The following is a 112,595-nucleotide window of genomic DNA, read 5'->3' on the forward strand; positions in this document are numbered from 1 at the left end:
TTTATATGTTCATCGCATTGAAGCGGCGGAGATAGTGGAACGAGGTCACAAACGACAAGATGATCACGATCCACAGATATCCTTCCGCAAACGGCCAGCGGAACAGCAACGCCAGGAGAGCCAGGTAGTACAGCACGGTGTTTGCTTTGCCAAAGACCGTCGCCGGCACCGTCTTCTTGCCCTGTGTGACATAAAAGACGGAGGCGAGGATCATCCCCAGATCCCGGAAGAACAGGAGCCCCGCCGTCAGCCACGAAATGCGGTCGTCGATCACGAACGAAAGAACGACCGACAGCATCATCAGCTTGTCGGCCAACGGGTCCAGCATGCTGCCAAGCTCGGTGACCATCCCGTACGTGCGCGCCAGATACCCGTCGAGGATATCGGTCGCGCCCGCCAGGAAGATCACGAACAAGGCCAGCTCCATGTTGTACGCCCAGTCGGAAAAAAATACGAGGAAATAGACTGGAATCAGTCCGAGTCGAAACACCGTTAAGATGTTCGGTAGGTTCATTCGACATTACCCATTTCGCAAGTTGTTTGCCATCCCCATCATTTGATCGATCGTCTGAAGTGCCCGGGCATTCATGGTGTACGCGCGCTGGGTCATGATCATATCGGTCATCTGTTGAATCATGTCCACGTTCGACTGCTCCAAGAACCCTTGTTTCAGTGTTGCCCCGTTCGGCTGATTGTACGCACCGCGCGTCAACGCATTTGGTGCAGCGTTTGTTTTCAGCGCGTACATGTTGTTCCCCATCGCTTCCAGATTGGTATCCGGATTCTCGATGTTGACCAGCTCCAGCTGTCCGACTGCGGTGCGCACGCCTGCCGCCTCCGCCGTCATCATGCCGTTCTGCTCGATCTTCAGCGTCGCGAGGTCAAAACCGTCCAGCGAGATCGGCTGTTGAGCGGTGTCCAGCACCGGGTTGCCCGCCGAGTCGGTCAGGTACGGGGTATTGGTCCGGTCATAGCCGACCGCAAACGAGCCGTCGCGGGTGTAGGCATTGTCGGTCTGTACGCCGTTGTTGAAGATGCCGACTTCGAAAAATGCGTTCGGGCCGTCGATCGCCACGTCCAGCAGGTTCTCCGTCGATTGCAGCGCCCCTTGCGTGAACAGCTGGGAGACGCCAACCGCCAATACGCCGTGGCCGATGCGCACGCCGCTGGTGGTCTGACGCCCCTGGAGGTTGCCGTTCTGCTGCGTCTGTTGAATCTCCGCATACAGCATGTCCTTGAAGTTGACATCTTGCTGCTTGTAGCCGGTGGTGTTGACATTGGCGATGTTGTTCGAAATTGTGTCAAGGCGCGTCTGCTGACCCGCCATCCCATGTGCAGAAGTCCAAAGTGCCCGCATCTAGTCCACCTCCCCTTTATCCCAGCCGCCCGATCGAGACAGCTTTCTCAAGCGTACTGTCCAGCGACTTGATCATGCGCTGGTTGGCTTCATAACTTCTCATCACGTTGATCATCGAGACCATCGAGCCGGCCAAGTCGACGTTCGACTGCTCCAGCTGCCCTTTTTCCACCTGTGCGGTGCCGCGTACAGCTGCAGCCGCCGAGGTGAAGTAGGTGTCGCCGTACTTCTCCAGCTTCGTCGCGTCGACGATGTCGACCGAGCCAAACTGCGCGTTACGCGGATACGGCTGTCCCTGTGCGGTCGTGTACTCATAGGCGCCGTTCTCAAGCACGCGAATCCGCGCGTCGTTCAGCGGCAGGCCGGTCGCCGCGTCGACCGGAATCACCGGGTCGCCCGAGGTGGTGACGAGGAAGTTCGTCCCCGCCTGCACCTTGAAGTCACCGTCGCGGGTGTACATGACCTGGTTGCCGTTCAGCACCGGGAAAAACGAGCGGCGGTTCGGCTCGCCTGCCGGAGCCGGGTTGTCCAAAATCGCGTACGCGTGCGGGTTGTCCGACTTTTGCAAGCCGCCCTGCAGGAAGCGCGGCAACGCTTCTTCGAGAAACGTCCCGTTGCTCATCCGTCCAACCGTCTTGTTCTCCGCGCCTGCGCCGCCTGCGAAGTCGTTGATGCGCAGGATCAGCTCCTCCGGAAACGAGCGAATCACACCTGTATCGGACTTGTAACCGACAGTGTTCGCATTGGCGATGTTGTTCGAAATAAGCTCTTGCATCCGTTCGTTCGCATGCATGCCGGAATTGGCGATGTAAAGTCCGCGAATCATCGGTCACGCCTCCTCAAGAAGTAATGTTGGAATGTCTGTATCGAAAATTAACCGATGGTGCCGGCCGGCTGCTTGCGGCCGAAACCGAACAGGGAAGGCTTCTGCACCTTGGCCATATAATCGAGCGCCATGCCCGTGCCATGTACCACGCAGGACATCGGGTCGTTGGCGATATGCACCGGAATCTGCAACTCCTGAATCATCAGCTTGTCCAATCCGTACAGCAATGCGCCGCCGCCGGTCAGGACGAGGCCTTTGTCGAAGATGTCGGCCGCCAGCTCCGGCGGGGTGACTTCGAGCACCTGCTTGGTGGCGGCGACCAGCATGTCCACCGTCTCCTGCAGAGCTTCGCGCATCTCTTCCGAGCGCACCGTCACCGTCTTCGGCAGACCGCTGATCATATCGCGGCCGCGAATGTCCATCTCTGCCTGACGTGAGTGCGGGAATACGGAAACCACGCCGATCTTAATGTCTTCAGCCGTTCTTTCACCGATCAACAGGGAGTATTCTTTCTTGATGTAGCGGATGATCGCTTCGTCGAACTTGTCCCCCGCGACGCGAATAGAATTGGCGGTAACGACATCACCGAGCGAGAGTACCGCTACATCGGTCGTGCCTCCGCCAATATCTACCACCATGCTGCCGGAAGGTTCATAGATGTCCAATCCGGCTCCGATCGCTGCTGCCTTGGGTTCCGAAATCAGGTCGACCTGCCTGGCTCCCGTGCGGGTCGCCGCTTCCACGACCGCCTTTTGCTCGACCGACGTGATGCCGGACGGCACGCAGATCATCACTCGCGGGCGTTTGAACGGGCTCTTGCCGATCGCGCGCTGGATGAAGTGACGAAGCATGATCTCCGTTGTATCAAAGTCGGCGATGACTCCTTCGCGCAACGGGCGCGTCGCCACGATATGACCGGGCGTGCGTCCGAGCATGCGACGTGCTTCTTCGCCGACTGCTACGACTTTATTGGTCTGACTGTCTATTGCTACCACGGAAGGTTCATCGAGAACGATGCCCTTTCCTTTGACGTGTACCAGCACGTTAGCCGTGCCGAGATCCACGCCGATGTCGATTCCGAACATGCGTGAGAGTTCCTCCTTAGCCCCATCTAACTCATGGAAACAGCGAAATCTCATGCTCGGTGATTTAAAAGAATTACAGAGAAATCGCCCTAATAACTTCTACATCGGGGTGGAGACTCCTCTTTCTGCTTGCAGATTTTTCGCCACTTTTCGCTTTGTTTCGTCTTTGCGGTACTTCTTCTTTGTTGCCTCTCCTCCCCGCAGATGCCGGATGGATTTGTGGTATTCCAGGATTTCTTTTACTCGATTGGCCAAGTCAGGATTAATCTCGGGCAGCCGTTCGGTAAGGTCTTTATGCACGGTGCTTTTGGAGACCCCGAATTCCCGCGCGATCGTACGAACCGTGTTTTTAGTTTCCACGATGTACTCGCCGATTTTCAGGGTACGTTCTTTGATGTAGTCGTGCAATCCCCTCGCCTCCCCATGTTCATCGGTTTGTCTGATAACATGTATATGAGGGGGGGAAGAGCATATTCCAAAAATGCGGCTTGTCGAGCCCTGACAGCTTGTTTGCACCGATTATCTCTGTCTATCTTTCCTTTTCTTTTTGAGTAGATTGCACAAAAAAAAAACCGCTCCTGTGTTCAGGAGCGGTCTTTTGGATTGCTTTGGATGCTTACTCTGCCGCTTTGTCAGCGTCAGATTTCGATGCGTCTTGCCCTTCGCCCGCCGGTTTGGTGGCAGCGTCGGTCTTGGCAGCATCTTTCGGCTCTTCGGTCTTTTCAGCCGGAGCGCCCGCACCCGCGCCGGCAGCGTCGCCGGACGGAGTGGTCGTTTCGGAGCTTGCAGCTTGCGCGCCGTTTTTCGCGGACGTTTCGTACGCGGACGGCTTCTTCGGCAAGGTGCCGTTCGGGTCGATCGCCGTGCCGTCTTTGCGCAGTTCGAAGTGCAGGTGGTTCTTCTCATCCTTCTCGAAGCGGTTGTTGCCCGACTTGGCGATCGGCTGGCCGGAGATCACTTTCGTGCCGGCTTTCACTTCGACTTTGGACAGCGATGCATAGTAGGTGGAGTAGCCGTTGCCGTGGTCGATTTCCACGGTGTAGCCCATCAGCGGATCTTCGTTGACCGATTTCACGGTGCCCATCGCAGCTGCGATGACGGTGAAGGAAGCGTCGCTCTTCAGGCCGATATCCACGCCTTCATGCGGGGTAAAGGTCGATTCGTAAGAGACGACCGCCATTGCGTTTTCTTCTTCGGTGCCGGAGTCTTTGAAGAAGTCGAGCGAGAGCGCTGCGTCTTCGCCGCCGTCGCCGACCGGCCAGATGAAGCTCGGCGCGGTGTTGGCCGGTGTTGCTGCATCGTCAGACGGGAGAACCGGGCCTGCCTGTTCGCCGGTGTTTTGCTTCTCGATCTCGTACGGAGCTGCGTCCTGGCTTTTTGCGTACATCAAACCAACGATGAGGACGGAAGCTGCGAGATAGATAACCGGGAACGTCCAGCGTTTGCCCCAAAAAGACTTCGTTTGCGTTGCGGAGTTGCGGGTTTCCTTGTTTTTGTCTTGTTGTTTGTTTTCGTTATTCATTATCATCACCTCAGTAGCACATTCTCGACCGTTTGCGAGACTCATATACATCGCTGACTGAGGATCACGAAATTTTTTTCATAAAACGTATCCCGGTTGCACACGCTAATTGTTTTGCAGCACGTCCGACACTTTTCCGAGCGTCACGCCCTGGTAGTAATGGCGGATGATCTCGTCCCACTTTTTGCCGTCTTGGGCCATGCCGTTCGCTCCGTATTGGGAGAGGCCGACGCCGTGGCCGAAGCCTTTGGTAAAAAAGGAGATCGTGCCGGCCGCCGCATTGACCTGCCAGGTGAAGAGCGTGGAGCGCAGTCCCAGTTTGCCTCGGAAGTCCGGCCCGGTAAACGTTTTGTCGCCAACTTGGATCTTTTTGATATGCTCGGTGGCGGAGCGTTCGAGCGGCTTGATCAGGCTGCCGATGCTGGCGGCGGGGATCGCCTGCAGGCCGAGTTTGGTGTAGAACTCGGTGAGCGGGATGTCCTGGGTGGCGGTGAACTTGTCCGAATGAGCATCCCACGGCGAGTCGACGGAGCGCAGGTAGGGAACCTGGCTGCCCCAGTAGTCTTCGGAGTTTTCCGTCTTGCCGCTGGAGGTGGAGAAGAACAGGGCTTCGATCGGCTTGCCTTCGTAGAGGGCGATCTGACCTTTGGTGGCGTTGATCGCGGCGTTGATCTTGGAGAGGTTCTTTTGGTAGTCGGCAGCGCCCCAGCGCGTTTTTAATTTGTCTTCGCCTGAGTACGCTTGGCCTTCGTTGTGGTTGTCCGATACGTCAGCTGCGGGGTGCAGCTCCGATTTTTTGCCGTTGGCCATGCGGCGCACGATGTAGGTGCGGGCGGCGACCGCTTGGGCTTTTAATGCTTCCGGTTGGAAATGGACGGGCATCTCGGCGGCGACAACACCGCGCACATAGGCTTCGAGCGGCATGGTGACCAGCTTGTTCTGCCCGGTGAGGTAGACGTCGACCGTCGGGTCGTTAGGTGTGATGTCGAGTTCGACGAGGGTGCTTGGGTTCTGTGTTTTGGCAGGGTTCTTGTCCGGCCAGACGGCGATCAGCGCGGCCGGAAGCAGGATGGTCACCACGAGCACGGAGAGGATCACTGCGAGGATGGCGAGTACGTTTTTTTTCATGTGCGGGAGGGCCTCCATTTCTTCGTTTGCTGCATGAAACTCTATGAAAGCATATGAGAGAGATGGAAGTGATATGATCGAAAAAAGAAGCCCGCTACATGCGGGCTTCCCAGTATTTTAGGATGAAGTAAGCGTTGCGTGCTTCGAATCCGGCGGCGTTGTCATAGAGTCCGAAATGCAGGTGCGGGACAAATTTGTCTTCGGTGCCGGACGGACCGTAGCCGGTGCTGCCGACATAGCCGAGCAGTTGGCCGGGTGCGACGCGAACGCCTTTGGCGAGGCCGGGGGCGTAGCGGTCGAGGTGGGCGTAGTAGACACTGTACTGCGAGTTGTCGAGGCGGATCGTGACCCGCCAGCCGCCGAGTTCATTCCAGCCGTAGTTGGTGACCACGCCCCCGCCGACGGAGACGACTGGAGTGCCTTTTGGCGCCATGATGTCGGTGCCTTCGTGCGCGCGCACCGTCGTGCCGTCCGGGTTGTATGCGCGCGAGTCGCCCCAGGTGTCGCTGAACGGGTCATAGGAGCCCTGCGTCGGGAACGGGAAGACGAAGCCCGGCTTGCCCAGCTGATCGGCGAGGGACGGTTCCATCTGCCCCAGCCAAGAATCGGCCGGCGGCGGCGGTGCCGGTGTGTAGTTCGGCACCTGCAAGCGCTGCCCAACGCGCAAGGCATCGGTGGTCAGGTTGTTTAAAGAGCGCAAGGTGGTCACCGACGTGTTGAAGCGTGTGGCAAGACCCCAGAGCGTGTCGCCGGAGACGACGATGTACTCGCCTGTTGTGGGCGTGGTCGGGGTGGTGCCAGTCGGGGTGGTGCCAGTCGGGGTGGTGCCAGTCGGGGTGGTGCCTGTAGGCGCTGTTCCCGTTGGTGTTGTTCCCGTTGGTGTTGTTCCTGTCGGGGTTGTGGTTGTAGGCGTCGACGTAGTCGGCGTCGTGCCCGTTGGCGCCGGAGGCGCCTGAACAGGAGGCAGCTGGACTCCCGCTTGCGGGATGGTCAACACCTGGCCGATGGTTAACGCGTCGCTCGTCAACCCGTTCTCCGCCCGGATCGCATCGACTGTCACCCCGTTGGCCTGCGCCAGTTTCCAGAGCGTATCGCCGGACTGCACGACGTAGGTCGTCGCCGGGATCGGGATCAACAGCTGCTCCCCCGGATACAGCGTCGGGTCGGACATGCCGTTGAGCTGCAGGATCGCCGTTGCTGTCGTCTTGTAGGCCTGCGAGAGCTTCCACAGCGTATCGCCGCTGGCCACCGCATGCAGTCGGGCCGGCTGGTTGGACACGACCACCGCCGGGCGGAACGGGTCCCACGCCACTTTGGCCTGCAAGGACTCCGACACGAACCGCACCGGCACAAACATGCTGTCACCGACAATCATCGCCGGCTCATCCATCGCCACCGAACGCCCGTTGACCACAGCGGTCGCCGAGTTGCTCGTCAGCACGATCCGCGTGCTCCCTTGCGTCACCGTCGCCCGCTGCGCCGCCGCATCCCACGCCACCGACGCGCCTAAGCCTTCCACAATCGTGCGCAGCGGCACCATCACCCGGTCATTGTGCATAAAGGGCTGCCCGCCGGCGAGCACTTTGCCGTTGACGAACAGGGCGATCGCCGTCGCCGCATACACGCTTTTCTTGCTCGTATCGGCCACGGTCGGCAGCGACATCGCCGCGACCAGCATCGTCCCGAGGAACACGCGCACTGCCCGCGCCTGCGACCCGGGATACTTTTGCTGCACATACTGCATGATCGACCCCCGCAGCCGCTCATTGCGAGTCTCCCCCGCGCCGAGCTCCGCGCCCATCTCTTCCATAAAATCATAGCTTCGTAAATAAAGGTGCAGCTCGCCTCCATAGGGAGTCTGCACCCACCTCTCTCTTAGAAAAGGGGATTGTTGCATCGAAGTTTTCCCTCCTTTGCCAGCTATCCCCTAGCCTTCCCCAATCGCACACAAAAAAAGACGACCCGTATCTAGGCCGCCTTTCCCATTTTTAAAGTTGTTTACAGAAACGCCTGTCCCAGCGGCTGGTCTTCCGCTTTGACTTCTTCATACTCGATGCGCTCAATCTGCGCACCGAGATCGGCAAACTTCTGCACGATGTCCACGTAGCCGCGGTCGATATGATGCACGCCGTGAATCTCCGTGTGGCCCTTGGCGACCAGACCCGCCAAGATCAGGCACGCGCCTGCCCGCAGGTCGGTCGACGTGACTTTCGCCCCGTGCAGCTGCGCAACGCCGTTGACGGTGGCGGTGCGGCCGTTGACCTTGATGTCCGCTCCCATGCGGCGCAGTTCGGCCACATGCATAAAGCGGTTCTCAAACACCGTCTCCGTCACATACGACGTCCCCGGAATGATCGTCAAAAGCGACATCATCTGCGCCTGCAAATCGGTCGGGAAGCCCGGATAGACCAGCGTCTTCACTTCCAACGGACGCAGCGCCCCTTCCGACTTCACGCGCACGCCGGTCACATCGTCGATCACCGTCACGCCCGCTTCTTTCAGCTTGGAGATCAACGGCGCCAGATGGTGCGAGATCGCGCCTTCCACAAACACGTCGCCGCCGGAGATCGCCGCCGCCACCAGGAAGGTGCCCGCTTCGATGCGGTCCGGGATGATCATGTGCTCCGCGCCGCGCATTTCCGCCACGCCGTTGATGCGGATCGTGTCGGTGCCCGCGCCGCGAACGTCAGCGCCCATCTTGTTCAGGTAGTTGGCGAGGTCGACGATCTCCGGCTCCTTGGCCGCATTTTCGATGATCGTCTTGCCTTCTGCCAACACGGCCGCCATCATGATGTTTTGCGTAGCGCCCACCGATGCGAAGTCGAGGTAGATCGTCGCGCCCTTCAGGCGTCCGCCTTCCGCAACCGCTTCGATAAACGATTCGCCTTGCTCCACCACAGCGCCCATCGCTTCAAAGCCTTTGATGTGCAAATCGACCTTGCGCTCCCCGATCGAGCATCCGCCCGGCATCGAGACGCGCGCGCGGCCGAAACGGCCGAGCAGCGGTCCAAGGACAAGAAAAGAAGCCCGCAGTTTCCGAACGAGTTCGGCCGGTGCTTCCGTTGTGTTTACGAGTTCTGCGTTCAGGCGCAAAAGCCCGGGTCCCGCCTCGCCGGTCTCTACGCCCAATGCTTCAAGCAATGCGCAGATGTTCCCCACGTCGGAGAGATTCGGGACTTCTTCCAAAACGCTTTCGCCTTTGCTTCCCAAGATGGAAGCGGCGATTATTGGCAATACGGCGTTCTTCGCGCCGTGAACTTTCACAGTGCCCATGAGGCGTTGTCCGCCCTGTACGACAATCTTAGCCATGTTGTAATAAACCTCCACAGGCAGGGCGAGGCAGCTAGCCCTTAATACTCAATGGTCACGATCGGCGATCCCACCAGCACGCGCGTCTTGCCGAGCGTCTCGTCAAAATGCGCCGCCACTTGCAGGTTCATCTTGTTCCCATTGGTGACTATGTAATCCTTTGTGAGAGGAGAGTATCCGGATACAGAGGTTACCAGTTCGGAGCGAACTCCTTCGATCTCTTGGGCCTTTACCGTTTGAAAAACGTCTTTGACCATCGAGTTTACTGCAATGTCATTCATTTTATCAGCCCGCAAACCTTTGATACAAGTGCTAATTTGTGGGACGGTGTTCGCCAGTTTGGCCGTTTCGCTGACACGCTTGATCGCAGCGGAGTAATCGCTGAGGTCTTTCGCGTCGCGTTCCACACGCAGCACCAGCACGGTCTGCGGAGCGTGGCTTTGGAACTTCATCGAGGTCAAGGTCAGTTGGGCAGCAGCGCCGTTCTGCCACTTGCCGCGCAAGGAGTAAGACGTCTGATCTCCTTGAGACTGGAGAGTCTCCTCCGCATTCTGAATCGCAAACATCTTGTTCAGGCTCAGGCCCAGCGCCTTGAGGTCATCGGCCGACTTGTACTCCTTGTCGATCGCCGACCAGTTGTGCACCTGCCAGCCTTCCACTTCCGACCCGGTCTCGGCGAACGCCTTGCTCAAAAACGCGCCGGTGTCGGCCGTCTGTGCAATCGTCTCTCTTGCCGAAAACAAACTGAATGCTGCTACGATCAAACAAACAATGATACCAAAAATCCCAATTTTCTTCATTGATCTCTCTCCCTGCCCGTCAAATGGATGTTACCCATTCTGACCGCATCAGGGGGAGGATATACTAGTTGCTAGAAAAATAGTTTAGAAGATTTGCTTGAGCATCATTGTGGAGATCATGTATTCATTGGCGAACTTGGCCAGCTGATAGCCGAGCAGGATGGACAGCAGCAAACGCAGGACGGCAGCAGGACGCCCTTTGGCATCCTTGAGAAACACATCCCAGCGCACGATCTGCAGCGCATACCACGCGATCAGCACGCCAAACAATAAAAAGGCCAGATTAAACAGGGACATCCAGCCCATCCCGGTCTCTTGGGAGCCAAAATACACGGCGCATCCCCCGCCTCTCTTCACATCTCGTAACATCGTACCACAATTCACGCAAAAAGACTCCGAGACTAAAGTCCCGGAGTCCTTTTTTTATTGATGTTTTATAGACTTACAGTCCGAACCAGTTCAGCCCGTTGAGCACATCGAGGTACAGGTTCGGCAGCACGCCCAGCACGATTGTCCCGATCAGGCCAACGCCTGCAATCAGGCCAAGCGACCACGGCAGCGCCAGTTTTTGTTCGGTGACCGGTGCTTCGCTCTCCTTCATGAACATCGCTTTCAACACACCGAAGTAGTAGTAGAAAGCGATGGCCGACGTGATGAAGAGCAGCGCCGCCAGCCAGTACATCTGGGTGTTGATCGCGCCGAGGAAGATGTAGAACTTCCCGAAGAAACCGGCTGTGATCGGCATCCCTGCCATCGACAGGATGAACACGGTCATCGCCACCGCCTGGAACGGAGAACGCTTGTAGAGGCCGCGGAACGCTTCGAGCGTTTCGTTGCCCGCTTCACGCGTCACGTTGGTCAGGATGGCGAACGCGCCCATCGTCATGAACAGGTAGGCGGTCAGGTAGAAGGTGACTTCGCCAAACGCCAGCCAGATGTTTTCCTGCGCATTGCCGCTGCCGAGCACCGCGAGCGGGATCAGCAGGTAACCGGCTTGTGCGACAGAGGAGTACGCGAGCAGGCGCTTGATGTTCTTTTGCGCCAGCGCCGCGATGTTCCCGATGACCATGGTCAGGCCGGCGAGAATCGCGAGGTACATGTACAGCTCGTTGAACTCCGGACCAAACGCCCAGATGAACAGGCGCAGCACCAGCGCGAAACCTGCCGCTTTCGAAACGACAGACAGGAACGCGGTGATCGGGTTCGGAGCGCCTTCGTAGGTGTCCGGCGCCCACATGTGGAACGGCACCAGCGCGATTTTCGCGCCGAAGCCGATCGTCATCAGCAGGAAGGACAGCACGATCAGCGGTTTGAACTCGATCCACATCTGCGCGATCATCTGCGATGCCTGCGCGATGTTAGTCTGGCCGGTCACGCCGTACAGGAAGGACATCCCGTACAAGGCAAACGCGGTGGCGATGGAACCGCTGATCAGGTACTTCATCGCCCCTTCGCCGCCTTTGGCATCGCGACGGATCGCGACCAGGATGTAGGACGCGATCGAGAGCAGTTCGAGACCGACAAACAAGGTGATCAGGTCATACGCGGAGGACATCACCATCGCGCCGACCGTTGCGAAGATCAGCAGGTAGCTGTATTCCGCAACTTTGACCGCCGGGTTGTGACGGAAGAAATCGATCGACATCAGGAGCGTAAACATCGTGCCCAAGATGAAGATCACTTTAAACACGTTACCGAAGTCGTCGAGCACGTAGAGCATGTTGGACAGCTCTTTCAAGCCGCCGTCTGCCACCACGCCGAAGTTGCGCAGCACGAGCACGAGCGCGACGAGCAGACCTGCCACACCGATCCACGGAGAGATGCGGCGGGATGTTTCTTTGGAGACAAACAAGTCGAACGCCAGCATCCCGAAGCCGAGCAGGACGAGGATGACTTCTGGAGCCATCACGTCCCACACGCCGGAGAAGCTGAGTGCAGATAACGATTGTACCGGATTCATGTGCTACCCTCCTATCCTGGTGACGAGTGTTTGGATCGACGGGTTCACCAGGTCACTGAGGATTTGCGGGTAGACCCCGATCAAGATGATCAGCGCGAGCAGAACGATCGCCGGAACAAATTCGATCGGACGAGCGTCTGTCACACCTTCCAGCTGTGCAGGCGTCGGACCATAGGTCGTGCGCTGCATCGCCCAGAGCAGGTAGACAGCCGCGAGGATGATCCCAAGCGTACCCACAGCCGAGAGGACCGGGAATACTTCAAACGAGCCCATAAACGCCAGAATCTCAGAGATAAACCCGCTCATGCCCGGCAGGCCGAGCGAACCGAGCGCCGCTGCCAGCAGGAAGCCGGCAAGGATCGGCATCGGCTTGGACAGACCGCCAAGACCTGCGATCTGCGCGGTGCCGGTGCGCTCCTTGATCGCGCCGATCAGGAAGAACAAGAGCGCGGAGAGCAGACCGGAGGAGATCGTCATGAAGATCCCGCCCTGGATGCCCGCCTGGTTCATCGCCGCTACCCCGAGCAGCACGATCCCCATGTGCGAGATCGCGGAGAACGCGAGCAGGCGGCGCCAGTCTTTTTGCACCATCGCGATCAGTGCCGCGTAGACGATGTTGATCACACCGATCACGGCGATCAGAGTCGCGTAATGCTGCACCGCGTCAGGCAGAATGCCAACCGCGATGCGGAACAGGACGTACGCGCCGATTTTCATCAGCACGCCGCCGACGATCATCGAGACTGCGGACGGCGCTTGTTCATGCGTATCCGGCAGCCAGGTGTGGAACGGGAAGAACGCTTCCTCGATCAGGATCGCCAGGAACAGCACCAGGAAGATGCCGTTTTTGAAAGCGCTGGTGATCAGGTCGGGCGATGCCTGCGAGAACGCATCGGCGATCGTCAGCATGTTCAAGGAGATCGTGCCGGTCGCGTCGGCCGCTTTGAACGCCATCGCGATAAACGCCACGAGGATAAACGCAGAAGCGATCCCGCGGTAGACGAGGAACTTCGTCGCCACAGGGCCTTTGCGCTCGCCGCCCCAGATGCCGATCAGGAAGTACATCGGGATCAGGGTCAGCTCGAGGAACAGGAAGAACAGGAACAGGTCGAGCGCTACAAAGCAGCCGTACAGACCTGTGACCAGCAGCAGGAACCAGATGTAGTACTCCTTCGCCCGGTGCTGGATCCGTCCGGATGCCAGAACCGCGAGGAAGGAGACGATGCCGGTGAGCAGCACGAACGGCATCGACAGGCCGTCGACTCCGAGGTCGTAGCCGATGACGAGCGCCTGGTCTTTGTAGGCGTTCGCGATGTTGATCCACTCAGCCGATTCGGTGTACTGCATGCCCTTCGCGCCAAAATCAAAGCCCGCGTAGACAATGCCTGCGAACACCAGCGACAGGAGCGTGGCGATCAGTGCGATCGCGCGCGCCTGCCCCTGGCTGCTCTTCGGAACAAAGCCGATGATCAGTGCGGCCAGCAGCGGGAGGAAAACGATGATGGTCAAAAGGTTCCCCATCATTTCACAACACCTCCCCAGATCAGTGCGCTGGCAATCAGCGCAACGGCGCCGAGAACGGTGATCAGACCGTAGGTCTGGACTTGGCCGTTCTGGCTGTATTTCAGGCCAAGCGCGCCGACGACAGTTGCTTCGCCAAAGAGATGGACGAGGCCGTCGACGATCCACTTGTCGATAAAGTTGAGCACACGGCCGATGAAGACGACCGGCTTGACGATCACGTAGTTGTAGAGTTCGTCAAAGTAGAACTTGTTGTAAGACAGCTGGTAAAGCGGTCGCAGCGCGCCGCCGCCCAGTTTGGCCGGATCGATCGCTTTCGACTTGTACATCAGGTAGGCAAGCCCGATGCCAGCCAGTGCAACGACGGTTGCCAGCACGGCCATCCACAGCTCCGGCGCGTGAACCTCGCCGATTTCGCCGTCATGCAGCATGAAGTGCTCAAACGCGTAGCCCGTTACCGGGGAGTTGAGCAGACCGGCCACGATCGCCATGATCGAGAGCAGGACGAGCGGGATGGTCATCAGCGGACCGGATTCATGCGCGTGATCATAGTCTTCTTTTTTACCGCGGAACTCGCCGGTGAAAGTCATGAAGAATACGCGGAAGATGTAGAACGCGGTGCAGAACGCGGCCAGCAAGCCGAGCACGAACAGCACCATGTTGCCGGAGTGGTACGCCCCGAGCAGAATTTCATCCTTCGACCAGAAGCCGGCAAACGGCGGAATCCCGGAGAGCGCAAGCGCCCCGATCAGGAACGTCCAGCCGGTGATCGGCAATTTCTTCCAGAGTCCGCCCATCGAGCGGATGTCCTGGTTGTGGTGAATCGCATGGATGACCGAACCTGCCGCGAGGAACAGCAGGGCTTTGAAGAAGGCGTGCGTCATCAGGTGGAACGTCGATGCCACATACGCCGAAACGCCAAGCGCCATCACCATGTAGCCGAGCTGCGAGACGGTCGAGTACGCGACGACACGCTTGATGTCGTTTTGCGTGAGACCGATCAAGGCCGCTAAGATCGCGGTGATCGCACCGATGATCGCGATGACCATCAAGGCATCCGGAGATGCTTCGAAGATCGGGAACGCGCTTGCGACGAGGTAAACGCCGGCTGCAACCATCGTAGCAGCATGGATCAGCGCGGAGACCGGAGTCGGGCCTTCCATCGCGTCCGGCAGCCAGGTGTGCAGCGGGAACTGCGCCGATTTACCGATTGCGCCGATGAAGATCAGGATCGCCACCAGCGTGATCAACGCTTCCGGCGAGATCCAGTCGATCAGGAACGTCTTGGTCTCGATCGCTTGGAAGATGCCTGCGTATTCAAAGGTGCCGGTTGCGATAAAGATCAGCACGATCCCGATGAAGAGACCGACGTCACCGATGCGGGTGACGATAAATGCTTTTTTCGCTGCAGCGGCCGCTTCCGGCTTGAAGTACCAGAAACCTACGAGCAGGAAGGAGCACAAGCCGACCAATTCCCAGAAGATGTAGACTTGCAGGAGGTTTGGCGAGATCACCAGGCCGAGCATCGAGAAGATAAACAGGTTGAGATATTGATAGAACACCGGGAAACGCTCATCGCCGTGCATGTAGCTCTTCGAGAAGAGCAGCACCAGCGTGGAGATAAACGTGACCACGACCAGCATCATCGCGTTGAGCTGGGTCACTTCATAGCCCATCGACAGCGTGGTTTCACCAACGCTCAGCCAATGGAAGATGTACGGTGCAGCTGCACCGTGCGCTTTTACATCCGACAAGATGAAAAGCGATACCGCGAAGCCCGCCAGCGCTGCCAGCACGCTGATCGCAGTGACAATACCCTCTTGCGCCCGCCGACCGAGCACGAACAGGAGCACATACGCCACCAGCGGGAAGAGGGGAACTAACCAGGCATATTCGACCATACGATCACCTTTCTCCGTAGTTCTTTAGAAGACCCCGGATTACCATTTCATGAGGTCTTGATCCCGAACGTCGCTGGTATTGCGGTTGCGGTATAACGAGATCAAAATAGCAAGCCCCACAGCCACTTCAGCCGCTGCGATCGTCATCGCAAAGAGGGTAAAAATCTGACCGTTCATCGACGGCATCAGACCAAAGCGCGCAAACGTCAACAGGTTGATGTTGACGGCGTTGAGCATCAGCTCGACCGAAACGAGGACGATGATGATGTTGCGCTTGGTCAGCGCGCCGTACAAACCGATACAAAACAGGATCGCACCGAGCGTAATAAACTGTTCAACTGACATCGATTACTTCTCCTCCTTGTTTGCAAGGGTAATCGCGCCAACGAGCGCTACGATCAGGACGACCGACACCAGCTCGAACGGAATCACGTATTGCCCGAACAAGGATTCGCCGATCAGCTTGACGTTGTCCTGACCCTCCCACGGGGAGTCGGTCGGAGTCGGCCAGCGCAGACCGGAGAATTTGGTCACGTAGAGGACGATACCGCCCAGACCAATCGCCGCGATCGCCGCCCACACCGGGTGTGCGGTGACCTTTTGCGGTTTTTCAACTTCATCATGCCGCGTCAGCATGATCGCGAAGAGCATCATGATCGTGATGGCGCCTGCGTAGAGCAGGATTTGGATGAAAGCGAGAAACTCCGCTTCGAGCATGATGTAGATCCCTGCGACGCCGATGAACACGCCGCCTACAGCCAGCGCCATGTACAGCACTTTGCGAAGCGAGAGAAGCAGTACGCCACACGCGATGACAAACAGCGAGATCAGGAAAAACGCGATGTTCTGCCCGGTAAATTCAATACCACCGAACATTACTTTTCACCCCCGAAAGAAGAAGTGCCGTCATGCTCGAGGATGCCTTCCGTCTTCTTGCGGTTGTCATCGAGCCAGAACATGTTTTTATACAGGTCGACCCGGTTATACGTCGCAAGTTCGAAGGTATCGGTCATCTGGATCGCTTCGGTCGGGCACACTTCGGTGCATAGATCGCAAAGGATGCAGATTTCAAAGTTGATATCATAGGTGTCGATGTGCAGCTTTTTATCGCCGCCGCGTGTGCCCGAAAGCGAGATGCAGGAAGTCGGGCAGACCCGCGCGCACTGGTTGCACACGATGCATTTCTCAGGCGAGAACTTGTGAACACCACGGAAGCGTTCGCCAAAGTCCGGCATCTCATCCGGATACATCAGGGTGACCTTCTTATGCGTGAGTTGGGCGAAGGTGACTTTCAACCCTTTAAGGAAACCGAACATGATTTCACCCCACTTTGTATTAGATCAGATATTTGAGGACTGCTGTGAGCACCAGATTCACCAGGGCCAGCGGAATCAGCACTTTCCAGGAGAAGACAAGCAACTGGTCGGTACGAATACGCGGCATGGTGGCACGCACCCAGAAGAAGAAGAAGATAAACGCCGAAACTTTGATCGCGAACCACAGCCAGCCCGGCAGGAACGGACCTTCCCAGCCGCCGAGGAACAGCGTGGTGCCAAGCGCCGACATTGCAAAGACATAGACATACTCTGCCAGCATGAAGAAGGCGAAGCGGAAGCCGGTGTACTCGGTGAAGTAACCTGCGACCAGCTCAGACTCTGCTTCCGGCAAGTCGAACGGCGTACGGTTGAGTTCCGCGGTCGCCGAGATGATAAAGATCACGAACCCGAGCGCTTGCGGCACGATGTACCAGACGTACGGGAACTGCTTTTGCGCTTCGACGATCTCCACCATGTTCAGCGAGCCTGCGAGCAGCACGACGCCGAGCATCGACATCGCGAGCGGAACTTCGTAGGAGATCATCTGTGCAGCCGAACGCATACCGCCGATCAGCGAGTATTTGTTGTTCGATGCCCAGCCGCCAAGCACGACGCCGAGGATGGTCGTCGCCGAGAGGGCGATGTAGTACAGGACGCCGACGTTGCTCGCCGCCGTGAAGATGTGCGTGGCGGAGAACGGAATCACCGCAAGCACCATAAACGACGGGAAAAAGGCAATCAGCGGCGCGATCAGGAAGATGTTGCGGTCCGCTTTCGCCGGCACGATATCTTCTTTGATCAGGAGCTTCAGAACGTCCGCGACCGTCTGCAGGAGCCCGAGGGGACCTACGCGGTTCGGACCGATCCGCCATTGCATCCAGCCGATGACTTTACGCTCGAAGTAGATCGTGTAGGTGACCACGCCGAGGATGAAGGCGAGGACGATCACAGCGCCAAGCGCCATGTTCAGGAACGTTGACAGCTCCATCGGCTTATCCAGCCAGGAAAACATCTCTGTCATTATGCGTCAACCTCCCCAAGCACGATATCGACGGCGCCGAGTACTGCGATCAGGTTGGACATGGACTGCCCTTCCAGCAGCTTCGGCAGAATCTGCAGGTTGATGAAGGACGGACGGCGCCATTTGATGCGGTATGGTTTGTCTTTGCCTTCGGAGACGATGTAGAGGCCAAGTTCGCCGCGCACGCCTTCGACAGCCGAGTAGTATTCGCCGGCCGGCACGCGCAGGATCTTCGGCACCTTGCCCATTACCGGGCCGTCCGGGATCTGCTGTGCAGCCTGCTCAACGATCTTCATCGATTCGACGATCTCTTCCATGTGGCACATGTAGCGGTCGTAGCAGTCGCCGTTTTTGCCGGTGACGACGTTGAAGTCGAAACGGTCGTAGATCGAGTACGGCTTGTTCTTGCGCAGGTCCCAGTTGAAGCCGGTCGAGCGCAGGTTGATGCCGGACAAGCTGTAGTTGATCGCCGTTTCCGCATCGTAGGCGCCAACGCCTTTGACGCGTTCGAGGAAGATCTCGTTGCCGGTGACCAGATCGTGGAGCATATCCATCTCTTTGCGGAGGTGGTTGATGAAATCGATCACATCCTGCACCCAGCCTTCCGGTGCGTCCCACTTGACGCCGCCGACGCGCATGTAGTTGAACGTCAGGCGCGCGCCGCAGATCCGGTTGAACAGATCGGTGATCTTCTCGCGGTTGGCGAATGCGTACAGGAACGGGCTCATCGCGCCCAGGTCGAGCAGGTAGGTGCCGAGGAACACCAAGTGTGATGCGATGCGGTTCAGTTCGACCACGATGATGCGCAGATGTTCTGCGCGCTCCGGGATTTCCAGATCCATCGCGCGTTCCACCGCATTGACGATCGCATGGTTGTTGACCATCGAGGCCAGGTAGTCCATGCGGTCGGTGTACGGGATGATCTGCGTGTATTGCAGATCTTCTGCCAGTTTCTCGGTTCCGCGGTGCAGGTAGCCGACTACCGGTTCCGCATCGCGGATGATCTCGCCGTCCACCTTGACCACAACACGCAGTACGCCGTGCGTACTAGGGTGCTGAGGACCGATGTTCATTAAGAGTTCTTCAGTGCGAATTTCAGCCATCGCTTTCCTTTCCCCCTAGTCCTTCACAACGTAATCTTTGCGCAGCGGGTGCCCTTGCCAGTGGTCTTCGAGCATGATTCTGCGCATGTCCGGATGTCCCGGGAAGTTGACGCCAACGAGGTCGTAGATCTCGCGCTCTTCCCAGTTCAGACCGCTGTAGATGTGCGTGATCGACGGTACGGACGCTTCGTCGCGCGGGGTGCGGACTTTCAGCGCCAGGTCCATGTCGAGCACGAAGGAGTGCACGTTGAGGTACACTTCGCAGTAGCCTTTGGCCATGTGGTCGGTGCCGGCCATCACTTCGGCGTAGACAAATGCCAGGTCGTCGGTGACCTTGAGGTATTCGACGACTGCCGGCCAGTTTTCGTTTTTGATCACGAAAGTCGGCTGAAACTTGGCGAGGGATGCTTCTTCGATCACCTCTTCGCCGAATTGGGCGACGATGCGTTTTTGGATCTGCTCGAGCTTCGCGTTGGCCGCTTCGACGCGCGGGTCAACAGTCTCAGGCGTCTCTTCTTTCGGTGCAGCCGGCTTCGCTGCTGCTGCGGGCTTGGCAGCCGCAGGTTTCGCAGCTTCCGGCTTCGCTTCAGCTTTTACTTCGGCTGCAGGTGCTTCCGGTTTCGCTTCAGCTTTTACTTCTTCTGTTGCTTCCGGTTTTGTTTCAGGCGCTTTGTTTTCTTCGCTCATCTATCGCACCTTCTTCCCTTTGGCTTCCAAACGGATCTTGTCCTGGAGTTTGTTCAGCCCGTAGATCAGAGCAGGCGGAGACGGCGGGCAGCCCGGGATGTAGACGTCGACCGGGATGACTTGGTCCGCACCTTTGACGACCGAGTAAGCGCGCACATACGGACCGCCTGCAGTCGCACAGGAGCCCATCGCCACGACCCACTTCGGCTCCGGCATTTGATCATAGAGACGCTTCAGGATCGGCGCCATCTTCTTGGTGATCGTGCCGGCGATGATGATGCAGTCCGCTTGGCGCGGGGAGGCACGGAAGATGATCCCGAAACGGTCGAGGTCATAGTTCGCCGCGCCGGTGCCCATCATTTCGATACCGCAGCACGCGGTCGCAAACGTCAGCGGCCACAGCGAGTTCGAACGCGCCCAGCCCTTGATCTGCTCCAACGTGCCGATGATGATGCCTGCTTTGGACAGTTCTTGCGACTCCTCTTCTGTGAAGCCCTCGAACTGCATGTAAGCCGGCTGTTGGTTGTTGTTCTCGTTTGTCATTTCCATTCCAACACCTTCTTTTTCCAGGCATAGACGAGGCCTAATACTAACAGGCCAAGGAAGATCAGCATTTCTACCAAACCAAACAAGCCGAGGCTGTCGAACGATACAGCCCATGGATACAGGAACATGATTTCCACGTCAAACACCACGAACATGAGTGCAAAGAGGTAATAGCGGACGTTATAACGGACGTGCGCTTCACCAAACGGCTCGACGCCGGACTCGTATGTCGTGAGTTTTTCCGGCGTGGGGTTCTTCGGACGCAAAAACGGTCCGGCTACCCACAACGCTCCGATCGGGAGCAGCAAGCCTAACAAGAGGAACAGAGAGATAAATACGTAGCTGTTCCAATACGAGACCATAGTAGCCCCTCCATCTTCAAAAAGATTTCACAGTTTTGCCCCCAACATTATAACAAAGTCAGGAAGCCATGTAAAACCATGCTTCAAGCGCAAGTACAGGGTAAAAAACAGCTTCCCCATAGCATTTTCCAAATCCGCCTGTTTTTACTCGAAACGGCGTATTTTCAAACAGCAAAGCCCCACACGAACTTCGTGTGGAGCTTCTGCTGAATGCAATTAGCGATTGTTTTTATTCGTCGCCACTCGGATCCGGTTGATTGCACGCTCAAGAGCAATTTCCGCACGCAGATGGTCCAGAGAATCTGTACGTTCCGCCAGACGGCGTTCGGCACGCTCTTTCGCACGAGTTGCACGGTCAACGTCGATCTCTTCCGGCAGCTCTGCCGCTTCTGCAAGCACAGATACCTTCTCCGGTTTGACTTCCAGGAAGCCGCCGGAAACGGAGATCACGTCTTCGCCTTGATCCGTTTTCACGCGGAGGGAGCTGATCTTCAAGGTGGTGACGAGCGGAGTGTGCCCGGCCATGATGCCGAGGTCCCCGTCGCCGCCGCGCGCGATGATCAGGTTCGCCTCATTTGCGTACACCTTGCGTTCAGGAGTGACGATTTCGATAGGCATTTTGTTCATATCGGTTTCCTCCTAAGCCCAAGATGGAGCTTTAGGCATTATTCTTCGCGCGCTCGACAACTTCGTCGATCGTGCCCGCCATGTAGAAGTCACCTTCTGCAATGTCGTCATGCTTGCCGTCGAGGATCTCTCTGAAACCGCGAACGGTGTCAGCGATCTTGACGTAGCGGCCCGGCTTACCGGTGAACTGTTCTGCAACGTTCATCGGCTGAGTCAGGAAACGCTGGATCTTACGAGCACGGGATACGGTCAGCTTGTCTTCATCAGACAGCTCATCCATACCGAGGATCGCGATGATGTCTTGCAGTTCTTTGTAGCGCTGCAGGACAGACTGAACGCCGCGAGCTACCGAGTAGTGCTCCTCGCCTACGATGTCCGGGGACAGTGCGCGGGACGTGGAAGCGAGCGGGTCAACCGCCGGGAACAAGGCTTGCTCTGCGATTTTACGCTCAAGGTTGGTCGTCGCGTCCAAGTGAGCAAACGCGGTTGCCGGAGCCGGGTCGGTGTAGTCATCGGCCGGAACGTAGATTGCCTGGATGGACGTGATGGAACCTTTTTTGGTCGAGGTGATACGCTCTTGCAGCTGACCCATTTCAGTTGCCAGGGTCGGCTGGTAACCTACTGCGGACGGCATACGGCCGAGCAGTGCGGATACCTCGGAACCAGCTTGGGTAAAGCGGAAGATGTTGTCGATGAAGAACAGTACGTCGCGCTCTTCCACATCGCGGAAGTATTCTGCGATGGTCAGACCGGTCAGTGCTACGCGGGCACGTGCGCCCGGCGGCTCGTTCATCTGGCCGAAGACCATGGCGGTCTTCTCGATAACGCCGGAGTCGGTCATCTCGTGGTACAGGTCGTTACCTTCACGGGTACGCTCACCAACACCTGCGAATACGGAGAAACCGCCGTGCTGCTTCGCGATGTTGTGGATGAGTTCCTGGATGGTAACGGTCTTGCCTACGCCTGCGCCGCCGAACAGACCGATCTTGCCGCCCTTGATGTACGGTGCGAGCAAGTCGATAACTTTGATCCCGGTTTCGAAGATCTCTACCTTGGTGGAGAGGTCTGCGTATTCCGGAGCCGGGGAGTGGATCGGATCGCGGCGCTCGATGTTAACCGGGCCCGCTTCGTCGATCGTTTCACCCAGGATGTTGAAAATGCGGCCCAGAGTCGCCGGACCAACCGGTACGGAGATCGGAGCACCGCTGTCGACAACGTCCATACCGCGGACCAGACCGTCGGTGGAAGACATTGCGATCGTACGAACGACGTTGTTACCGAGGTGCAGAGCGACTTCAAGCGTAAGGTTGATGTCGGTCTCACCTTCGTTTTGAGCTTTATACGAAATGGTCAGAGCGTTGTTGAGTGCCGGAAGCTGGCCTTCCGGGAAACGAACGTCTACAACCGCGCCCAGAACCTGACTAATACGTCCAGTGTTCACACGTTTCCCTCCATTCGTGCGTTCTATGATTCGAGTGCTGCGACGCCGCCGACAATCTCGGTGATCTGCGTGGTGATCGCCGCTTGACGCGCACGGTTCAGTGCGAGCGTCAGGCCGTTGATAATCGTCGCTGCGTTATCGGTTGCAGCGCCCATCGCAGTCATGCGGGCACCGAACTCGGAAGCTTTCGATTCCAGAACGGCGGAGAAGATCAACGTTTCAGCGTACTTCGGCAGAAGATTGTCGAGGACTGCTTCAGCAGACGGCTCGTAATCGTACTTGGCTGTGATTGTTCCAGGTGCCGGCGTTTCCTTTTTGCCGCCCACATCTTCGAGCGGGAGCAGTTTGCGGGAAACCGGGACTTGGGTAAGCGCGTTTACGAACTCGTTGTACATGACGTAAACTTCGTCGTACACGCCGTCTTGGAACAGTTGCACAACTTGAGTTGCTACAGACTTAATATCCGCGTAGGTCGGATTGTCCGACAGACCAACAACTTCACCGACAAGCGGGTATCCACGACGCTTGAAGAAGTCGCGAGCTTTCCGGCCGATCGCAAACACTGCATACTCGTTTTGCGACTTGCCGCGCATTTCGTTCACAGCAGTACGAATTACCTGTGCGTTGAAAGAACCTGCGAGGCCGCGGTCGGAGGAGATGACGACATAACCGGTCTTCTTGACAGGGCGGGAGACCAACATCGGATGGTTGGTCGAGCCGCTGCCGGAAGCGATGCTGCCGATTACTTCTTCAAGCTTGGCTGCGTACGGGCGAGCTTGTTCTGTGCGCTCTTGTGCCCGGCGCAGTCTTGCCGCAGCTACCATTTTCATCGCTTTGGTGATTTGCTGGGTGTTCTTCACGGAGCGAATCCGTTGACGAATGTCGCGGGTATTTGCCATGATTCCACCACCTTACCAGATGAAATGGTTAAGCTAGACGACAGTTTGGATTACCCAACGAAAGTCGTTTTGAACTTCGCAACTGCTTCTTTGAGCAGAGCTTCGGTATCTTTCGAGAGGTCTTTGGTCTCGATGATCGACTTGGCGATCTGCGGATAGTTGGTGTCTGCGTACGCCAGCCATTCGGATTCGAAGCGGCGAACGGAGGAAACCGGAACATCATCCGTGTAACCGTTAACAGCTGCCCACAGGGAGATGACTTGCTTCTCAACAGTCAGCGGCTGGTATTGGCCTTGCTTGAGGATCTCGGTCAGGCGAGCACCGCGGTCGAGACGCGCTTGGGTCGCTTTGTCGAGGTCGGAACCGAACTGAGCAAACGCTTGCAGTTCGCGGTATTGCGCGAGGTCAAGACGCAGGGTACCTGCAACCTTTTTCATCGCTTTGATCTGTGCGGAACCACCGACGCGGGATACCGAGAGACCTACGTTAACTGCCGGACGCTGGCCGGAGTTGAACAGGTCGGACTCAAGGAAGATCTGACCGTCGGTGATGGAGATTACGTTGGTCGGGATGTACGCGGAAACGTCACCCGCTTGGGTTTCGATGAACGGCAGTGCGGTCAGAGAACCGCCGCCGCGTGCATCGGACAGCTTCGCGGAGCGCTCCAGCAGACGGGAGTGCAAGTAGAAGACGTCGCCCGGGAATGCTTCGCGGCCCGGAGGACGGCGCATCAGCAGGGACATTTCGCGGTATGCTGCTGCTTGCTTGGACAGGTCATCGTATACGCAGAGGACATGGCCGCCCTTGTACATGAAGTACTCGCCCATTGCGCAGCCTGCGTACGGAGCCAGGAAGAGCAGCGGAGCCGGATCGGATGCCGATGCGGATACAACGATGGTGTATTCCATCGCGCCGTGCTTGCGCAGGGTCTCTACTACTTGTGCGATGGTGGATTGCTTTTGGCCGATTGCTACGTATACGCAGACAACGCCTTGGCCTTTTTGGTTGATGATCGTGTCGAGCGCCACAGCGGTTTTACCCGTTTGGCGGTCACCGATGATCAGCTCGCGCTGACCACGGCCGACCGGGATCATCGCGTCGATCGCTTTGATACCGGTTTGCATCGGTTCGTGAACCGATTTACGGTCGATTACGCCCGGAGCCGGGGACTCGATCGCACGGAATTCTTTGGTTTCGATCGGGCCGCGGCCGTCGATCGGTTGACCGAGCGCGTTTACAACGCGGCCGATCATTGCTTCGCCGACCGGAACTTGTGCGATACGGCCGGTGCGCTTGACTTGGTCGCCTTCTTTGATACCCATTACGGTACCGAGGACAACCGCACCAATGTTGTTTTCTTCAAGGTTAAACGCCATACCCAAGGTGCCGTTCGGGAATTCAAGAAGTTCCCCGGCCATCGCTTTCTCAAGACCATGGATACGAGCGATACCGTCACCAACTTGGATTACGGTGCCTACGTCATATACTTGAACCTCAGATTGGTAGTTCTCAATCTGCTGCTTGATAAGCGAACTGATTTCTTCAGGACGAATGCTCATGATCTCACCCCTGTCGTACTAGTATTTGAGCGTTTGACGGAAACGGTTGAGCTGGCTGGATACGGAGTAGTCGAGGACACGGTCCCCGATCCGCACGCGCAGGCCGCCGATGAGATCCGGGTTGACCTTTGTCGTGAATTCCACCTGCTGGCCGTTTGCGCCAAGCTTGGATTTCAGTTCATTCAACTCTTCATCCGAGAGCGGAACTGCCGATTCTACTTCACCTTTGATGCGGCCTTTTGCAGCGTCAGACAATTCGACAAACGCTGTGTACACATCGGTCAGCGCATCTTGGCGACGGCTGTCGAACAGCAGGTTGAGGAAGTTCAGGACCAGGTCGGAAACGCGGCCTTTGAACAGCTCGGTTACCTGCTTTTTCTTTGCGTCGATCGAGATGCCCGGGTGCTCAAGAATGTTCGTGAGCTCCGGATGAGACTTGAAAACATCAAGGATCCCAGCTAATTCTTGTTCGACCGAATCAGCTTGACCGCCTTTGCCCGCAACACTGTACAGAGCTTCAGCGTAACGCTTTGCAACTACGGCGTTCTTCATACACGAACACCCATTTCTTTAACCGCTTCTTCGAAGAGAGCCTTGTGGCCTTCTGCGTTCAGCTCTTTGCTGACGATCTTGCCCGCGAGGAGAACGGAGAGGTTGCCCACTTGCTCACGCAGTTCTGCGATCGCCAGTTCTTTTTCACGGTTGATGTCAGCAACTGCTTCTTCTTTCAGACGGCGAGCTTCGGTTTCTGCAGCCGCGATGATGTCAGCAGCCTGCTTTTCACCGGTACGGCGTGCGTTCTCCATGAGCTCGTGTGCGTCCTGCTTCGCTCTTTCGATCGAAGCGCGGTGCTCAGCAGCCAGACGGTCCGCGTCTTCACGGTTCTTTTCAGCCGTGTTGATTTGATTCTCAATATATTGAGCGCGCTCGTTCATGACACGCATGAGAGGACCAAATGCGAACTTTTTAAGCAGCAGGAAGAGGACAACGAATACCCCCAACTGCACTAACATGGTTCCCAGTTGCAATTCCAATGAAATTCACTCCTTTCGGGGCGGACAAAAGGAAGGCGCAGGCGTTCACAGCGCCCCGCCGTCCTGCTAGTCGTCCGTGAATGATTTTACGGGCGGGTTGCGAACAGGATCAAACCGATTGCAACGGAGATAACCGGAAGTGCCTCTACGAGACCCAGACCGATGAACATTTGAGTTTGCAGCATACCTTTTGCTTCCGGTTGACGAGCGATACCTTCGATGGTGCGACCAACTACAAGACCGTTACCGATACCAGCACCAACTGCTGCGAGACCAAGGCAGAGACCGATTGCGATTTCCATTTTGAAAAGTACCTCCTTAAGGTAGAGAGATAGATTTTATTGTGATTGAAAGGGTGTAACATAGTGTTGCTGTTTTTGCCAACACAAAACTCTTAGTGAGCTTCTTTGTGCGGCAGCTTTTGCGAGATGTAAACCAGTGTCAGGACGGTAAAGACGAACGCTTGGATCGTACCTACAAAGATCGAGTACGCGATCCAGATGATCATCGGGATGCCGCCAAGCGGGATGATCCCGAACAGAAGCGGGATACCAAGCAAGATGGCGATCAGAACCTCGCCCGCGAAGATGTTCCCGTAAAGACGCAGACCAAGCGTCAGGAACTTCGCCAGTTCATCGATCAAGTGAAGGATGAAGAAGGCCGGGTTCGGCTCAAAGTAGTGCTTGAAGTATTGGCGCGGGTTCCGCAGACCAATGATGTGCGTCATACCGACGATCCCGATCGACATCGCCATCGCGACGCTCAAGTTCGCGGTCGGAGACATAAACCAGGACACGTGACCTACGCCGTGGTGCTCTTCCAGCGTTCCCGCCGAAATCCCAAGCATCGGTTCATGTACATGCGTTACGACGTTGGTGATCAGACCCATTTGGTTCGCGACGAAAAGGTAGATGATCAAAGTGAATGCGAGCGGAACATACGTCATCGCACGGTCACCGATCGTATCCTTCGCGAGGCCAGTGATGAAGTCGACCACCCACTCGAAGAAGTTCTGAATGCCGCGCGGTCTGCGCACATCGATGTTTGCCACTGCCAGACGCGCCAGAAGCAGCACGACGAGAGCAGCCAGCACGCTGGTTCCGATTGCGGTCAGGTTGACAGCCCACAAACCTTCTCCGAGGGTAGGAAAAATGTGATCCATTCCAAATTTCACCCCTTCCAAATAGCGTGATGAGACTATGAAGTTTTGATTTTGTTGTATAGGAAGCCTGCCAAGATCACGAGTTGATAAACGAAGAAGCCTATCAACAATCCCGGAAGACTAACATACCCGATACGGGGTTCCAACGCTTGTACAACGAGCACGGCGCCAAGGATCATCACCATGCGGAACATCATGACTGCGCTGGGGCGCTTTTTCACATTCCGAAGCGCGACGTCTGCCGCCATCTCGGTCTGTTTGGAAGCGCTAACAGCAAAGTACAAACTAACTGCCGACCCAATGGTTAGGCCGGCAAATATCGACTTGAGGCTTGGCAACAGGGCCCAGAGTGCCGCAAAGACAACGGTGATAATCAGCGTGTACTTGACTGTTGTTCTGGCCAAACGATGAAATTCGTTCATTTCGAGACTCCCATCTTTGCCTCAAACTGGTACCCTTAGATACGTTCACCTTGAGGCTGAGTATTTATGTATGAAAGTCCACAAAAATGGTCTCCGGGTCTAAAAAGTTTCACCAGGCGAGACGGCAGTCCCTTGTATGAAACCCCAACCCAGAGACCATACTACTACATCCCCCCTTGGGTTGTCAACGAAACCGGGGGGTCTGAAGCGTTTGGCGACACAAGTTTTATTTTGCGTTCATAAAACTGACAAAAAGTTGTTAAATGTCGCCACAATGCACAATTTTCTTAGCGTTCAAACACCAGCGCCACACCTTGGCCGCCGCCGATGCACAGCGTTGCCAGACCGCGTTTTGCGTCCTGCTTTTCCATCTCGTGGATCAGGGAGACGAGCACGCGGGTGCCCGATGCGCCGATCGGATGGCCGAGGGCGATCGCGCCGCCGTTTACGTTCAGCTTCTCGCGCGGGATCTCGAGGTCGCGGCCCACTGCCAGCGACTGTGCGGCAAACGCTTCGTTCGCTTCGATCAGGTCGATGTCCGCGATGGAGAGGTTGGCGCGCTCCAGCGCTTTTTTCGTTGCATAGATCGGACCGAGGCCCATCACGTTCGGGTCGAGGCCAGCGGACGCGTATGCGGAAACGGTGCCAAGGATCTTCAGGCCAAGCTCTTCGGCCTTCTCGCGGGACATGACGAGCACAGCAGCTGCGCCGTCATTGATGCCCGATGCGTTGCCGGCGGTGACAGTGCCGTCCTTCTTGAAAGCCGGGCGGAGTTTGCCAAGCGATGCGGCGGTGGTGCCGGCACGCGGGAACTCGTCCTTGTCAAACACGATCGGGTCGCCTTTGCGCTGCGGGATATGTACCGGGACGATCTCGTCTTTGAAACGGTCGGACGTCAGCGCTGCTTCTGCCTTTTGCTGCGACCAGGCAGCGAACTCATCCTGCTCTTCGCGGGTCAGGCCGTAGCGCTCTGCCACGTTTTCCGCGGTGATGCCCATGTGGGTGTCGTCAAACGCGCACCACAGGCCGTCGCGGATCATGATGTCGGTCACTTTTTGGTCGCCCATGCGGTAGCCAGTGCGAGCGCCTTCTAATAAATAAGGAGCGCGGGACATATTTTCCATGCCGCCGGCAAGGATCACATCTGCGTCACCCGATTTGATCGCCTGTGCCGCCAGCATGACCGCCTTCAGGCCGGAGCCGCAGACCTTGTTGATCGTCATCGAGGCGATGGTGTTCGGCAGGCCGGCTTTTACCGATGCCTGACGAGCCGGGTTCTGCCCGAGGCCCGCCTGCAGGACGTTGCCCATGATCACTTCGTCGACCAGGTCTGCAGACACCCCTGCGCGGTTGAGAGCTTCCGTCAAAACGATGGCGCCAAGCTCCGGTGCCGGAATGCCGGCGAGCGCCCCTTGAAAGTTGCCGATCGCTGTACGAACAGCGCTTACAATCACTGCATCACGATTTGCCATAGTGTGTAACTCCTTTCGAAAATGAAGACTCATTCAGTCTCTATCCAGACTATATATTCTCGTCTTTGCTACTTTTCCCTGCTCAGGGATTCCTAGACGCGCCGCCATGGTCATTTTTTCCCGGCTGTGAACTGCAAATCGCCCCTTTTCACTTGGGTTGACGGCGTGGTAAATTATCATCAATAGGATGAATATTAGGATTCCGTTACGGAATAGGAGAAACGATTATGCAATATTTGACCCTCGGGCAAAAACTGCGCTTGAAGCGCAAAGAATTGGATCTCACCTTAAAGGACATCGCAGGGGACTACATCTCTCCGGCGACGCTCAGCCTGGTCGAGCGCGACCTGCAGGTTCCTTCCGAGGAGCTGTTGCGCTATCTCGCCGAGCGTCTGGAGACGCCGTACAGCTACTTCAAAGAAACGCCGGAAGAAACGCTGGGGCGGCGGGCCAAGACCTTGCTCGCAGAATCGGAAGCGCTCCTGCACCGCAAGCGTTTCTCGATGGCGACGCGTTTTGCCGAAGAGATCCTCAACGATGCCAAAGACTTGCGCCTGCACCACTACATCGCGCAGTCGGCCCTTTTGCTCTCGCGCATCGCCTTAACGCAGGAAGAGTACCACCGAGCGAACGAATACCTGTTCGAAGCGCAGTCTGCAGCCCACTTGTCCGGACATCATGAATGGCTGCCGAGCATCTACTTCCAATTTGCCCAGGTGTCCTTCCGCCAATCGTTTTATCCGCAGGCGCTCGATTACCTCAAGCAAGCGGATCATGCCACGCCAGAATCGATGGATGACGAGCTGCACCGCAAGATCCTTTCGCTCCTCTCGCAGACCCACCACAAAATGGGCAACTACGACCTGGCGCTGGACTATGCGGAAAAAGCGACGAGCCTCGTCTCGCGCATGAACAACCTCGAGGCCTATGCCGAGTCCCTGATCATGCTCGGCGCCAACTACCGCGAGCAAGAACAATACGACAAAGCGCTCGAGCTGTTCCAAGAGGCGATGCGCATCTCCCGCCAGCTCGAAACGCAGCACGAGCTCTCCGAAGCTGAGCGCAACCTCGCCGAACTGTACGTCAAAACGGGCGATCATGCGCAAGCGCATCAGCATTTCGAGCTCGCGATCGAGCAAAAACAAAAGCTGGGCGATGCTTCCCTCTTCACCACCATGCTCGACCTCGTCGAAGCCCTGCTCGACGCCGGAGATATCTACCAAGCCCAAAGCCGCCTCCAAACGGCCCTCGGCCACGACATCCCCTCCGCCGAGGAAGACCGAGCGCGTGCGCTCGCCCTGTCCTACCAGATCTCCTGCCTGCTCGGAGACGAAGCGGCCGGCCGCCAAGCGCTCGAAGAGAGCCTGACCCTGGCCCGCAGCCATTCCGTGCAAACGAGAATGCCCGACATCCTCGTCAAGCTCGGGCGCATCTGCGCCAAGGCCGGTGACCAGACCATGGCGACGCAGCTCTTCGGCGAGGCCTTGGCAGGCTACGAAAGCCTCGGCGTGATCATGCGCACCAACCCCAAAAACGCCTAAGCGTCCTTTGCCCTTAAAAAAGGGAGCAGAGGTCACCCAACTCCCTCGGGGGAGGGCGGGATATGCGGAAGTGGTGATCTTTGAATCTTTACCCTTCCGCTAAAAAGGTTTTACGATCTTACTCAATCAAAGGGTGAAGATGAAACGTGAACCCGGAGCATGTCCCGCCCGGACCCGACCACCCAAGCAACACAAACAACAAAAAACCACCGTGCCCCCAAAGGACACGGTGGTTTTGCATTATACGGTAAACTCTTCCGGCTTCTCATCCTTACCAAAATGATAAAGAATCGCCTGCACAATGCGTTCCGAAGCCTTCCCATCCCCATAAGGATTCGCCGCAATCGACATCGCGCGATGTGCCTCCGAGTTAGTAATCAACTCCGTCGCCATCTCATGAATCACCGCTTCATCCGTCCCAGCCAGCTTCAACGTCCCCGCCTTAATACCTTCCGGCCGCTCCGTAGTATCCCGCAGCACCAGCACCGGAACGCCCAACGACGGCGCTTCTTCCTGAATCCCGCCCGAATCGGTCAAAATCAAATAAGCCCGCGACATAAAGTTATGCGTATCAAACACATCCATCGGATCGGTCAAATGAATCCGCTCATGCCCGCCCAAAATCGCCCGCGCCGGTTCCTGCACCGCCGGGTTCAAATGCACCGGATACACAACGACCAGATCCTCATGCTCGTCCACCAACCGACGAACCGCCCGGAAAATGTTCTCCATCTTCTCACCGAGGTTCTCCCGACGATGCGCCGTCATAAACACCAAACGCTGACCCGCTTGCAGCCCGTCCAGAATCGGATGCGAATACGTCTCGCGAACAGTGGTCGCCATCGCGTCGATCGCCGTGTTGCCGGTCACGTAGATCGCTGCTTCCGGCTTATTTTCCGCCAGCAAATTGCCCTTCGACTGCTCCGTCGGGGCAAAATGCAGATCGGCCATCACGCCGGTCAACTGACGGTTCATCTCCTCCGGGAACGGGGAGTACTTGTCAAACGTCCGCAGCCCCGCTTCCACGTGGCCGACCGCCACCTGCTGATAAAACGCAGCCAGCGCCCCGACAAACGTCGTCGTCGTGTCGCCGTGCACCAGCACGATGTGCGGCTGTTCCTTCGCAATCACATCCTGCAGACCGGCCAGCGCCTTGATCGAAACGCCGGTCAGCGTCTGGCGCGGCTCCATGATGTCGAGGTCATAGTCGGGCGTCACTTCAAACAGCTCCAGCACCTGGTCGAGCATTTGGCGGTGCTGCGCCGTCACGCAGACGCGGGAGTGAATCTGCTCGCCGGCGCGCTCCAATGCTTTTACCAGCGGAGCCATCTTGACCGCTTCAGGACGAGTGCCAAACACCGTCAGTACGCGAATGGGTTCCATCTTGTTCATCGCTCTCCTTTTCTCTTGCCAAACCAATCTTGCTTAAAAAACCTACTTCGTGCCGTACAAACGGTCGCCCGCATCGCCCAGACCCGGCGTGATATACCCATGGTCATTCAGGCACTCATCCACCGCCGCCACGTAAATATCCACATCCGGATGTTCACGCTGCACCAATTCGACACCTTCCGGAGAAGCGATCAGGCACATCAGCTTGATATTTTTCGCGCCGCGCTGTTTCATAAACGTGATCGCAGCCGCCGCCGAACCGCCTGTCGCCAGCATCGGGTCGACAGCGATCAGGTCGCGTTCCGCCACGTCGGACGGCAGTTTGCAATAGTATTCAACCGGCTGCAACGTCTCCGGGTCACGGTACAGACCGATGTGCCCAACCTTTGCGCTCGGAATCAGATTCAAAATCCCGTCCACCATGCCAAGCCCCGCCCGCAAAATCGGCACCACGCCGAGTTTTTTGCCAGCCAGAATCTTGGTCTTCGCCGGAGAGACCGGCGTTTCGATCGTCGTCTCCATCAACGGGAGATCGCGGGTCGCTTCATAAGCCATCAGCATGGCCACTTCTTCCACCAGTTCACGGAACTGCTTCGTGCCGGTGTTCTTGTCGCGTATGTAGGTCAATTTATGTTGGATCAACGGGTGATCAAAAACGTAGACTTTGCTCATGACAGATATCTCCTTTGCCGGATGTCTTCGTCCATTATAGCAAAAAAAGTCCGCCGTCCATAACGGCGGACTCTTTTTTCTCTTAGAGGTACGTCAGACCTTCGTACATCGGGAACTTGTCGCACAGCTCCTTCACGCGGCGCAAAGCTTCGTTGATCTTCTCCTGATCATCCTTGTGCTTCAGGGTCAGCGCGATGATCTCAGCGATCTCGGTCATCTCTGCGACGCCAAAGCCGCGCGAGGTCACCGCCGGGGTGCCGATGCGCACGCCGGACGTGACAAACGGCGAGGCCGGGTCGAACGGAATCGTGTTCTTGTTCGTCGTGATGCCGATCTCGTCGAGCAGATGCTCCGCTTCCTTCCCGGTCAGGCCGAGGTTGCGTACGTCGATCAGCAACAGGTGATTGTCGGTGCCGCCGGAAACGATGTTCAAGCCGTTCTCGATCAGCGCAGCCGCCAGCGCCTGGGCGTTGTCGACGACCTGCTGGATGTAGCCTTTAAACTCCGGACGCAGCGCTTCGCCAAACGCCACCGCTTTCGATGCGATCACATGCATCAGCGGGCCGCCTTGGATGCCCGGGAAGATCGCTTTGTCGACCGCTTTGGCATATTGCTCTTTGCAGAGGATCAAGCCGCCGCGCGGGCCGCGCAGGGTCTTGTGCGTCGTCGAAGTGACAAAGTCGGCAAACGGAATCGGAGACGGATGGTGGCCGGTCGCGACCAGACCTGCGATGTGCGCCATGTCGACCATCAGGTACGCGCCCACTTCGTCTGCGATCTCGCGCAGCTTTTGGAAGTCGATCGAGCGCGGGTACGCCGAAGCGCCGGCCACGATCATCTTCGGCTTGTGCTCCAGCGCCAATTCACGAACTTTGTCATAGTTGATCGTCGACGTGTCTTCCTCAACGCCATACGGGACAAAATTGTAGTATTGGCCGGAAATGTTCACCGGGCTGCCGTGCGTCAAGTGACCGCCATGCGACAGGTTCATGCCAAGCACGGTGTCGCCCGGCTTGAGGAAAGCAAAGTAAACGGCCGTGTTCGCCTGTGCGCCGGAGTGCGGCTGCACGTTGGCATGCTCTGCGCCAAACAGTTCCTTCGCGCGGTCGCGGGCGAGGTTCTCCACGATGTCGACATGTTCGCAGCCGCCATAGTAGCGTTTGCCCGGATAGCCTTCCGCGTATTTATTGGTCAGCACGGTGCCCATCGTTTCCATAACTGCACGCGATACGAAGTTCTCCGATGCGATCAGCTCGATTTTGCTGCGCTGACGACCCAGTTCCAGTTCCAATGCTTCTGCTACTTCACGATCTGCCAATCTCAAATAACTCATCCAAGGTCTCCCCTTTTCCAGTACTAAAACAGGTTATTTCCGAACATTATAGCATAATAGAAGAAAAAAGTTCGTGTTTTTGAAATTACTCTTCGAAAATATACACAGCCCGCGCGCCGCCGACCAGCTTCGGGCGAGTGCGTGCCATCGTCACATGCGCTTCCCCGATCTCACGCAGCGTGCCGCGCACCGGCACGGCGACATGGCGCAGATGCATCCCGATCAACGTGTCGCCGATGTCGATGCCGGCGTGTGCCGCAATTTTCTCGACCATCGCCGGGCGATCCAGCTTGCGGAAAGCCGTAGAAGCGACCGCGCCGCCCGCCGTCGGCACCGGGACGACGACCACCTCTTCAAGCCCGAAGCGCTGCAAAGTCTCGCGTTCCACGACCAGGGCACGGTTGAGATGTTCACAGCATTGGAACGCGATGTGGAAGCCGTATTTCGCCCGGGCTTCCAGCACCGCTTCCACGATCAGCGCGGCGGCGTCCAGCGAGCCGCCCGAGCCGATTTTTTTCCCGACGACTTCGCTCGACGATGCGCCGATGACGAGGATGTGCTCATCGGTGAGCTGCGCCTGGGCTTGCAGGTCGTCGATCACTTGCAGCGTTTGGGCCTTGACCGCTGCCAGCTCCGGGGTTAGCATCCGGTGACACCTTCTTCGCGCCCGTAGCGCTGTTCGATGTCGCCGATCTTGCCGATGCGGGTCGCGTGACGGCCGCCGCTGAATTCGGTGGTCAGCCACAGTTCCACGATGTCGTCCGCCAGGCCAGCGCCGATGACGCGCGCGCCCATCGCCATCACGTTGGTGTCGTTGTGCTCGCGGGTCGCTTTGGCCGAAAACGTGTCATGCAGCAAGGCGCAGCGAATGCCCGGCACCTTGTTGGCGACGATCGACATGCCAAGCCCGGTGCCGCAGATCAGGATGCCGCGGTCATATTCCCCGCGCGCCACCGCTTCTGCGACCTGAATACCATAGTCCGGATAATCGACCGATGCTTCCGAGTATGTACCAAAATCATGGTAAGACAGCCCCATGCTCTCCAGCTTCTTCTTGACCGACTCCTTCAGCGTAAACCCGCCATGGTCGGCTGCGATTGCCACTTTCATGATCAGACCTCCGTTGCGTTTGGAATCTTTGCAACTCTAGTATATCCTACCCTGTCTGAAAAATCGTACCCGAAGTTTTCGAAAAGTGCTACTCTAACTGTATGCAAGGATTTCAACTTGTGAGAGGAAGTGGCAAGCGATGAATGAACAAGCTCAAACACCACAACCGATACAAAAACACCAATGGCGCGCCTTTCTGCGCCTGATCACCAATACCAATCCACCGAAGCTGCTGATCGCCGGCGTCCTGATCCTCAGCCTGATCAACACGGGAGCCTCGCTGATCGTGCCGTGGTTTACGAAAAACCTCGTCGATGTGGTCAGCGTCTCCACCTTAAACACGTCGGTGATCCTGCTGCTCATCTTCGCCTTCTTGCTGCAGGGCGTGTCGGCAGCGTTTTCGCACTATATGCTGTCCTATGTCGGGCAGACGGTGGTCGCCAACCTCCGTCGGCGCTTGTGGCAGAAGCTGCTCGCGCTGCCTATCCCCTATTTTGACAAACACCGCTCGGGGGAGACGATCTCACGGGTGACCTCCGATACGGGGATCATCAAGGACATCATCGTCACGCACCTGATCACCTTTTTCACGAGCATCATCTCGATCGTCGGGTCGATCATCATCCTCTTGTACCTCGACTGGCAGATGACCCTCGTCATGCTCTCCGCCGTGCCGGTCACGTTCCTCGTCATCCGGCCGATGGGGCGCAAAATGTACCTGATCTCCAAAGGGCTCCAGGACGAGATGGCCAGCTTCACCGCCCTGCTCACCCAAGTGCTGCAGGAGATCCGCCTCGTCAAATCGTTTAACGCCGAACCGCGCGAAAATCAAAACGGCGAGCAAGGCATTCATCAGCTGTTCCAATTCGGGCTGAAAGAAGCGAAAGTCCAAGCTGTCCTCGCGCCCTTGATGACGTTCCTGATGATGGCGATCCTCGTCGTGATCATCGGCTTCGGCGGGGTGCGCGTGGCGACCGGCGCACTTACCGCCGGGGAACTGGTGGCGTTTATTCTGTACCTGTTCCAGATCATTATGCCGTTTGGGCAGCTGGCCCAATTTTTCACCTCGATCCAAAAAGCGATGGGGGCGACGGAGCGTTTGATGGGCATTCTGGAGCATGAAGAGGAAGACCACGCCGAGCACAAACAGGTGGAGAGCACCTCCGTGCCGATTTCCGTGGAGAACCTGACCTTTACCTACCAGACCGGCGATGAAGTGCTGCACGGGGTAGATTTCACCATCCTGCCCGGCAAAGTGACAGCGATCGTCGGGCCAAGCGGCTCAGGGAAAACGACCTTGTTTTCGCTCTTGGAGCGTTTCTACCGCCCGAGCGGCGGGACGATCCGGCTTGGGGAGACGGCGATCGATGCTTTCAACCTGAAGTCCTGGCGCGAGCAGCTTGGCTATGTCTCGCAGGAGAGCCCGCTGATGGCCGGAACGATCCGCGACAACATCGCCTACGGGGTCGAGCGCGAAGTGACGGAGGAAGAGATGCAAAAGGCGGCCGAGATGGCATATGCGGACGGGTTCATCCAAGAGCTGCCCTCTGGCTACGACACCGAAGTCGGCGAGCGCGGCATCAAGCTCTCCGGCGGCCAGCGCCAGCGGATCGCCATCGCCCGCGCTCTGCTCCGCAACCCGAACATCCTGATGCTCGACGAGGCGACCTCCTCCCTCGACTCCACTTCGGAAAAAGTAGTCCAAGACGCGCTGACCAACCTCATGCACGGCCGCACCACCCTCGTCATCGCCCACCGCCTCTCCACCGTCGTCGACGCCGACCAGATCGTCGTCCTCGAAAAAGGGCGTGTTACAGGTGTCGGCACTCATGAAGAGCTGTTGGCGAAGCATGAGCTGTATAAGGAACTGGCCACGCAGCAGTTCCAGTTGGAAGAAGCTTGATCCATCGCATCAAAAAAGCCACAGCATCTGCTGTGGCTTTTCTCATGACGAACCTACAACTCCTCTTTCAACCGTACAACCAGCTTCTCCAGCAACCCTTCAATCTCTTCCGCCGTCGCATCATAGACGCTCTGCGCGCCGCCGTACGGGTCGGCAATATCATAGCTGGGGAGCTTGCCCATCAGCTCGACCATCTGTTTGCTCTCCGCCTCAACCGAAGCTTCCAGGCGCGCCTGCAGCTTCTCCAGGTCGTCGGCAGCACTGGCATCGCCTGCTCCATAGCGGGCTTGCAGGGCTTCGACTTCATCGGCGTGGTCTTGCAAAAAGTGGCCTTGCTTCATCTGCGCCGCTTCCTGCACTTCTGCCATCTGGTCCAAGATCGCCATGTTGGCCGGGTCGTCATCGACGAACTCCTTCAAGGTAAACGTCTTGTCCAGCGCATTGAAATGCTTTTCCACGATCGCGCGCTTGTGCGACTCGCCCATGGTCAGGATCAGGTCGGCCCAGCTCACCAGTTCGCGGTCGAGCAGCGACGCCATGTGACCTGCGCCGTCCATGCCTTTCGCATTCAGCACGTTCGCCGCGCCTTGGGATGCAGGCGAGCCCGGCATCGCCGCAACGCCTGCCGAACGCACCTCCACCTGATCTCCCAAGCCGGCCGCTTCCAGACGGCGGCGCATGAGAGGTTCTGCCATCGCGCTGCGGCACGTGTTCCCGGTGCATACAAATAACAGTTTCATCCGAATCCTCCTCGCTCCGTTCGCGTGTGTCTCCCTCTCAGTATAGCCGCGCTTGCCTTACCCATGCAAATTTTACTAATGCAAATGCAGGTGTCCGACCATCAGCAAAATCGCCGCCCCGATGATCGTGCCGCCCGCCGTGATGATCTTGGACGAATGCCACGCTTCCGGCCACAGATCCCGCGCCACCACATAGCCCATCGCCCCCGCCGCAAAGCCCATCGACATCGAGATCAGCTGCGGCGACACCTCAAACAGCAAGATCCCGACCAGCGTCCCGAGCGGTGTAAACAACGCCGCCAGCGTGATGATCCCGATGATCTTTTTCCCCGGAATCCCCGCCATCCGCAGCGGCACGGCGATCGACATCCCCTCAGGCAGGTTGTGCAGCCCGATCGCCAGCGCCAGCAGCATGCCGAGCTCCGGATGCAGCTTGTCGCCCGCACCAATCGCCAAGCCTTCCGGAATGTCGTGCAGCGCCGTCACCACTGCGATAAACCAGCCGAGGCGCAGATAGTGAAACGACGCCCCTTTGGCGAGCGGCGACCTGCGCAGCACCCCTGTCACGATGCGGCGCATCACCATCATGAAAATCCACCCGGCCGTCACGCCGTAAATGACCGCTTTCGTCCCGCCGCCCGCATATGACGCCGGAATCAGGTCGGCGCAGACCACCGCCAGCATGATCCCCGCCGCCAGCGCCAGGAAAAAAGCCAGCCCGTGCCGCGTCAGCTTGCCGATGCGCAGCACCAACAGCCCGCCCAGCGTCGTCGCTAAGCCCGACAGTAAACTCACCAGCAAAATTTGCGCCACGAAGCGTTCCTCCTCACAGCAAAAACTTCACGCCAAACGCCACCAGCACCGCCCCGCCGATCGCTTCGCCGTATTCGCCAAACAGATGTGATGCTTTGCTTCCGATCGACAGCCCCGTCGCCGCCATCATCGCGCCGCAGATGCCAAACAAGGCCACGGCGATCGCCACATTGGCCCCCAGCGTGCCGAGCGAAAATCCGACCGACAGTGAATCGATGCTGACCGACAGCGCAAACAGGATCAGCCCCAGCCCGGCTGTCCGCGAACCGCTGCGCATTTGTGCGTCGTCGTCGTCCCCTTTTATCGAATTCCACACCATATGTACACCGAGCCCGATCAACAGCAGGGCGCCGATCCATTTGGTCATATCGCCAACCGCTTTGGCCAGGTACAGGCCTGCCACCATCCCGATCAAAGGCATCAACACATGGAAAAACCCGATCGTGAGCGAGATTTTCGAAATCTCCCGGCGGTTCAGCCGCAGCATGCCCATGCCAAGCCCCAGGGAGAACGCATCCATGCCAAGCGCAAGCGCCATGATCAAAAGGGTCATGAACTCTCCCCACTGTATACTGGTCATCAAAACGACTGTCCCTCCCCCCGGTTGTCCTTTCCCCTCATGTGTATGCAACCTGTCCCGCGTTCTGAACCAAAAGCGGACAGGCAAAAGCCCCGGCTCCAACAAGCCGGGGCTTCTCCTATACGATTGCACCGTTGAATTACCAGAACAGCCCGCCGTACGGACGATATCCATACCCGCCAAAGCCACGATAGCCGCCGTAGCCGCCAAAGCCGTACCCATACGGACGATATCCATAACCGCCACCATAACCGCCACCATAACCACCATAACCGCCGAAGCCAACACCGGCTCCGATGCCAACACCTACGCCAACGCCGCCAAACCCATACATTCCGCGGTACGGATAGTACCCCCCGCCAAAGAATACATGCTCGACATCCAGTCCCTTGCGGTTCTTCTTCGGCAGCGCTTTCAAGGTGACCCCTTTCGCGTCCGCCTTTTCCACGATCCCCACCTGCGGACCCTCTTCCGTGTAAAGGGTGACCGCTTTGCCGATCAGTTTTTCAAACTGCTTTTGCATTCCTGCTTTCACCTCCGAAGAGTCATCATTGCTGATGCTTGTACTCCATCGTATGTGGACTGGCAGGAATCGGTGTGGACAAGTGCCTGTGGACAAATAAAAAAAGACCTGAGCCTGATCTCCAAGCTCCGGTCTTCCTGCTTATACAGCGCTCAATACGCGCAACGAATCGCGGTTCCAGCGGCGCACGCCAACCACCCGGTCAGCGCCCAGCGCACGGTACGAGCGCATGAAGTTCTGATTTTGCGCGACAACAACAACGCGGCCCACGCCGGCCTGCTTCAGCGCCTGTACGATCAGCGCGCTTTCCAGCCACGGCCCTTCAAAGACGACCGCCGTGTCAAACTCGCGTTCCCGCAGTTTCTCGACGACATCCTGCTTGTGCGGGCCGACTTTGATCACGGGCGCCTCCACCTTCTGTTCGCGCAAAAATTGGGACGTTTGCGCGCAAAAATCCAAAAAGGCGCAGTCCAGCCCCAAGGTGTGCAGCGTTTGAACGAACGGCACTGCCGATTCGTCCATCGTGACGATCAGACAACGGTTCACACATTTCACCCTCTTCTCGCATTGGCTTACGAAGTTAGCTGTCGGGTTCGGGTGGCAAGAGAGATCATGTTCACCCTTTCTGCCTGCAGGCAGAATTCACCCCCATGTTGAGTGGGTCCTCCGCTTCCGGGTCAAGCCGGAACTCAGCCATAGATCAATTCAGTTGTCTCTTCTCATTATACATGATCCACTGGAGAAAGATGAAGCGGAGACGAGCCCATTTTTCGGGTTCCTCTCCGCCGTTTTCCGACTCTAGGATTGAATTGCTCGGTGGCTCGCCGCTTTGCGCAAACGGTTCATCACAGCCAGCCCCACGCCGGTCTCCGGAAACACTTCCGCATAGATCAGATCGGCGTCGGCATGGTCGAACTGGCGAATCGCATCATACAAGCCGGCCGCCACTGTGGACAAGTCGCTGCGCCGTCCGCACGCGATCACCACATCGGCCGCATACGCATCGGCGCGCTCTGCGGTCGTCAGCACCCCGACGCGATGCCCCGCCTCCTGCGCCGCTTGCACCAGCTCGGTGATCTTCTCCAGATCGCGCGCCCCTTCGACCAGCCACATCTCGCCTTGAGGCGCATAATGCGTGTATTTCACGCCGGGCGACTTCGGCGTCCCGACCCCGCTCTCCAACGCCGGATCGATCCCGACTTCGCCGATCACTTCCTGCAGCATCTCGCGGGTCACCCCGCCCGGGCGCAAGATCATCGGCGTCGCACCGGAAAAATCAAGCACGGTCGACTCCACGCCGACACCTGATGCCCCGCCGTCCACGACTCCTGCGATGCGCCCGCTGAGATCTTCCAGCACATGCTCCGCCGTCGTCGGGCTGGGCCGGCCCGAGCGGTTCGCGCTGGGCGCAGCCAGCGGCACTCCCGCCGCGTCGATCAGTTGCAGAGCGGTCACATGGTCGGGCATGCGAATCCCCACCGTATCCAGCCCCGCCGTCACATTGCGCGGGACGCTGTCCACACAAGGCAGTACGATGGTCAGCGGCCCCGGCCAGAATCTCTCCATGCAAAGCGCCGCTCCGGCCGGCACTACCCGCGCCAGTTTCTCCACATCCCGTCTGTGTGCAATGTGGACAATCAGCGGGTTGTCAGACGGCCGCCCTTTCGCTGCAAAAATCTTATCCACAGCCGCTGCGTCAAACGCATTCGCACCCAGCCCGTACACCGTCTCGGTCGGAAACCCAACCACTTCGCCGCGCTGTAACAGCGCGGCTGCCTCCGCGATATCCTGTTCCTTGGTCTCAAAACGTTTAGTGTCCATCTGCTACCGTCCCTGTTCGTATTGATGTGTCCTTAGTATAGCAAAAGAACAGGGAAAAACATGAATCATTTTGTCGAAAAAAAGAGGAACATAGGTTCCTATTTATTCACACTATCCACATGGGGGTGTGGATAACTTGTGGATGTATACGTTTTCACCAGACAAACCGCCTCCTGATTTTTATACGCCAGGAAGTGTGGGCTCTGGGCTACAGCTTCCGGAACCTGATCTCTGTGGATTGTGGAAAACCCGATGTGGATAAACAGGGGGGTAGCTGTGGATTGTGTGAGTAAGTACAGCTGCTGAATCTCCGTCGTCTCCACATAAGCCACAAACAGCCGGATCAGCTCCGCGCCGAGGTGCGCGGTGTTCGCCCCTTTTTTGATGACCAACGAGCGCATCACCCCGTATTTGCCGTCGATGATCTCCAATCCAACCGTCCCGACCGCCGTCTTCTGCCCGCCATCCTCCGCTTCCACGAGCAAAAAGCCTTCCAGCTGCCCTTCCACGCCGCGCGTGCTGACACCCGCTCCGAGCAAAAGTCCTTGGATCGTCTCCAGATCGGTCTGTTCCGCTTTGCGAATCACAATGCTCATCTTATCCACACGTCCTCTCCGCTTGGTTACTCTATCTCTATGAAAGGGCGTGCTAGATTATGAACAAAAGAAAATAGGGAAAACCCGCACCCCGGAGTCACAATCTCTCAGGATGCGGGCTTGTTTATACACACTTTATGCACCGAGGGGATGCGGTGTGACGATTTTGCGAGATTTGGATGAAAGATTAGGCGAAGAAACCGCCGATGCTGTCGGTGAGGCCGTCCCACCAGGAGGAGACTTTGTCGAGGATCGCGGAGCGAACTTCCACTTCCTGCTCTTCGCCCGCTGCGTCTTTGACCGCGACGGTCGTGATCGCAGCCGTCTCCATGTCTTTGGCCTGCACCGCATCACCGTTGCTCATATCCACAAAGCACAGCGGCGGGAACAGCACGCACCACCAGTTCTGGCCTTTCGCAGCGCCAATTTGGATGCGGAGCGCTTCATAAACGCCTGCCGGGTAGACTTCGGTGCCGTACATCTTGGTCGGGAACGGCACGAGGCCGAAGTCGGTCACCACCGGGTAGGAGTAGCCTTTTTCTGCGATCACGCGCTGGGCGATCTCGTTCATCTCCGGCACGGCCGCGCGGATTGCGTCACGCGCCTCTTCTGCCTGCTCGATGCCTTCCACTTCCACCGCGATCGCCTGGATGATCTCGTCGCGAATGTCGCGCTTCAGCTGCTGGTCTTCCGCCGAGTCGCTGTTGGCGATGATGCGCAGGCGGATCGCGTCGCCCGGGATCGACTGCCCGGACTGGACCTGCACCTGCTCTTGCATCATGTCTTCGTCGATCACCACGTTCGCCGCCGCCGGGCCGAGGTCTTGCGCTTCGGTCGGACCTACGCCGATGCCGATCATCGTCGCTGCCAGCAGCAGCGCGACCGCCACCCGCTTGTTCATGTTCGTTACCGCCTCGCGAATCTTCGCCCACTTGTTCATCATCCCTTGCATCCCCCTCGTAATCTCTTATGCTACGAGTATGGACGCGAGATTGCGAGTTTAAACCTAGCGACGCAAAAATTCTAGCAAAAAAATACTAGATTAGCGTTTGCGCCCTCGTTGCGAGCGCACAATGCCATAAGCGATGCCGTAACAGACCACCGCTCCGCCCCAGCCGATCAGCGGAGCCTGCTCCACATAGTCCCGTCCAAAAGTGATGAACAGCGCAAACAAGAATCCCAGAAAGATAAACAGCAGCATCCACTTCTTATAGCTTGGCATTCCTCGTCACTCTCCCCGTCTGCCCCAGATCACGCGCCCGATGCCCTGCCAGTCCGGGACGATGCCCGTCTCGCCGGACGTCAGCTCGGCTGAGATCATCGCTTCCACATCCTGATCCTGATGAATCCCCACTTCATAGGCCACCATAGCCGGCCCGTCCACAGGCCACAGCTTGGGCAGCTCGCGGCAGATCACGCGGTACGGATACAGCCCGTCGTCACCGCCGTCGAGCGCCAGACGCGGCTCATGGTCGCGCACTTCCACATCGAGCTCTTCGCAGTCGGCCGTCGGAATGTACGGCGGGTTGGACACGACGATCTGCGGCCGCAGTCCCCGCTCCAAGATCGGTGCGACCAGATCCCCTTGCAAAAATTCAACCCGGTCTGCCACGCCTAAACGTTCCGCATTGCGCCGTGCCATCGCCAGCGCGGCCGGAGAGATATCCACAGCGACCACCGTCGCCTCAGGCCATTCCAGCGCCAAGGTCAGGGCGATCGCTCCGCTCCCCGTCCCGATATCCACAATCAGCGGCGCGTCAAACGCCGCTCGTTCCTGCAAGACGCGCTCGATCAACAGCTCCGTCTCCGGGCGCGGGATCAGCACATCTCCCGACACGTAAAACGGCCGCCCGTAAAACTCCTGCTCGCCGGTCAGGTGCTGCAGCGGCACGCCCTCACCGCGCTTGGACACCGCCGTTGCAAAAGCCGCCCGGTGCTCCTCCGGAAAGGGTTCCTGAAACCGCACCAGCATCTTGGTGCGGTCGATGCCCAAAACATGCTGCAGCAGCACTTCCGCGTTGAACTGCGGCGAGCGGACACCTTTTATTTCAAAGAAACGGGAAGCCCGAAAAAGGGCTTCCCGAATCGTTTCATGCGTCCCGTGAGACATTATTCTTCCTCGTTTTGCGCTTTCAGCGCGTCGGTGCGCTCGACTTGGATCAGGGTGTTGATGATCTCGTCGAGGTCGCCTGCGAGGATGTAGTCCAGCTTGTGCAGCGTCAGGCCGATGCGGTGGTCGGTCACGCGCGACTGCGGGAAGTTGTAGGTGCGGATGCGCTCGGAGCGGTCGCCGGTGCCGACAGCCGATTTACGAGCTGATGCAGCTGCTTCCTGCTGCTTTCTCAGCTCCATCTCAAAAATGCGGGCACGCAGGACTTTCATCGCACGCTCTTTGTTTTTGATCTGCGACTTTTCATCCTGGCAGGAGACAGACACGCCGGTCGGCACGTGGGTGATGCGGACGGCCGACTGGGTGGTGTTAACCGACTGGCCGCCCGGACCGGACGAGCAGAAGGTGTCGATGCGCAGGTCTTTGTCGTGGATTTCCACTTCCACATCTTCCGCTTCCGGCAAGACGGCAACGGTCGCCGTCGAGGTGTGGATGCGGCCGCCGGAGTCGGTGGTCGGCACGCGCTGCACGCGGTGTGCGCCCGACTCGAACTTCAGCTTGGAATACGCGCCTTTGCCGATGATCTGGAACACGACTTCGCGGAAGCCGCCCAGTTCGGTGTAGCTCGATTCGACCGTTTCGGTCTTCCAGCCTTGACGCTCCGCATAGGCGGTGTACATCTTGAACAGGTCGCCCGCAAACAGCGCCGCTTCGTCGCCGCCGGCCGCGCCGCGGATCTCGACGATAACGTTTTTCTCATCGAGCGGATCTTTCGGCAGCAAGAGGACGGTCATGCGGGCTCTCAATTCCTCTTCGCGATCACTCAACTCGTCGATCTCCATTTTCACGAGATCGCGCATTTCGTCGTCGAGCTTCTCGCCGAGCATGCTCTTCGCGTCGGCCAGGCCTTGCACAACTTCTTTATATTCGCGGAAGACGTGAACCGTATCTTCCAGGTCGGACTGCTCCTTGCCATATTCGCGCAGTTTCTTCGGGTCGCTGGCGATCTCCGGATCGCACAGCAGGTCACTCAGTTTGTTATATCGGTCTTCAAGCGATTGTAAGCGGTCGATCATCTTTCTCACCTCTACTGGGATCTGACGCCGGAATCACGCATTTGACCGACAGGATCGCCACTTCGATCATGTCGTCATAGGGTTCGCGGGTCGTTAATTTTTGCATCAGCAATCCTGGCGATACCAGCCAGGTCACATATTTATTCGTCGTGCTGCCCGAATACCGGATCAGTTCATAGGACAGCCCGGCCACCACCGGCAGCATCAAGAGCCGGAACAGGGCCATCTCCCACATGCTGAGCCGCGTGCCGGACAGAAAAGAAAACAGCACGATCGAGATCAACATCACAAATAACAAAAAGCTCGTGCCACAGCGCTTGTGAATCATCGTGTGTCGGCGGACATTCTCCACCGTCAATTCCTCGCCCGCTTCATAGCAGTTGATCGTCTTATGTTCCGCACCGTGGTACTGAAACACACGCCGGATGTCGTCCATCCGCGAGATCAGCCAGACGTAGAGGAAAAACACGCCAAGGCGCAGCCCGCCTTCCACGGCGGCAAACAAAGCGCCGGACCCGTCGCCGGTCAGCCACTGTGCCCCGTACAAAGGCAGAAACAAAAACAGTCCCACAGCGAGCAGAACGGACACCAGAAGCGACAAGGTGACTTGCCACCCTGACAATTCCTCTTCATCATCTTCCGCTCCGGACAGAGCGGCCGACTTGTTTAACGCCCGATAGCCAATCAGCAGGGAATCGTACAGCACCGCCGTGCCGCGCACGACAGGCAGCGCCAGAAACCGGGAGCGCCTGGTAAGAGGCGAGCGCGTTTCCACTTCCACGTGGATCGTATGATCGGACTTGCGCACGGCGATCGCGACTTTGTTGCCGCCGCGCATCAGCACGCCTTCAAGCAGCGCCTGACCTCCGATGTACAATTGCGGTATCATCAGATCCACTCCCCGCATTTCGGGTATAGTATAACATTCTAAGTATAATAGAGAACTTTAGTTCCGTCAAAATGGGAACTCCTCATAAAAGAACCAAAATGTGCAAATGGTAAGGGCAAGAATTCCCTTTTGGAAGGAGGGAACCCCCGATGATGAAATTATTTCGGACGCTGTTAAAGAAAGCGCACAAGAAACCGTCTTACGATGACCCCGGTCAACAGCCGGCCACTCTGCCCCAAGGCAAACTCGGCTCCTACGCAGAGAACGTCAAGCATATCCGGCAGATCTTCCAAGAGGCGATCGACGTCAAGATGCGCGATCTGCCGCCGGGCATGATCACCGATTCGGAAGTGTTTGTCGCCTATATCGAACCGCTGATTGCGATGGAGATGGTGGAATCCGCTTTTGCAGCCATCTCCGCGCTGACCAAAACGCCGCACAATCTGCGCCCGAACGAAATCTCCGGTGTGATGGACGTCAAAAGGCTGGAGAATCTCGATGATACCACCCAGTACCTGCTGTTTGGCTGGACGATCTTTTTTATCAAAAGCACTGGAGACGCCTGGGCGGTCAACACCTACAAGCCGCCTGTGCGCAACATCGACCGCTCGGAGACGGAAAGCGTCATCCTCGGCCCGCAGGAATCGTTTAACGAGTCGATCCAGATCTCGCTGGCCATCCTGCGCCGCCGCATCCGTACGCCCGATCTGAAAGTCAAATTCGTCACCGTCGGCAAATACACCAAGTCAACGGCGGCGATCGTCTATGTCAATGACATCGCCCAGCAAGAATATATCGACTCGGTCGAGCAGCGGCTGCAGGCGGTCGAGATCGACGGCATCTACGATGCGGGTGATCTCGTGCAGTTGATCGACGACAACCCTTACTCGCCGTTTCCGCAGTTTCACATGACGGAGCGGCCGGAGCGGATCGCCTCGCATCTGCTGGAAGGGAAAATCGCGGTCCTCACCGACGGCTCGCCGTTTGTGCTCAGCGGACCCGCTTCGTTTATCGAATTCTTCCAAACCGGCGAAGACTACTCCAACCGCTGGGTGTCCGCATCGGTCATCCGCACCTTGCGCATCGTCGGTGTCGTCATCTCGATCTCGCTTTCCGCGCTGTATGTGGCGGTCGTCACCTACCACTATCAGATGATCCCAAGCGACATGCTGGTCTCCTTGACAGAGTCGAGAGCGCGCGTGCCGTTCCCACCGCTTTATGAAACCCTGCTCATGGAAGTCACGATCGAACTTTTGCGCGAAGCGGGCGCGCGCCTGCCGACCAAGGTCGGGCAGACGATCGGTATCGTTGGCGGTATCGTCTTGGGACAAGCGGCCGTATCGGCCGGCTTCGCGTCCAACATCCTGATCATCTCCGTCGCGCTGTCGACGATCGCATCGTTTATCACGCCTTCGTACATCATGTCGGGGGCGCTTCGCGCCTTGCGCTTTTTCCTGATCATTTTCGCCGGGTTCTGGGGGCTGTACGGCCTGTTCATCGGCCTGCTCCTGATCATGCTCCACTTCCTGCATCTGACCTCGCTTGGCGCACCGTACCTGTCGCCCTTTGCGCCGATTCGCATGAGCGACTGGAAGGACACGTTTATCCGCGCCCCGCTGCCGTTTATGAAATTCCGGCCGACGATCACCCGGCCGCGCCAGACGCAGCGCCAGGCCTTCAATTCCAAGTCTTCGCAGCGCGCCGTGCCGACCGATGCGGCGGTTGACAGCGATAAAGGAGGGGAACAGTCATGAAACGGACAGAGTCGCACAAGTATTATGCGTTGCGCTCGCTCGACTTTTCCCAAACGGTGCTCTTTGTGCAGACCGTTCAGGTCGGCATCGGCCTGTTCAACCTGCCCCGCCTCGTTTCTGAAAAAGCGGGCCATAGCAGCTGGATCTCCATCCTGATCGCCGGAGCGATCATTCAGGTCGCCATGATCGTCATCGTCAAGCTCTTGCAGCGGTTTCAAAATCTGGACGTCTACGCGATCATGAATCGGCTGTACGGCAAATGGCTCGGCAATCTGCTCGGCGCCATTTTTGCTCTGTACTGCGTGTTTGTGGCGGCGGTCGTCACCCGCAGCTACGTGGAAATCGTCCAGCAATGGCTGTTTCCGACCACCTCCACGATCATGTTTTACATCCTGCTGATCCTGCCCACCGTCTACTGTGCGCTGGGCGGCGCAAGGGTGCTCGGACAGTTTGCCGTGGTCACCTTTTTCGGCACGATCTGGATGATGGCGCTGCTGATCGTGCCTGCGCAGGAGATACAAGGCGATTACTATCGTCCGCTGCTGGATTTTAAAGTTATGGAATTGCTCAGCGCCACCTGGCAGGTGAGCGTCTCAGCGGTCGGCTTTGAGCTCTTGATGGTGATCTACCCCTTTTTGCAATACAAAAAAAAGACCATGCTGGCCTCCTCGATCGGCGTTTGGATGACGACGGTCATCTATCTGATCGTCGTGCTGATCTCGATCGGATTTTACTCGCAGGAACAGATCAAAACGATGCTCTCGCCCACCTTGCATCTGTTTAAAATCGTCATGCTGCCGATCATCGAGCGCATCGAGCACATCGGGATCGTCACCTGGTCGTTTCTGGTCGTCAACACCGCCGCATCCTACCTCTGGGCGGCCGGCCGCTATCTGATCCGCTTTAACAAATGGAAACCAAATACCTGCATCTTGCTGATCGCCCCCGTTTTGTTTGGGATCGGCATCTATCCGACCGACATGTTGACACTGACCCAGATGCAGGATCTGGCAGGTCTGATCGGCGTGATCATGTCGATCGCCCTGCCTCCGCTGCTGTTGATCACGGCGCTGATCTTCCGCAAAAAGGCGGAGCAGACCCCGCCAGAAGACCAGACCAAGGAGGAGGTGCAGGCTTCATGAAACAGCGACATCGGTTCCTGCTCTCCCTCCTTGCCGCCGCTGTGCTGGTCACCGGGTGCGCCCAGCAAAATGTGCTGGAGGACCTCGGCCTGATCCTCGTCGTCGGCTATGACGTCGACAAAAAAGGCATGCTCAAGCTGACCGTCGCCATGCCGGAGGTCTCCGAGGAAGCGAAAGAAAAAGTGCAGATCATCACATCGAAAGGTGATCTGTCCAAAGAAGCGCGCAGCAACATCTCGATGGCGACCGACCGCCAAGTGGTCTCCGGGCAGCTGCGGACGGCCGTGTTTTCAGAAACGCTGGCCCGGCAAGGCCTCTGGCGGGTGCTCGACACGTTGCAGCGCGATGTGAACATCACCGCGTCGCTGATCCTGTGCATCTCCGACGGCAAGGCGCAGGAAATTCTCACGGCCAGCTACAATGACCGCCCGCGGATTGGCAAATTTATCTTTGAACTGCTGCGCAAAGAAGCGAAAAACTTCACCGTTCCGCGCACCACCCTGCATGAATACATCCGCCAATATCACAGCGACGGCTCCGACCCGGTCATCCCGTACGTGAAGATGCATGGGGGCAATCTGGCGGTTGCTGGCACCGCGCTGTTTCGCAATGACGTATTTGTCGGCTCTCTGTCACCGGAAGAGACCAAGATGCTCCTGCTTTTGCGCGGCTCAGGCGAAGGCGGCGACATCAAGCAGGCGCTTCCCAACGGGAATCGAAAAGGCGAAGGTGACGACGCCGCTGAGCAGATCATGCTGACCTTCGTCCGTGCCAAACATAAATATAAAGTCGCGATGAAAGACGGTGTGCCCCATGTGACATTTGACGTAGACGTCGCCGGACAGGTCATCGAATACACCGGCTCGAAGCCTCTTTCCGATACGAAACAGTTGCAAAAAGTCGAGCATGAGCTGGAAAAAGGGCTGACCGTGCGCATGGAAGATCTGCTGAATCAATTGCAGAACAAATACAAATGCGATCCGATTGGCATCGGGGACCACATCCGCGCCAACGGGCTGTATCCGGCGTGGAGCGAAAAGGTCTGGCGCGATGCCTACGCCGACGCGAAGATCAAAGTCAATTTCAAACTGAACATCATCCGCACCGGGATCATCAAATAAAAGCGGAGCCGGCAGTTGGCCGGACTCCGCTCTTGCTGAGACTCACCGTTATCGGTTGGTTGCCGGCATCATGTTTGGACCGACCGCCGGAATGTTTTTCGTCAGCTCCATGAAATCATCGTTGTACAGCGACAAGGAGTGCCCTTTGCGCATCTCGTCAGCAAGCCGCTGAATCTGGCGGGTCTGGGCGCGGTCGGTGGTGATGTGCACGCGCTCAAACACCGGCGCCTGCACCAGAATGCGCTGGCGAACAAAGTTCACGAGGTCAGCCTTTTGATTCGGGCGCACGGTGCGCTCCAGGTTCAGCCCAAGCACCACAGTGCGGCCGACGACAACGGCACGCGAGTTGGCCACCCCGTCAACCGAAGACGCCAGGTCCTGAATGCGGTCTGCTGTCGACGTCGGGTAGATTCCCTGCGAGGCGTTCGTGCTGCCCGGATAGGTAAACGAGCGCAGGTCGACCGACGGGTTGTTCACATCGTTGGCGCCGGAGAGATGCTCTTTGTCACCGTCGCCGTCCACGTCGATGTTCTTGTTGTCGAAGCGCGGCATGTCGACCTTTTCCTGCCCCGGCGCGACATTGTTCGTGTTGACGCCGTAGCGCTGCTGGTTGCGCGCCAGGTCATTGGTCGGCGAACACCCTGCTGCGAAAGACAGGGTCAAGATCGCTGCTGTGAGGCCTGTGATCCATTTGAAACCTTTCTGCATCAAGGTCACCTCCTCCTCGGTGTTGTGCTTATCTTGCCCGCGAAGCGGCGCCCTGACACTGGAAACGAAAAGCAAGCGGCCCTTCCCGATGGAAGAGCCGCTTGTTGGTACGTATTTGAATGATTACGTAGTAGAAATAGCCGGAAGCGATACGGATGTGCCGGTTGGAACTTCGTGACAGTGTCGGCAGCGCGCTTCGTAGGACTCAGACGCGCCGACCAGGATCACCGGATCGTCGAAGCCTGCAGGCTTGCCGTCGATCAGGCGCTGGTTGCGGGTCGCAGGGTCTGCACAGACCGTGCAGATCGCCTGCAGCTTGGTCACATACTCTGCGGTCGCGAGCAGCATCGGCGTCGGGCCAAACGGCTCCCCGCGAAAGTCGGTGTCCAGCCCCGCTGCGATCACGCGAATACCGCGCTCGGCCAGCTCTTGGCAGAACGGCACCACATCGGGGGAGAAAAACTGCACTTCGTCGATCGCGACCACCGTGGTCGCTGCATCGAGATGGGCGCGAATATCGGCCACATCAACGATCGCGACGGCATCCACCTTGTCGCCGCCGTGCGAAGCGACCGCCGTCGCATGATAGCGGTCGTCGATCGCCGGTTTGAACACTTGCACCTGCTGGCGGGCGATCTTCGCCCGTTTGACACGTCTGATCAACTCTTCGCTTTTGCCGGAGAACATGCTGCCGCAAATCACTTCGATCCAGCCCGGCTGTTTCGTAAAGTACAAGCCTGATCTCTCCCTAATAAAAAAACAGGGCATGCGCCCTGTTTTTTCTATACTGTATAGATCGCGGACTACAGGTTGTATTTCTTCTTGAACTTGTCGACGCGACCGCCTACGTCTGCAAACTTTTGCTTACCAGTATAGAACGGGTGGCACTGCGAGCACACGTCGACTTTGAGGCTTTCTCTAGTCGAGCCCATTTCGAACTTGTTGCCGCAAGCGCAGGAAGCAGTAGTAACGAAGTACTTCGGATGGATATTAGCTTTCATTCTTGTCACCTCTTTCCTGGTCATAGATTTTGCCATGACCCTTTGTTCATACACACTGCAAGCTAGTATACCACAATCTCTTTTTTCGCCGCAAGATTTTCTGGTCCTAGGGAAAAATTCCCTGATTTTGTGTGTAATAAATGTTAGAACGCTTTACAAACTTCAAACGAAGGTGTACCTTAAATATAAGGAATTACGTAATAATCGAACGCTTAACTATAGTGCGTGATCAATCATAACTCAAATTAACGGTTCAGGAGGGTTTAATTTGATATCTTTAGGACAAAAAATCCGGGAACTGCGTGTGCAAAAAGGCCTGACTCAGCAGGAACTTGGCGCCGGGATCGTCACGATCTCGATGATCTCACAGATCGAGTCGGACAAAGCATATCCTTCCCACAAAGTGCTGGAGCAAATCGCAGAGCGTCTGGAGACGCCGATCGAATATTTTATTGCCGATATGCAGACACAAATGGAGCAGACCAGCACCTATAAGCTGGCAAAGGCCTATCTGGCCGCCAGCAATTTTGAACAGGCGATCCCTTTATTTCGCGAACTGATCGGCAATCCGGCGCCGCATCTGCCGGTGCACGAAGTCCAGTTCGATCTCGCCGAAGCCTTCCTGATCTGCGGAGAGATCGAAAAAGCGGTCGAACTGTTTGAACAGGTCTATGATACGGTCATCCGCAAAAATGACGACCATACCGCCCTGCTCTGCCTGAACAAGCTCGGTGAAGCACGCTATAGCCAGGAGAATTTCCCATTGGCGCTCTACCATTGGCGCAAAGCATATGAGACATTTTCCCGTTTGAAAGAGATCGATCCTTATACGCGCGCCCGCATCGTCACCAATTTAGCGCATGCGCATTATCAGCTCGGCGAATTTGAAGACGGCATCCGCTTCTATCGGGAAGCGTACAACCTGCTGCGCGGCACAACCAACTTGCGCCAACTGGCCGATGTGTACCTTGGGCTTGGGGTCTCTTATAAAAAGCTGCGCGACTTTACCCGCGCCATCGATTATTGCCATGACGCCTTGACGATCTACGAGAGCTTGCAGAACAGCAAGCAGGCGATCGATGTCAAAGCCAATTTTGCCTTGGTCGAAGCGGAACAGGGCCGGCTCGAAAAAGCGATCGATCTGCTGCATGAATGTCTCGCCGAATACCGCAAGCTGGAGATTCCGAGCGATGATGCGAAAATTCACGGCGAGATCGCCAAGCTCTATGTCCAAGCCGGCAAGTTGCAGCAAGCGGAAGCGTTCTGCCAGGAATCGTTGTTCCTGCTCCCCGACAATGCGCACAATCTCGCCGCCGTCTACCACGCGCTGGCGATCGTCAAACGCGAGCAAGGCGACTTTGCGGCTGCTGTCGACTGGTACGAGCGCACGATCACCACGCTGAGCGAACAGGAGCACCTGCGCGAACTGCGCTTCGTCTATCAGGAGCTGGCCGATCTGTATGAAACGCAAAGCGATTATATCAAAGCGACCGATACGCTGCGCCGGATGCATATCATCCTCGACGAGACCCTGCGCAAAATCGGGATTATGGTCTGAGAAATTCGACGAAATATGACGGTCTGTCCGCATTGGACAGGCCTTTTTTGTCGATTCTTTGCACATCGTGTAGCATCTTGTTACAAATTGTAGATAATTTTATAATCACTTTTTGCCGAAATACGGTTGTATTTGTAACTTTGATCTGTATAATAATTTATAGCGCAGATAGCAAGACCATTATCAGAACTTAATCCTTCAAAAAGTCCTACCAGTTCATCACAGCAAGATTCGCGGCACGATGATTCTACTTTCTCGGGAGGCACAACACTCATGAAAAAACTTATCGGCATCATGTTTCTTTCTACTGTAGCGATGGTTACGGTACTGGCAGCTCCGCAAGGCAACGCAGGAGCTTGGTGGACCGACTTTGGTCCGAACATCGTGGCAGAAGGTGACGAAGGCACTTCCACCACGACCGAAGATGACGGCGCAGTTGTCGTCGAAATCGAAGAGCCGGTCACCAACCTCTGGTGGACCGACCACGGCCCGAACCACTAAGTTTTTCGTTTCACGTATAAAGCCCTGACCAATAGGTCAGGGCTTTTTCATGTGCTTGCGGAACTCGGACGGCGGAATGTGCGTGTAGGAGCCGATCACCGTGTTGGGGCATTCGCTCTTGAAGATGTCGAGCATCGTCTTCATGCCGAGCAGGTCGCCTTTCGCTTGCGGGATCGTGCCGAGGTACAGCTCCGGGTCGATGTTCAGGTTGCGCATTTGGATCAGTTTGACGTCATTTTGGTTGATGAAGTCGACCATCGCTTCGATCTCCTCTTCGCGGTCGGTGACGCCCGGGAAGATCAGGTAGTTGATCGACGTGTACACGCCTTTGTCGGCCGCGTATTTCAAGGAGCGACCCACGTGCTCCACCCCGTACAGGCGCGGGCGGTAATAAGCGTTGTAGTGGTCGTCGAGCGCGGAGATCGTCGAGACGCGCATCAGGTCGAGGCCGGCGTCGGTGATCAGTTTGATCATGTCGACCAGTCCGGCGTTGGTGTTGATGTTGATAAATCCGCGGTCGGTCTCGGCGCGCACGCGGCGGATCGCTTCGGCGATGTCGACGCCGCGCGTGGACGGCTCGCCTTCACAGCCTTGTCCAAACGAGATGATCGCGTCGTCCGATGCTTTCAAGTGGTGCAGCATCAGCTCCACCATCTCTTCGACGGTCGGCTTGAAGTCCATCCGCACTTGCGGCGACGGGAACGGCGAATCGTCCGGCTGTTCGGAGATGCAGCCGACACAGCCCGCGTTGCAGGTCGAAGAGACCGGCAGCGCGCCTTCCCAGCGTTCGAGGAACGTGTTGCGCGAGGTCAGGCAGCCGTAGCCGAGCGCGCAGTTGCTGAGATGCTTCCAGATCCGATTGTCCGGGTAGAGATCGGTGATCTGCTTGACTTGCTGTTCCACTTTGTCATCCGGGAAGATCGTCGGATTCCAGCGGTACGGGTCGTCGGTCGCATCGGCGGCGACGTAGAACGCGTCGTCTTTCCAAACGACTGCGGTATAGCCAAACAGCGGGAACGGTTCGGCGTCGTCTCCCTTGGCATAGCCCGGCAGCAGCAGGCGGGTGAAGCCTTGCGGGAGCAGTGCGCCGACGGCGGTGTAGGCATCGCCGGGCAGCGCGATCGTCTTGCCTGTCTCCGGGTCAAAGCCCAGCGCTTTCGTGCCCGGCAGCGAGACGAGGGTAGCCCCGTCCGGCAGCGGGATCAGTTCTTCTTCATAGATGTCGGTCAGAAATTCCCCGTTGCGCCCGAGGGCGAGCAGGTCGGGGTGGTCGTAGATCTGGCCTTTTTTATCTGCATAAACGAGATGCATCGCTCATTCGTCCTCTCTGGTGGTGATCTGTCTTATGATAACACAAAAAGGGACGGATTAACGTGCGTCCGTCCCTTTTGCTTCCTCTTTGTTCAACTGCTTCGCTTCCTTGGATCCTTCGATCGTGGCGAGGAAATCCTCGTTCGTTTTCGTTTTCTTGAGCGTCTTGAGGAAGATGTCGGTGAAGTCCGGGTTGTCGCTCATCGACTTGCGCATCGCCCAGATCTTGTCGAGGTGATCCTGGGAGAGGAGCAGCTCTTCGCGGCGCGTGCCCGATTTGCGGATGTCGATCGCCGGGAAGATGCGCTTCTCGGCCAGGCGGCGGTCGAGTTGCAGCTCCATGTTGCCCGTGCCTTTGAACTCCTCATAGATCACATCGTCCATCCGCGAGCCGGTGTCGACCAGCGCGGTGGCGAGGATGGTCAGCGACCCGCCTTCTTCGATGTTGCGCGCCGCGCCGAAAAAGCGCTTCGGGCGGTGCAGCGCAGCCGGGTCGATACCGCCGGACAAGGTGCGGCCGGACGGCGGGATGACGAGGTTGTAAGCGCGGGCGAGGCGGGTGATCGAGTCCATCAGGATCACGACGTCTTTGCCGTGCTCGACGAGACGCATCGCGCGTTCCAGCACCAGTTCGGAGACTTTGATATGATTCTCCGGCAGCTCGTCAAACGTCGAAGCAACCACTTCGGCGTTGACCGAGCGCTGCATGTCGGTGACTTCTTCCGGGCGCTCGTCGATAAGCAGCACGAACAGCTCCACTTCCGGGTGGTTGGTGGTGATGCTGTTGGCGATTTCCTTGAGCAGCATCGTTTTGCCCGCTTTCGGCGGCGCGACGATCAGACCGCGCTGGCCGAAGCCGACCGGGGTCAGCAGGTCGATGATGCGGGTCGAATATTTCTCCGCTGCCGTCTCCATCGTGAACTTGCGGGTCGGGAACAGCGGGGTCAGCGCCGGGAAATGAATGCGCTCCGCCGCCACTTCCGGGGACACGCTGTTCACCGCTTCGACCTGCAGCAGGCCAAAGTAGCGCTCGTTTTCTTTCGGTTTGCGCACTTTGCCGGAGACGCGGTCGCCGGTGCGCAAGTCAAAGCGGCGGATCTGCGAAGCGGCGACGTAGATGTCTTCGCCGGACGGTGTATAGCCGACAGGACGCAGGAACCCGTAACCGTCCTGCATGATGTCGAGCACGCCTTCCGCAAACATAAACCCTTCGACTTCCGCCTGGGCGCGGAGGATGGCGAAGATCAGCTCGCGTTTTTTCAGCGTGCCGTAATAAGGAATCTCGAACTGTTTGGCCAGTTTATACAGTTCGGTCAGCTTCATCAGTTCCAACTCTGCGATATTGTGCAAAGCACGTTCACCTACAATCATCATGATGAATTCAACACATTAAAGCATTATACCATAGTAGCCGCATTCTTCCTACTTTATGCAGGACGAATGCGGATACACGAGGTATGCAACTGTGTAAATCGGTTACACCATGACGAGGTGCGGCTTTTGGTTGAGCTTGTGGCGGGCTTCGACGAAGCGGACGGTGCCGGTCTTGGCGCGCATGACCAGCGAGTGCGAAGTCGCGATGTTGTGGCCGAGGAAGCGCACGCCTTTGAGCAGTTCGCCTTCGGTGACGCCGGTCGCAGCAAAGATCGCATCATCGCCTTGGACGAGGTCGTCGAGCATCAGGATGCGGCTGTGGTCGGTGATGCCCATTTTGATGCAGCGTTCGATCTCCGCATCCGACTCCGGCTTGAGGCGGCCTTGCATTTCCCCGCCCATGCACTTCAGCGCGGCAGCCGCGAGGACGCCTTCCGGTGCGCCGCCGGTGCCGAACATGATGTCCACGCCGGTCTCGTCAAAGCAGGTGTTGATCGCCGCCGCCACATCGCCGTCGGAGATCAGCTTGATGCGCGCGCCTGCGGAGCGGATCTGCTCGATCAGCTCTTGGTGGCGCGGGCGGTCGAGCAAGATCGCGACAACTTCGGAGATGCTTTTGTCGGATGCTTTGGCGACCGCTTCGAGGTTTTCTTTGACGGTCGCGTCGAGGTGTACCATGCCTTTGGCGCGCGGGCCGACCGCGAGCTTTTCCATGTACATGTCAGGCGCGTGCAAGAGCGCCCCTTGCGGTGCGACCGCAACGACGGTCAGGCCGTTCCAGAGGCCTTTGGCGACGATGTTGGTGCCTTCGAGCGGGTCGACGGCGACGTCGAGCGCCGGGCCTTCGCCGGTGCCGAGCTTTTCGCCGATGTAGAGCATCGGAGCTTCGTCCATCTCCCCTTCGCCGATGACGACGGTGCCTTGCATATTGACAGAGTCAAACATCGCGCGCATTGCGGTGGTTGCGGCGTTGTCCGCTTCGTTTTTCTTGCCGGTGCCCATCCATTTGGCAGATGCCAGCGCGGCCACTTCCGTGACGCGCACAATCTCCATTGCTAATTCGCGTTCCATGTTGAAAATAACCCCTTCCGTACTCAAAGTTCGGGTATATTATATCACAATGGTTGTATTGTGTTATACTGTTTTCTTTTTGAAGGAACCTACGTATGTTTGTCGAAACTTGTAGCGTTTATTACAGAACGGGAAAGGGGGGCTCTGACGGTGAGGCGCGGGAAGCGGTTTTTGAAGCTGTATTCGCTGATGTTGACGATGCTGGCGACCTTGACGATTTTGGCGGTGGTGCTGCGTCCGGTGGACGGATGGGTGCCGCTGCTGAAGCAGCAATACACGCTGCATTTTGGCCCGCAGGTGTTGAACCTGCACCCGCTGGCGACGCCGACGCCAACAGAGCCCGTCTATGAGATCAAGGCGCAGTTTCATGGAGACTCCGGGTTGATCAGCGGGCAGATGAATGTGACGGTGCCTGAGCTGCGGCTGGACGGATTGCCGCTTTATTTATATGTGCCGATGCAGGTGTATGGCGTCAAGGTGAACGGGACTGCGGTCAAAGCGCAGGTGTCGGAAGGACAGGTGCTGGTGCCGGTGAAAAAAAGCACCGCCCCGCAGACGGTGACGCTGACGTTTCGCACGCAGCTGCCAAAAGCGCCTTCGCGCACCGGCTATTGGCAAGGCGTGGCGACGGCGTCATACTGGTACCCGATCGTCGGGGTCGAGCGCGACGGCGAGTGGATGAAGCGGCCGGCGACGCTTGGATTTGGCGATCCGTATCTGATGGACCTTGGGAATTACCGGGTGGAGCTGACGACGCCCGGCGCGTTTAAGTGGTACTCGTCGGGTGTGCAGACCGGGGAGCAGAAGCTGGAAGACGGGCGGAAGATGCTGACCTTTCAGGCGCAGAAAGTGCGGAACTTCGCGATGGTTGGCGGGGCCGGTTTTGCAGAGACGAAGTATCGGACGGAGGAAGGAATGTTGGTGACGGTCGCGTCGGTGGCAAAAGCGGATCTGGGACGTGCTGCGGCGCTGACCCGTTCGGCGGTGAAGACCTATACGCAGAGGATCGGGACCAATCCATACCCGGTGCTGAGCGTGCTGGAGCTGCCTGCGGGGACGATCTATGCGCATGAGCTGCCCAATCTGGCGTTGTTCGCGCAGGACTTGTGGGAGTATGACGACCCGGAGCATTGGATCGTGCATGAGATCGCCCATGCGTGGTTTTATAATGCCGTGGGCAACTACGAGGTCGAGACCCCCTGGCTGGATGAAGGTCTGGCCGACTATGCCGCCCTGCTGGACATGGAGCGGCGTGAAGGCGCCGGTGCGTACCAGGCGCGGATCAACGATGCCTGGAAGCGGTTCGCGAACAACTACACCTATTCCCCTTATCCGTACGGAACGTCCAACCGCGTGAAAACCGGCAAGTCGGCGGTGCCATACGGGACGTATCAGACCTCGCAGGCACATTATTACTACACCTACCAGCGCATGGTGCTGATGTATCATGACCTGCGCAAGCTGCTGGGCGACGAGGCCTTTTTCAAGTTTTTGAAGCAGTACTATTTGAAAAATGCGGGGCGTACTGCGACGAGAGCTGACTTGGAGAAAGCTTTGGCTGACATCGAGCCAAAAGCGGTCGGCAGGCTGAAGATGTGGCTGGACACGCCGAATGACGAGCTGATCGGAAACGTGGCGGGGCGGTTTCAGAAATGAAAAAGGGAAACACGCGGCGAGGAATTGGATAAGATTAGGCGAATATAGTGCAAGAAGACGATTGGGGGAGGGATGCTGGTGGAACGCTTGCTGGTCAAAACTGCAGTCTACAGCTTTTTCTCATGGTTCGCACTTATCTTTTTGTTTACTCCGAATAAGAAGGTCATCAGAAACGGCAGCATCGAGGAGATCACGTATCGTGCTGCCGGGGAATATCTGCACAGTTTATTGTGGATGACCACGCTTTTTACGGTGCTGACAGTTCTGATCGCGCTGCTGTTTATGATTTTTTCCAAGTCATCAAATCAACAGAAAAAGTAGGAGGCTCATAGATGAGCGCACAAGACTTTTTGCAAGCATGCGCATCGGGTGATCTCGATGCGGTGAAACAATCGGTGGAAGGAAATCCGGAGCTCTTGAACCTGCGCAGCACGACCGGGCAGTCGCCGGTGTTGGCGGCGGTGTATCATGGCAAGATGCAGGCGGTCGAACTGCTGTTGGAACTGGGCATCGGGCTGGACGTGTTTGAAGCGGCGGCGCTGGGCAAGGAAGCGCGCGTGCGTGAACTGGTCGATGCGGATGCAACGCTTGCCAAAGCGTTTGGCAACGACGGCTTCACCGCGCTGGGACTGGCTTCGTTCCTCGGACATCTGCCGGTGGCGGCGTATCTGCTGGAGAAAGGCGCGGAGGTCAACTCCGTCTCGAAAAATAACTTCCAGGTCATGCCCTTGCATTCTGCGGTGGCGAACCGTCACCTCGCCATCGCCGAACTTCTCTTGCAGAACGGCGCAAACGCCAACGCCCACCAGCAAGATGGCTTCACCCCGCTTCACGAAGCAGCTCAAAACGGCGACGAAGCGATGATCTCCCTGCTCCTCGCTCACGGCGCTGACCGCACCGTCACCAAAGCGGACGGCGAAACCCCGCTGCAGACTGCGCTGAGCCACGACCGCGCACAGGCGGCTGAGCTGCTGCGTGACTAAGAAAAAACTTGGCATCGCAGCTAGCCTGTTACTTGCTCTGGCCCTGCTCTACTGGTGGTGGCCGTACAAATATATGATGGAGGAAACGCCTGCGCTTAACGAGCCGTTTCAAGCTCTGCAAGTGGAACCGGGGGCCAGCCAAGAGGTTGAACTGCCCTACGAGTATGACACCTTGTTGGTCATCCCGCCGTACACGCAGAAAGAGAAGCTCAAAACGCTCGGCTTGTCATGGAACCTCAGACGCCAAGTCGGCGTCAATCTGACGATGCACGAGGCATATCACCTCTATGTGATCCAAGACGGAGAGCTGCAGGGCTATACCTTGCTCGGGGCTGATTTTTCCACGACGAACAGCGGGGATCTCCTCCGCATCGACGCGCCCGATCTCCTGACTGTCAGGCATATCCCAAACAAAAATCGCCCTTTGGTATTGGGCACAGCAAAAAGGTCTTCCCTGTGATGGGAAGACCTTTTCTCATATCTTACGCCTGCTGTGCTTTCCACGTCAGGTACTTGCTCATCAAACGCACGGCGACGTCGATCGCCTGCTCGCTTGGTTCGATCTTGGAGTGGTGCAGCCCGTACGGGGTGTCGGCACCGAGCCAGAACAGGAAGCCGGGGATCGCTTCGAGGAAATAGCCGAAGTCTTCGCCGGTCATCGCGGGCGGGCACTCGATCAGGTTGACTTCGCCTGTCTCGCGCACCCAGTCCATGAACTCGGTGGTCAACCTCTCGTTGTTGTACACCTGGCAGTAGTTCGACCCATAGTCAATCTGCGCCTCGCACTCGAATCCAGCCTCGATCCCCTGCACCAGCGCCTCGATGCGGCTCTTGACCTTGCGCATCGAGTCGAGCGACATCGTGCGGATCGTGCCTTCCAGACGCGCATGCTCGGCGATGATGTTCTGGCGGGTGCCGCCGGTGATCTTGCCGATCGTCACCACCGCCGAATCGAGCGGGTCGACATTGCGTGCCACGATGCTTTGCAGTTGCGTGGTCAGATGCGCCGCCGCCACGACCATGTCATTCGCCGTATGCGGGAATGCCGCATGGCCGCCTTTGCCTTTCAGGTCGATGAACAGCTCCGACGTGTTCGCAAACAAGATCCCCGGACGCAGCGCGATCGTGCCGACCGGATACTCCGGCGCGATGTGCAGGGCGAAGATCATGTCCGGCTTCCACGCGGCAAACTCGACGCTTTCAAGCATCGGCTGCGCACCGCCCGGACCTTCTTCGGCCGGCTGGAAAATGAAGATCAGATCGTCATCCACAGCATGCTCCACAAAATGCGTCAACACGCCCAGCCCAATCGTCATGTGCACATCATGCCCGCAGGCATGCATGTAGCCTTCATGCTCGGAACGAAACTCGTACGACGTCTCCTCCGTGATCGGCAGCCCGTCCATATCGGCGCGGTAGGCGATGCGGCGCTGCGGGTTCAAGCCTTTGACTTTCACCAAAATACCGGTGCGCCACGTCTTCAACTCCAGCCGCTCCTGCGGCAGCTTTTGCAGATACTCAAGCAGGAACGCCTGTGTCTTGAACTCCTGAAAACCCGGCTCCGGGATGCGGTGCAAAGCTCTGCGAATGTCCGCGAAGGTGCTCATTACAGTTGGCGCAGCTCCTGCATGATCTCCGTTTTCGACTTGGTCTTCGCGTCGATGTCTTTGATGATGCGCGCCGGTGCGCCTGCCACCACAACGCCCGCCGGGACGTTTTGCGTGACGACAGCGCCTGCTGCGACGACAGAGCCTTTGCCCACGCGCACGCCTTCGAGGATCACCGCGTTGGCGCCGACCAGCACGTCATCTTCGATGACAACCGGGTCTGCAGACGGCGGCTCGATGACGCCTGCGACAACTGCGCCTGCGCCGATGTGGCAGTTCTTGCCGATCGTGCCGCGGCCGCCGACCACTGCGTTCATGTCGATCATTGTGCCTTCGCCGATCACCGCGCCGATGTTGATCGAAGCGCCAAACATGATGATCGCGTTGTCGCCGATCGTCACCTGGTCACGGATGATCGCGCCCGGTTCGATGCGGGCTTTGATGTTTTTCATGTCGAGCAGCGGAATCGCCGAGTTGCGGCGGTCGTTCTCGACCACAAAGTCTTCGATCTTGTCAGCGTTCGCCGACAGCACCGGCTCAACCTCTTTCCAGTCGCCAAACAAAACGCCGACGTTGCCTGTGAAGAACGTTTTGATCTTTGCGCCAAACTCGATCGCGTCGAGCTGGCCTTTGATATGTACTTTCACCGGGGTTTTCTTCTCGCTCTTGCCGATGTATTCAATAATCTGACGTGCATCCATCATTTCCAAAATATCCAATCTCCCTTCAGTATGAGAAAAAGCACCTGCAGCAGGTGCTTATTTCATCGCTTTGTTCCAGTCTGCCAAAAAGCGCTCGATCCCCTGGTCGGTCAGCGGGTGCTTCACGAGCGACTCCAGCACGTTCAGCGGCAAGGTGCCGATGTGCGCGCCGGACAGCGCCGCCTGATGGACATGCATCGGGTGGCGGATCGACGCGGCGATGATCTCGGTATCGAGGTTGTGGATGTCAAAGATCTCCGCGATGTCGCGGATCAGTCCCATCCCTTCCATCGAGATGTCATCGAGACGGCCGAGGAACGGCGAAACAAACGTGGCTCCTGCGCGTGCCGCCATCAGCGCCTGGTTGGCGGTGAAGACCAGCGTGACGTTGGTCTTGATCCCCTGCTTGGCGAAACGGTGCACAGCTTTCAGGCCTTCGAGCGTCATCGGGACTTTGATCACGATGTTTTCATGCAGCGCGGCCAACTTCAAGCCTTCTTCAACCATGCCTTCCGCATCGAGCGAAATGACTTCGGCCGAGATCGGGCCGTCGACGATCTCCACGATTTCTTTGAGCATTAGGGTGAAATCGCCGCCTTCTTTCGCCACCAGCGACGGGTTGGTGGTGACGCCTGCAATCACGCCGAGCTCAGCGGCGCTTTTGATTTCAGCTACATTTGCAGTATCGAGAAAAAATTTCACGAATCTCTGCCTCCCTTACCAAACAGCTTACGCGCGGCCGGACGAACCAAACAAGCGCATCTTCTGCTTGACGGTCTCTTTGATCGCTTCACGAGCCGGTTTCATGTATTTGCGCGGGTCATAGACGTTTGCGTCTTTGCCCAACACTTCGCGGATGATCGCAGTCATCGCCAACTGGTTCTCGGTGTTCACGTTGATCTTCGCAACGCCAAGCGAAATCGCTTTGCGGATGTCTTCATCCGGAATCCCCGAACCGCCGTGCAAGACGAGCGGCGTGGTCGGCAGCAGGTCGCGGATCTCCTGCAGACGGTCGAACGCCAGCTCCGGCTTGCCTTTGTACGGGCCGTGTGCCGAGCCGATCGCCGGCGCCAGCGCGTCGATGCCCGACTCCTGCACGAGGCGAACCGCATCGGCCGGAACGGCGAGGGTGGCGTCGCGCTCATCGACAGTCAGGTCGTCCTCGGTGCCGCCGATGCGGCCCAGTTCGCCTTCCACTTCGATGCCGACCGGATGGCACAGGTCAACGATCTCTTTGGAGAGACGGATGTTCTCTTCCAGCGCATAGTGCGACGCGTCGATCATGATCGAGGAAAAACCGGCCTTGATGCACTTCATGACGAGGTCGCGGTTCGGACCATGGTCGAGGTGCAGGATGACCGGAACTTTAGACGTTTCCATCGCCACGCGCGCCATCGCCACGGTGTATTCCAGACCCATGTACTTGATCGCGCCTTCGGACACGCCAAAGATCACCGGGGATTTCTCTTCGTTTGCCGCTTCGATGATCGCTTGCGTGAACTCAAGGTTGTTCATGTTGAACTGGCCGACAGCGTATCCGTTCTTGTAGCCGTCGAGCAACACTTCTTTAAAGGATGCAAATGCCATTATGTACCCTCCGTCCTTCCATCGATTGCATGCTGGTGCTTTCCATTCCCCATCATACCAAATTACAGAGGGAGTCCCAACATTTTTCTCACTTCATCAGGCGTTGCCACTTCGCGCCCCAGCTCGTTTGCCAGACGCACTATGCGCTCCACGAACTGCGCGTTGCTTTCGGCCAGTACGCCTTTCGTGTAGTAGATGTTGTCTTCGAACCCGACCCGCACGTGGCCGCCGAGCAGAATCGCCATCGTCGACAAGGGCAGCTGGCTGCGTCCCACGCCGGCCACCGACCAGGATGCGCCTGCGGGCAACTGCTTGATCAAGTGCAGCAGATTCTCCGGCGTCCCCGGAATCGCGCCGGGCACTCCCATCACAAAGTCAAAATGAAGCGGCTCGGTTGCCAATCCTTTTTTGACCAGCCGCATAGCATTTGTTATCATGCCCACCTCGAAAACTTCAAATTCGGGGCGGACGCCATGCTCCTGCATCGTTTGTGCAAAAGTCTCCAGATCTTTAGGCGCATTCATGAACACATCATCGCCAAAATTGACCGTGCCGGTGGTCAGCGTCGCCATCTCCGGCCTAAGCGTCACCGGCTGCAGGCGCTCCTCGGGCGTCATCCAGACCGCTCCGCCGGTCGAGACCTGCACGATGACCGGGCACAACTCATTCGTCTTCTCGATGATCTGGCGGTAGATCTCTTTGTCCTGTGTCGGGGTGCCGTCGGCGTTGCGGGCGTGCACATGCACGATCGCCGCGCCTGCCTTCCAGCACTCGAACGCGCTCTGTGCGATCTCATCCGGGGTGATCGGCAGGTACGGGGTGTGCTCGCGGGTGACTTCCGCGCCGGTCAAGGCGACGGTGATGATCAGCTTCTCCACTACACTCAACCTCCCAAACGCTGCTTGTCTTTCGGCGTCACACAGGTGCCGCGCGCATAGCAGACCAGAATCGGCTCAGCCAGCACATCGGCGGCAGACGGGTTGCTCGGATCGACGTTCGCCTGGATCACCTTGTAGGCGTGAAACTCCATCTGGCGGGACGTGTTGCCGATTTTCGTGATCTTGCCGTGCGCTTCGATATAATCGCCGGCAAAGACCGGCGCTTTAAACTCTACACAGTCATAGGCGACGAACAGCCCTTCGTCGCCGTCCAATTGGATCAACAGCTCTGTCGCCACATCACCGAACAGACCGAGCATCCGGGCTCCGTCTACAAGGTCGCCGCCGTAATGCGCATCGTGCGAACTCATGCGCAGGCGGATCATCGAAGTGTGTTCCATGTTGTACTTACCCCTTCCTGTCCAATGCAATCCTTACGAGACCAGTTGCTGGTTGACCGCTTCACGCAGCTCGTCGATGTCAAACGGCTTGGTGAAGTGCGTGATCGCGCCAAGCACGGTCGCTTCTTTGATCAGGTCAAGCTCGCCGTACGCGGTCATCATGATCACTTTCGTATCCGGCTCGATGTTGCGGATGTGACGGAGAATCTCCAGGCCGTCCATGCCCGGGATCTTCATGTCGAGCAGCACCAGGTCCGGCTGCTCATCCTTGACGATTTGCAGGGCGGTGACACCGTTAGGCGCTTGGAAAATCGTGTAGCCTTCTTTATCCAGAACTTCATGCAACAATACGCGAATGCCGTATTGGTCGTCGACGATTAATACCTTTTTATCTTTGCTGCCCATCGAGTGAGTCCCCTCTCATCAGATCGTTCAGATGCCATGAGTGTACAGTTTCGCGTCTCATGAGGAAAATCCTTTTCCGCATTGATCAATAACTGACTTTCCCTTAAATTTCGACTATATGCGACAAAATATTTTTAATAATGTGTAAAATTACGGGAGTTCAGATCGAATTATATGTGGAAAAAGGGGGCAGTAGAACAAGCGGTTTAGTTCAGCCGCTGTTGTTTGGAGAGGTCTTGCGGGTCGAGATTGTCGAGGCGCTGCTGAAGCTCTTCCACTTGGGAGGTGACAGTTTCCAACTGTTTTACCATCCGGTCTTGCAGATCGACCATCCGCTCGATGATCGACATCAAGTTGCGAATCATCTCGTCTTGATCAGCCATACGCTCAGCTCCTGTCTTGTCCCATTCCTCTTCATTATGAAAAAACCCTTGCCGGTTCGCAAGGGTTTTGTTCACTTTATTCGGTTTCCTGCACTTCCGTCTCTTCGATCGGGTAGGTGTCGATCGCCTTGTCGGTGTACAAAATGCCGTCGAGATGGTCGATCTCATGCTGGAAGACGCGGGCAAAATAGCCATCTGCCGGCATCTCATAGGTATTGCCGTCGCGCTGCTGGAAGCGCAGGGTGAGCTTCTCAAAGCGCTCGACATTGCCGCGCAGTCCCGGAATGGACAGGCAGCCTTCCACGTCGACGACCGAACCCTCTTTTTCCACGATCACGGGGTTGATCATCTCAATCAGGCCGCCGTGATCATCGCCGTAGTCGACGACGATCACGCGCTGCGAGATGCCGACTTGCGGCGCGGCGAGGCCGATGCCGTTGTAGTCGTACATGGTGTCGGCCATGTCGTCGAGCAGTGTGAACAGCTCCTGGTCAAACTTGGTCACCGGCTCTGCGATCGCGCGCAGCACCGGGTTCGGATCGAGCACAACTGGTCTTACTGCCACAGGCTTTTCCTCCCTTTTTACTGGTTGCGGTCCCAGATGATCCGCAGCCCGTCGAGCGTTAAATTGTCGTCCTGTATCTCGATCTCGAAGGACTCGGCGGAGATCAGGTTCGCCAGTCCCCCGGTCGCGATGACTTTGAACGGCAGGTTGAATTCTTTCTTAATTCGCGATACGATGCCGTCCACCTGCCCGGTGAAACCGTAGAGCACGCCGGACTGCATGGAGGTGATCGTGTTGCGGCCAACGACGCTTGGCGGACGGGTGATCTCGATGCGCGGCAGCTTGGCCGCATGGCGGAACAAGGCTTCGGTCGAGATGTTGATGCCCGGCGCCACGACGCCGCCCATATAATCGCCGACATCGTTGATCACGCAGAAGGTGGTCGCCGTGCCGAAATCGACGATGATCAGCGGGTAGCCGTATTTTTCGATCGCGGCGACCGCGTTGACGATGCGGTCCGCGCCGACTTCCCGCGGGTTTTCATACTTGATGTTCAGGCCGGTCTTCACGCCCGGTCCGATGACGATCGGCTTGTGGCCAAAGAACTTGTTCGACATCTTCTCCAGAGCAAACATCAGCGGCGGCACGACCGAAGAGATCGCGATGCCGGAGATTTCGTCGACGGTGATACCATTGTCGGCGAGCATCATTTTCACGAGGATGCCCAGCTCATCTTCGGTGCGCTCGCGGATGGTCGCGATGCGCCAGTGATAGAGCAGGTCTTGCCCCTTGTATACGCCAAGCGTAATATTCGTATTCCCTACATCCAGAACGAGTATCATAAGTTTCCTTCTCCCGGTTATTTCGCGAGGATATCAAGCGAGATGTCGAGCGCTTTGATCGAATGGGTCAAAGCGCCGATCGAAATGTAGTCGACGCCCGTCTTGGCGATGTCGACGATCGTCTCTTCGGTCACGCCGCCCGATGCTTCGATCAGGGCGCGGCCGGCGATCTTTTCGACCGCTTCCCGCATCGTTTCCGGCGTCATGTTGTCGAGCATGATGATGTCCGCTTTTACTTCCAGCGCTTCATCGATCTGCTCCAAAGACTCGACTTCCACCTCGACGCGCATCGTGTGTGGGATCTGGTGGCGGGCCGCCATGATCGCCTGCTTGACGCCGCCGGCGATCTCGATGTGGTTGTCTTTGATCAGCACCGCATCGAACAGGCCGAAGCGGTGGTTGCGTCCGCCGCCGGCGACAACCGCGTATTTTTCCAACGCGCGCAGGCCAGGCGTGGTCTTGCGGGTATCGACGATCTTGGCGTTGTAGTAGCGCACCAGCTCCACGAACTTCGACGTGCGGGTCGCGATCCCGGAGAGGCGCTGCAGGAAGTTGAGCGCCACGCGCTCGGCGATCAGGATCGAGCGGGCCGAGCCGCTGACTTCCATGATCGGCGTGCCTTTGGCGACCGCATCGCCGTCTTTGACCAGACGCTTGACTTCGAGCGTCGGGTCGACCAGTTGAAACGCAACTTCTGCCACATCCAGCCCGGCGATAATGCCAGGCTCCTTGGCGAGCAGGGTGCCATGGCCCCCTTTGTCTTTCGGGACGATGGAGTTGGTGGTGATGTCACCGGAACCGATATCTTCTTCTAGCGCGGCGCGAACCGCGCGTTCGATTACACGCTCATCAAGCAGCATGTCAGCACCTCTCTTCGATTACACCCACATCCTTTTGGAAGATGGTGTGTTTGAGCCAGGAGTCTTTTGCTTTCGGAAAATCATTGCGGAAGTGCCCGCCGCGACTCTCTTCGCGGAGCAGGGCGGCCTGCGTGGTCAAAATTGCCGCCGTCAGCAGGTTGATGAACTCCCAGTCGCTTTTTTTGTTATACGTATGGGAGAGCATCGGGACGTATTTGCCCAGTTCGGACAACGCGCGCTCCAGCGAATCGCGGGTGCGCTTGACGCCGACGTGGCGCACCATCACCTTTTGCAGGTGCAGGCGGCGGTTGTCGATCTTTTCAATCGGGCTCTTCATCACTTTTTCCGTCTTCGGAAGGAGGATGAATTCGCCGGTCTCCGTCTGCAGGAACGCTTCGATGCGCTCAGCGATGCGCTTGCCGAAGACGATCGCTTCCGACAAGGAGTTGGAGGCGAGACGATTCGCTCCGTGCACGCCGGTGCAGGAAACTTCCCCGCAGGCAAACAGCCTTCTGACATTGGTTTCGCCATAGAGGTCGGTTTTTACACCGCCCATGACATAATGGGCAGCCGGCGCGACCGGAATCCAGTCGGTGGTCAGGTCGAGGCCGTACTGCAGGCAAAACTCATAGATCGTCGGAAAACGCGACTTGATCAGTTCATCGGGCTGGTGCGTGATGTCGAGGTAGATAAACGTCGCCTTCGTTTTCTCAATCTCCGAGACGATGGCGCGGGCGACGATGTCACGCGGGGCTAACTCGGCAAGTTCGTGGTACGCCGGCATAAAGCGCTCGCCGGCGATGTTGCGCAACACCGCGCCTTCCCCGCGCAACGCTTCGGAGATCAGGAAGCGCGGCGCTCCCGGATAGTTCAGCGTGGTCGGGTGGAACTGGATGAACTCCAAGTCCTGCAGTTTCGCGCCCGCGCGGTACGCCATCGCAAAACCGTCGGCGGTGGTGACACCCGGGTTGGACGTGTAGCGGTACATGTTGCCTGCGCCGCCGGTAGCGAGCACGGTCGCCTGGGATCGTATGTAATGGAGTGCTTTGTCCTTCTGGTAGAGCACGCCTTTGCAGGAACCGTGTTCGGAGGTGATCAGGTCGAGCGCAAACGCGTCTTCGATCACTTCGATGCGCGGGTTCTGACGCACTTGCACGGCCAGCGCGCGGACGATCTCCGCTCCGGTCGCATCGCCGTTGGCGTGCAGGATGCGGCGTCTGCTGTGCGCGCCTTCGCGGGTCAGGGCCAGATGCTCGCCTTCTGCGTCATGCTCCGTGTCGAACTGGGTGCCGAGGCGGATCAAGTCGTTCACCAGGTCCGGGCCTTCGTTGACGAGGACTTCAACAGCGGCGAGATCGTTCAGACCGGCGCCTGCCATCATCGTGTCTTCTCGATGCAAGTCAGGGGAATCGCCTTCGGCGATGGCCGCAGCGATTCCCCCTTGTGCCCGGTTGGTATTGCTCTCGGTGAGACCTTTTTTGCAAAGGATGATGACGTTTGCATATTCGCTGATCTTCAAAGCGGTATACATGCCGGCGATGCCGGTGCCGATCACGACGACGTCGGTGTCATGGGTGGTAACGTCTTCTGCCTTAAAGTTGGCTATGAATCGTGAGAACATCTGGATGTGTCTCCTTCACCGAGCTGCGTGTTGTTCTGCTGGCCGGAAATTACTTCGGTACGATCTCAAGCATGCGGTCGAGCGAACGGCGGGCTTTTTCAGCCACTTCCGGGTCCACTTCGATCTGCGGCTGCATCGTCTCCAGCGCCCGCACCATCTTTTTGACGTTGTGAACTTTCATGTTCGGGCAGACCATGTAGCGCGATGCGAAGTGGAACGTCTTCTCCGGCGATTCCTTCTCCAGCATGTAACGCACGCCTTCTTCGGTCGCCACGATGTAGTTCTCGAAGTTCGACTCGCGGCAGTATTTGAGAATGCCGGTCGTGGAACCGACATAGTCGCCAAGCGCGACCACTTCCGGGCGGCATTCCGGATGCACGACGATCGGCGCGTCCGGGTACTCAGCTTTCAGCGCCAAGACTTCTTCCGGGGTCAGCAGGTCATGCGTGTTGCAGTAGCCTTGCCAGATGATCATCTTCTTGTCGGTGAACTGCGAGACGTAGTGGCCGAGGTTCTTGTCCGGCACCCAGATGATCTCGTCAGACTCGACGGAGTTGATCACTTTCAAAGCGTTGGAGGAGGTACAGCAGATGTCTGTTTCCGCTTTCACTTCCGCCGAGGTGTTGACGTATGCAACAACCGTTGCGTTCGGATGCTCCGCCTTCAGCTTGCGCAGTCCGTCGCCGGTGACCATGTCGGCCATCGGGCAGCCGGAGCGCTCGTCGGGCATCAACACGATTTTATTTGGATTGAGAATTTTTGCACTTTCGGCCATAAAGTGAACGCCGCAAAAGAGGATGACATCTGCGTCGGTGTCTTTTGCCTTTTGCGCGAGGCCAAAGGAGTCACCGATATAGTCTGCCACTTCTTGCACTTCGCCCCGCATGTAGTAGTGGGCGAGGATGATGGCGTTGCGTTCTTTTTTCAGTTGAAGCAGTCGTTCTTTGTATTGATCGAGCTGTTCACGATTTGGAGCTGATTGGAGTGTGGCCATCTCGGACAGTGCCCCCTTCAATTGAAAATGGGCTGATTATGCCTATTTTCTGTCATTCTAACTCTGATCGGGTAAAGTGTCAATTTGACAAAAACTTGTCACAAAAGTTAGAAAGTGCGGCTTTGTTTTAGTATGCCCGAGACGGCTTTTGTGTTGTGTGGGAAGTTCTAGAACAGTCCGGTGATCTTGCCTTCTTCAAGCAGGTCCATGTTCATTGCGGCCGGCACTTTCGGCAGGCCCGGCATGGTCATGATGTCGCCGGTGATCGCTACGATAAAGCCTGCGCCCGCCGAGATCTTCAGCTCGCGGATCGTGATCGTAAAGCCTTCCGGACGGCCGCGCAGGTTCGGATTGTCGGAAAAAGAGTACTGGGTCTTGGCCATGCAGACCGGCAGATGGCTGAGCCCCATCTCTTCGATGCGCTTGAGCATCGTCTGCGCCTTCGAGGTGTATTGCACGCCTTCACCGCCATACACTTCGCGGACGATCGTTTCGATTTTGTCGGGGATGCTGTCCGTCTCATTGTAGAGGTACATCAGGCTGCCCGGACGGGTGTTGACGATCTCCAGCACCTGCTTCGCCAGGTCGAGGCCGCCTTCACTGCCTTTGGTAAACACTTCGGACAGCGCGACCGGAATCCCGTTGTCCTGGCACCAGTTGGTGACGACGGCGATCTCTTCCGGGCTGTCGGTCGGGAACTTGTTGATCGCCACGACGACCGGGATGTTAAACATCTGCACGTTCTCGATGTGCTTGGACAGGTTGGCCAAGCCTTGCTGCACCGCTTCGGTGTTTGGCGTGCCGAGGTTGGCTTTGTCCACGCCGCCGTGCATTTTCAGCGCGCGGATCGTTGCCACGACAACGGTCGCCGACGGGGACAGGCCCGCTTGGCGGCACTTGATGTGAAAGAACTTCTCCGCGCCAAGATCTGCGCCAAAACCGGCTTCGGTGACAACATAGTCGGCGAGCTTCAGCGCCATCTTCGTCGCCAGCACGGAGTTGCAGCCGTGGGCGATGTTCGCAAACGGACCGCCGTGCACAAGCGCCGGGGTGTGCTCCAGCGTTTGCACGAGGTTGGGCTGGATCGCGTCTTTGAGCAGCACAGCCATCGCGCCTTCTGCGCCGAGTTCGGCGACGGTGACCGGCGCTTTGTCGGTGTTGTAGCCGATGATCATTTTCTTCAAGCGCTCTTTGAGGTCTTGCTCGTCCTGCGCAAGGCAGAGCACCGCCATGACTTCGGAAGCGACGGTGATGTCGAAGCCGCTCTCACGCGGCACGCCGTTGGCCGGGCCGCCGAGACCGACGACGATCTGGCGCAGGGCGCGGTCGTTCATGTCGAGCACGCGGTTCCAGGTGATGCGGCGCACGTCGAGGCGCAGTTGGTTGCCTTGATGGATGTGGTTGTCGATCAGGGCGGCGAGCAGGTTATGCGCTGAGGTGATCGCATGGAAGTCGCCGGTGAAGTGCAGGTTGATGTCTTCCATCGGGACGATCTGCGAATAGCCGCCGCCGGCCGCGCCGCCTTTCATGCCGAAGGACGGGCCGAGGGACGGCTCGCGCAGGCAGATCATCGCGTTTTGTTCGGTGTCTTGAAGCAATTTGCCAAGCGCTTGTCCAAGGCCGACGGTCGTCGTCGACTTGCCTTCGCCCGCCGGGGTCGGCGAGATCGCCGTGACGAGGATCAGCTTGCCGTTTTCTTTGTTTTGCAGACGGCGGTAGACGTCCAGCGAAATCTTGGCTTTGTATTTGCCGTATTGCTCAATATCGTCAGGGGTCAGGCCCACTTGTGCTGCGATCTCCTGGATCGGACGCAGGGTCGCTGCTTGGGCGATCTCGATGTCTGATTTCATGCGCTGTTCGGTTGACATGGTATCGACGCTCCTTAACTTTCACATGCAGTGATCAAAGTGGTGAGGTGATCCATCAGGTTGACTTCGTACGGTTCCACAGTGCGCCCCTGCGCGTCTTGAAGCACTCGGATCACCGGGCGCTGGGGGTGGATCGGGTTCTGGCGGATGATCACACCCGTCTCCCCCGTGTTGAGCTTGACGGTGAGGCCGCTCGGGTAGATGGCGACCGTTTTCAGGAACAGCTCGACGATCTCGCGGTCAAACTGGGTGCCGCACGCGCCGAGCAGCAGCTCCAACGCTTCATGCGGCAGGTGCCCTTTGCGGTAGACGCGGTTGGCGGTAAGCGCCTCGTAGACGTCGGCGACGGCGGTGATTTTGCCGAAGATGTGCATCTCGTCGCCTTTTAAGCCGCGCGGGTATCCTTTGCCGTCGACGCGCTCATGGTGCTGGAGCGCCACATGCGCGGAGACGGCCGAGATGTCGTCTTGCTGGCGGAGCATCTCGTAGCCGATCATCGGATGCTGCTTGATGATCTCGTATTCTTCCGGGGTCAGTCTGCCCGGTTTGTTTAAGATCTCCTGGGGCAGGCGCAACTTCCCGATATCGTGAAGCAGCGTGCCGACGCCAAGGTCGAGCAACTGCTTTTCGGACAAGCCGTATTCAATGCCGATCGCCAGCGCCATCAGAGCGACGTTCACCGAGTGGTGATAGAGAAATCCATCGGTGGTGTAGATGTTCGAGACGCTCAGCAGCAGATCGGGCTTGCTCTTCATTTCATGCAAGACGGTATCGAACAGGCGGCGGATGTTGCGCCCGTTCAGATCCTGATAAAACTGGCGCGGGTGCTGCTCCGAAGTCTGGACGCTCTGCAAGGTGCTGTAGACGAGTTGCAGGGCTTCTTGACGCGTCTCTTGGGAGATGGCCTCTTCGATCACCACGTCCTCGGTGCGGGCGTCTTCGATGTAAACGGACGTGATGCCCATGTTCAGCAGCCGGTTGACGAGGCTGTCCGATAAGACGATCCCGATGTTTAGCAGAATGAGCCCTTTTTCGTCTAAGAGCGGCTGGGCGAGTCGGGTTCCTGGTGTGATGTTCAGCAGCGATGCGAGTCTCAAGTTGTTTCTTCCACCCTTCAAAAAAACACCTGCCGTAGGAGCGACAGGTGTTTTTTCTAAAGTCTCCAGTTTTACTGATCTTTATTCTCCTCGTCAGATTCCGTGGTTGCTTGGGAATCGGAAGAGTCGGAGCCGATGTTGACTTTCACGCCCGGGACGGTGCCGTCCGGCAGTTTGCCTGTCTCCATCAGGGAGTCGATCGTTTCTTTGTCGATCGTTTCCTTTTCGAGGAGGACGTTGGCCAGCAGGTCGAGCTGGTCGCGGTGTTTGGTCAACACTTCTTTGGTGCGGTTGTAGCACTGGTCGACGATGCGGCGCATCTCCTGGTCGATCTCCAGCGCCACGGTGTCGGAGTAGTTCTGGTCGGACTGGATGTCGCGACCGAGGAACACGTTGCCGCCTTGTTTATGGCCGTACTGCAGATTGCCGAGTTTGTCGCTCATCCCATACTCGGTGATCATGCGGCGGGCGATGTCGGTGACGCGCTCCAAGTCGTTGTGCGCGCCGGTCGAGATCTCGTTCAAGACGATCTCTTCCGCTACGCGGCCGCCGAGCAGACCGGAGATCTTGTCGTACATTTCGGAACGGGTCATGAAGAAGCGGTCTTCACGCGGGATCATCACGGTGTAGCCGCCCGCCATGCCGCGCGGCACGATGGTGACCTTATGCACTTCATCCGCATGTTCGAGGTGGTAGCCGACGACGGCGTGACCAGCCTCGTGGAAAGCGACGAGCTTGCGTTCGTGTTCGGAAATCACGCGGCTCTTCTTCTCCGGGCCTGCGATGACGCGGTCGATCGCTTCGTCGACTTCCGACGTTTCGATCAGCTTTTTATCCTTGCGGGCTGCGAGCAGCGCCGCTTCGTTAAGCACGTTTTCGAGATCCGCACCGGTGAAGCCCGGCGTGCGCTTAGCGATCGCGCCAAGCGGGATGTCATCGGAGATCGGCTTGTTGCGGGCGTGGACTCTCAAGATCGCTTCACGGCCTTTGACGTCCGGACGGTTGACCGTGATCTGACGGTCGAAGCGGCCCGGGCGCAGCAGCGCCGGGTCGAGGATGTCCGGGCGGTTGGTCGCCGCGATGATGATGATGCCTTCGTTTGCGCCAAAGCCGTCCATTTCGACGAGCAATTGGTTCAAGGTCTGTTCGCGCTCATCATGTCCGCCGCCGAGACCTGCGCCGCGGTGACGGCCAACTGCGTCGATCTCGTCGATGAAGATGATGCACGGCGCGTTTTTCTTCGCCGTTTCGAACAGGTCGCGCACGCGGGATGCACCAACGCCGACAAACATTTCCACGAAGTCGGAACCGGAGATCGAGAAGAACGGAACGCCTGCTTCGCCTGCGACTGCGCGCGCCAGCAAGGTTTTACCGGTGCCGGGCGGGCCGTTGAGCAGAACGCCTTTCGGAATGCGGGCGCCAAGCGCTGCGAACTTGCGCGGGTCTTTCAGGAAGTCGACGACTTCGACCAGTTCATTTTTCTCTTCGTCGGCGCCTGCGACGTCGTCGAAGGTGACCTTTTTCTTCTCTTCGTTGTACAGCTTGGCGCGGCTCTTGCCAAAATTCATCACTTTGGAACCGCCGCCTTGCGCCTGGTTCATCAGGAAGAAGAAGAGGATGAAGATGACGATGAACGGAACGATCGATGTGAGGAAGGTAAACCAGATCGATTCTTTTTGCGGCTCGTTGATCGTGACGTTGGCGGTCTTCAGCTCTTCGTTCAGTTGCTGCGAGAACTCTTCGCTGAACAGCGCGCGAGTGATGAACTCTTCTTTCGTCCCGTTGTCGCCCACCATCGAACCGGTGAGTCGCAAGGTCAGCCCTTCGCTTGTGACGGTCAGGTCTTTGACTTCGCCTTTTTCGACTTTCTGAATGAACTTGTCATACGTAATTTCCAGCTTTTCCTGCTTTTCACCCGTGATGAAGTTTACAATCCCCACGGTGATCAGGAAGATCAGCAAATAAAAACCGGCATTGCGGAAAAATCTGTTCATTCCTTACCTCCTCTCGGCACCCCAGGTACCACATACGCCCGATTCGCGTTTAGGATTGATAAACTTCCGGTTTCAGAACCCCGACATAGGGGAGGTTGCGGTATCGCTCCGCAAAATCCAGACCGTAGCCTACGATGAAGTGGTCCGGCACGGAGAACCCGAGATAGTCCGGGGAAATCTCAACTTGGCGGCGCTCCGGCTTGTCGAGCAGCGCTGCGACTTTGACCGAAGCGGCATTTCTTTGTTCCAGCAGGTTCTTTAAATAATGCAGGGTCAGACCCGTGTCGATGATGTCTTCCACGATCAGCACGTGACGCCCTTCAATGCTCTTGTCGAGGTCTTTGATGATCCGCACGACGCCGGAGGACTCGGAGGACTTGCCATAGCTTGAAACCGCCATAAAGTCCATCTCCACGACCATGCCGATCCGTTTGACCAGATCGCCCATAAACATCGCGGCGCCTTTCAAGATGCCGATGACGAGCAATTCTTTTCCCTGATACTCACGGGTGATGAGTTCGCCAAGCTCGCGCACTTTCGCGGCTACTTCTTCTTCGGTGAAGAGAATCTCTTGCACATCTGTATGCATAGGTTCGTGTACCCCCCTGAAAAATTAAGAGAGCCGCAGCGCCCGAAGGACGAGCGTTCTTTGAGTCTTGTCGGTGACCATTGCCTGCTGCCCCCGCCGGATGCCAACCACCCAGGCGATCTCGTTGTCGATACAAAAGAGCGGCCACGTCATGCGCTTATGTTTAGGCACTTTGGCGTCAACGAACACATCGCTGATCAGCTTGGTGCCCCGCATTCCGAAGGGTCGGAATCCGTCGCCTTTTTCCCATGTCCGTATGTATATGCAGGAGCCGGACAATTCATCAGCATCGAATTGGGCTTCCCAGGCGTCTGTCGGACGAGGCGGCACTCCAAGTGTCACTTCGGCCTCCAAACGGAATGCAAATCCCGGCGGTTCTACCGATAGTTTCAACGCGCCTTGAAGCAATTCCTTGCTCAACACAAATTGTGGCGGCAAAGAAACCGTTTTCGCAGCGATTGGCTGCGAAACGCTTACATAGGCGTCATTGTACTCGCGCCAAGCCGAGACCCCGCCAGGCAGGGACAATCGGCCGCTCGGCGATGAGCTGACCAACAGGGAGCGGATGTTTTCGATATGTACTTGCTCCCATTGGATGGTATGTCCGCACAGATAATATAATATTAGTGTAATTACCCGTCGTTGTAAAGGAAGCGGACTTTCAACAAAATGTTCACAATTGACTTTTAAACGACCCGCTCCCGCCGGGGTGACGCCTTCTGTGAAGCGCGCGTAGGCCAACTCCTCCAAATAGCTCTCATCTTCCCGCGCCAACTGGGACAGCTGGAGCAGCGCGGACTTCACCCCCTCGTTGTACCCGGAGGCGAGTTCGGGGAAAAGTTGTAATCGTATCTTATTACGAATGTATTTTAATGATGCATTGGAAGCGTCTTCCCGATACCTGATTCCCTGTATTTTGGCATACATTTCGATCTCGTTCCGCCAGATTTCAAGCAACGGACGAATGTAAAAGATCCCGTCTTCCAGCCGCTTGGCTCTGATGCCGGTGAGCCCTCGCGTTGAAGTTCCGCGAATGATGCGCATCATCACGGTCTCAGCCTGATCATCGGCATGATGTGCTGTGATTATTTTTGTGCATCGATGCGCAACGGCAGTTTCTCTAAAGAATTTATAACGCACATCTCTCGCAGCCGATTGTATTGAAATCTTGTGTTTTTTCGCATGGTTCGCCACATCGAACGACCCGGCGTAGACCGGAAGACCGTAACGCTCTGCCAGCCTTTCCACAAATCCGACATCCCCTTTCGAGGCCTTCCCCCGCAATCCATGATCGACAGTAACGACCGCCAGATGAAGGTTCCATTTCGCTTTTAGCTTATTGAGCACATCGAGCAGAACGCAGGAGTCGACGCCGCCGGAGACGGCGACCAGCACCCGGTCCCCTTTTGCCAACAGCTCCTGCCGGGAGATCGACTCAGCGACTTTTTCCAGCACGTTTTCCCCTCCAATCAAGGCGCAGCAAGGAACCGGCGAGCACCAGTCCCGCCGAGATCGCCGAGGCGATCAACAGGGTCAGCGTCCCGCGCGACAGCCCTTCCAGATAGTCGCCCATCACGAACTCCCGCATCGTCGCCATCGCCGACGAGCCCGGCACCAGCGGCACGATCCCGCCGACGACAAAGACGGTGACCGGCATCCGCATGCGGCGGGCCAGCTTCTCGCTGAACGCGCCGACGAGGAACCCGCCGACCAGCGCTGCGAAGACGGGCGACTCGATCACTTGCAGCGTCAAATACTGCACCAGCCAGGCGCTGAGGCCGACGATGCCGACCAGCAGGAGCGCCTTTTTCGGAATCTGATACAGCACGGCATAGCAGACGGTCGCGGCGAAGGCGACTACAGACAAGAGCAGCAGATGCAACACTTCATGTTCCCCGGCCATCTACCAGATCCCCCCGTGCACGCGAATTGCCAGCACCGCCGCCACGGCCGCCGCGATGGCGAAGGCTACGAGGAAGCCTTCCGCCGCCCGCGCCACGCCGGAGATCAGTTCGCCCGCCATCAGGTCGCGCACGGCGTTGGTCACCGATACCCCCGGCACGAGCGGGATGACCGCCCCGATAATCGCCGCTTCAAAATTGGTCGCGACCGACAGCACCACGCCGATCACCGCCACCGAGACGCCTGAGAAGGCTGCGAAAAACACGCTGAGAAAATACGGCATCGCCGACCCGATCAAGCCCAGCACAAAATGCGAGATCCAGCCGCAGAGCGCCCCAACGACAAACTCCGCCCAGCCCCGCCAAACAGCACAGCAAAAGCGCCGGACGCAAACGCCGACGCCAAGTGCTGGTAGCGCAGGCGGTAGGTGTACGGCGTCTGCTCGATCTCGTCAAACGAGGCCATCACTTCTTCGACGCTGACCTGCCCTGCCGCATAGCGGCGGGACAAGTCGTTGATGCGGTGCACCTGGGACAGATTGATCCCCGACGACCCCCTGATGCGGAGGATGCCGGTGCGCGTCGTCTCCCCGGTCATTTCCACGGAAATAAAAATTCCGGTCGGCGTGACGAAGCTTTGCACCTGTTCGACGCCGTACGCATAGCCGAGCCGCGCGATCGTATCTTCGACGCGCGAAGTCTCGGCTCCGCATCTCAGCATGATATTCCCGGCCCGCAGGCACAGGTCTAACGCCACTTCCAAACTTCTGCTCATCGCGTGTTCACCTGTTCCCTTAAAAATCGTTTTCACAGAGTTCGCGTTTCGGGCTTGGTTTCCTTCCGTCCACGGCAAAAACTCCTCTACAAAAAGATCAGGCAAACCACGCCGACCAGCACAGCGGCCGAACCAAACAGCAGCCAGTCGCTCCAGTCGTGCTTCGGCTCGTCGTCGACCGCGCGCTTTTCCTGTTTCACGCTTGCTTTGATCATCGGCATCAGCTCCTCCCGGAAGCGCTCGACGCTCGTCACGCGTCCGCTCCAGACGGCATTGAGCACCTCGCGCCAAGGGGCCAACCGCGGATCGGCGCCGACGCTTTGTTTGAGCAGGGAAAAATTCGGCACGGTAAGCGCCGCGAGCTTGTGACGCAGGTCGGGGGCGATCAGCGCGACGACCATCATCGTCAGCGCAAACACGTCATACGACGCTTCGGCGCGGCGGCTGCCCTGTCCCCACCAGGCGCGGTCGTACCATTCGGTGTATTCTTTGACCCCGCGTCCAAACGGCGTCACGCCGCCAAAGTCGACGAGCCGCAGCCGGCCAAGCTTTTCATCGACGAGGCAGTTTTCCGCTTTCAGATCGCCAAAGCAATAGCCGAGCTGGTGCATCCGCTCCAGATAGGTGCAGAGCTGCAGCATCAGGACGGGCGTCCAGTGCCGGCCCCGCTTTTTCAAAAACGGGGGCAGGGAGGTGCCATGGACCTGCTCCATCACGTAGAAAAAAGCTTTGCCGCGCGCGGTGTCGACATCATCCAAGTCAAAGACGAGCGGCCCGAGGTCGATGCCCCGGACCACCCCTTGCAGTTGCTGCAGGATCTTATGTTCCAGCGCGATGTCGCTCGACTGCGGCGAGACTTTTAAGGCCAGCCGTTCGCCGTTTGGTTTCACAACGCGGTAGACCTCGCCGTTGGCGCCGCGCCCGAGCAGGCCTTCGACGAGGTAGCGCTGTTTGTTCCAAACGCCGGTGAAGGTCTCTCCGGCCCGGAACAGCGGCTCAGACGACGTAGGCTGCCATGTCGCCATCGCGGTCATCCTCTTCGCGGTACGGAGTCACTTGCTGGGCCGCGCCCGCTTGGAACAGCTGCAGGGCGCGTTCGATGGCCGGGCCGGTCGGTGTGCCGCCTTGGGCGCGCAGGTCATTGGAGAGCTTGTTCAGGTCGAGCGTGCTGCTGAAGTCGGACAGCACGCGCACGTCCTCGGTCGGCGAGCCCGGGAAGGTGAGGATCGCCACTTTATGCGAGCCTTTGCGCACGTCGAGGCCGATCTGCAGGTCGCGGATCGCCTCCCGCACGGTGGGCAGCTTTTCGTGCATCGAAGCGGACGTGTCGATGAGCAGGACGAGTTGGAGCAGAGCTTCATCGCCCATGCGGTCGACCATCTCGGCGACTTCGGTGCGCTTCTCCGGCGGGAGGCCTTCCGCGTCGGTGCCGAGGAGCTGCTTGAGCTCTTTGTTGACGACTTGCTGGATCGTCATCTGCACGGTGTGTTTGGTCATCATGTGCATCGTCATCGCCAGCTGTTTGGCTTCGACGATCCGCGACAGCCCGCCGCCCGCTTCGGCGATCTCCGCCGCTTCGCGCCGCCCGGCCGAGCCGAGGTCACCGCCATCGACGATGCCGATCACGTTTACGGCGATCCCTTGCGCGCGCGCCATCCTCGCCGCTTGCACCGGGTCGCTGCCTTTGTTCGAGCACCCGTCGGTAATCAGCAAAATCTGCTTCATCTTCATATCATTCCACATCTCGTTCCACCCCTTCTTCGAGCCTTGTTACTTTCCATCTTTGCCCTTGGAAGCGGGGTCTAATCAAATAAGTGCAAGATAAAAACGTTATATTCAGGAAAATCTCGTGGTAAAATAAAAAAGAACCGCAAGTGTTGGTGCACCTGCGGTTGTGATCCAAAACAGACATTTTCCTCAAAAGGATCGGCTCGCTATCCTGAGGAGATCGTATCGTGTGAAACATAGATCCCCGAGGGTGAGGCCTCAAGGGGATCTACTTCTGTCTATGTTCAGTGAAATGCTTCCACAGCACAATCAGCAGGTTCAAAGCTGAGATGCCCAAACCCATCAAAGCGATGGTGAACATCCCGATTTGAAGCATCAGCGTGACCGCAGCTTGTGTAGTATCCACGAACTCTCACCTCCCTTCGAAAGGGAACCTTCCTTGGGAAGCGAGCCGACCCTCCTTGAGTGAACCGAATCTGTTCTGTCTCGTGTCTAAGCATATCACCCGCCTGAAACTATTAGCATCTATTAATTTGCATAAGTAAAACACAGAAAGGGCTCTCAACATGAGAGCCCTTTCCCCCTATTCAGAAGCCATCCCTTTTTCTCTGTTTGGTCTCTCTATCTGGTTCTCTATTAGTTCATCGGCACCAGTTTTTCCGCTCCGTCCGGTGCGCCGACCGTGGAGTTGCGCTTGAGCTTTTGCACGCCCGGCATGCGGATCGTTGCCCACTCCGGCTTGTATTTTTCCACTTTCGCCACCAGCACGGTCATGTCGTCGATGATCTTGCCGTGGTTGATCCGCACGGCAAGCTCGACGAGCATGTCGGCGATCTCCTGCGGGTTGTTCGACTCAAATTCCTCGATGCGCTTCTTCAGCCAGCCTTCCTTGTCGTCCGTGTGCTTCGGCGCATCGAAGATCCCGTCTGACATCAGGATCAACAGATCCCCTTCCTTCAGCTCTTCCTCCACCGTCTGAATGTCGATATCCTGCAAAATCCCGATCGGCACGTTCTCCCCTTCGATCGAGAAGACCTGCTGCCCGCGCTTGATAAATGACGGAGACGATCCGATCTTCAAAAACTCCGTCTTCGCTGTAAACATGTCGATCAATGCCAGGTCCATCGTTGTAAAAATCTCATCTTTCGAGCGCAGGAGCAGCACCGAATTCACCGTTTTAATCGCCATCTGCTCCTCGAAGCCCGCTTTCAACAGCTGCTGCAGCAATCGAATCGCTGCGCTCGATTCCTGCATCGCCCGCTCGCCGTTGCCCATGCCGTCACTGACCGCGACGGCGAATTTGCCATTCCCTACGTCCAATGTGGTAAACGAATCCCCGCAATGCATCCGTCCGTCTTTGGCCGCGCTGGCCACACCCGTTTCGATATGATAAATCTTTGCCGACGACAGCGTCATCGTCACGCTGTTTTCATCCTCCCAGAATCTCTTTCGCGACACCACAATATTTTCCCCGATGATCTCCGACAACAGCGGCGCGATCAGCTTCTCCCCTTCGTCGGCCGAAGACGCCCCTGCCGACGTCACTTCGATTTCGACTTTGCCTTCATCAAGCGATACGATATCCACCGACCGGATCGACAGCCCGAGATGTTCGAGCGCCGCCACAATGTGTTCTTCATGATCGACCGACACGTTGTTCTCCTTGCGAATCTCCTGCGCGAGATCCCCCATGATCGTGCCGATCCCCGACAGCTGCGCCGCCACCATATTGCGGCTGTCCGCGAGCTGGTACTGCCACTGCATATCCCGTTTCGACATTTCCACCGCCCGATTCATCGCCGGCAAAATCTGCTCGGTGCGCACACAGAACTTTTTCAGCTCAGCCGGCATGTTCGACTGATTGACCCCTCCTTCGATATCGATCAAGGTCGCCGTGTCAAAAAGCGCGCGATACGTGCCGTAAAAGTTTTTCTCCCAGCACTGCGTCCGCTTGAAACAACTGGCACACACCTCTTTCGCGACCACATCAAACGTCTTGTTCATCACATCGTCCTGCGGTTTGACCACGGTGCTGGAGATCTGCGAGAACGTGCGCGACAACTCGTCAAACACGCTCGACACCTCGCGAATCCGCATCGCCATCAGATCGCGGACACGCCTTGCATAATCCTGCTGTGACAGCGAGTGCTGATGCGTCCCCGGCACGTAGCGGGAGACCTGGTCGATGAAGCTTTTTGGTGTGAACAAGAGAAGCAGGAACGCCGCCGCCGACTCTTGCAGCGCCGCCATCACCGACGCCATATCGTTGACGTATACCGTCAAGATCGCCGTGCCGAGCACAAATCCGATGCCGACTCCGGCTTTTTTCATATCGCGAAGCAGACCTGCGAGAAGACCTGAGAATGCCAGCAGCCCGATCTGCGAAGCGGCCAGCATGCTTGCCATTGTCAAAATGATCCCGGTCACCACCCCAACTCCGGCAGCGACCCCTGCCCCGCCGATCAGCGCGAACAGCATGATCAGGTAGCGCGAGAATATATTTTCAAACGACATCCCGGCCACCGAGAGATGGTGGAACCCGGTCAGTACGGAAGCGAGCATGATCACCAGGCAGACGATCTCTTCGTTGCGCAGCTCTTTGACGCCGCGCTGGAAGGTGAAGATCGGCAGGGACTGGATGAAGATAAGTGTCAGCACCATGGCGAGGAACCCGTCGACCAGCCCCATCATCAGCGAGTAGGTCGTCGTGTCGCCGGTCGCGGCGCTCGCGGCCAGCCGCACGCCCGCATCGACGAGGAACACGACAAACGGCACCATGTTCAAGGTCAAGGCTTTCTTCTTGGTCAGCATCCCGTAGACCACCCGGTAGAAGACCAGGGCGGCCGCCAGCATCGGCCAGATCGAGAAGAAGCCGTGTGCCGTCAAGGAACCGGCGATCAGCGAGAGCAGCACCGGTTTGGCAGCTGAGCGCTTCAGCCGCAGGATCACCGCGTAGAAGGCGATTGAGAAGGGGGCGAGCTCTCCTAAGATCATCGCCCGCCCGAGGAAGAAGGCCATGATCACCAGCACCAGAGTCCCTCTGCCGACCAGCGCTCCCATCCGGCTTTGCAGCCGCTGCCATCGGGAAGTGACGCCGCCAAGCGGCCCCGCCTCAACCTGTCCGCCTCCCCCAAAGGCCAGACGTCCTTCCCAAATCCGTTTCCACATGCTTGTCCACCATCCCGTCTCGTGATTTGAATGGTCTCAGAATAGCATGGATTCTCAGCGATGTTTGTCAAAACGCCGCGCCCTAAACAGGGAAATTTCCGACAACTATCGGGGGAGTTTTGCCGAACGTATGTCCGTGAAATGCCGGGAAGCCGCGCCGTTTGGGCTTCCAAAGATTGCAAGAGAGAACATGCATTCGCCGTCAAAAGGGGGTCTGCCGTCGAAGCGCACGTCGAATTGTCGGAAACTAATCTTCCGTTCGACACCTATTTTCCGGCAAGGTAGAATAGAAATAGAAGTTTGAGAACAGGGAGGGCTCCCCCGATGCGCAAACCATGGAACGAATACTTTATGGATCAGGCCAAGATGGTCGCCACCCGCGCCACCTGTGACCGCCTGCATGTCGGCGCGGTGATCGTGCGCGACAAACGGATCATCTCCACCGGCTACAACGGCAGCGTCGCCGGTGACGTGCATTGCCACGATGTTGGCTGCCATGTGGTGAACGGACATTGCATCCGCACCATCCATGCCGAATCGAACGCCATCCTGCAGTGCGCCAAATTCGGCGTCTCGACAGAAGGCGCGTCGATCTACGTGACCCATTTCCCCTGCCTGCTCTGCTCCAAGCAGATCATTCAGGCAGGGGTGCGGGAGATCTTCTACGCGGAAGGCTACCGCATCGACGAGTATGCGGTGCAGCTGCTGACCCAAGCCGGCGTGGAGATCACGCAGATCGTATCGCAGGCAGACCTCATCGAACTCGACGAGAAATAGGCACCTTTCCCGTCCCCTTTGCATAGCCTAGGAGCAAATTCTTGCGACAAGGGGAGGAATGATGCCAAGTTGGCTACGGAACCAACTGTCCAGAGCGTTTCGCGAAAAAGACAAGAGATCGATCGTCATGCTGAACCGCGTTTTTTATAAATACCAGAACACACTCCGCCAAGAAGATGCTGCTGAAGAAGCAGAATAAAAAAGACCCCCGAACATTCGGGGGTCTTTCGTATTTCGTGTTACTTGAGGAGTTTCCCGATCATCTCATCGGCGATCGTATACGGATCGACCGCCCCTTGCTCCACCTGAGCGATCTTGCTGCTCCAGGCGGCGTCGCCGTGCATGAGCTCTTTTAAGCGGCGGGTCATCTGGCCTTCGATGATCGCCACGACCTCATCCTGGCGGCGCTTGTGGCGGCGCTGCTCCCACACGCCTGCGGAGCGCAGGTAGGCTTCGTGCTCCTGGACTTTGGCCCAGAACTCGGGGATGCCTTTGTTGTCGCGGGAGATCGTGCGGGTGACGGGCGGACGCCACGGGACGTGGCCCATCAGGTCGAGCATGTTGCTGACTTCGCGGTCGGTCTTGTCGGTGCCCGGCAGGTCGGCCTTGTTGATCACAAACAGATCGGCGATCTCCATGATCCCCGCCTTCATCGTCTGGATATGGTCGCCTGCCGACGGGTTCAACACCACGACGGTCGAATCGGCCACATTCATGATGTCAAGCTCCGACTGCCCGACGCCCACCGTTTCGATCAGGATCACATCACAGCCCCATGCATCGAGCACGCGCAGCGCCTCCTGGGTCGTGCGGGCCAGACCGCCCAGCGACCCGCGCGTGCCCATCGAGCGGATGAACACGTCAGGATCGAGGGCATGCGCGCCCATCCGCACGCGGTCGCCGAGGATCGCCCCGCCGGTGAACGGCGAGGTCGGGTCGACGGCCACCACGCCCACCCGCATCCCCAGCTCCTTGCGCAGGTAGGTGATGACGCGGTCGGTCAACGAGCTTTTGCCTGCCCCCGGCGACCCGGTGAGGCCGACGAGGTAGGCTTTGCCCGTGTGCGGGTGCAGGTCGCGCAGGATGTCGTGCTTTTGCGGCGCATCGTTCTCGATGTGCGTGATCGCACGGGCTGCGGCGCGCTTGTCGCCGCTGAGAATCCGCTGAACCAGCTCGTGCATCTTACTTCTCCTTCAGGATGTGGCGCGCGATAACCATGCGCTGGACTTCGTTGGTGCCTTCGTAGATCTGGGTGATCTTCGCGTCGCGCAGGAAGCGCTCCACCGGATACTCGCGGGTGAATCCATAGCCGCCAAAGATCTGCACCGCTTCCACTGCGACTTTCATCGCCACGTCAGATGCAAACACTTTCGACATCGCCGACTGCTTGCCGTACGGCAGGCCTTCCGACTCCAGCCATGCCGCCTGGTAGGTCAAGAGGCGTGCCGCTTCGATCTCGGTCGCCATGTCGGCGAGCTTGAACTGGATCGCCTGGAAGTTGGAGATCGACTGGCCGAACTGCTCGCGCTGTTTCGCGTAGTCGGCTGCCAGATCGAGCGCGCCTTGCGCGATGCCCAGCGCCTGTGCCGCGATGCCGTTACGGCCGCCGTCGAGGGTCATCATCGCGATCTTGAAGCCTTCGCCGAGCTGGCCGAGCATGTTTTCCTTCGGCACGATGCAGTTGTCAAAAATGATCTCGGTCGTCGTCGAGGAACGAATGCCCAGCTTCTTCTCATGCTTGCCGACGGAGAAGCCCGGGAAGTCCGCTTCCACGATAAACGCCGTGATGCCGCCACGGGTGCGCTTTTCCATGTCGGTCACAGCAAACACCACGTAGATGTCGGCCACGCCGCCGTTGGTGATAAAGATCTTGGAGCCGTTGATCACCCAGTGATCGTCCTTCTCCACCGCCGTCGTGCGCATGCCGCCCGCGTCGGTGCCGGAGCCCGGCTCGGTCAGGCCGTATGCGCCGATCGAAGTGCCTTCCGCCAGACGGCGCAGGTACTTCTGCTTCTGCTCTTCATTGCCGAACTTGTAGATCGGCCAGCCCGCCAGCGAAGTCTGCACGGAAAGCGTTACACCAACCGATGCGTCGATGCGGGACAGCTCTTCCACCGCGATCACGTAGGACACATAGTCCATGCCCGCGCCGCCGTACTCTTCCGGCCACGGAATGCCGCACAGCCCGATCTCAGCCATCTTGTCAAAAATTTCGCGGGAGAACTCTTCCTTCTCGTCGCGCTCCATCGCGCCCGGAGCCACCTCGTTCAGCGCGAAATCGCGAACCAGCTTGCGGATCTCCTGTTGGTCTTGCGTCAATTGAAAGTTCATCTTCTGCTTCCTCTCTTTCCTACAGGCCCTTGAGCAGGTTCTTCGCCACGACAAGACGCTGAATCTGGTTGGTGCCTTCGTAGATTTGCGTAACTTTCGCGTCGCGCATGTAGCGCTCCACCGGGTACTCTTTGGAATAGCCATAGCCGCCGAACAGTTGCACCGCATCGGTCGCCACCGACATCGCCGCGTCGGTCGCATAGTACTTCGCCATCGACGCCTGCTTGGAAACGGGCAGCTTGGCCTGACGCAGCGATGCCGCGTTGTAGATCAGCAGGCGGGACGCTTCGATTTTCGTCCCCATGTCGGCGAGCATAAACTGCACCGCTTGGAAATCGGCGATCGGACGGCCGAACTGCTCGCGCTGCTGCACATACATCCGTGCCGCGTCAAAAGCTGCCCGGGCAATCCCCAGCGCCTGTGCGCCGATGCCGATCCGCCCGCCGTCGAGGTTGCTCATCGCCACGGTAAACCCTTGGCCTTCCGAGCCGAGCAGCTGTGCCGCCGGAACTTGCGCGTTGTCAAAAATCAATTCGACCGTGCCCGAACCGTTCATCCCCATCTTGTGCTCTTTCTTGCCGATGGAGAAGCCCGGCGTACCGCGCTCAACGATAAACGCCGATACGCCTTTCGCGCCCGCCTCCGGATCGGTGACAGCAAACACGATAAAGATGTCGGCCACTTCGCCGTTGGTGATAAAGATCTTCGAGCCGTTCAGCACATACGTGTCGCCTTGCTTCACCGCACGGGTGCGGATGCCCGATGCATCCGAACCTGCGCCCGGCTCCGTCAAGCCAAACGCGCCGATCAACTCGCCCGCCGCCAGACGCGGCACGTATTTTTGCTTCTGCTCTTCAGAGCCAAAATTCAAAATCGGCATCGTGCCGACCGATGTATGTACCGCCAGAATGACCCCGACCGAAGCGGACGCATACGAGATCTCTTCGATCGCCAGCATGTAGGACAAGAAGTCTGCCCCCACCCCGTCATACTCTTCCGGAATCGGAATTCCCAAGAGGCCCAGCTCGCCCATCTTGGTGATCAGCTCGCGCGGGAACTCGTCGCTTGCGTCGATCTCCGCCGCGCGCGGCGCGATCTCATTGAGTGCGAAATCGCGCACCATCTGCTGCAGGTCGCGCTGGTCTTTCGTCAGGTTGAAATCCATATTTCGAGACCCCCTCGATTATCGGCCTTTAAATTCCGCAGGGCGCTTCTCCAGGAATGCTGCCATGCCTTCTTTTTGATCTTCTGTCGAGAAGGAGAGGCCGAACAGCTCCGTCTCGTATTGCAAGCCACGCGCCAGGTCCATGTTCATGCCTTCATTGACGCCTTGCTTGGACATGCGAACGGCCAGCTGGCCTTTTGCTGCGATCTTCTGCGCCATTTCCAGCGCTTTGTTCAGCAGCTCTTCCGGCTCGACCACGTGGTTGACGAGGCCGATCTGGTAGGCGCGCTCTGCCCCGATCACATCACCGGTGAACAGGAGCTCCTTGGCGATCGCAGGTCCAACCAGACGCGGCAGGCGCTGGGTGCCGCCAAAGCCCGGCGTCACACCGAGGTTGACTTCCGGCTGGCCAAACTTCGCCTTGGTCGACGCGATGCGGATGTCGCAAGCCATCACGACTTCACAGCCGCCGCCCAGAGCAAAGCCGTTCACCGCCGCAATCGTCGGCTGCGGGATCGTCTCCAGCATGGAGATGCTCTTCATGCCGTTCGCCGAAAAAGCGCGGCCTTCGGTGGCAGTCAGGGCCTGCATCTCCGCGATGTCCGCGCCGGCTGCAAACGCTTTTTCCCCGCCGCCGGTGATGACGACGACTTTGATCTCGTCGTTTTTCGCGATGTCATCGAGCAGTGCGCCCATCTCGTTTAGCAGTGCAGAGTTCAGCGCGTTTAATGCTTTCGGGCGGTTCAGCGTGATGATGCCGACGCCTTCGCGCACTTCAAACAACAGGTTTTGAAAGTCCATGTTCTAACGTCCTCCCGTGCTCTGGTATTAGGAATAAGTGTAGAAGCCGCGACCGGTTTTCTTGCCGAGCCAGCCGGCTTTTACGTACTTGCGCAGCAGCGGGCACGGACGGTATTTGGAATCGCCAAACCCTTCGTACAGCACTTCCATGATCGCGAGGCAGGTGTCCAGACCGATAAAGTCGGCCAGGGTCAGCGGGCCCATCGGATGGTTCATGCCCAGCTTCATCACTTCGTCGACCGCTTCCGGCGTTGCGACGCCTTCAAAGACGCAGTAGATCGCTTCGTTGATCATCGGCATCAGCACGCGGTTGGAGACGAAGCCCGGGAAGTCGTTCACTTCGACCGGAACTTTGCCCATCTGCTTGGACAGGTCTTCGATCGACTTGTACACTTCGTCGGTCGTCGCCAGGCCGCGGATGATCTCGACCAGCTTCATCACCGGCACCGGGTTCATGAAGTGCATGCCGATGACCAGCTCCGGACGGGACGTGACCGCTGCGATTTCGGTGATCGGGAGCGAAGAGGTGTTGGTCGCGAGGATCGCGCCTTCCGGAAGCACTTCGTCCATTTGGCGGAAGATGTTTTTCTTGATCTCCATGTTTTCGGTCGCCGCTTCGATCGCCAGTTGTGCGTCATGCGCGTCGCCCATGTTGGTGGTCGGTTTGATGCGGGAGAGCACTGCCGCTTTTTCCTCTTCGGTCTTGCGGCCTTTTTCTACGTCACGGGACAGGTTTTTCGTGATTGTGGCGATGCCGCGCTCCAGAAAATCCGGTTTCAGGTCGTTCAATACGACTTCCAGCCCGGCTTGAGCTGCGACTTGCGCGATCCCGGCGCCCATTTGGCCGGCACCGATGACGAGAACTTTGCGGATTTCCATTATGTAAGTCCCTCCAGTTGGTATGTAGTCGCCCGGGGAATCTGATACGTCCATTCCCCGGGCAATATTTGTCGGAAAAAGTGAATCGGGTTATTCGCCGTGCACTTGGAGCAGAATCGCGTCGCCTTGTGCCGCGCCCGAGCAGATCGCCGCAATGCCCAAACCGCCGCCGCGACGGCGCAGTTCGTGAATCAACGCGCCGATGATGCGGGCGCCGGAAGCGCCGATCGGGTGGCCCAGCGCAACTGCGCCGCCGTTGACATTGACTTTCTCTTCGTCCCAGCCGACGATCTTGCCGGTGGTGAGGATGACCGCTGCAAACGCTTCGTTCACTTCGAAGAGATCGATGTCTTCCACTTTATATCCTGTCTTATCAAGGAGCTTTTGAATCGCCAGACCCGGAGTTGTTGCAATATACGGTGCGTCTTGGCCGACTTGCGCGTGTCCGAGGATCGTCGCCAAGGGCTTGATGCCTTGTTCCGCCGCTTTCTCGTCAGACATCAGCACCATCGCTGCTGCGCCGTCGTTGATGCCCGGCGCGTTGCCAGCGGTGATCGAGCCGTCTTTTTTGAAAACGGGCTTCAAAGCTGCCAAGCCTTCCAGCGTGGTGGTCGGACGGATCGCTTCGTCTTGGCCGACGACGGTGACCGCGCCTTTTTTGCCCGGCACTTCGACCGGCACGATCTCGGCGTCATAGTTGCCGCTTTCAACCGCTGCTGCTGCACGCTGCTGGGAACGCAGCGCCCAAGCGTCTTGCGCGTCACGGGAGATCTCGTACTCGGCTGCCACGTCCGAACCGTGCACCGCCATCGGCACATCGTGGAAGGCGCAGCGCAGGCCGTCGTACTGCATCAGGTCGACCACTTTGCCGTCGCCCATGCGCAGGCCGTTACGTGCACCCGGCAGGATGTACGGCGCGTTCGACATCGACTCCATGCCGCCTGCGACGATCACCTGCGCATCACCGGCGCGGATGATCTGGTCGCCCAGCGTCACGGCGCGCATCCCGGAAGCACAGACTTTGTTGATCGTCTGGGTCGGAACTTCCCAGGACAGGCCGGCTTTGATCGCAGCTTGACGGGACGGAACCTGACCGGCGCCGCCTTGCAGCACCATGCCCATGATCACTTCCTCAACCTGCTCGCCGGCCACGCCGGAGCGGGACAGGGCTTCCTTGATCACCAAACCGCCGAGATCGGTTGCAACCAGCGGGGCAAGCGCGCCGCCGAATTTGCCGATCGGGGTGCGGGCCGTGCTGACAATCACCGTTTTTGCCATCAAGAACATCTCCTTTGGGCTGTTAGGCTAAATATCAAAAACTGACTGATCAGACTAACCTTTTATGACTGACAGAAAGACACCAGAAAATGCTCCGGTGTCTTTCCGTTGATTCATGTTGCGAAGAGATTACTGTTTCGCGCCGAAGACAGACATTTCGAGCAGCTCGACCACGTCATAGACCGGAAGGTTTTCTTCCACGTTTTTCGCTTTGGTCCCGTCGGTGATCATCGTCATGCAGTACGGGCACGCGGTGCCGATCGCCGTAGCGCCGGTTTCCATCGCCTGCTCGGTGCGCATGACGTTGATGCGCTCGGTGCCGGTGTCTTCTTTGAACAGACCGCCGCCGCCTGCGCCGCAGCACATGCTCTTGCCTTTGTTACGCTCCATCTCGACCAGGCGCACGCCCGGGATCTTGGTGATGATGTAGCGCGGTGCGGTGTAGATGCCGTTGTAGCGGCCGAGGTAGCAGGAGTCATGGAAGGTCAGCAGGTGGTCGACATCGTGCATCGGCGACAATTTGCCTGCATCGATCAGCTGCGCCAGCATTTCGGTATGGTGCAGCACTTCTTCCGCTTCGAAGCCGAAATCGTTGTATTCGTTCTTAAAGGTATTGTACGCGTGCGGGCAGGTGGTGACAATTTTCTTCACGCCGTACTCTTTGAAGATCTCCACGTTTGCTTCGGCGAGCGACTGGTACAGGAACTCGTTGCCGAGGCGGCGTGCGGAGTCGCCGTCCGACTCTTCTTCTGCGCCAAGGATGGCGAAGGAGACGCCGGCTTCTTTCATCAGGCGAGCGAACGCCTGAGCGATCTTTTGGTTGCGCACGTCAAACGATGCGGAGGAACCGACGTAGAACAGCCACTCCACTTCGCCTTCCACTTCTGCCATGGTCGGGATGTCGAGGTCTTTCGCCCAGTCACCGCGGGTGGAACGGTTTTGGCCCCACTCGTTGGATTGGCGCTCAAGGTTCTGGAACGCACGGTTGACTTCCGGTTCTGCCTTGCCTTCGGTGAGGACAAGGTAACGGCGCATGTCGATGATCTTGTCGACGTGTTCGTTAAATACCGGGCACGCTTCTTCACATGCGCGGCAGGTGGTGCAAGCCCAGATCTCGTCTTCGGAGTAGATGCCTTGACCCGGCTCTTCCCCGATCAAGAGCGGCAGTTCTGCCGTCGCTGCAACTTCTACGCCAGTGCCTGCTGCGCCTTGCACTTTGGCTTCGAGCAGGGAATCGCCGACGTCGATCAGGTGATCTTTCATTTTCAGGATCAGATATTTCGGAGACAGCGGAGTGCCGGACAGCGTAGCCGGGCAGTTGACATGGCAACGGCCGCACTCGGTGCAGGCATAGCCGTCGAGCAGTTGACGCCAAGAGAACTGGTCGATGCGGCCTACGCCAAACTCTTCGATCGATTCGTCTTCGAGGTCGAGCTTCTTCAGCTTGCCCGCCGGACGGGAATCGGTCTTGCGGAAGTAGACGTTAAACATCGCGCCGATCATGTGCAAATGCTTGGAACGCGGGATGTAAACCGTGAAGCCGAGCAGCACCAGCGTGTGGAACCAGAACATAACTTCTTTGATTGCCAAGAGCGCCGTTTCCGACATGCCGGCAAATGCGGTTGCGAGGTAGCCGGCAACCGGAGCGATAAAGCCCGGCGCATGGCCTTCCAGCGCGTCTGCCGCACCCCAGTAGAAGAAGTCGGACAGGATGAGCAGCGCGATGGCGCCGACGATGTAGCCCGCTTCTGCCGTTACGTCAAGACGCATCGGCTTTAAGATATAGCGGCGAACGGCAGCGATGGCAAGCGCCACGAGCACCAGAATGTTCGCCGTCTCATGCATCGCGACAAAGAATTTCGAACCAAGCCCCGGAATGTGATGGCCGGTCAGGTGATGCGCGAAGAAGTCCATCGCACCAATCGAGATGATGATAAAGCCGTAGAAGATGATGAAGTGACCGATACCAGCCGGTTCAGCCAGGACTTTGCCTTGACCAAGCACGTACTTGAAGAATCCTTTGACGCGCGCGTCGCTGTCGTCAAAGCGGTTTTCTTCCGCGCCGAGCATCAGGTACTGGTAGCGGCGATACAACGCCGTCATGCTATAGTAGCCTGCGACCCCAGCGAGCATCAGGAACAAAAGCACTTTAATCCACGCCATTTCCGTTCAACCCCTTTGCATTTACTAGATGATAGTTGCTCCATAATTCCCAAATTGTTTCTACATGAATGAATCATCATTCAAATTTCGACCGAACGGTCGGTTTTACACAGCGAAAATACCTCACCTATACTTATACACGATTTCCGCCAAAAATTCGAGAGTGAATTTCAGGCATTTGCCTTCTGCGGTGAAACTTCACGCGCTTTGGAACGTTCTTGTTATAATAAGGAAGCAGAAAAGTCAGAACGGAGGAGAGATCGATCGACAGCGCCGAAGGAATTTTTTACAGAGCACACCCGGTCGAAGGCAAACACCGCGAGCCGATCTGGTTATCGGTGACGATGGCCGCAGTTTTGATTTTGATCGTGTTGCTGGTGCGGGAAATGACTTGGTTTTCCATCGCATTTTTGCTGGCCTGTGCCGGAAGTTTGCTCTACAGCGGACTGTACCGTTCGTCCAAACAGTTTGTGCGCTATGAGCTGGGACGGTATGAACTGATCATTCATTCGGATAAACAAAAGCGGCTCATTCCTTATGAGTCGATTGGCGCGCTGACCGTGCAGAGTTTTTGGGAGAAGCCGATCGCGATTGAAGGCGAGCTGTATCGCGGTTATGCGTACGGGCTGTTTCGTGTCGCCTCCTATGAGGTGACGCTGTATGCGACGCGCCGCGACCGGCTCGTGCTGCTCGACACGCAGGATGGGCTGGTCGGCCTGACTCCTGCTGCCGATGTGGAGGATGGGTTTCTGGAGGAGCTGGCGGCACGCAGCAAAGCGATGCGGATAAAAGACGGCTTCGATCTGCAAGCGCGACAGGGCGGCACTAGCAGAGGCTTTGTCCCCGAGCATGCGAAAAAATCGCCTGCGCTCTGGCCGATCTTCTTGTTCGGCATGCTGCTGAATCTGGTGATCGCCGAGCTCGAAGACCAGTTGGTGCTCAGCGGCCAGTTTTGGTTTGACGCAGGTTCGATTGCGCTGGTCGTGATCGCGGTGGTCCTCTACCGCACGCTCTTGCGCCTGCACCGGCTGCAGCCGTGGCTGTTCCCTGTGCTCAGCGTTATTTTGCTCGCGATGGTGTTTGCTATTTAAAAAGGGAGGTAGTATTCCATGAAAATCTACGACATCACCATGCCGATCTCGGCACAGACCGCACCGTTTCCAGGCGACACGCCGTTTGGGCAGGAATGGGTGCTGACCATGCGGGAAGGCGGCTCCTGCAACGTTTCGAAGATCACGATGAGCCCGCACCTCGGCACGCATGCCGATGCCCCGTATCACTACCATGACCAAGGCGCGACGACCGAGCAGGCCGACTTGAACCTGTATATCGGAGAGGCGCTGGTCGTTGACGTGCCCTCGATGCCGCTGGTGACGCTGGAGTTCGTGCAAGGGCTCGATGTGACGGGCGTGCAGCGTTTGCTGTTCAAAACCAGCTCCTTCCCCGACCCGCATGTGTTCAGCACCAACTTCACCGCAATCGCCCCGGAAGCGGCGCTGTACCTCGCCGAGCAGGGCGTGCGGCTGATCGGCATCGACACCCCGTCGGTCGATCCGGCCGATTCCAAGACGCTCGATGCGCACAACGCATTTTTCCAAAGCGGGCTGCACATCTTGGAAAATCTGCGCCTCGACGCTGTGCCTCAAGGGCGTTATGAACTGATCGCTTTGCCCCTGCATCTGGTCGGCAGCGACGCTTCTCCGGTCCGGGCGATCTTGCGCCAATTGTAATTCATGTAATTTTCTTAATATTTCAGCATAAAAGTGTTGACCGCGCACACCTCCCCATTTATTATTAAAGTATAAGTGAAAGGGAGGTGTTCTCTTTATGAAAAAAGTTGTGAAAGCAACCGTGAACTCCACTTTGGTGGAGCAAGTGAAGCAAGTAAAATGGATCGGCCGCGTTCAAGAGCTGTAAGGAGAGATACAACTTGAAAAAGATGAAGAAAGTCGTCAAAACTTCGGTACAAGCTCCGCGCGTTGCTGAAGCGAAAGAGGCAATCCACATCACAATCATGATCGAACTCTAAGGAGGAATGACCATGAAACAAGTTGTAAAAATTCCGGTAAATAACTTGCTCGGTGAAAAGGCACGCATCTTGCCGCCGGTCATCATCGAAGCAAAAGGCACCCGCCCGGTTGGTATCACCGATATCATGGAAGCCAAAGGCCTCAACCCGATCGGCATTCCGGTTGAGCTCACTGCCGTGAAAGAAGTGAAAGCGGCCGGCATCGTCATCCCGGGCGGCAACTAAGTTGATTCAATGACTCACGTGCCCTTTTCGGATTCTGAAAAGGGCATTTTTCATTCAAATACACCCCGCAAAGGATTGAGTCAAATGAGACCCTCAGACCTTTTGGTTTCCTATAAAACATTGCGCACCTTGACCGAGGATCAGGCCGCCTGGTTCGAGACGGAGATCGGCTCTGACCTGTGGGTGGACGGGCTGAACGTCTTTTTGACGGTGGAGCCGGAAGATTTCGCTGCGGCGCTGGAGCGCTTTTTTGCCAACTATGATGTGTCGGACGGCAAAGTGACGACCTGGCTGCAGGCGTTGCACTCCTTCTGCATGGAGCTGAATGCGGAAGGCGAGTTTGAGCTGTATCAGGCGCTCTCCGTCGGCATGGCCTATCTGGCGGCCCGCCCGGAGATCAATGATCATATGTTCAACATGCCGGCCCGGATTTTAAATCATTCCACAGCGCTGCTGCTCTCGCCAACCTACATGGCGGTGTGGATTCACAGCTACAACGCCGGTTATGAGCTGTATGTCGACCCGGAAGAAGGCGCACAGGATGCATTCCGTCCCGAGCACGGGCGGATCTACCAGCGCCGGGCTTCGTTTGTCGGCGGGGACGGCGGTTCGGTGATCCGCTACCCATTCCAGAACTACATCCATGAGATGATGCACATCCTGCTGTTCCACGACCTGTATACCCGCGTCTTGGGCTCGCCGGAAGAGGACGTCACCTATTTCACACATATTGAAGGCGCGGTGTCGGTGATGGAAGAGGTGATCATGCGCGAGCTGATGGCGGTGCGCGATGACCTGAATCTGATCGACGATGGATTCGCAGCGGTGACGACGTTCCCGGAGTATGGCCTGTACCGCTATCAGGTGCTGCAAGGCGCGGTGGAAGGCGTTAACGACAAGTCCTTGTTCATGTACCGCAAGCGGCTGATGCTGCAGGGCGAAGGCGAGTTCTTCCCGCCGGACAATGTGGTCAAAGATCAGATCTTGGCGACGCATAAGTTGAGCGACCATGAGTTCGAGTCGATCCACCCTTGCTTCAACGGCTACCTCGACAACCAGCAGCGCCATGTCCGCTGGGCGAAAAAGGCGGTCGACCGCAACCGCATCGCCGGGTTCCGCGAAGTGATCGAGCTGCTGCCGCGCGATGAGTTCTGTGCGCAAAAGCTGATCGAGTCGCTCCATCCGGACTCCTGGCACGACTGGCGCGACATGCTGTCCTGCACCGACCTGCCCGAGCCGGACCCGGAAGTCCGTCAGCACAGCAAGCAGGGCCTGGCTTGGAAAGAGCTGCTCTTCCGCATCGCCGAGATGCGCGGCTACCTCTCCAAGCAGGCCGGAGCGGCTGCGGAGCCGGAGGTGCAAAACGACCTGTTCGACTATGCCGCCTATGCGGCCATGCGCTATCTCCACCCCGACCCGTCCACCCATGACGAAGAGTTCCACAAGACCCGCACCGACGTCCTGGAAACGGTCTCCCGCCTTGGCGATGCCGAAATGCGCGCCAAGATGAGCTCGATGATCGAAGTGCCCGGCACCCATCTGTTGGAGCCGAAATAATTACACGAGAATGCGAAAGCCGCCCTGTTGCAGGGCGGCTTTTTATCTTCGCGCGCGGGCGTTGGCGCGGTTTTCGGTTTTGATTTTGTCGATGTGGACGACGACACGGAAGACTTGTGTGGAAGGATTGCTGGATCGGCTGTACAGGTTTTTCCCTGTGTGGTGCGCATTTAGATCACCAGCACGCTTGATCGCCAGCTTTTGTGTTGGAGCGATCTCATCAAACACGCAGATGTTTTTCGCGTAGTGCGGGATGCACTTTTTTAACTTCTTGCCCAGTTGTTCGTTGGTCAGGTGAGCCGTAGATGGTTCGTAGTGGAGCAGGTACCAGAGTTCGAAGGAAGGATTTGAAGGTGTGATAATGATGTCAAGATCGTCAGCCAATGCTTTAGCTTTCGTGATTTCCTCATCCCGATTCTGATCGACATCAAATACAACCCAGATGCTGTCACCTTCTGCCACGCTGATGTCATGTTTCTTTGCATAGTCTCTTGCGAACTTCACAAGATTGACTGGATCGGTAAACTTGTTTGTTGGTACTTCGATCTTGACGCCACTGTCCCGTTCCTTGAAGCGTTCAAAGTAAATTTTCTCTGTCTTGCTGCCTTCACAGACGATCAAGATCGTCTTCAGCGGCTGCACCCGTCTTGCCCCGCGTTTCTTCTCCCCAAACTCCCGCCGGCTCAAAACAAAAACTCCTTCCCAAAGAACGGAATCGCCCCATAACGGCCGTTAAGATAACCAGCCTCATAGTCCTCATCCTGACGAGGGACAAATTCACAAAGAGAATATAGGTCGGTGCTAAATGTCTCCGGTTTCTTCTCTGTGAACCAGATCTGATCACGACGGAACAGGCGCTGGTCTAATAGGTTCGTATTATGCGTTGTAAAAATAAGCTGCGCTCCATGAGGATTATGCACCGGGTCGTTGAAGAGCTTCACGATCTGCTCCATCATTAAGGGGTGCAGACTATTCTCAAGCTCATCAGCGATGATCAGCGCCCCTACCTCTAAAACCGTAACTACAGGACCAAGTAAGTTAAAGAAGCGTTGCGTTCCCTTAGATTCTTCCTCGTATTTAAAATCGAAACTCTCAACAATTCCTTCTCGAATAATCTCTCTGAAAAACCGGATATCGTATTTTTGTGGGAGTCGAGGATTTATTTCGTATTTATTTATGCCAACGTCTCGAATGCCTAAATCCGCACTTTTTAAAATCCCCATCACCATATCCCGACTGTTCTCGTCGTCTACCATGATATCAACGGTATGGTGAAAGGTAGGGAGCCCGTAAAGTGTTACCCAAGGATGTGTTTGGAATGCAAACCAATCAAAGACTTGATTAGCTTTGGAATAGTTGAATTGCGTCGCCAGCGCTAGATAAGAGGCATTCCCTAATGTTCGCTTGGCTAGTAGTGATTGTTCCTCATGATCACTACCAAACTCATAATCAGTGGTATTTTTTCTTTCAAAAATAAGTTGCTGTTTGCCATGCGGAAAGCTGTACAAGTACTCCTCATGAACCTGCTCCTGATCAAGTGCAAGACCGTAAGCATACTTCATACCTTCGTGTATAAAAATGACCTCGAACTTGCTTGGAGAATTCGCACAGGACTCATCCATCCGAAACGGAGATACCTCAATTAGCTTATCCCCTTTTTGGAGACGGTGTGAAGTAGCTATAAAGTACACCATAAATTCAAACGCCCGCAGCACGTTTGTCTTCCCCGAAGCATTTGCTCCATATATAACAGCGGACCTTAAAATAGCACCTTCTCTGTAAGCATCCGTATGTATCAAATTCTGCTCTAAATCCGTTTCCTCTTCCGCAGCCAGCATACTTAGGGTGAGACGCTCTTTGATGGAGCGGAAGTTTTCTACGCTGAACTCTAGTAACATCTCATCGCCTCCCCAGATTTTTCGATAATTTCAGTATTTCCTTCTTATGTAACAATCCTACATTCCAGTGTACAAATTATACCATGAATCATTGAAACGCTCTCCCGTTTCGCGACCTCTAATGAGTAATAGCATCACAAAAAGGGGAGTTGCATTAATTCGCATCTTGAAAGGTGTGCTGATCACGGCGCTGGTGCTGGCCGGCATCTTGTTGATCAGCAATGTGGATAAAGGCGTGGAGCGGTATGCGCGGGATCGGATTCAGGTGATGGTCGGGCCCGGGACGCCGCTGGAAACGGTGGTGCAAGAGTTCGAAAGCGCTCGGGTGATCGACGAGGAGAAAGGCATCGTCGGCATTCCGGAGAACGAAACGATGTTTTATGTCCGAAAATTCGAACGGGAGCACAGCGTGATGTTTGCCAGTCAGATTCCCATGCCGCCCGAATTTAAGTGGTCGGTCTACCAGTCCCGTCTGAAAAAGATGATCCAAAACTATACTGCAGGCGATCTACCTCGTGCTCGGCAATCAGTACGCGGAAGGCACAGCGCCGCTTCCGGCCGTCTTTGCGGACTGGGCACGCCGGTTCAACAAGGCTACAAGTTGGCCAAAATAGGCGCAGACGTGCGCCTATCGGAAACGATCACCGGCGGCGGAGCAATCCTCGACGGGAAATAAAACGCTGGACGGACTGCAACGGGTTGGCCTTTTTTTGGAAAGTTGCGACTTTCTGCGATTTTCTGTAACATTCTTGTTAGAATTAAAGTCTATATAAGCAGTTATCGCGGGTTTCACATACAGAGAGAAGGGGATTGACGATGGTAAGGATTTTACAAGGGCTGCTGGTCGCAATCGGCATCTTGGCCGGCATCCTGCTGATCAGCAATCTGGACAAAGGGATCGATGTGATCTCCAAGACGGAGATTCAAGTTGTGCTGCTCCCGGGCGGAACGCTGCAAAACGTGGTCGACTCGTTCCCGGGCACCCAAATCACCAATGCTGAGGCCGGGTATGTCTCCGTCCCAGCCGACAAGAAACAGGAACTGGAACGGCAGATCGCCCGCCACCGAGAAGTGCAGCTTACCCTGCCTGTGGTCACGACGCCCTCCTTTGATTTTAAACGCTATACCGAAGCTGTGAAGGTGCAGTTCAACGCCTATCTCGACGGCGATTTCGGTATGATCGGCTACATGTCGCGGCCCGAGCCGCTGCCGATCACCGATTCGCTCCCGGAGATGCTCAAGCGCTCCTTGTCCTACCTCGCGCCGGGCCTGTTCCTCGGCATCGCGCTGGGCTTTTTCGCCGCTTTGCTTGCCGTCTGGAAGCCCCGTGCGGGCAAGTTTCTTGACGCGGGCCAAGGCTTCCTGATGTCCCTGCCCGACTTCTTTGTCGTCGTGCTGCTGCAATTCATCGCGATCGCAATCAACAAGCTGGCCGGGTCGCCGGTGATCATCATCATGCAGTTCGTGAAACAGACGCCGCTGCTCATCCCGATGCTGGCGATCTCGCTTCTGCCGGCGGCGCTCGTCTACGGGACGCTGCGCATCGCTTTTGAGCGCGAATGGGATGAAGGCTACATCAAGACCGCGTATGCGAAAGGCCTGTCCCGCCCGTCGGTGATCTTTGTGCACATGATGCGCAACACGATGGAAGATTTCCTGACGATCATTCCGCGCGCCGTTTCGGTTGCGCTGACGTCACTGGTCGTTGTGGAAGTCATGGCCGGCATCTTTGGTCTTGGCGGCTATGCGGTCAACCAAAGCATCGCCTATGTCACGTCGCTGGCGACCACCTGCGCGATTCTGGCCGGCTTCTCGCTGCTCGTGCAGGGACTGTTCGCGATCCTGCGCAGCCGCGTCGTCGTGTCCGCAAAGGAGGGAGCGTAGATGAACGCCGCTGCGGAAGCTAAAAAAGACCGCCTGCTCTACCAACTGGCCTGGGCGCTCCTGTTGATTCTCGTCTTTGTCGCCGTATTTGGCTCATACCTGATGCCGCATGAGATCACCGCTGCACACAAGGTCGGGATCACCTATGAGACGGTCAATGGCGTGAAAACGCCGATCTCGCCGCCGTTTGCTCCAGACTGGGCGCACCCGCTCGGCACCGACCATCGCGGGTATGATGTGTTGTCCCTGCTGCTCAACGGTGCAAAATACACGCTGGGCTTTGCATTTCTCGTCACTCTCGTCCGCTTTTTGATCGCCTTGCCGATGGGGCTGTACTCCGGCTCGACCGGGCGCGGGCGCAAGATCATTCAGACCTTGCAGCTGATCACATCGGGCGTGCCGACGCTTCTGTTTATTTTCCCGACCTTGTACGGGCTGTCGAGGCTGCTTGGGATGAACGAAGGGATGAACCCCAACGATCCGAAAATCCTGATGTTTGCCTTCCTGCTGTTCACGCTGCTCGTCCTGATCGGCGTGTTCCAGATCGCGCACCAGATGGGCGAGCGCGCCCGCTTCTTCGCCGCCAAGGAATATGTCGGCGCGGCGAAAACGATGGGCGCTTCCACGACGCGGATCGTCTTCCGCCACCTGATGCCGCATCTGCGCCCCGATATGTGGTTTGCGCTGTTGACCGATTTTATCCAAGTCTTGTTCCTGCTCGGGCAGCTCGCCGTCCTGAACATCTTCCTTGGCGGCGGGGAGCGGTTTGTCTTCGATGACGGCCCTCCGGCGCAGTTCATGACGCTTACGATGACCGGCGAATGGGGCGGGATGATCTCCTACGGTGCGCGCGCACTGCGTTATTATCCGTGGATTCTCTTCGCAGCCGGGCTGTTCCTGACCTTGTCGATCCTGATCCTCTCCTTCTTCTCCAAGCAGTTGCAAAAACGTCTGGCGCGCCCGTACCTGTACCGCACCCAGCCGCTTTTGCAAAACAAGCCGGTCTTGGCGATGGGCACCGCCGTCGTCGCGGCTTGTGCGTTGATCCTCGTCTTCCTGCCCAACAAATCACCGACCGTGATCACCGCGACGGCGCAGGTGCAGCAAGAGCAGATCGATCCGATCAAAAAAGAGCTGGAAGCGCAGACCAAACGCCAGGAGCAGGGCATGAAAGAAACGGCGACCGGCATCATCAAGAACCTGAAAGAGGACAAGTGGAACTATGCCCAAGCCTACTTGTACCTCAATCCGGGCCGCAACCGCAGCTACATGATGAACTATGACAAGCCGTTTGCGCCGTTTGACGGCTGGATGGCCAAGCTGAAGGCCGGCTATGAATTTGTGGAATTTGGCGCGATCACCCGTTCCGACAAGCAGTTGGAGCTGAGCGACGGCCACAAAATGGACCTGCTCCAGATCGAAATCAAAGTCAAAGGTCCAAACGGCGAACAGGAGACTTGGAACCTCCCGATGTTCGGCAACCGCGCGGTTGGCGAACTCACCAAGCCGGAGGGCGCGAAATAAGAGTGACAAATGCAGTAGGAAAACGGTGGATCTCATAACAAAACCCGCAGCGCGGTGGAGGACTTCAGGCCTCTTCCCGGTGCGGGTTTTTATTTGAGCCAGCTTTCGGCGGCGACCGCCTTTTCCACGAGCATCAAAGTTTTGCAGTACAGGCCGGTGATCTTATGCTGGGCAGGGGGCTTCGCGGCGTACAATTGCTCCGCCGCATCGGGCGCACAGCACCAGTCTTCCCCGCCCGGCGGTTCCGGGGAGGTCACATCCGGCCAGACGTCGTGCAGGCGCGGGCTGTAGATCGGTTTCGCGCCAGGGCGCAAGACAGCTCCGTTGACGCGCGGGTAGTAGCGTTTGCGTTTGACGCTGCCTGCAGGCGGATCGGCTGTGTAGAGGTGGCTCCAGTAGTCGGCGCGCGACCCGGTGTGCGGCCGGCTCTTGGCAAAGGAGATCACCCCTTGGCGCACGTCCTCCTTGCCAAACAGGATCGCGTACAGACGTCGTCCCGTGTCAATGCGCTCGGTCAGCGACAGAAACGTGTCGACGACGCAGCCGGCAAGTTCGACGCTGTCCGTGTTCGAGCGGTATGGGAGGGCGACCTGTGTGAGATTGAGGTAGGTCTGGGCTTGGAACTCGAACGATTCGATCACCGGCTTGTAGGCCGGATTTTGCACGACGCGGTGTTCGATGTAATTTTGTTCGTTGATGATCAGTCCCAAGGTCAGCAGCTCCGAGTCTTTGCGCTCCCAAAAGCGCTCCCAGATCACCGTCATGAAGCGGGAGACACCAAAGTACGGCAGCAGATGGAACAAGGGCTTGCCTCCTTTGACGCTCGCTTCGTACAGCAAGAGCTGCGGATAGGCGTCGCCAAAGATCAGCCAGTTCGCCCGTTCGAGGAATTGAAAAAACGCCTCCGCCTGGCCCGCCTCCATCACCCGCGCGATCAAGTCCCCGCGCAGGTCGGTCATGCTGTACCCCCCGTTGCGCGAGACCATGTGGGCGAGCAGCGCCCAGTGCAGTTCGGGGGAGCGCTGGTAGACCTCCCAATACGCCGCCGTGCGCGTGACGTTGTTGCGGTTGTGCTCGCGGGTGGCGTGCCGGACCTGGTCGTACAGCTTGCGTTCCCCGCCTGTTAACAAAAGCGGGTCGGGGGCAGGCGAGTTGCCTTTTTCCGGCAAGAGGCTGAGCACCCGGCGCACTTCCCGAACTTCCTGTTCATTCGAGCGCCCGGTCAGCCGCGCGCGCAACCGTTTCCAAAAGTCGAGCCACGTTTCCATCCACACACTCATCTTCCACAACCTCCGCATCACAAACCCTTCTTACTACTCTATGATGCACCAAGCGGAGGTGTGAAAGCCTACTGTTTGAGCACGACTTCTTTTTTCGATTCAAATGCTTCCTTTTCCAGCAGGTAAGCCGGGATCGAGAAGCGCAGATTCGCACTCTGGGAACGCTCCTTGTTGATTTTGTATGCAAACTGACCTTTGATCTCTTTGCCCGGCGCGATTTCCTGACTGCGGAACTCGGTGTTGTCTCGATTCAGATGCTTAAAGGCGGGAAGCACAATATCGCCCGTCCAGTTATCCACCTTAATCTGGTAGTTGTTCAAATGAACTTTGATCCCTTTGTCGGTCGGGTTCTTGATCGCCACATCCACGATCAGAAATTGCTCGTTCTCTTTCAAATCGTCATACCCGTGCCCTTCCACTTCTTTTTGAAAATGGAAGCCCGTCACGGTCGTAAGAATGCCGCCCGACTCTACCGCTTCTCCCATCTGAAACACTTTCGTTTCCGGATCGGTGACCACATTTTGATTGACGTCCTGGAATTTATAGGCGAAGAAACCTGCTCCGGCGACGATCACGATCAGAACTGCAAACCACCAGCGGGAGAAGACCGATTTTCTTTTTTTGCTCATGATTAGACACTCTCCTTTTTCATCACTTCATGTTTGGTAATCCGGCCGTTTTCCATCGTGAATTTCTCATCGACCAGAAAATCGAGTTCTTCTTTGTCGTGGGAAGCGACGAGGACCGTTTTGCCGCGCTGCTTCAGATCAAGCAGGATATCACGAACCATCTCAACACCTTTATCGTCGAGCGCATTGGTCGGTTCGTCGAGGATCACCAGATCGGGATCTTCCATAATCGTCTGCGCCAAGCCCAAGCGCTGTTTCATCCCAAGCGAATATTTCTTAAACTTGCGCTTGTCATCCGGATCAAGCCCGACGCGAGCAATGCTGGTGCGCACTTCGTCTTCACCAATCTCTTCCTTGAGCGAAGCGAGCAGCATCAAATTCTTCAAGCCTGTGTACTGGGGCAGGAAGCCCGGATATTCGATCAGGATCCCGACGCTTCTCGGAAAGGAGAGATCCGCTCCGAGCCGCTCCCCGTCGATGCGCACCTCGCCTGCCGAGGGCAGGATCAACCCGCAGATGGCCCGAAACAGCATCGTTTTGCCCGACCCGTTCTTTCCTTGGAAGCCGTAGATTTTTCCAGACTGGAGTTCAAGGTTAATCGAGTCAAGCACGGTAGCACCTTGAATTTTTTTCGACATGTTCTGAATCTGGATATACGATTTTGCAGTTGTCATCACGATCATCCTTTCTTACTCTGTGTCCTCCTTCGAGAGCACGTCGACTTTTTGAAACATCAGGCAGCCAAGCACCGCGCACACCACTATTGCCGCTGCATTATAGAAGAAGGACAGTTCCAGACTGATCCCCCGCTCCGCTTCAAACAGCGTGTGGCGCAGCCACATCGAATGCGAGCCGGGCAACAGCGCCGACGGATAAAACAGCGAAGCGAGGATCAGCGCTGCTGTTGCCAGATAGCTGAAGATAGGTTTGAGCACAAGCGACAGCGTCGTCTGCAGGAAGGACAAGGCGAGGGAAGACGAGAGCCACAGCCCAAAGGTCTGGATCACAAATACCAGCGGATGTACGGTGTCGGTCAAAAGCGGCAACATCTCCATCCCCGCATATTCGCTCCATGACAACGACAGCGGATGCGTGATCGCCGCCACGATCAAGATCGTGAGAAAGGCGAGCAGATAAAACGCCGTCACCGTGACCGTCACCCAGATCAGCTTGCTGATCCACCACAAGTTTCGGCTGCCGGAACGGGTCAGCAGATACGGACCGCTGCCAAGCAGGTCGTCCTGCGGGTAATGCCCCACCAAGTAGGCGATGTACAGCTGAACGAACAGCCAGATGACCGGAATCTCCGTTTCAAACCCGATTCCTTTCAGCGCCTCAAAATAAAAATCGTAAAGGTTGGCTTGCACAGTTCCCTGCGTGAAATTGTAATGCTGAATCCAAGCCACAAACACAAAGATCAGGATGACTGCGAGCATTTTGTAGCGGTTGACTCCAAAGCCAAACGCGAGATCCCGTTTGGCCAGCAGCCATAATTTCGGAATCATCGCAAATCACCAACCGTTTCCTTGTCCTTGGCGAACAAGTACTCTTTGCGCTCCCAAGCGCTGCGTCCGACCATGATCAGCACCGCACAGATTCCGAGCAGATACAGGCCGTTCCAGAACAGGCCCGTAAAGCTGAGCCACTCAGCGTGCGTAATGATCGTCTGGCGGAAGAGCAGCGAGAAGCTGCGCGAGAACACATCGATCAGACAGATCAGCAACACGACGAAATAGCCGACGATCGCGCGATTGGTCAGCGCGGAGACGATAGAAGCGGCCATCGCTGCCGATGACAAGCCGAGCGTGCCAAAGATCATCGTCAGTCCGATGATCACAATCGGGTGATAAAAGGCCTGGTTCTGCTCCCAAGCTGTGAGCATGTGCGAACTCCCCTGCTGTGCATCCATCGCGCTTGCGATCAGATGAAGCATCCCGCCCGGAGACGTCCACGTGTTTTGATAATCTAACAGCGGAGCCCCGACCACAGCTTCCACAGCAGTCACCATGCAGGTAAACAGGAACGCGTGTACAAAGATCTTTTTCACTTTGGCCGCCCAGATGCTGCTGCGCGATCCATAGCGAAGCGTGATCTGCTCGTTGGCGTCAAAAGACACGATCTCCTGAATCAGGTACAAAAAGAGCGGGGCCAACAAAATGGCGGCAAACGGCTCGCCAAAGATCGTGATGATTCCGTCCATGATCCCGAGTTCAACCTGCTTCCTCGCTGTTTCGTACAGGAGATAGTCCGTTCGAAAATAGCAGACCGGCAGCAAAAACAGCAGCACCAGCACGATTCGCACCATGGCCCGCGCTCCGTCATGCTTCAGCTCCAGCCATTCTTTCTTCACCCGTTTAGTAAGTTTCACGTCGCTTGCCCTCCGTCAGGAATACCGCCGCACTCAGTCCCAGCACCACAACCAACTCGCTCGCGATCTTCAGCACCGTGATGTTCAGGACGGTCTGGCCCGGCTGTAAGAACTTAAAAGGAATCCAAGCCGGCAATCCCAGCAACTGCAGAATGAAAAACAAAAACAGGTAGAGTAAGAACGGAGCGAGCAGAACCACAAAGCGCTTTTTCACAAACACAGAAACGGCGAGTCCAAACGTTGCCAGCGCACCGGCGAACAACATATCGATCAGCATGTACGAGAAGATGTAGGCGTAGGGATGCTCGTAATAAAAGTCCAGCCACATCTTCCCTTCGATCATGGGCGAAGTGCCCGAAGCCGGATCCGGCATCATGCTTGGCAAAAGCATCGCGGTGACCAGCAAATGTATGAATAAAGGCACGAGGACAGCCATTGCTCCCGTCAGGAAGGTTACAAGAAACTTGGAGATCAGATACTTCCCTTTGCTCACTCTGGTATAGATCGATTTGGTAAATCCACTTTTTTCATCCAGCAGATACGAATCTGCGTACACGATCGCTGCCAGCAACGGCAGTAACAGATACAAAAGGTTTGATTCGAATGAAAAGGCATCCATTCCGATCCACTTTGTAAAAGGAGTAAGTTGAGACGCTGCCGGAAGGTCATTCGATATCCAAGGCACCACCTCGCGCACGATGTGCAATCCTGCGATGATCGTGCCCAAAGTCACGATCCCCCAAAAAGGGAGGCTGAGAAAAGCTCTCTGCAGTTCAGTTCGTAAGATAGTTCTCATGTCTACGGCTCCTTTTAGCAGAGCAAACCAGACACGACCCGTGTCTGGCTGCTCTCGATTGTTCAATTCAATTAGATGCTGTCCGGGCTCCACAGACCTTCGGACAGAACTTCTACCGCGTTCCAGCCCGCTTGAGCGTAGATGTGTACGTCAGATACGCCGTATTCTTCGTACGCGTAGTTGGTCATGTAATGCGTTGTGTCATCGCTGAAGGTGTAGTGATGACCGAAGGAGATGTCCGTGCCGTTTGCCATCTCAACCCAGCCTTCATACGTGTAATCGCTGCCCACATATTCCGACCACATGTAGGAGAAGGTGTCATCTTGCTTTTCACGATCAGCGGTTTGCGCGCCGGCATCGCTGTCCCAGCTGTCAAAGTGGAAGTAGAAGCCTTCGTCTGTGTAGTTGCCCGCCATTGCATTGGTTTGGATCAGACCTGCGCCTGCTGCCAAGATCACAGCAGACATGATGAGACCTTTAACTGCTTTCTTCACGTTCAACACTCCTTATAAATAATATCAAATGTTTCGTTGTGTTAACACATTTATATCATATACTATAATTTCCAATTCAGAAAACATCAATATCAATACTATACTTCCGTTTTTTGGGTATATTTTGCCATTTTCATAATTTATGATAAAAATTCGGAGTGTTTTTCCATTTTACGACATATTCCTGCGTATTTATGGTATTTTTTTACTTTCACAAACAAAAAAGCTCTCCGAAAACGGAGAGCTTGCTCATGGTTACTTCAACCCGCGCCGGGTCATCTCTTGCACCACATAGGACGCCACGTCGGGCGCGAGGGTGCCGGGGCCAAATCCTGCATCGTAACCGAGCTCCAATGCCAGCTCGTGGGAGATGCGGGGGCCGCCGCAGATGAGGACGAGCTTCTGGCGGAGGCCTTCCGCTTCGAGGAGCTCGACCAGTTGGGCGAGGTTGGGGATGTGGACGTCTTTTTGGGTGACAACTTGGGAGACGAGGATGGCATCGGCGTTCAGCTCAAGGGCTTTGGCGACCATCTCTTCATTTTCCACTTGCGAGCCCAAGTTGTACGCTTCGACCATCGGGTAACGCTCCAGGCCGTATTCGCCGTTGTAGCCTTTCATGTTCATGATCGCGTCGATCCCGACCGTATGCGCGTCGGTGCCGGTGCAGGCGCCGATGATCGTGATTTTGCGGCCAACGTGTTCTTTGATGTAGTCGTTGACCTCGTAGAAGCTCATGCGCGGGGAGTCGACTTTGGCGACTTTGATCTTCGTGTAGTCGACCGCCGCTTTCGTCTTCGCGTAGAGCACAACAAACGTAAAGTTCTCGCCGAGGTCATGCTGATGCACCACCGCCGGGTCGGTCAGGCCCATCTGCACGACGAGTTGGCGGGCCGCTTCGGCCGCTTCTTCGCCCGGCGGCACCGGGAGCGAGAAGGACAGCTGGATCATCCCGTCATCAAACGTGTCGCCGTACGGACGCACCTGCGTAAAATCGCGCTGCTCCCACGGACGCTGCTCTGCCTGTGTGCTCATCGCTGCATCGCCTCCAGACCCAGTTCTGCCCGCAAGAGCGTTTCGAACGGATTGAAATAATCGTCCGCCCGCATCATCACGCCCTGCAGCCCTTTGCCGCCCGTCATCGTCCGCTTCACATCGCCAAACATGCCGCGGGAGATCGTTTCCAGCAGGCCGATCTCGCGGATATCTTCGAGCATCACGGTGGCATTTTCCAGCACGTCATGGGCGCGGCGGACGATCTTGCCGTCTTTTTTGTACTCGATCTCATCGCCGAGCGTACGCATGTTGGAAAATACGTATTTGGCCGCTTCGATCGCAATGTGGCGGTCATGAATCAGCGGGGTGTGGATCGCTTCGGTCATCATGCCGAGCAGCTGAATCCCCTGGTTGGTCATCGCGCCGACGACGTTAAACAAGGTGTCCTGGACATGCCCTTTGAAGATGTTGCCGGTCATGTGCTTGGTCGGCGGCATGTATTTCAAAGGAGCTTTCGGGAAGATCTCCCGCGCCATCTGCGCCTGCGCCAGTTCGAGCAGGAAGCCGTCCTCAAGGTCCGGGCTCATCTCAAAAGCATGGCCGAGGCCCATCTGCTCTTCGGGCAGGCCGGAGCGCAGGGCGAGCTGCTCATTGATGAACTGGGACGCCAAAACGGACGGCGCTGCTTCGACCGCATCGGCGGTGGTCAGGTAGTTGTCTTCGCCGGTGTTGATGATGACACCCGCGAACGAATTGATCATCCGCGAGAAGTTCTGGTCGACCAAGGTGCGCTGCATGTTGATGTCGCGGAAGAGGATGCCGTAGAGGGCGTCGTTCAGCATGACATCGAGGCGTTCCAGCGCGCCCATCGCGGCGATCTCCGGCATGCACAGACCCGAGCAGTAGTTGCAGAGCCGGATGTAGCGGCCGATCTCTTCGCCCACTTCGTCGAGCGCCTCGCGCATGATGCGGAAGTTTTCCTGTGTCGCGTACGTGCCGCCGAAGCCTTCGGTCGTGGCGCCGTACGGGACATAGTCGATCAAGGACTGGCCCGTGGAGCGGATGACGGCGATGATGTCGGCGCCTTGGCGGGCAGCAGCTTTGGCCTGCACGACGTCTTCGTAGATGTTGCCGGTGGCGACGATGACGTAGATGTACGGACGGCGTCCTTCGCCGAGCGTGTCGAGGTAGTGGTCGCGCTTTTGGCGGTTGGAGCGGATCTTTTCGATGCCTGCCTTGGCCAGTTCGTTCGCACGTGCCTGAATCTGCGCGTCGTCGAGCAGGGGAAGTTCGAGCAGGTCAAGTGTGCCTGCTGCGACTTCTTCGCCCACTTCCTGCACGGTCAGCCCTTTTTGCAAAACGGCGTTGATCACAAAGCGGGCCGCGCCGCGCTGCAGCTGTCCTCCGTCTTTGATGTGGTCGACCACGACGTTTGGCAGCGGCACATAATCGGCGTCCACGCCGTCCAGTCCGTACAGGCGCAGCACGGTGCGTTCGACGGCGACGGTGGTGCGCTCGGAGATAAATTCCTGCAGGGAATCGGCCACGTCGGACGCCGCTTGGCGCGCCCGGGCTACTTTGGCCTGATCGAGATACAATTTGCTCATGTTGTGGGGCCCTCCTTTCGCTGTAACACCGCACGGGTCTGTTCCAGCACCGCTTGCGGCAATCCAAAGCATTCTGCCAGCCGTACGGCGTCTTTCGGAACATCGCCGGGGCGGCTTTTTAGTAACGTATAGTCCATCGCGCTGTGCAGACGGTGCAAGACATCGTCCGGCGCGTTTGTTTGTGTGAGAAGATCGAGCGCGCCGGATTTGAGTCCGGCGACGCGGAACAGCTGTATGCCCGGCACTGCGGTCACGCCGGGAAAGTGGCTGGCGAACAGGGCGATATGCCCGGTGGTCAGCAGGTAGGAAGCGAGGCCGATAGCGAGCGCTTCGCCTTCTTCCGGGTTGGTCGTGCGGGCCACTTCGTCGAGCAGGAGCAAGGCGCGCCCTTGGGCATTGACCAGTGCGGCGATCCGCTGCATCTCAGCGCCAAAGGAAGACAGCCCGCTCTGCAAGCTCTGCTCATCGCCGCCGGACATGCCGATGCGCTCCACCGGCTGGAAGTGAAACACCCGCGCCGGAACGGGCATCGCGTGCTGGGCCAGCGCTTGGAGCAGCCCCAGCGTCTTCAGCACCACCGTCTTGCCGCCCATGTTCGGCCCGGTGATCAGCCCCGTGCCGGATGTAAGCTCCAAGCTCAGCGGCGTGAAGTCCCCGCCCCGTTCCTCCACCGCCCTGCGCGCGACCGGGTGGAAGCCTCCTTCGAGGAGCCAAGAACCATCTGCGTTCTGCCACGCACTTGCGGCATGCTCAGCATCCGCGTCCAACAAAACATCGCTCGCAGCACCAAAAGAGTCCGTGCTCATCGCTTGCGATGCCCACTTTACCGCCAGAGTCGCTTTTGCCAGCGTCAAATCAAGTCGACCTAACGCCTCCAGCGCATTCAGCATGGCACCGGCATGCGGTCGGAACGCTTCCACCAGAGACTGCAACGCCGCCGTCTCCTGATCCTCGATCTCGGCCAGCTTGGTCTCGCGCTGCTGGAGCAGCACTGTCATCTGCGCAGACTCGGCCGCTTGGAACACCGCTTCGAACATCGTCTCCTGCAGCAGCACCAGATCTCCGTCCTGCTTCACCGCTCCCAACGCGCCGTCCAGCTTGTCAAAGATGAGCTGGCCGTCTTTCCCCGGCTTCCTGCCATACCGTTCGCGCAGGCGGTCACCCTGGGCCTTTTTCTCAGCAAAAATCGCCTCGTCCAGCAACGCCAGCTCCTTGCGCAAGCGCACCAGCCCGGCATCGCCCGTGAGCTCAGCCAGCGCGAACGAAGGCACCAAGTCCCCCGGCGGGTTTAGCTTGCGCAAGAGCTCCTCCCACGCCAACCGCTCCCACCACGGGAACGACAGCCCCCGCTCCGACAACAGCCGCTCCACCGCGAACCCCTGCCACAAAAACTGCTTCACTTCAAAAAAATCCACCTGGCGCAGCGACGCCCCTTGCCCGATCAGCTGCAACAACGCCCCAATTTCCGGCACCGCCCGCAGCCCGTCAGCCAGCTCTTTCGCCCACGCCGCCTCATCCAACGCTGCCCGTACCGCGCACAGATCGTCCATCCGCTCCTGCCAGAGCATCCGCTCATGAGGCAGTAACGGCCGCATCTCGCGCTTGGCACGCAGCCCCGCTTTGGACAAAGGCTGGAGCATCGCCAAGACCTCCGGCCAGCCGAGCAGCTCTTTT

117 protein-coding genes, 1 pseudogene and 1 riboswitch (1 of these 119 running past the window's edge) are annotated in these 112,595 nt (G+C 57.3%); of the genes and pseudogenes, 20 read left to right on the top strand and 98 right to left on the bottom strand.

Features of this window, described 5'->3' with window-relative positions:
• Position 1: 1 nt before the first annotated feature.
• The 32 genes from CBW65_RS05040 to CBW65_RS05195 all read right to left on the bottom strand — a co-directional run bounded on the left by CBW65_RS05040 (position 2) and on the right by CBW65_RS05195 (position 29,060).
• A complete protein-coding gene (locus CBW65_RS05040; protein WP_087455903.1) occupies positions 2 to 514 on the bottom strand; it encodes a CDP-alcohol phosphatidyltransferase family protein in 513 nt (170 codons plus the stop codon).
• 6 nt (positions 515 to 520) lie between these two features.
• Complete coding sequence (locus CBW65_RS05045; protein ID WP_087455904.1) at positions 521 to 1,357, bottom strand: flagellar hook-basal body protein; 837 nt, start codon at positions 1,355 to 1,357, stop codon at positions 521 to 523.
• A 16-nt stretch (positions 1,358 to 1,373) separates the two neighbouring features.
• Positions 1,374 to 2,183, bottom strand: a complete 810-nt coding sequence (locus CBW65_RS05050) for a flagellar hook-basal body protein (protein WP_087455905.1) — start codon at positions 2,181 to 2,183, stop codon at positions 1,374 to 1,376.
• Positions 2,184 to 2,230: 47 nt separating this feature from the next.
• Complete coding sequence (gene mreB / locus CBW65_RS05055; RefSeq protein WP_087455906.1) at positions 2,231 to 3,268, bottom strand: rod shape-determining protein; 1,038 nt, start codon at positions 3,266 to 3,268, stop codon at positions 2,231 to 2,233.
• A gap of 99 nt (positions 3,269 to 3,367) precedes the next feature.
• Positions 3,368 to 3,676, bottom strand: coding sequence for a sporulation transcriptional regulator SpoIIID (gene spoIIID / locus CBW65_RS05060; protein ID WP_132944055.1), 309 nt, complete (start codon positions 3,674 to 3,676; stop codon positions 3,368 to 3,370).
• Positions 3,677 to 3,884: 208 nt separating this feature from the next.
• On the bottom strand, positions 3,885 to 4,790 hold the full coding sequence (locus tag CBW65_RS05065) for a M23 family metallopeptidase (RefSeq protein WP_157721784.1): 906 nt from the start codon (positions 4,788 to 4,790) through the stop codon (positions 3,885 to 3,887).
• 105 nt (positions 4,791 to 4,895) lie between these two features.
• Positions 4,896 to 5,918 (bottom strand): stage II sporulation protein D, encoded by a 1,023-nt coding sequence (gene spoIID / locus CBW65_RS05070; protein ID WP_157721785.1) that lies wholly within the window; start codon positions 5,916 to 5,918, stop codon positions 4,896 to 4,898.
• Positions 5,919 to 6,012: 94 nt separating this feature from the next.
• On the bottom strand, positions 6,013 to 7,782 hold the full coding sequence (locus tag CBW65_RS25030; RefSeq protein WP_198299754.1) for a LysM peptidoglycan-binding domain-containing protein: 1,770 nt from the start codon (positions 7,780 to 7,782) through the stop codon (positions 6,013 to 6,015).
• 134 nt (positions 7,783 to 7,916) lie between these two features.
• Complete coding sequence (gene murA / locus CBW65_RS05080) at positions 7,917 to 9,227, bottom strand: UDP-N-acetylglucosamine 1-carboxyvinyltransferase (protein WP_087455910.1); 1,311 nt, start codon at positions 9,225 to 9,227, stop codon at positions 7,917 to 7,919.
• 41 nt (positions 9,228 to 9,268) lie between these two features.
• Positions 9,269 to 10,027, bottom strand: coding sequence for a YwmB family TATA-box binding protein (locus CBW65_RS05085; protein WP_087455911.1), 759 nt, complete (start codon positions 10,025 to 10,027; stop codon positions 9,269 to 9,271).
• 84 nt (positions 10,028 to 10,111) lie between these two features.
• Positions 10,112 to 10,360 (bottom strand): DUF1146 family protein, encoded by a 249-nt coding sequence (locus CBW65_RS05090; RefSeq protein ID WP_157721786.1) that lies wholly within the window; start codon positions 10,358 to 10,360, stop codon positions 10,112 to 10,114.
• Between the two features lie 109 nt (positions 10,361 to 10,469).
• Positions 10,470 to 11,987, bottom strand: coding sequence for an NADH-quinone oxidoreductase subunit N (locus CBW65_RS05095; protein WP_087455913.1), 1,518 nt, complete (start codon positions 11,985 to 11,987; stop codon positions 10,470 to 10,472).
• Between the two features lie 3 nt (positions 11,988 to 11,990).
• On the bottom strand, positions 11,991 to 13,511 hold the full coding sequence (locus CBW65_RS05100; protein ID WP_087455914.1) for a complex I subunit 4 family protein: 1,521 nt from the start codon (positions 13,509 to 13,511) through the stop codon (positions 11,991 to 11,993).
• Complete coding sequence (nuoL, locus tag CBW65_RS05105) at positions 13,508 to 15,409, bottom strand: NADH-quinone oxidoreductase subunit L (protein ID WP_087455915.1); 1,902 nt, start codon at positions 15,407 to 15,409, stop codon at positions 13,508 to 13,510. Before nuoL ends, CBW65_RS05100 begins: the two co-directional genes overlap by 4 nt.
• Positions 15,410 to 15,448: 39 nt before the next feature.
• A complete protein-coding gene (gene nuoK / locus CBW65_RS05110; RefSeq protein WP_087455916.1) occupies positions 15,449 to 15,754 on the bottom strand; it encodes an NADH-quinone oxidoreductase subunit NuoK in 306 nt (101 codons plus the stop codon).
• A gap of 3 nt (positions 15,755 to 15,757) precedes the next feature.
• A complete protein-coding gene (locus CBW65_RS05115; RefSeq protein WP_087455917.1) occupies positions 15,758 to 16,285 on the bottom strand; it encodes an NADH-quinone oxidoreductase subunit J in 528 nt (175 codons plus the stop codon).
• Positions 16,285 to 16,725: a NuoI/complex I 23 kDa subunit family protein gene (locus CBW65_RS05120; RefSeq protein ID WP_087455918.1), complete on the bottom strand. Its 441-nt coding sequence runs from the start codon at positions 16,723 to 16,725 to the stop codon at positions 16,285 to 16,287. Before CBW65_RS05120 ends, CBW65_RS05115 begins: the two co-directional genes overlap by 1 nt.
• 19 nt (positions 16,726 to 16,744) lie before the next feature.
• Complete coding sequence (gene nuoH, locus CBW65_RS05125; protein WP_087459121.1) at positions 16,745 to 17,737, bottom strand: NADH-quinone oxidoreductase subunit NuoH; 993 nt, start codon at positions 17,735 to 17,737, stop codon at positions 16,745 to 16,747.
• Between the two features lie 8 nt (positions 17,738 to 17,745).
• Complete coding sequence (locus tag CBW65_RS05130; RefSeq protein WP_087455919.1) at positions 17,746 to 18,849, bottom strand: NADH-quinone oxidoreductase subunit D; 1,104 nt, start codon at positions 18,847 to 18,849, stop codon at positions 17,746 to 17,748.
• Between the two features lie 15 nt (positions 18,850 to 18,864).
• Entirely contained in the window at positions 18,865 to 19,536 is a 672-nt protein-coding gene (locus CBW65_RS05135) for an NADH-quinone oxidoreductase subunit C (protein WP_087455920.1), read from the bottom strand.
• The gene (locus tag CBW65_RS05140; protein WP_087459122.1) at positions 19,537 to 20,043 is read right to left on the bottom strand and encodes a NuoB/complex I 20 kDa subunit family protein; all 507 of its coding nucleotides are present in this window, start codon (positions 20,041 to 20,043) and stop codon (positions 19,537 to 19,539) included.
• 32 nt (positions 20,044 to 20,075) lie between these two features.
• Positions 20,076 to 20,444 carry an NADH-quinone oxidoreductase subunit A gene (locus CBW65_RS05145; protein WP_087455921.1) on the bottom strand — a complete coding sequence of 123 codons (369 nt, stop codon included), beginning with the start codon at positions 20,442 to 20,444 and terminating at the stop codon, positions 20,076 to 20,078.
• A 216-nt stretch (positions 20,445 to 20,660) separates the two neighbouring features.
• Positions 20,661 to 21,071 (bottom strand): F0F1 ATP synthase subunit epsilon, encoded by a 411-nt coding sequence (locus CBW65_RS05150; RefSeq protein ID WP_087455922.1) that lies wholly within the window; start codon positions 21,069 to 21,071, stop codon positions 20,661 to 20,663.
• A 31-nt stretch (positions 21,072 to 21,102) separates the two neighbouring features.
• Positions 21,103 to 22,512 (bottom strand): F0F1 ATP synthase subunit beta, encoded by a 1,410-nt coding sequence (gene atpD / locus CBW65_RS05155; RefSeq protein ID WP_087455923.1) that lies wholly within the window; start codon positions 22,510 to 22,512, stop codon positions 21,103 to 21,105.
• A gap of 23 nt (positions 22,513 to 22,535) precedes the next feature.
• Positions 22,536 to 23,411, bottom strand: a complete 876-nt coding sequence (gene atpG, locus CBW65_RS05160) for an ATP synthase F1 subunit gamma (RefSeq protein WP_087455924.1) — start codon at positions 23,409 to 23,411, stop codon at positions 22,536 to 22,538.
• A gap of 50 nt (positions 23,412 to 23,461) precedes the next feature.
• A complete protein-coding gene (gene atpA / locus CBW65_RS05165) occupies positions 23,462 to 24,970 on the bottom strand; it encodes a F0F1 ATP synthase subunit alpha (RefSeq protein WP_087455925.1) in 1,509 nt (502 codons plus the stop codon).
• A gap of 18 nt (positions 24,971 to 24,988) precedes the next feature.
• The gene (locus tag CBW65_RS05170; protein WP_087455926.1) at positions 24,989 to 25,522 is read right to left on the bottom strand and encodes a F0F1 ATP synthase subunit delta; all 534 of its coding nucleotides are present in this window, start codon (positions 25,520 to 25,522) and stop codon (positions 24,989 to 24,991) included.
• Entirely contained in the window at positions 25,519 to 26,004 is a 486-nt protein-coding gene (gene atpF / locus CBW65_RS05175; protein WP_198299755.1) for a F0F1 ATP synthase subunit B, read from the bottom strand. Before atpF ends, CBW65_RS05170 begins: the two co-directional genes overlap by 4 nt.
• A gap of 86 nt (positions 26,005 to 26,090) precedes the next feature.
• On the bottom strand, positions 26,091 to 26,306 hold the full coding sequence (gene atpE / locus CBW65_RS05180) for a F0F1 ATP synthase subunit C (RefSeq protein WP_087455927.1): 216 nt from the start codon (positions 26,304 to 26,306) through the stop codon (positions 26,091 to 26,093).
• Positions 26,307 to 26,398: 92 nt separating this feature from the next.
• Entirely contained in the window at positions 26,399 to 27,166 is a 768-nt protein-coding gene (gene atpB, locus CBW65_RS05185) for a F0F1 ATP synthase subunit A (RefSeq protein ID WP_087455928.1), read from the bottom strand.
• Between the two features lie 35 nt (positions 27,167 to 27,201).
• Complete coding sequence (locus CBW65_RS05190) at positions 27,202 to 27,588, bottom strand: hypothetical protein (RefSeq protein ID WP_087455929.1); 387 nt, start codon at positions 27,586 to 27,588, stop codon at positions 27,202 to 27,204.
• Between the two features lie 287 nt (positions 27,589 to 27,875).
• Positions 27,876 to 29,060, bottom strand: coding sequence for an acetyl-CoA C-acetyltransferase (locus tag CBW65_RS05195; RefSeq protein WP_087455930.1), 1,185 nt, complete (start codon positions 29,058 to 29,060; stop codon positions 27,876 to 27,878).
• Positions 29,061 to 29,287: 227 nt separating this feature from the next.
• Between CBW65_RS05195 and CBW65_RS05200 the strand changes: the two genes are divergently transcribed.
• Complete coding sequence (locus tag CBW65_RS05200) at positions 29,288 to 30,601, top strand: helix-turn-helix domain-containing protein (protein ID WP_087455931.1); 1,314 nt, start codon at positions 29,288 to 29,290, stop codon at positions 30,599 to 30,601.
• Between the two features lie 240 nt (positions 30,602 to 30,841).
• Here the strand turns inward: CBW65_RS05200 and wecB are convergent, their stop codons facing one another.
• The 5 genes from wecB to rpiB all read right to left on the bottom strand — a co-directional run bounded on the left by wecB (position 30,842) and on the right by rpiB (position 35,108).
• The gene (gene wecB / locus CBW65_RS05205) at positions 30,842 to 31,984 is read right to left on the bottom strand and encodes a non-hydrolyzing UDP-N-acetylglucosamine 2-epimerase (protein ID WP_087459124.1); all 1,143 of its coding nucleotides are present in this window, start codon (positions 31,982 to 31,984) and stop codon (positions 30,842 to 30,844) included.
• Between the two features lie 51 nt (positions 31,985 to 32,035).
• Positions 32,036 to 32,665, bottom strand: coding sequence for a uracil phosphoribosyltransferase (gene upp, locus CBW65_RS05210; RefSeq protein ID WP_087455932.1), 630 nt, complete (start codon positions 32,663 to 32,665; stop codon positions 32,036 to 32,038).
• Between the two features lie 82 nt (positions 32,666 to 32,747).
• Entirely contained in the window at positions 32,748 to 33,998 is a 1,251-nt protein-coding gene (locus CBW65_RS05215) for a serine hydroxymethyltransferase (RefSeq protein WP_087455933.1), read from the bottom strand.
• A gap of 85 nt (positions 33,999 to 34,083) precedes the next feature.
• Positions 34,084 to 34,644, bottom strand: a complete 561-nt coding sequence (locus CBW65_RS05220; protein WP_087455934.1) for a TIGR01440 family protein — start codon at positions 34,642 to 34,644, stop codon at positions 34,084 to 34,086.
• Entirely contained in the window at positions 34,638 to 35,108 is a 471-nt protein-coding gene (gene rpiB, locus CBW65_RS05225; RefSeq protein ID WP_087455935.1) for a ribose 5-phosphate isomerase B, read from the bottom strand. Before rpiB ends, CBW65_RS05220 begins: the two co-directional genes overlap by 7 nt.
• A 139-nt stretch (positions 35,109 to 35,247) precedes the next feature.
• Here rpiB and CBW65_RS05230 point away from each other — a divergent pair, with 139 nt between their 5' ends.
• A complete protein-coding gene (locus CBW65_RS05230; protein WP_087455936.1) occupies positions 35,248 to 37,011 on the top strand; it encodes an ABC transporter ATP-binding protein in 1,764 nt (587 codons plus the stop codon).
• A gap of 53 nt (positions 37,012 to 37,064) precedes the next feature.
• On the opposite strand, the gene CBW65_RS05235 is transcribed toward CBW65_RS05230, so the two are convergent.
• From CBW65_RS05235 to CBW65_RS05290, 12 genes are all read right to left on the bottom strand, one after another.
• Positions 37,065 to 37,751, bottom strand: a complete 687-nt coding sequence (locus CBW65_RS05235; protein WP_087455937.1) for a low molecular weight protein arginine phosphatase — start codon at positions 37,749 to 37,751, stop codon at positions 37,065 to 37,067.
• Between the two features lie 75 nt (positions 37,752 to 37,826).
• On the bottom strand, positions 37,827 to 38,564 hold the full coding sequence (locus CBW65_RS05240; RefSeq protein WP_087455938.1) for a ZIP family metal transporter: 738 nt from the start codon (positions 38,562 to 38,564) through the stop codon (positions 37,827 to 37,829).
• Positions 38,565 to 38,577: 13 nt separating this feature from the next.
• Positions 38,578 to 39,144 carry a manganese efflux pump MntP gene (locus CBW65_RS05245; protein WP_087455939.1) on the bottom strand — a complete coding sequence of 189 codons (567 nt, stop codon included), beginning with the start codon at positions 39,142 to 39,144 and terminating at the stop codon, positions 38,578 to 38,580.
• A 139-nt stretch (positions 39,145 to 39,283) separates the two neighbouring features.
• On the bottom strand, positions 39,284 to 39,667 hold the full coding sequence (locus CBW65_RS24535) for a hypothetical protein (protein WP_198299756.1): 384 nt from the start codon (positions 39,665 to 39,667) through the stop codon (positions 39,284 to 39,286).
• A gap of 141 nt (positions 39,668 to 39,808) precedes the next feature.
• On the bottom strand, positions 39,809 to 40,213 hold the full coding sequence (locus CBW65_RS05255; RefSeq protein WP_087455940.1) for an NAD-binding protein: 405 nt from the start codon (positions 40,211 to 40,213) through the stop codon (positions 39,809 to 39,811).
• 8 nt (positions 40,214 to 40,221) lie between these two features.
• Positions 40,222 to 40,372: riboswitch (cyclic di-AMP (ydaO/yuaA leader) on the bottom strand.
• 93 nt (positions 40,373 to 40,465) lie between these two features.
• Positions 40,466 to 41,488: an L-threonylcarbamoyladenylate synthase gene (locus tag CBW65_RS05260; RefSeq protein WP_087455941.1), complete on the bottom strand. Its 1,023-nt coding sequence runs from the start codon at positions 41,486 to 41,488 to the stop codon at positions 40,466 to 40,468.
• Between the two features lie 98 nt (positions 41,489 to 41,586).
• Positions 41,587 to 42,084: a GNAT family N-acetyltransferase gene (locus CBW65_RS05265; RefSeq protein ID WP_087455942.1), complete on the bottom strand. Its 498-nt coding sequence runs from the start codon at positions 42,082 to 42,084 to the stop codon at positions 41,587 to 41,589.
• Positions 42,085 to 42,271: 187 nt separating this feature from the next.
• Positions 42,272 to 43,027, bottom strand: coding sequence for a stage II sporulation protein R (gene spoIIR / locus CBW65_RS05270; protein WP_232463446.1), 756 nt, complete (start codon positions 43,025 to 43,027; stop codon positions 42,272 to 42,274).
• A 99-nt stretch (positions 43,028 to 43,126) separates the two neighbouring features.
• A complete protein-coding gene (locus CBW65_RS05275; RefSeq protein WP_087455943.1) occupies positions 43,127 to 43,306 on the bottom strand; it encodes a hypothetical protein in 180 nt (59 codons plus the stop codon).
• A gap of 6 nt (positions 43,307 to 43,312) precedes the next feature.
• Positions 43,313 to 44,194: a peptide chain release factor N(5)-glutamine methyltransferase gene (gene prmC / locus CBW65_RS05280; protein WP_087455944.1), complete on the bottom strand. Its 882-nt coding sequence runs from the start codon at positions 44,192 to 44,194 to the stop codon at positions 43,313 to 43,315.
• Entirely contained in the window at positions 44,194 to 45,270 is a 1,077-nt protein-coding gene (gene prfA, locus CBW65_RS05285) for a peptide chain release factor 1 (RefSeq protein WP_087455945.1), read from the bottom strand. The genes prmC and prfA overlap by 1 nt, the downstream gene beginning before the upstream one ends.
• Entirely contained in the window at positions 45,245 to 46,159 is a 915-nt protein-coding gene (locus tag CBW65_RS05290; RefSeq protein WP_198299757.1) for a DUF1385 domain-containing protein, read from the bottom strand. Before CBW65_RS05290 ends, prfA begins: the two co-directional genes overlap by 26 nt.
• A 149-nt stretch (positions 46,160 to 46,308) precedes the next feature.
• Between CBW65_RS05290 and CBW65_RS05295 the strand changes: the two genes are divergently transcribed.
• The 3 genes from CBW65_RS05295 to CBW65_RS05305 are packed head-to-tail and all read left to right on the top strand — an operon-like array spanning position 46,309 to position 50,176.
• A complete protein-coding gene (locus CBW65_RS05295) occupies positions 46,309 to 47,913 on the top strand; it encodes a spore germination protein (protein ID WP_087455947.1) in 1,605 nt (534 codons plus the stop codon).
• Positions 47,910 to 49,055: a GerAB/ArcD/ProY family transporter gene (locus CBW65_RS05300; protein WP_087455948.1), complete on the top strand. Its 1,146-nt coding sequence runs from the start codon at positions 47,910 to 47,912 to the stop codon at positions 49,053 to 49,055. The genes CBW65_RS05295 and CBW65_RS05300 overlap by 4 nt, the downstream gene beginning before the upstream one ends.
• The gene (locus CBW65_RS05305; RefSeq protein WP_087455949.1) at positions 49,052 to 50,176 is read left to right on the top strand and encodes a Ger(x)C family spore germination protein; all 1,125 of its coding nucleotides are present in this window, start codon (positions 49,052 to 49,054) and stop codon (positions 50,174 to 50,176) included. Before CBW65_RS05300 ends, CBW65_RS05305 begins: the two co-directional genes overlap by 4 nt.
• A 48-nt stretch (positions 50,177 to 50,224) precedes the next feature.
• On the opposite strand, the gene CBW65_RS05310 is transcribed toward CBW65_RS05305, so the two are convergent.
• The 3 genes from CBW65_RS05310 to rpmE all read right to left on the bottom strand — a co-directional run bounded on the left by CBW65_RS05310 (position 50,225) and on the right by rpmE (position 51,885).
• Positions 50,225 to 50,884, bottom strand: coding sequence for a YhcN/YlaJ family sporulation lipoprotein (locus CBW65_RS05310; RefSeq protein ID WP_087455950.1), 660 nt, complete (start codon positions 50,882 to 50,884; stop codon positions 50,225 to 50,227).
• Positions 50,885 to 51,007: 123 nt separating this feature from the next.
• Entirely contained in the window at positions 51,008 to 51,619 is a 612-nt protein-coding gene (locus CBW65_RS05315; protein WP_087455951.1) for a thymidine kinase, read from the bottom strand.
• Positions 51,620 to 51,687: 68 nt separating this feature from the next.
• Positions 51,688 to 51,885 carry a 50S ribosomal protein L31 gene (gene rpmE, locus CBW65_RS05320; RefSeq protein WP_087455952.1) on the bottom strand — a complete coding sequence of 66 codons (198 nt, stop codon included), beginning with the start codon at positions 51,883 to 51,885 and terminating at the stop codon, positions 51,688 to 51,690.
• 268 nt (positions 51,886 to 52,153) lie between these two features.
• Here rpmE and CBW65_RS05325 point away from each other — a divergent pair, with 268 nt between their 5' ends.
• Positions 52,154 to 53,443 (top strand): helix-turn-helix domain-containing protein, encoded by a 1,290-nt coding sequence (locus tag CBW65_RS05325; protein ID WP_087455953.1) that lies wholly within the window; start codon positions 52,154 to 52,156, stop codon positions 53,441 to 53,443.
• A gap of 273 nt (positions 53,444 to 53,716) precedes the next feature.
• On the top strand, positions 53,717 to 53,944 hold the full coding sequence (locus CBW65_RS05330) for a hypothetical protein (RefSeq protein ID WP_087455954.1): 228 nt from the start codon (positions 53,717 to 53,719) through the stop codon (positions 53,942 to 53,944).
• A gap of 36 nt (positions 53,945 to 53,980) precedes the next feature.
• Here CBW65_RS05330 and CBW65_RS05335 read toward each other — a convergent pair whose 3' ends face one another.
• From CBW65_RS05335 to glpX, 3 genes are all read right to left on the bottom strand, one after another.
• A complete protein-coding gene (locus tag CBW65_RS05335) occupies positions 53,981 to 55,255 on the bottom strand; it encodes a radical SAM family protein (protein ID WP_087455955.1) in 1,275 nt (424 codons plus the stop codon).
• Between the two features lie 57 nt (positions 55,256 to 55,312).
• Entirely contained in the window at positions 55,313 to 56,629 is a 1,317-nt protein-coding gene (rho, locus tag CBW65_RS05340) for a transcription termination factor Rho (RefSeq protein WP_232463447.1), read from the bottom strand.
• Between the two features lie 102 nt (positions 56,630 to 56,731).
• On the bottom strand, positions 56,732 to 57,700 hold the full coding sequence (gene glpX, locus CBW65_RS05345) for a class II fructose-bisphosphatase (protein WP_087455956.1): 969 nt from the start codon (positions 57,698 to 57,700) through the stop codon (positions 56,732 to 56,734).
• Positions 57,701 to 57,850: 150 nt separating this feature from the next.
• Between glpX and CBW65_RS05350 the strand changes: the two genes are divergently transcribed.
• From CBW65_RS05350 to CBW65_RS05365, 4 genes are all read left to right on the top strand, one after another.
• Positions 57,851 to 59,356: a M1 family aminopeptidase gene (locus CBW65_RS05350; protein ID WP_087455957.1), complete on the top strand. Its 1,506-nt coding sequence runs from the start codon at positions 57,851 to 57,853 to the stop codon at positions 59,354 to 59,356.
• Between the two features lie 78 nt (positions 59,357 to 59,434).
• The gene (locus CBW65_RS05355) at positions 59,435 to 59,677 is read left to right on the top strand and encodes a hypothetical protein (protein ID WP_157721787.1); all 243 of its coding nucleotides are present in this window, start codon (positions 59,435 to 59,437) and stop codon (positions 59,675 to 59,677) included.
• Positions 59,678 to 59,688: 11 nt separating this feature from the next.
• Complete coding sequence (locus CBW65_RS05360; protein WP_087455959.1) at positions 59,689 to 60,339, top strand: ankyrin repeat domain-containing protein; 651 nt, start codon at positions 59,689 to 59,691, stop codon at positions 60,337 to 60,339.
• Positions 60,332 to 60,799: a hypothetical protein gene (locus tag CBW65_RS05365; RefSeq protein ID WP_157721788.1), complete on the top strand. Its 468-nt coding sequence runs from the start codon at positions 60,332 to 60,334 to the stop codon at positions 60,797 to 60,799. Before CBW65_RS05360 ends, CBW65_RS05365 begins: the two co-directional genes overlap by 8 nt.
• Before the next feature lie 22 nt (positions 60,800 to 60,821).
• Here CBW65_RS05365 and CBW65_RS05370 read toward each other — a convergent pair whose 3' ends face one another.
• From CBW65_RS05370 to spoIIE, 24 genes and pseudogenes are all read right to left on the bottom strand, one after another.
• The gene (locus tag CBW65_RS05370; protein ID WP_087455961.1) at positions 60,822 to 61,946 is read right to left on the bottom strand and encodes an N-acetyldiaminopimelate deacetylase; all 1,125 of its coding nucleotides are present in this window, start codon (positions 61,944 to 61,946) and stop codon (positions 60,822 to 60,824) included.
• A complete protein-coding gene (gene dapD / locus CBW65_RS05375) occupies positions 61,946 to 62,656 on the bottom strand; it encodes a 2,3,4,5-tetrahydropyridine-2,6-dicarboxylate N-acetyltransferase (RefSeq protein ID WP_087455962.1) in 711 nt (236 codons plus the stop codon). The genes CBW65_RS05370 and dapD overlap by 1 nt, the downstream gene beginning before the upstream one ends.
• 48 nt (positions 62,657 to 62,704) lie before the next feature.
• On the bottom strand, positions 62,705 to 63,349 hold the full coding sequence (gene fsa, locus CBW65_RS05380) for a fructose-6-phosphate aldolase (RefSeq protein WP_087455963.1): 645 nt from the start codon (positions 63,347 to 63,349) through the stop codon (positions 62,705 to 62,707).
• 27 nt (positions 63,350 to 63,376) lie between these two features.
• Positions 63,377 to 64,234, bottom strand: a complete 858-nt coding sequence (gene fba, locus CBW65_RS05385; RefSeq protein WP_087455964.1) for a class II fructose-1,6-bisphosphate aldolase — start codon at positions 64,232 to 64,234, stop codon at positions 63,377 to 63,379.
• Between the two features lie 62 nt (positions 64,235 to 64,296).
• Positions 64,297 to 65,112 (bottom strand): 3-keto-5-aminohexanoate cleavage enzyme, encoded by an 816-nt coding sequence (kce, locus tag CBW65_RS05390; protein ID WP_087455965.1) that lies wholly within the window; start codon positions 65,110 to 65,112, stop codon positions 64,297 to 64,299.
• A 5-nt stretch (positions 65,113 to 65,117) separates the two neighbouring features.
• Entirely contained in the window at positions 65,118 to 65,513 is a 396-nt protein-coding gene (gene kal, locus CBW65_RS05395; protein ID WP_087455966.1) for a 3-aminobutyryl-CoA ammonia lyase, read from the bottom strand.
• Positions 65,514 to 65,546: 33 nt separating this feature from the next.
• Entirely contained in the window at positions 65,547 to 65,918 is a 372-nt protein-coding gene (locus tag CBW65_RS05400; RefSeq protein WP_087455967.1) for a response regulator, read from the bottom strand.
• Positions 65,919 to 66,124: 206 nt separating this feature from the next.
• Complete coding sequence (locus CBW65_RS05405) at positions 66,125 to 66,301, bottom strand: hypothetical protein (RefSeq protein ID WP_157721789.1); 177 nt, start codon at positions 66,299 to 66,301, stop codon at positions 66,125 to 66,127.
• A 76-nt stretch (positions 66,302 to 66,377) separates the two neighbouring features.
• A complete protein-coding gene (def, locus tag CBW65_RS05410) occupies positions 66,378 to 66,866 on the bottom strand; it encodes a peptide deformylase (protein WP_087455969.1) in 489 nt (162 codons plus the stop codon).
• Positions 66,867 to 66,883: 17 nt separating this feature from the next.
• Positions 66,884 to 67,648 (bottom strand): type III pantothenate kinase, encoded by a 765-nt coding sequence (locus CBW65_RS05415; protein ID WP_087455970.1) that lies wholly within the window; start codon positions 67,646 to 67,648, stop codon positions 66,884 to 66,886.
• Positions 67,649 to 67,665: 17 nt separating this feature from the next.
• Entirely contained in the window at positions 67,666 to 68,508 is an 843-nt protein-coding gene (gene nadC / locus CBW65_RS05420; RefSeq protein WP_087455971.1) for a carboxylating nicotinate-nucleotide diphosphorylase, read from the bottom strand.
• 1 nt (position 68,509) lies between these two features.
• Positions 68,510 to 70,129, bottom strand: a complete 1,620-nt coding sequence (nadB, locus tag CBW65_RS05425) for an L-aspartate oxidase (protein ID WP_087455972.1) — start codon at positions 70,127 to 70,129, stop codon at positions 68,510 to 68,512.
• A gap of 49 nt (positions 70,130 to 70,178) precedes the next feature.
• A complete protein-coding gene (gene nadA, locus CBW65_RS05430) occupies positions 70,179 to 71,123 on the bottom strand; it encodes a quinolinate synthase NadA (protein ID WP_087455973.1) in 945 nt (314 codons plus the stop codon).
• Positions 71,124 to 71,290: 167 nt separating this feature from the next.
• Positions 71,291 to 72,991, bottom strand: coding sequence for a formate--tetrahydrofolate ligase (locus CBW65_RS05435; RefSeq protein WP_198299758.1), 1,701 nt, complete (start codon positions 72,989 to 72,991; stop codon positions 71,291 to 71,293).
• A gap of 14 nt (positions 72,992 to 73,005) precedes the next feature.
• Positions 73,006 to 74,088 carry an HD-GYP domain-containing protein gene (locus tag CBW65_RS05440; RefSeq protein ID WP_087455974.1) on the bottom strand — a complete coding sequence of 361 codons (1,083 nt, stop codon included), beginning with the start codon at positions 74,086 to 74,088 and terminating at the stop codon, positions 73,006 to 73,008.
• A 71-nt stretch (positions 74,089 to 74,159) separates the two neighbouring features.
• Entirely contained in the window at positions 74,160 to 76,082 is a 1,923-nt protein-coding gene (gene ftsH / locus CBW65_RS05445; protein ID WP_087455975.1) for an ATP-dependent zinc metalloprotease FtsH, read from the bottom strand.
• A gap of 49 nt (positions 76,083 to 76,131) precedes the next feature.
• Positions 76,132 to 76,671: a hypoxanthine phosphoribosyltransferase gene (gene hpt / locus CBW65_RS05450; RefSeq protein ID WP_087455976.1), complete on the bottom strand. Its 540-nt coding sequence runs from the start codon at positions 76,669 to 76,671 to the stop codon at positions 76,132 to 76,134.
• Positions 76,672 to 76,695: 24 nt separating this feature from the next.
• Complete coding sequence (gene tilS, locus CBW65_RS05455) at positions 76,696 to 78,126, bottom strand: tRNA lysidine(34) synthetase TilS (RefSeq protein WP_198299759.1); 1,431 nt, start codon at positions 78,124 to 78,126, stop codon at positions 76,696 to 76,698.
• A complete protein-coding gene (locus CBW65_RS05460) occupies positions 78,107 to 78,574 on the bottom strand; it encodes a threonine/serine exporter family protein (RefSeq protein ID WP_087455978.1) in 468 nt (155 codons plus the stop codon). Before CBW65_RS05460 ends, tilS begins: the two co-directional genes overlap by 20 nt.
• Positions 78,575 to 79,347 (bottom strand): annotated as a pseudogene (locus CBW65_RS25320) (threonine/serine exporter family protein).
• Between the two features lie 86 nt (positions 79,348 to 79,433).
• The gene (locus CBW65_RS05475; RefSeq protein ID WP_157721790.1) at positions 79,434 to 80,372 is read right to left on the bottom strand and encodes a protein kinase domain-containing protein; all 939 of its coding nucleotides are present in this window, start codon (positions 80,370 to 80,372) and stop codon (positions 79,434 to 79,436) included.
• Complete coding sequence (locus tag CBW65_RS05480) at positions 80,344 to 81,090, bottom strand: vWA domain-containing protein (protein WP_087455982.1); 747 nt, start codon at positions 81,088 to 81,090, stop codon at positions 80,344 to 80,346. Before CBW65_RS05480 ends, CBW65_RS05475 begins: the two co-directional genes overlap by 29 nt.
• A 253-nt stretch (positions 81,091 to 81,343) precedes the next feature.
• Positions 81,344 to 81,481, bottom strand: coding sequence for a hypothetical protein (locus CBW65_RS24100; RefSeq protein ID WP_157721791.1), 138 nt, complete (start codon positions 81,479 to 81,481; stop codon positions 81,344 to 81,346).
• Between the two features lie 230 nt (positions 81,482 to 81,711).
• Entirely contained in the window at positions 81,712 to 84,243 is a 2,532-nt protein-coding gene (gene spoIIE / locus CBW65_RS05485) for a stage II sporulation protein E (RefSeq protein ID WP_087455983.1), read from the bottom strand.
• A 324-nt stretch (positions 84,244 to 84,567) separates the two neighbouring features.
• Here spoIIE and CBW65_RS05490 point away from each other — a divergent pair, with 324 nt between their 5' ends.
• Positions 84,568 to 85,020: a ComE operon protein 2 gene (locus tag CBW65_RS05490; RefSeq protein ID WP_087455984.1), complete on the top strand. Its 453-nt coding sequence runs from the start codon at positions 84,568 to 84,570 to the stop codon at positions 85,018 to 85,020.
• Positions 85,021 to 85,081: 61 nt separating this feature from the next.
• Positions 85,082 to 85,219, top strand: coding sequence for a cortex morphogenetic protein CmpA (gene cmpA, locus CBW65_RS05495; protein ID WP_087455985.1), 138 nt, complete (start codon positions 85,082 to 85,084; stop codon positions 85,217 to 85,219).
• A gap of 40 nt (positions 85,220 to 85,259) precedes the next feature.
• Here cmpA and meaB read toward each other — a convergent pair whose 3' ends face one another.
• From meaB to CBW65_RS05530, 7 genes are all read right to left on the bottom strand, one after another.
• Positions 85,260 to 86,201: a methylmalonyl Co-A mutase-associated GTPase MeaB gene (gene meaB, locus CBW65_RS05500; RefSeq protein ID WP_087455986.1), complete on the bottom strand. Its 942-nt coding sequence runs from the start codon at positions 86,199 to 86,201 to the stop codon at positions 85,260 to 85,262.
• 1 nt (position 86,202) lies between these two features.
• Positions 86,203 to 87,351: an acyl-CoA dehydrogenase gene (locus CBW65_RS05505; RefSeq protein WP_087455987.1), complete on the bottom strand. Its 1,149-nt coding sequence runs from the start codon at positions 87,349 to 87,351 to the stop codon at positions 86,203 to 86,205.
• Positions 87,352 to 87,370: 19 nt separating this feature from the next.
• Complete coding sequence (locus CBW65_RS05510) at positions 87,371 to 88,516, bottom strand: acyl-CoA dehydrogenase (protein WP_087455988.1); 1,146 nt, start codon at positions 88,514 to 88,516, stop codon at positions 87,371 to 87,373.
• Positions 88,517 to 88,534: 18 nt separating this feature from the next.
• Entirely contained in the window at positions 88,535 to 89,317 is a 783-nt protein-coding gene (locus tag CBW65_RS05515) for an enoyl-CoA hydratase-related protein (protein WP_087455989.1), read from the bottom strand.
• 27 nt (positions 89,318 to 89,344) lie between these two features.
• Positions 89,345 to 90,196: a 3-hydroxybutyryl-CoA dehydrogenase gene (locus CBW65_RS05520; protein WP_087455990.1), complete on the bottom strand. Its 852-nt coding sequence runs from the start codon at positions 90,194 to 90,196 to the stop codon at positions 89,345 to 89,347.
• Between the two features lie 90 nt (positions 90,197 to 90,286).
• On the bottom strand, positions 90,287 to 91,474 hold the full coding sequence (locus tag CBW65_RS05525; RefSeq protein ID WP_087455991.1) for an acetyl-CoA C-acetyltransferase: 1,188 nt from the start codon (positions 91,472 to 91,474) through the stop codon (positions 90,287 to 90,289).
• Between the two features lie 129 nt (positions 91,475 to 91,603).
• The gene (locus CBW65_RS05530; protein WP_087455992.1) at positions 91,604 to 93,637 is read right to left on the bottom strand and encodes a (Fe-S)-binding protein; all 2,034 of its coding nucleotides are present in this window, start codon (positions 93,635 to 93,637) and stop codon (positions 91,604 to 91,606) included.
• A gap of 344 nt (positions 93,638 to 93,981) precedes the next feature.
• Here CBW65_RS05530 and CBW65_RS05535 point away from each other — a divergent pair, with 344 nt between their 5' ends.
• The 4 genes from CBW65_RS05535 (at position 93,982) to CBW65_RS05550 (ending at position 97,448) form a co-directional block, all read left to right on the top strand.
• The gene (locus CBW65_RS05535) at positions 93,982 to 94,728 is read left to right on the top strand and encodes a PH domain-containing protein (RefSeq protein WP_087455993.1); all 747 of its coding nucleotides are present in this window, start codon (positions 93,982 to 93,984) and stop codon (positions 94,726 to 94,728) included.
• Between the two features lie 18 nt (positions 94,729 to 94,746).
• Entirely contained in the window at positions 94,747 to 95,367 is a 621-nt protein-coding gene (gene kynB / locus CBW65_RS05540) for an arylformamidase (RefSeq protein WP_087455994.1), read from the top strand.
• Between the two features lie 311 nt (positions 95,368 to 95,678).
• The gene (locus CBW65_RS05545) at positions 95,679 to 95,891 is read left to right on the top strand and encodes a hypothetical protein (protein WP_087455995.1); all 213 of its coding nucleotides are present in this window, start codon (positions 95,679 to 95,681) and stop codon (positions 95,889 to 95,891) included.
• Positions 95,892 to 95,975: 84 nt separating this feature from the next.
• Positions 95,976 to 97,448 carry a hypothetical protein gene (locus tag CBW65_RS05550; protein ID WP_157721792.1) on the top strand — a complete coding sequence of 491 codons (1,473 nt, stop codon included), beginning with the start codon at positions 95,976 to 95,978 and terminating at the stop codon, positions 97,446 to 97,448.
• A gap of 42 nt (positions 97,449 to 97,490) precedes the next feature.
• On the opposite strand, the gene CBW65_RS05555 is transcribed toward CBW65_RS05550, so the two are convergent.
• The gene (locus CBW65_RS05555) at positions 97,491 to 98,135 is read right to left on the bottom strand and encodes an RloB family protein (protein ID WP_087455997.1); all 645 of its coding nucleotides are present in this window, start codon (positions 98,133 to 98,135) and stop codon (positions 97,491 to 97,493) included.
• Positions 98,132 to 99,346 (bottom strand): AAA family ATPase, encoded by a 1,215-nt coding sequence (locus tag CBW65_RS05560; protein WP_087455998.1) that lies wholly within the window; start codon positions 99,344 to 99,346, stop codon positions 98,132 to 98,134. The genes CBW65_RS05555 and CBW65_RS05560 overlap by 4 nt, the downstream gene beginning before the upstream one ends.
• A 166-nt stretch (positions 99,347 to 99,512) precedes the next feature.
• Between CBW65_RS05560 and CBW65_RS05565 the strand changes: the two genes are divergently transcribed.
• The 3 genes from CBW65_RS05565 to CBW65_RS05575 all read left to right on the top strand — a co-directional run bounded on the left by CBW65_RS05565 (position 99,513) and on the right by CBW65_RS05575 (position 102,754).
• On the top strand, positions 99,513 to 100,022 hold the full coding sequence (locus tag CBW65_RS05565) for a hypothetical protein (protein WP_087455999.1): 510 nt from the start codon (positions 99,513 to 99,515) through the stop codon (positions 100,020 to 100,022).
• Between the two features lie 140 nt (positions 100,023 to 100,162).
• On the top strand, positions 100,163 to 101,230 hold the full coding sequence (locus CBW65_RS05570) for an ABC transporter permease subunit (protein ID WP_087456000.1): 1,068 nt from the start codon (positions 100,163 to 100,165) through the stop codon (positions 101,228 to 101,230).
• Positions 101,231 to 102,754: an ABC transporter permease gene (locus CBW65_RS05575; protein WP_087456001.1), complete on the top strand. Its 1,524-nt coding sequence runs from the start codon at positions 101,231 to 101,233 to the stop codon at positions 102,752 to 102,754.
• An 89-nt stretch (positions 102,755 to 102,843) separates the two neighbouring features.
• On the opposite strand, the gene CBW65_RS05580 is transcribed toward CBW65_RS05575, so the two are convergent.
• From CBW65_RS05580 to CBW65_RS05625, 10 genes are all read right to left on the bottom strand, one after another.
• Positions 102,844 to 104,034 carry a DUF2515 family protein gene (locus tag CBW65_RS05580; protein WP_157721793.1) on the bottom strand — a complete coding sequence of 397 codons (1,191 nt, stop codon included), beginning with the start codon at positions 104,032 to 104,034 and terminating at the stop codon, positions 102,844 to 102,846.
• Between the two features lie 68 nt (positions 104,035 to 104,102).
• Entirely contained in the window at positions 104,103 to 104,663 is a 561-nt protein-coding gene (locus CBW65_RS05585) for a DUF4352 domain-containing protein (protein ID WP_087456003.1), read from the bottom strand.
• Between the two features lie 2 nt (positions 104,664 to 104,665).
• Entirely contained in the window at positions 104,666 to 105,337 is a 672-nt protein-coding gene (locus CBW65_RS05590; protein ID WP_087459129.1) for an ATP-binding cassette domain-containing protein, read from the bottom strand.
• Between the two features lie 15 nt (positions 105,338 to 105,352).
• Positions 105,353 to 106,168, bottom strand: coding sequence for a hypothetical protein (locus CBW65_RS05595; RefSeq protein ID WP_087456004.1), 816 nt, complete (start codon positions 106,166 to 106,168; stop codon positions 105,353 to 105,355).
• Positions 106,165 to 107,031, bottom strand: coding sequence for a hypothetical protein (locus CBW65_RS05600; RefSeq protein WP_157721794.1), 867 nt, complete (start codon positions 107,029 to 107,031; stop codon positions 106,165 to 106,167). Before CBW65_RS05600 ends, CBW65_RS05595 begins: the two co-directional genes overlap by 4 nt.
• On the bottom strand, positions 107,018 to 107,758 hold the full coding sequence (locus tag CBW65_RS05605; RefSeq protein ID WP_087456006.1) for a hypothetical protein: 741 nt from the start codon (positions 107,756 to 107,758) through the stop codon (positions 107,018 to 107,020). The genes CBW65_RS05600 and CBW65_RS05605 overlap by 14 nt, the downstream gene beginning before the upstream one ends.
• A gap of 140 nt (positions 107,759 to 107,898) precedes the next feature.
• Positions 107,899 to 108,321 carry a hypothetical protein gene (locus tag CBW65_RS05610; RefSeq protein ID WP_087456007.1) on the bottom strand — a complete coding sequence of 141 codons (423 nt, stop codon included), beginning with the start codon at positions 108,319 to 108,321 and terminating at the stop codon, positions 107,899 to 107,901.
• A 255-nt stretch (positions 108,322 to 108,576) separates the two neighbouring features.
• Positions 108,577 to 109,353 (bottom strand): lysine 5,6-aminomutase subunit beta, encoded by a 777-nt coding sequence (kamE, locus tag CBW65_RS05615; protein ID WP_087456008.1) that lies wholly within the window; start codon positions 109,351 to 109,353, stop codon positions 108,577 to 108,579.
• On the bottom strand, positions 109,350 to 110,921 hold the full coding sequence (gene kamD, locus CBW65_RS05620) for a lysine 5,6-aminomutase subunit alpha (protein ID WP_087456009.1): 1,572 nt from the start codon (positions 110,919 to 110,921) through the stop codon (positions 109,350 to 109,352). Before kamD ends, kamE begins: the two co-directional genes overlap by 4 nt.
• Positions 110,918 to 112,595: the 3' portion of a MutS-related protein gene (locus tag CBW65_RS05625; protein WP_087456010.1), read on the bottom strand. 41 nt of this gene lie beyond the right edge of the window; the window shows 1,678 of its 1,719 coding nt (coding positions 42-1,719); the start codon falls outside the window, past its right edge; the stop codon is at positions 110,918 to 110,920. Before CBW65_RS05625 ends, kamD begins: the two co-directional genes overlap by 4 nt.

The sequence above is a fragment of the Tumebacillus avium genome (assembly GCF_002162355.1).
GTDB classification, from domain to species: domain Bacteria; phylum Bacillota; class Bacilli; order Tumebacillales; family Tumebacillaceae; genus Tumebacillus_A; species Tumebacillus_A avium.

What these genes read in the sequence shown, in the direction of transcription:
- CBW65_RS05040 (WP_087455903.1), bottom strand. Translation starts at nt 514, where the DNA reads ATGAACCTACCGAACATCTTAACGGTGTTTCGACTCGGACTGATTCCA.
- CBW65_RS05045 (WP_087455904.1), bottom strand. Translation starts at nt 1,357, where the DNA reads ATGCGGGCACTTTGGACTTCTGCACATGGGATGGCGGGTCAGCAGACG.
- CBW65_RS05050 (WP_087455905.1), bottom strand. Translation starts at nt 2,183, where the DNA reads ATGATTCGCGGACTTTACATCGCCAATTCCGGCATGCATGCGAACGAA.
- mreB (WP_087455906.1), bottom strand. Translation starts at nt 3,268, where the DNA reads ATGTTCGGAATCGACATCGGCGTGGATCTCGGCACGGCTAACGTGCTG.
- CBW65_RS05065 (WP_157721784.1), bottom strand. Translation starts at nt 4,790, where the DNA reads ATGAATAACGAAAACAAACAACAAGACAAAAACAAGGAAACCCGCAAC.
- spoIID (WP_157721785.1), bottom strand. Translation starts at nt 5,918, where the DNA reads ATGAAAAAAAACGTACTCGCCATCCTCGCAGTGATCCTCTCCGTGCTC.
- murA (WP_087455910.1), bottom strand. Translation starts at nt 9,227, where the DNA reads ATGGCTAAGATTGTCGTACAGGGCGGACAACGCCTCATGGGCACTGTG.
- CBW65_RS05085 (WP_087455911.1), bottom strand. Translation starts at nt 10,027, where the DNA reads ATGAAGAAAATTGGGATTTTTGGTATCATTGTTTGTTTGATCGTAGCA.
- CBW65_RS05095 (WP_087455913.1), bottom strand. Translation starts at nt 11,987, where the DNA reads ATGAATCCGGTACAATCGTTATCTGCACTCAGCTTCTCCGGCGTGTGG.
- CBW65_RS05100 (WP_087455914.1), bottom strand. Translation starts at nt 13,511, where the DNA reads ATGATGGGGAACCTTTTGACCATCATCGTTTTCCTCCCGCTGCTGGCC.
- nuoL (WP_087455915.1), bottom strand. Translation starts at nt 15,409, where the DNA reads ATGGTCGAATATGCCTGGTTAGTTCCCCTCTTCCCGCTGGTGGCGTAT.
- nuoK (WP_087455916.1), bottom strand. Translation starts at nt 15,754, where the DNA reads ATGTCAGTTGAACAGTTTATTACGCTCGGTGCGATCCTGTTTTGTATC.
- CBW65_RS05115 (WP_087455917.1), bottom strand. Translation starts at nt 16,285, where the DNA reads ATGTTCGGTGGTATTGAATTTACCGGGCAGAACATCGCGTTTTTCCTG.
- CBW65_RS05120 (WP_087455918.1), bottom strand. Translation starts at nt 16,725, where the DNA reads ATGTTCGGTTTCCTTAAAGGGTTGAAAGTCACCTTCGCCCAACTCACG.
- nuoH (WP_087459121.1), bottom strand. Translation starts at nt 17,737, where the DNA reads ATGTTTTCCTGGCTGGATAAGCCGATGGAGCTGTCAACGTTCCTGAAC.
- CBW65_RS05130 (WP_087455919.1), bottom strand. Translation starts at nt 18,849, where the DNA reads ATGGCTGAAATTCGCACTGAAGAACTCTTAATGAACATCGGTCCTCAG.
- CBW65_RS05135 (WP_087455920.1), bottom strand. Translation starts at nt 19,536, where the DNA reads ATGAGCGAAGAAAACAAAGCGCCTGAAACAAAACCGGAAGCAACAGAA.
- CBW65_RS05140 (WP_087459122.1), bottom strand. Translation starts at nt 20,043, where the DNA reads ATGCAGTTCGAGGGCTTCACAGAAGAGGAGTCGCAAGAACTGTCCAAA.
- CBW65_RS05145 (WP_087455921.1), bottom strand. Translation starts at nt 20,444, where the DNA reads ATGGTCTCGTATTGGAACAGCTACGTATTTATCTCTCTGTTCCTCTTG.
- CBW65_RS05150 (WP_087455922.1), bottom strand. Translation starts at nt 21,071, where the DNA reads ATGAACAAAATGCCTATCGAAATCGTCACTCCTGAACGCAAGGTGTAC.
- atpG (WP_087455924.1), bottom strand. Translation starts at nt 23,411, where the DNA reads ATGGCAAATACCCGCGACATTCGTCAACGGATTCGCTCCGTGAAGAAC.
- atpA (WP_087455925.1), bottom strand. Translation starts at nt 24,970, where the DNA reads ATGAGCATTCGTCCTGAAGAAATCAGTTCGCTTATCAAGCAGCAGATT.
- CBW65_RS05170 (WP_087455926.1), bottom strand. Translation starts at nt 25,522, where the DNA reads ATGAAGAACGCCGTAGTTGCAAAGCGTTACGCTGAAGCTCTGTACAGT.
- atpE (WP_087455927.1), bottom strand. Translation starts at nt 26,306, where the DNA reads ATGGAAATCGCAATCGGTCTCTGCCTTGGTCTCGCAGCAGTTGGTGCT.
- atpB (WP_087455928.1), bottom strand. Translation starts at nt 27,166, where the DNA reads ATGGATCACATTTTTCCTACCCTCGGAGAAGGTTTGTGGGCTGTCAAC.
- CBW65_RS05190 (WP_087455929.1), bottom strand. Translation starts at nt 27,588, where the DNA reads ATGAACGAATTTCATCGTTTGGCCAGAACAACAGTCAAGTACACGCTG.
- CBW65_RS05195 (WP_087455930.1), bottom strand. Translation starts at nt 29,060, where the DNA reads ATGGCAAATCGTGATGCAGTGATTGTAAGCGCTGTTCGTACAGCGATC.
- CBW65_RS05200 (WP_087455931.1), top strand. Translation starts at nt 29,288, where the DNA reads ATGCAATATTTGACCCTCGGGCAAAAACTGCGCTTGAAGCGCAAAGAA.
- wecB (WP_087459124.1), bottom strand. Translation starts at nt 31,984, where the DNA reads ATGGAACCCATTCGCGTACTGACGGTGTTTGGCACTCGTCCTGAAGCG.
- upp (WP_087455932.1), bottom strand. Translation starts at nt 32,665, where the DNA reads ATGAGCAAAGTCTACGTTTTTGATCACCCGTTGATCCAACATAAATTG.
- CBW65_RS05215 (WP_087455933.1), bottom strand. Translation starts at nt 33,998, where the DNA reads ATGAGTTATTTGAGATTGGCAGATCGTGAAGTAGCAGAAGCATTGGAA.
- CBW65_RS05220 (WP_087455934.1), bottom strand. Translation starts at nt 34,644, where the DNA reads ATGCTAACCCCGGAGCTGGCAGCGGTCAAGGCCCAAACGCTGCAAGTG.
- rpiB (WP_087455935.1), bottom strand. Translation starts at nt 35,108, where the DNA reads ATGAAAGTGGCAATCGCAGCCGACCATGGCGGGTTTACGCTGAAGGAG.
- CBW65_RS05230 (WP_087455936.1), top strand. Translation starts at nt 35,248, where the DNA reads ATGAATGAACAAGCTCAAACACCACAACCGATACAAAAACACCAATGG.
- CBW65_RS05235 (WP_087455937.1), bottom strand. Translation starts at nt 37,751, where the DNA reads ATGAAACTGTTATTTGTATGCACCGGGAACACGTGCCGCAGCGCGATG.
- CBW65_RS05245 (WP_087455939.1), bottom strand. Translation starts at nt 39,144, where the DNA reads ATGACCAGTATACAGTGGGGAGAGTTCATGACCCTTTTGATCATGGCG.
- CBW65_RS24535 (WP_198299756.1), bottom strand. Translation starts at nt 39,667, where the DNA reads ATGCAAAAGCAGTTTGAAAAACTGATCGGCAAAGCGGTCACCCTTTAC.
- CBW65_RS05260 (WP_087455941.1), bottom strand. Translation starts at nt 41,488, where the DNA reads ATGGACACTAAACGTTTTGAGACCAAGGAACAGGATATCGCGGAGGCA.
- CBW65_RS05265 (WP_087455942.1), bottom strand. Translation starts at nt 42,084, where the DNA reads ATGAGCATTGTGATTCGCAAAGCGGAACAGACCGATCTGGAGACGATC.
- spoIIR (WP_232463446.1), bottom strand. Translation starts at nt 43,027, where the DNA reads ATGATGAACAAGTGGGCGAAGATTCGCGAGGCGGTAACGAACATGAAC.
- CBW65_RS05275 (WP_087455943.1), bottom strand. Translation starts at nt 43,306, where the DNA reads ATGCCAAGCTATAAGAAGTGGATGCTGCTGTTTATCTTTCTGGGATTC.
- prmC (WP_087455944.1), bottom strand. Translation starts at nt 44,194, where the DNA reads ATGTCTCACGGGACGCATGAAACGATTCGGGAAGCCCTTTTTCGGGCT.
- prfA (WP_087455945.1), bottom strand. Translation starts at nt 45,270, where the DNA reads ATGATCGACCGCTTACAATCGCTTGAAGACCGATATAACAAACTGAGT.
- CBW65_RS05290 (WP_198299757.1), bottom strand. Translation starts at nt 46,159, where the DNA reads ATGATACCGCAATTGTACATCGGAGGTCAGGCGCTGCTTGAAGGCGTG.
- CBW65_RS05295 (WP_087455947.1), top strand. Translation starts at nt 46,309, where the DNA reads ATGATGAAATTATTTCGGACGCTGTTAAAGAAAGCGCACAAGAAACCG.
- CBW65_RS05300 (WP_087455948.1), top strand. Translation starts at nt 47,910, where the DNA reads ATGAAACGGACAGAGTCGCACAAGTATTATGCGTTGCGCTCGCTCGAC.
- CBW65_RS05305 (WP_087455949.1), top strand. Translation starts at nt 49,052, where the DNA reads ATGAAACAGCGACATCGGTTCCTGCTCTCCCTCCTTGCCGCCGCTGTG.
- CBW65_RS05310 (WP_087455950.1), bottom strand. Translation starts at nt 50,884, where the DNA reads ATGCAGAAAGGTTTCAAATGGATCACAGGCCTCACAGCAGCGATCTTG.
- rpmE (WP_087455952.1), bottom strand. Translation starts at nt 51,885, where the DNA reads ATGAAAGCTAATATCCATCCGAAGTACTTCGTTACTACTGCTTCCTGC.
- CBW65_RS05330 (WP_087455954.1), top strand. Translation starts at nt 53,717, where the DNA reads ATGAAAAAACTTATCGGCATCATGTTTCTTTCTACTGTAGCGATGGTT.
- CBW65_RS05335 (WP_087455955.1), bottom strand. Translation starts at nt 55,255, where the DNA reads ATGCATCTCGTTTATGCAGATAAAAAAGGCCAGATCTACGACCACCCC.
- rho (WP_232463447.1), bottom strand. Translation starts at nt 56,629, where the DNA reads ATGATGATTGTAGGTGAACGTGCTTTGCACAATATCGCAGAGTTGGAA.
- glpX (WP_087455956.1), bottom strand. Translation starts at nt 57,700, where the DNA reads ATGGAACGCGAATTAGCAATGGAGATTGTGCGCGTCACGGAAGTGGCC.
- CBW65_RS05360 (WP_087455959.1), top strand. Translation starts at nt 59,689, where the DNA reads ATGAGCGCACAAGACTTTTTGCAAGCATGCGCATCGGGTGATCTCGAT.
- CBW65_RS05370 (WP_087455961.1), bottom strand. Translation starts at nt 61,946, where the DNA reads ATGAGCACCTTCGCGGACATTCGCAGAGCTTTGCACCGCATCCCGGAG.
- fba (WP_087455964.1), bottom strand. Translation starts at nt 64,234, where the DNA reads ATGGCATTTGCATCCTTTAAAGAAGTGTTGCTCGACGGCTACAAGAAC.
- kal (WP_087455966.1), bottom strand. Translation starts at nt 65,513, where the DNA reads ATGGAACACACTTCGATGATCCGCCTGCGCATGAGTTCGCACGATGCG.
- CBW65_RS05400 (WP_087455967.1), bottom strand. Translation starts at nt 65,918, where the DNA reads ATGGGCAGCAAAGATAAAAAGGTATTAATCGTCGACGACCAATACGGC.
- CBW65_RS05405 (WP_157721789.1), bottom strand. Translation starts at nt 66,301, where the DNA reads ATGGCTGATCAAGACGAGATGATTCGCAACTTGATGTCGATCATCGAG.
- CBW65_RS05415 (WP_087455970.1), bottom strand. Translation starts at nt 67,648, where the DNA reads ATGATACTCGTTCTGGATGTAGGGAATACGAATATTACGCTTGGCGTA.
- nadC (WP_087455971.1), bottom strand. Translation starts at nt 68,508, where the DNA reads ATGCTGCTTGATGAGCGTGTAATCGAACGCGCGGTTCGCGCCGCGCTA.
- nadB (WP_087455972.1), bottom strand. Translation starts at nt 70,129, where the DNA reads ATGTTCTCACGATTCATAGCCAACTTTAAGGCAGAAGACGTTACCACC.
- nadA (WP_087455973.1), bottom strand. Translation starts at nt 71,123, where the DNA reads ATGGCCACACTCCAATCAGCTCCAAATCGTGAACAGCTCGATCAATAC.
- CBW65_RS05435 (WP_198299758.1), bottom strand. Translation starts at nt 72,991, where the DNA reads ATGTCAACCGAACAGCGCATGAAATCAGACATCGAGATCGCCCAAGCA.
- ftsH (WP_087455975.1), bottom strand. Translation starts at nt 76,082, where the DNA reads ATGAACAGATTTTTCCGCAATGCCGGTTTTTATTTGCTGATCTTCCTG.
- hpt (WP_087455976.1), bottom strand. Translation starts at nt 76,671, where the DNA reads ATGCATACAGATGTGCAAGAGATTCTCTTCACCGAAGAAGAAGTAGCC.
- CBW65_RS05460 (WP_087455978.1), bottom strand. Translation starts at nt 78,574, where the DNA reads ATGGCCGGGGAACATGAAGTGTTGCATCTGCTGCTCTTGTCTGTAGTC.
- CBW65_RS05475 (WP_157721790.1), bottom strand. Translation starts at nt 80,372, where the DNA reads ATGGCGACATGGCAGCCTACGTCGTCTGAGCCGCTGTTCCGGGCCGGA.
- CBW65_RS05480 (WP_087455982.1), bottom strand. Translation starts at nt 81,090, where the DNA reads ATGTGGAATGATATGAAGATGAAGCAGATTTTGCTGATTACCGACGGG.
- spoIIE (WP_087455983.1), bottom strand. Translation starts at nt 84,243, where the DNA reads ATGTGGAAACGGATTTGGGAAGGACGTCTGGCCTTTGGGGGAGGCGGA.
- CBW65_RS05490 (WP_087455984.1), top strand. Translation starts at nt 84,568, where the DNA reads ATGCGCAAACCATGGAACGAATACTTTATGGATCAGGCCAAGATGGTC.
- cmpA (WP_087455985.1), top strand. Translation starts at nt 85,082, where the DNA reads ATGCCAAGTTGGCTACGGAACCAACTGTCCAGAGCGTTTCGCGAAAAA.
- meaB (WP_087455986.1), bottom strand. Translation starts at nt 86,201, where the DNA reads ATGCACGAGCTGGTTCAGCGGATTCTCAGCGGCGACAAGCGCGCCGCA.
- CBW65_RS05505 (WP_087455987.1), bottom strand. Translation starts at nt 87,351, where the DNA reads ATGAACTTTCAATTGACGCAAGACCAACAGGAGATCCGCAAGCTGGTT.
- CBW65_RS05510 (WP_087455988.1), bottom strand. Translation starts at nt 88,516, where the DNA reads ATGGATTTCAACCTGACGAAAGACCAGCGCGACCTGCAGCAGATGGTG.
- CBW65_RS05515 (WP_087455989.1), bottom strand. Translation starts at nt 89,317, where the DNA reads ATGGACTTTCAAAACCTGTTGTTTGAAGTGCGCGAAGGCGTCGGCATC.
- CBW65_RS05520 (WP_087455990.1), bottom strand. Translation starts at nt 90,196, where the DNA reads ATGGAAATCCGCAAAGTTCTCGTCATCGGTGCCGGCCAAATGGGCGCC.
- CBW65_RS05525 (WP_087455991.1), bottom strand. Translation starts at nt 91,474, where the DNA reads ATGGCAAAAACGGTGATTGTCAGCACGGCCCGCACCCCGATCGGCAAA.
- CBW65_RS05530 (WP_087455992.1), bottom strand. Translation starts at nt 93,637, where the DNA reads ATGGCGTGGATTAAAGTGCTTTTGTTCCTGATGCTCGCTGGGGTCGCA.
- CBW65_RS05535 (WP_087455993.1), top strand. Translation starts at nt 93,982, where the DNA reads ATGGCCGCAGTTTTGATTTTGATCGTGTTGCTGGTGCGGGAAATGACT.
- kynB (WP_087455994.1), top strand. Translation starts at nt 94,747, where the DNA reads ATGAAAATCTACGACATCACCATGCCGATCTCGGCACAGACCGCACCG.
- CBW65_RS05545 (WP_087455995.1), top strand. Translation starts at nt 95,679, where the DNA reads ATGAAACAAGTTGTAAAAATTCCGGTAAATAACTTGCTCGGTGAAAAG.
- CBW65_RS05550 (WP_157721792.1), top strand. Translation starts at nt 95,976, where the DNA reads ATGAGACCCTCAGACCTTTTGGTTTCCTATAAAACATTGCGCACCTTG.
- CBW65_RS05560 (WP_087455998.1), bottom strand. Translation starts at nt 99,346, where the DNA reads ATGTTACTAGAGTTCAGCGTAGAAAACTTCCGCTCCATCAAAGAGCGT.
- CBW65_RS05570 (WP_087456000.1), top strand. Translation starts at nt 100,163, where the DNA reads ATGGTAAGGATTTTACAAGGGCTGCTGGTCGCAATCGGCATCTTGGCC.
- CBW65_RS05575 (WP_087456001.1), top strand. Translation starts at nt 101,231, where the DNA reads ATGAACGCCGCTGCGGAAGCTAAAAAAGACCGCCTGCTCTACCAACTG.
- CBW65_RS05580 (WP_157721793.1), bottom strand. Translation starts at nt 104,034, where the DNA reads ATGAGTGTGTGGATGGAAACGTGGCTCGACTTTTGGAAACGGTTGCGC.
- CBW65_RS05585 (WP_087456003.1), bottom strand. Translation starts at nt 104,663, where the DNA reads ATGAGCAAAAAAAGAAAATCGGTCTTCTCCCGCTGGTGGTTTGCAGTT.
- CBW65_RS05590 (WP_087459129.1), bottom strand. Translation starts at nt 105,337, where the DNA reads ATGACAACTGCAAAATCGTATATCCAGATTCAGAACATGTCGAAAAAA.
- CBW65_RS05595 (WP_087456004.1), bottom strand. Translation starts at nt 106,168, where the DNA reads ATGATTCCGAAATTATGGCTGCTGGCCAAACGGGATCTCGCGTTTGGC.
- kamE (WP_087456008.1), bottom strand. Translation starts at nt 109,353, where the DNA reads ATGAGCACACAGGCAGAGCAGCGTCCGTGGGAGCAGCGCGATTTTACG.
- kamD (WP_087456009.1), bottom strand. Translation starts at nt 110,921, where the DNA reads ATGAGCAAATTGTATCTCGATCAGGCCAAAGTAGCCCGGGCGCGCCAA.